Below are 95,717 nucleotides of genomic sequence, written 5' to 3'. Positions count from 1 at the left end.
GAGTCTCGTGGGCTCGGAGATGTGTATAAGAGACAGGGGCAAGGCCATTGGGATCTATGTCGCGTTCTTGGTCGCAATGATCGTCTTCATCAAGCTGGCCAGTGCCACAACCTGGTTCTCCGGCTCCATTCCCTTTTTCGCCTACTTCGTGTTCGGCTTCCTGATGAATCGGGTGGTGCTGCGCGGGCTGATTGAATGGCACCCCGTCTACAACACCATCGAGAATGTCTCCAGCGGCAAGCTGCGCGCGCTGATTTTCTGGCCGATTTCATACCCTGCGCTGTTTTTCAAGCTGGCCGTAGTCAAGCATCTCTGACGCGGACGAAGAGGCCCGCGGGATGCCGGCCTGGTCGTTACGACCAGGCAAAAAAATCCCCGCGCCACAGGCGCGGGGCAGAGCAGTAGTTTGGTGAGGAACAAATGATGTTCACAAGTTGCCAAGCTGGCACAAGGGAGATGTGAGCTTGCCTGACGAGGCACATTATACCAAGCAATGAGCAAATATGAATGCAATGTGCCTTTTCACATCGACCAGCAAGCGATGTGCCTACAGCTTGAAAGAACCGGGTGCCCGGCCTTTTATCTTTGCCCCCAGCTTGTCAACCTGCTCCCGCAACCCTGAACAGCCATCATCCGAATAAAACATTGAGTTCACCGCCGGCAGGCGCGCCTCCTTTTCCAGTTTCATTTTCGCCGCATTTGCACGCATGCCAATCCTGGCACAGCCATACTGACGAATAGGAATTGACAGCTCTTCGTAATCAGCAAGATCCCAAGAGTAAGCGGCGATCGTCTCCTCAAGGCGCGCCAGCTCGTGCTGCAGAGCGAAAATTTCCGAGACTAAGCCTGCCGATAGCAAGCCCCAGCTGACATCGAGCGAGAATGGATCGAATTTAGGGAAATTCGTTGTAAGTTCAGGCTCTCTGTCTGGGGGGCGCCAAACATATCCGTCGTCAAAAGCGGCCGAAACACATTCATTGACCAGCCTATCAAGATGTGCCCTTAGCAGGATCGCCTCCCTTGATCGCCCCCTCCAGAAGCTCCATGCGGCGCGGCCAATATCCTTGAATAGGCTAAGCCCAAAACCGACCGCAACGCCAATAACCCCTACCCAGGGAGTCAAGCCACCGCTTTCCAATGCCATAGCCTTATCGCTCAGAATATACGAATGTTGATGATGGTAGCCGGCTATCCCGCCTCAAAGCAACGACACGCGCGCCATCCAAAGTCAAGACTCTCGTGCTGAACGGCATGGTGTTAGAATGCGCGCATGCTGAATGGAAGAGGGGAAAATGGGAAAAAGTGAGGCTAAAGGGCAGCCTCGTTGGAACGACAAGGGTCTCCCTGACGTCCGGGACGTGCCGGATAGTCAGCGTGCAGAGCCGCCAGACATGCTTGAGCAGGGCGCGACCAGCGAAGATGCGCTGCAGATCCTTTGCACCGCGCTGGGCATGCCTGAAGGCGAAGACAGGGTAAGCCTGGCTTCTCCAATTGGGCCTGTTGCAGTAATGCGAGACAAGCTGCCCCACATAGTTGAGAAGCGAAAAGACGGCCGCGAGCGCTACGCCAACTTTGCCGCCAGCACGGTGGGGGCACCATACGAAGTATGGAGGGTCGCCTACGATGATGGCTCGTTTCGCCTGGCGTTCATAGGTCTGTTTGCAGGCAGGCAGCAGCTGTTAGTCGTCGTCGATGTAGAGGACGACAAAGTCCTGTGGAACATGATGAATTGCGAGGCCAAAGCGCTCAACAAGCATAGGCATGGCACACTCATCTACTCGGTTCGCGGTGACGTGGCAGCTGATGTGCAAGAGGCGCCTGAAGCGGCATAGAGGCGGCTGCTTTGGAAATGGAAAAGGGCGAGTCAATGACTCGCCCTTGAATTACAGTCCGCTCAATCAGCCACCCGCGGACGGAGGTGGAGAGGTTTCGCACTAGCACTAACTCCGCTCTTAGTGGTGCCCTTCCATGAACCGTGATACGCCGGCGGAACGGTCTGGTTCACTTCTCGCTCTGGTGTAATAGTAACCAAGCGTTACGCCTGCGTCAAATTTACATACGTAAATGGTGACGTAATTCAATGCGCAAATCACAACGCCAATTGAAGCGTTGACGAGTTCATGATCTGAACCGAAACATCTACCAGCCACCCCACGACTTATTACCGGCCGCGCTCGGCGCGGCCAGCACATTGGCCAGCCGCTCGCCCTCCAGCAGTTCCTCCGCAAGCTCCTCCAGGACTTCGTCCTGGTCGATGATACTGGCCGTGTCCTGCGCCGAATGGCTCAGGCCTTTTGGCTCTCCAGAAAAGCCTGGCGCCAGCTCTACTCCGACTACGGCGCCGGCCGCCTCAGAAGCTCTGCTCAAGAGGTTGGACATCACACTCATTGCTTCCCCCTACCATGCACCCCATTCTTCACGAATCATTGCTGTCGCTGAACCTGCATTGTGCCCGCCCGCAGCTGGAGCCGCCCCTTGGGCGCCGGACAACTCCATCTCCACCAGCTCCTCAATCTCGTCGGTGGTGGTGGTCGGCTCGACCGCGGCAGCGCCACCCCACGGCGGAATTGAGGGGATGAAGCGCCGGGCCGACTCCCAAAGGTCGCGCAAACCCTCCTCGGACGAGAGATTGCGCACCCGGCCGTCGATCCCTGCGCCGATGGATGCAGCGTGCCGTAGAGCCTGCTTATCGCTCAGACGGTCAACCCCGATGCCTGGCGAGCCATCAACGCCCTCTATTGCCGCCCGAACCTCTGCAGGGCAGTTGAACGGCGCGTGGGTGTTGACCGCCGTCAGCAGTTCATTCAGGCGCAAGCGAAGGTGGTGGGGGATCGGCCTCATTCGCCAAGCTCCTGCAGCTGACGCTTGATTTCGGTAACGTCTTGGCCAAGCTGTTCGAGTTTGGCCAGCTTCTTACGCAGACGAATCTTCAGGGCACCCACGCGGCGCTGCTCAGCGTAGCGCGCGGTGCGCTCTTCATCTAGCGCCTTCACCGTCGGGGCGATGATGCTGATCATCGCGTCGGACGACATGCTGGAAAGCAAAGTCTCGATCACTAGCTGGGTGGTAAGCGAGCAGTTCTTGGTGGACAGAGCCGCCTTGACCGTTTCGATCTTGGCGGCCGCCTCGCCGTCAAACTTGATGTTGATTCGCTTCTCGAAGGACTCTTGTTGCATGGCTCAGATACCAGATCAGTGATGACCGAAATTATACTGACCGTGAACTGATTTTGCGCATTTTCTTTACGCGGCCATGTGGACAAACCCAAGGGCGCCATAATCGAAATCTTCGCCCTCCGACAAGATGCCCTCGTCGAAGCCTGGCGTGCCCGCGATGATCGAGTAGCGGGTTTTGGCGTGGCCCTTCAGATGCTCGTTGCCGTCGTCGTGGAAGTCAACGATCAGGCAGACGTTGGGGCCGCTCTTCTTGGCGCGCAGGCCGCGGCCGATGCGTTGGCGGAGGGCAACCTCAGCCTTGCCGCCGCCGGCCAACACCACGAGGCCCACGGCCGGCACGTCCACGCCGACGTCCAAGATGGTTGTGCCGATCAGCACATCGATGTCGCCGCTCTTCAGCCGGCCGATCTGCCGCTTGCGCTCAGCCTGGTCGTTCTCGCCCTTGATGTAGGCGCAGCGGATGCCGGCGGCCTCAAGCTGGCCACGCAGCACGTCACCATGCGCGGTCTGCTGCACCAGCACCATTGCGGTGAGGCCGTGCTGAACCGCGGTCCTGACTTCGCTGACGATAGCCTGATTGCGGTAGGTGTTGTTGACGATCCCCGCTTTGTAGGCACGCTGCCAGGGCGTGCTGCGACGCAGGTCGCTGGGGCGCTCCACCAGGCGAATGATCTTGAAGTAGGGGCGGGCGAGAATGCCGCGCTCGATCAGATCCTTCTCGCTGACTTTGATGGCCACCGGACCCGAAACGGCCATCAGGCGCATGTTGTCTTCTTCGTCATCGCGCATGAACGGGGTCGCCGTCAGCGCCAGGCGGTAGTGGGCGTTTGTGCAGTTGTTGAGGATCTCAAAATAGCTGTCGCCGCCGGCCTCGTGCGCCTCCTCAAGGATCACCAACTCGAACATTGAAAGCAGCTTGCGTGTTTTCGCCTGCACCTCTGCGTGCGCCGCGCGCTGGGCTGCGGTGGACGAGGCAGGGTCGAGATCCTTCAGCCTGGCCATCAGGGTCTGCACCATCCCCACGTTCATGCCGCGGCGAGGCGCCCACTCTCCGTCACCCAGAACCCCGCACTTCAGACCCAGATCGGCCTCAAAGGCATCCTTCATCTGGTGCATCAGGATCGACCTGGTCGTCAGAAACAGCGTCATTCTGCCGATGCGCGAGAACGCCAGCTTGGCAATTCGACTCTTGCCGCCGCCGGTTGCTACTTGAGCAATGATCTTGCCGTGCGAGACCAGCTTATCGACGACCTTGTCCTGGTAGTCGTAGCGCGGGTCAGGCGGGAAGGCGTCCACCACCGGCCGCTCTGGTCCAAGCGGCTCAGGGAAGGGTTTGCGCGCAATGCCTGGGCGCTTTCCGAGACGAACAAGGTGGGAATAGACCAGCGATACAAAGCCAGCGGGGAACCTGTCTTGCGCCCATTCGTAAAAGGTTGAGCGGCCGTTCCACTTGCCAGTCTTGAACAGCTCGGACATTTCACAGCCAGCCACCTTGTAGGACAGCAGCTTCTGCACCTCAAGGCGGGTTGCTCTATCGGCGCCGATCAGGCGGGCGGTTGTGGCGTTGTGGGCGATTACGAGTTGGGACATGGCTTTGATTGGGGGTTCCGTTTGCGTTAATATCAGTCAGCACTGACTAATTCTAAATTAGCGATGGACAAGATAAAACAGCTTTCGGTCAACCCGAACACGTTGACACCAAACCCCTGGAATACGAACCACTGCACGCCGGATGCTGAGCAGAAAATACGCAATTCCATTAAACGCTTCGGGCTATTCAAGCCGATCATCGTCCGCGAGCTGGCCGACGGGACTCTGCAGATACTTGGTGGCGAACATCGCTGGCGGGCAGCGCTGGATTTAGGCCTGGTGGAAGTCCCAATCATCAACCTCGGGAGGATCCACGACCGCAGGGCCAAGGAGATCGGCCTGGTCGATAACGGCCGCTATGGCGAAGACAACATGACCGAGCTGGCGCTCCTGCTGAAAGAGCTGGGTGCCGATGAGGTTGCGGAGTTCATGCCATACACCGATGCAGACCTGACAGCCATCTTCTCCACCGAAACGATCAACCTGGACGACCTGCTGCTGCCCGACGAGACGCCGGAAGACCCAGAGATCCCTGAGCCATCGGCGGCGCCGGCGCAGACCCATCAGCTTCTGCGCTTCAAGGTTCCGTTCGACGATGCCGACCGCATCACAGCCATCATTGAGAAGGTGATGCGTGACCAGGGCTACACCGACGAGGACTCGCTCTCCAATGCCGGCAATGCCCTGGTTCACCTGCTGCTGGGGGCTGCATGAATCACTCCGCCTTTGACATCGAAGAACTTGAGCTGCAGGACGAAGCACCGCTTCCGCAGGCCTTGACCGACCCATTCAACAACGACGACGACCCGATGTCCGCCTTTAGCCTGGGGCTGCTTTCGGACATATACCTGACCGAGTAACTGCCCCGGAATTATAACGACCATCAACTGAATTGAAGTGAATTCATATCATATCAATTCATTTCAATTCAATTGGATTGAAACCACATGAAATACAAAGACATGGATAAGCAGGAAACCATGCTCCTTGATGTTGAAAAGCTCATTCCTTATGAGAAAAACGTCAAGAAGCACCCCGCAGAAAAGGTAAAGAAACTCGCCGAGTCGATCAAGAAATTTGGTTGGCGCGGCAACCCGATAATTATCGACCAAAACTTCGTCATTCTCGCGGGGCACGGCCGACGCCTGGCCGCGATTGAGCTTGGCTTGAAGCAGGTGCCGGTTGTCCAGGTGACGATGACGGAGGACGAGGCGCGCGCCTTCCGTCTGGCCGATAACCGCGTTGCGGTTGGCGACTACGACCAAATGCTTCTGCGCGAGGAGGTGATCGGCATCGAGGAGCTGCTCGGCGACATCTTCGACGACAAGGAACTGGAATTCACGCTGGCGGACTTGGGCGAGGTCAACCTCGACGTCTTCGTGGACGAGCGCCTGAATGACGTCGTGGACGAGCAGCGCAACGACATCGCCCGCCAGGTCAGCGAGGCGGCGGACAAAGAGGTGCCGATCACCCGCGCGCTGGGCTTTAGCAAGATCAAGGCAGGCGATATGCAGGCCGTCAACAAGTTCATTGCCGCGGCCATTCAGGCGACCGGCATCACAGACCCTGACCGCGCCTTCGTTGCGTTCGTGAAAGAGGTAACTGCATGACCACCCAATTCAACTTTGGCAAGGCACTTGATCTGCTCAAGTCTGGCCTGCGCGTCACTCGCGCCGGCTGGAACGGGAAGGGCTTGAGCGTGGCGCTGCAAGCCCCGGACGCGCACAGCAAGATGACTCGCCCTTATTTCTACCTGATCACCCCAGCGGCCAGCACTCGGCAATTTGGCGTCGCCGGCGAGACGCAGCAGTGTGTTCCCTGGCTGCCAAGCCAAACAGACCTGCTGGCAGATGATTGGGAGCTGGTCGAATGAGCGAGCTGATGAACCTGAAAATCGACGAGCGGTTCCTGACCCGCGTTTACCGCAGCGAGCGCGTGGTTGAGATTGCCGAGGCCTTCGGCATCGGCCTGGACGAGAAGGAGTTCGTCGTTTACGACGGCCTGGATCTGCCCGTCAAGAAGGGCGATGTGATCTACATCACAGGCCAGTCCGGCGGCGGAAAATCCGTGCTGCTGCGCAACTTGGCCAAGCAGTTTTCGGCCATGCCAGGCGAGCGCGTGGTGAATCTGGACCAGATCGAACTGGACGACTCCGCTGCCCTGATCGACCTGATCGGGAGCGATACCACTGACGCCCTTCGTCTGCTCAACGCGGTGGGCATCACAGACGCCTTTGTGTATCTGCGCAAGCCATCTGAGCTGTCTGATGGTCAGCGCTACCGTTTTCGCATGGCGAAGGCCATCGAGACCGGCGCGACCGTGTGGTGCTGCGACGAGTTCCTGGCCATCCTCGACCGCACCAGCGCCAAGATCATCGCCTACTCGCTGCAGAAGGTTGCGCGCCGGCATGGCGCCACGCTGATTGTGGCGACCACCCACACCGACCTGACGCGAGACCTCGGCCCCGACCTGGTGGTGAATAAGCGGTTCCGCGAAAAGGTGCTGGTGGAGCGCATCGAAGAGGCTGCCGCCAGGTGTGCCGAGCGCACCGTGACGCGGGAAGAGCTGCAGAGCTGGATTGGGGAGTTCACGCCGTGACCGACGTAACCGAGGTTTACCGCCCGGCGCGCGATCTGGGCCACAAGCCGGACATCCTGAAGCACATCTATGTCGAGGCCGGCTCCAACGAGGACTGGAAGGCGCTCTGTGAGCTGCACTACAAGGGCCACAATGTCGCCGCCGGCACGCGCTACATGCGCGCCGTCTACGACGACGGCTGCGACCGCATCCTGGTTGGCGTCATGGCGTTTGGCATGCCTCGGCCGCTCGACTCCGGCCGCAACGAAGTCTTCCCGCGGCTGAAGCCAAACGTAAACGGCATCGACAACCGCGCTATCAATCAGCAGCGGATGGCATGGATCAACCAGAACATCACCTGGAACAACCGGACGGTCCTGGACACCATGTTTCGCGGCTGCGGACTCGCCTACCGCTTCAAGAACCTGGCATATCGCATGGTGCAGAACCGGGGAAAAAATTTCCGCTATGTCGAGTCGCGCAGCTCGATGAGCCGGTTCAATCCGTTCAGCCTGAAGGCGGGTATGCACTTTGTGAAGCCGAAGGCCGCGGCCGCACTGCAGACCGGCATTCAGTTCTTCTCCTCGATACTGACCGCACCGGGCTATGACTACGTGGCGATCATGGAGGAGCTGGCGGCTATGCCGGAGTTCCAGCGCGAATACACGCTGCGGAAGATCCGTGAGTTCTACTACAAGAACTCGGCGCAGGAAAAGTCTGGCGACAAGATGCATATCGGGATGTCCCGCGTGAATGCGATGGAGACCTCATACCTCATCAAGCAGACCCAGCAGATCGTTTTTGGCGCCACGATCTACGCGATCTTCGTGAACCCGGATTGGGGCCGTCAGCACGAGCTGCCGCGGCGTATCCCTGTGCTTGCGTTCGACCTGCAGGGGCCAAACCAGCCCCTCCGCACCGATCTGCTGCACACGCTCGACAACTTCGCGCGCATCAATCAGGAGGGCTATTTTTAGCGGTCCAAATGATCAAGGTGAGGTCAGCTTCATCAGGGCGCCCGCGGACGGCTCTACGGTCGCTGCAAGCGCCCAAAATCACGCTTCGCGGGCGAGTCGGGCGCATCACCTGCGCATTTGAATGAAAAATGAAAGGCGGGCGGGGCAACCCGCCCGAGCAAAGGATGAAAATTGAAGCGTTTGAGCGGGCGCGCGCCCGCGACCTGACGGTAACTGCGGATCAGCGCATGGTGATGGGCCTTTTCTTTGACGCCGGCCGGCACCCCATAACCATGACCGCATCCCAGGTGGCGACGGCCCTCGGCCGGAGCCGTCAGGCAGTCCGGTTCTCTCTCAAGAGACTGGAGGCGGCGGGGGTTCTTTTCCGCGACAGGGAGGTGGGGAGTAGGGAGGACAGGTTCACTCCCACCGAGAAGGCAAAAGACATTCTCTTTGGCTTCCGCGGCAGAGAGTCTATCCGGGAGAATCCTATGACGGAGGAGATATTAAGAATTCTTGAGACGTAATAAGCCTCTGAGGAAATTAAATTTAGAATTAAAAAATCTAAATTTAATTTTTAAAAGAAAAATCTTTAATCTTAAAGATTAGAATTTAAATTTTAATATTAAAAAATATATTGTTTATATTTAATTTTTTAAAATTAAGTTTATTTCTTGAAACCCATTATACAGCGAAGAATACCGCGGGAATTCATGGATGTCAAGAAGTAAATCAGTCATAACTGACATCAAGTTGAAGGCCGCGGAAGTCCTCCCCGCACCCTAAAAATCATCGTATCAACCCCTCCCTCAACCTCCGTTTCTCGCCCCGGAAATTGCCCTCCAATGCACGATCATACCTTGCTTTGCGGTAGGGTAGCCCGTTCGGGCTAGGCTTGTTTGCAGGGGCTTACAGGGGTGGATCTCATGGACGAGCTTGCGAAGGTTTGCTCGATGCGTAAAAATCAGTCACTACTGATTGACATGCAAGGAACGCGCTGATATTTTAGCGTCTGCCAGTGGCGAGAAACGGAACCCACGGTGGGCGCCTTAGTGCGCCCCTTTTTTTTGGATCAAAATGACCGAAGCCAAAAAGATAGAAGCCGCGGGCGACTCCAAGCCCAAGAAGCCGAAACCTCGCGCCGGCCGCTGGATGACGCCGGCGGAAAAAGCTGAGTGCGTCGCTCTTTGGGAATCCGGCGAAGTCACCCTGGATGACCTGACCAGAAAATTTGGCAGAACGCCTGAAACGATCAGCAAGGTGCTGAGTGATGCCGGCGCGGTAAAGGGCCGCACGGCAAAAGAGGCCGCCGAGAAGGTTCGATCTGCAGTTGAGTCCTCCATCATCGACGACGCCGCCAAAATCGCCAACCGCATCAGGGAGACCAAGGAGGAGCATTACAGCCTGGCGCGCGCGATCACCGGGCTAGTCAAGAAGGAGATCATCGACGTCTCGCGCGCGGGCGGGGAGATCGGCAACAGGCTGGGCGCATTCAAAGCGCTTGAGGCCGCAATGAAGGTGCTGAAAACCGCCCGAGAGGAGCGCTTTGCTGTGCTTGGCATTCTCAATGGCGAGGACGTGGACGTCGAGTCCCTGCCGGATCTGATTGTCCAGGAGCTGTCTGCAGAGGATGTTGCGACCCTGCGCGCTATGGATACCGACTCGGGAATGGATGAAGACGGCGCGCCAATCGAAGAGTTGCCGGGAGGCATCGACATCGAAGAGGAGGACGAGTGAGCGACTCCCTCTCCCGCCACCCATCCGCCCGATTTGCCCCCACGCCTGGCAAGCTGTTCATGCACAAGGGCCAGAAAGAGGTCTTCTCCGATGATCACCGTTTCCGCGTGGTCGTCGCCGGCCGGCGCTGGGGCAAGTCCCAGATCTCCAAGATCCTGATCATGAAGTATGCGGCGGTAAAGAACCGTCTGATCTGGTATGTGGCGCCGTCCTACCGCATGTCCAAACAGATCATGTGGCCGGAGCTGCTCGCCAGCATCCCCAAGAAGTGGATCAAGAAGGTCAATGAGACGAACCTCAGCATCAAGCTGGTAAACGGCACCCTGATTGAGCTGAAAGGCGCCGATAACCCAGACTCTTTGCGGGGTGTGGGCATTCACTTTCTGGTCATGGATGAGGTGCAGGACATCACCCCGGACGCCTGGATCAAGGTTCTGCGCCCGACGCTCGCCTCGACCGGCGGTCACGCGCTATTCATCGGCTCGCCCAAGGCATACAACTTCCTCTACGACCTCTACATGCTTGGCCAACGTGGCGAAACCTACATCAACGCCAAGGGCCGCCGTGTGCGGAATCAGTGGAAGTCGTGGCAGTTCCCGACGATTACATCGCCATTCATTCCGGCATCCGAGATCGAGTCGGCCAGAGCCGACATGGACGAAAAGTCGTTCAACCAGGAATTCATGGCCAGCTTCGAGTCGATGTCGGGCCGCGTCTACCACGCCTTCGACCGGAAGACGCACGTCGGCACGTTCCCGTTCAATCCGGCGTTGCCGATCTGGATCGGACAGGACTTCAACATCGATCCTATGTCAGCCGTTGTGATGCAGCCGCAGCCGAGCGGGGAGGTGTGGATTGTGGATGAGATCGTCTTACCAAGCTCAAACACGAGCGAGGCGGCGGACGAGATCGAACGCCGCTACTGGCGCTATATCGACAACATCACGCTCTACCCAGACCCGGCCGGCGCCCACCGCCAGCACGGCCGCGGCGAGTCTGACCTGGACATCATGCGCGAGAAGGGGCTGAAGCGTCAGAAGTTCCGTCGCAAGCATCCGCCCGTCGCTGACCGGGTCAACGCAGTCAACAAGATGTTCAAGGCGGCCGACGGCAGTATCCGCCTGCGCGTTGATGAGCGGTGCAAGGAGACCATCACCTCGCTTGAGCAGACCCAATACAAAGAGGGCAGCCGGGATGTAGACAAGGCGGCCTCCGTCGAGCACAGCGCCGACGCTCTGGGCTACTGCATCGAGTATGAATTCCCCAGCCGTGCCTTCACGCCTATGGGCATTTCTCTGTGATTTGAAAAATCAGTCATTACTGACTAGAATCTAGCACTATGGACAAAGAGACCATCGCCACCATCGGCATCACCACACTTTCCGCCGGATCTGGAATAACCGATTCGACCGGCGGGCTGTCGCGCCTGCTGGCCAGGCGTCACCCGGAGTATGACCGGCAGAAAGCCCACTGGAAGTTTCTGGAGTCCTGCTACGAGGGTGGCCGCGGCTGGTTCAAAGACAATGTCTTCCGGTATGTGAAGGAGGGTGAGAAAGAGTTTGAGGCGCGTCTGATGCGCGCCTATCGCTTCAACCACACCCGCGAAGTCGTCGATCTGGTGAACAAATACCTCTTCCGCAAAGAGGTGCTTCGGTCCAAGGAAGTGCCGGATGTGCTGCAGAAATTCTGGGAGCGCGCCACGCGGAAGGGGGAGAGCATCGACGAGTTCATGCGATTGGTCAGCCTTCGCACCTCAACCGTCGGCCGCGTAGCGGTTGTGATTGATTCTGCCGCGCGCGGCGGAATGGTCACGGCCGCCGAAGCCAAGGCTGCCGGCAGTCAGATTTACGCTTACATCGTGCAGCCGCAGCATGTGCTCGACTACTCATACGACGAGTTTGGCGTGCTGCGATGGGTGCTGATCGAGGAGCACGTCCGCGACGACGAAGACCCATTCGGCTCGAATGGCGAGATCCGCGCGCAGTATCGCCTTTGGACCAGGAATAGCTGGACCTTGGTTAAGACCAGGAAGGGGGCGGGCAAGCAGCTTCAGCCTTATACCGCCGGCGCCGGCGACCACGACCTCGGCGTTGTCCCGGTTGTCCTCGTTGACCATAGCGCCGGCGGCGAAAAGTGGCACGCACGCTCGTTGATCGACGACATCGCCTACCTCGACCGCGCAGTGGCCAACTACCTGTCGAACCTGGACGCCATTATCCAGGACCAGACCTTCAGCCAATTGGCGATGCCCGCCCAAGGCGTGCTGCCCGGCTCTGACGCCTACAAGCAGCTCGTCGAAATGGGCACGTCCCGAATTTTCCTTTACGACGGCACCGATGGCGCCCAACCGTTCTACCTGTCGCCGGACGTCAAGCAGGCGCAGCTGATCGTCGAGGTGGTCAACAAGATCATCTCGGAGATCTACCACTGCGTCGGCATGGCGGGCGAGCGCACCAAACAGGACAACGCCGTCGGTATCGACAACAGCTCCGGCGTGGCCAAGGCATACGACTTCGAGCGAGTGAATGCTCTGTTGGCGTCCAAGGCCGACGCGCTGGAGGTGGCGGAAACCCAGATTGCTCAAATCGTCTGTCTCTGGGGCGGCGAAGAGATCGATCTGGCGCATGACGCCATCAGCTACCCCGATGACTTCGACACGCGCGGCCTGGCTGACGAGCTGGACCTGGCGGCGAAGCTGCAGCTGATCTCGGCACCGGACATCGTCCGACGCGAGCAGATGGGCATGCTGGTGGAAAAGCTGTTCCCGCAGCTGAAGAGTGACCTGCGCAAGCGCATGAAGGTCGAGTTGAATGCCTGGCCGGTTGATCCGATCCAGGCAGCCATCGAGGCCGCTGCTGGCCCGACCCCGCCCCAGAAGGGGAAGGGCGACGCGCAAGACAAGGGATTGGGCAAGCGTCCAAGAGACTCCAGGCAGGGTCAAGTGACAAGCGAGACCCCGCAGTAAAGCTGGCACGCAAGAGAGCGCGCGCTAAGCAGCGTATCAACCGATATCAAATCAATTGAAATGGGTTGATACGAAATCAAACTATGTCAAGAGACTGACAGAAAGGCAATTCGATGAAATTTCGCAACGTATGGCTTCGTTACCACAGCCCGGAAAATGGCGGCGAGGGTGGTTCTGCCGGCGGTTCTGGCGCTGGCGCTTCTGCTAATGCAGACGCTGGCGATGGTGACGGTGGTAACGGCGGTCCTGGTGCTGAGGGTGGCGCAGATGCCGGCGACAACGCTGGCGGCAAGGCGGAAGGCGGCGAGGGCGGCAAGAAATCGAGCATGACCGATGCCGAAGCTAAGCTGCTGCGCGAAGTCATGCAGCACAAGGAGAAGGAGCGCCGCCTGGCTGCCGAGCTGGCCGATCTGAAGTCGAAGATTGGCGACGTAGATCTCGAACAGGCGCGAACCCTACTGCAGCAAAAGCGCGACGAAGAGGAGCGCCTGCTGGCCGAGCGTGGCGAATGGGAAGCCCTGAAGAAGCAGATGGCCGAACGACATCAAACCGAGCTGGCTGCGGTGCAGTCTCAACTGGCCGAGGCAAACGCCTCGATCGGCAAGCTGCACAGCCACATCGAAGATCTGTCGGTTGGCTCGTCCTTCACGACTTCCGAATTCATCAAGAACGAGCTGGTGCTGACCCCGGCGAAGGCCCGCGTCATTTACGGCGCCCACTTTGATGTGGTGGACGGCAAGGTTGTTGCCTTTGACAAACCGCGCGGCGCAGGCGAGCGCGCCCCGCTGGTGAACGCCTCTGGCGAACACTTGGGTTTTGACGAGGCCCTGCGCCAGCTGGTGGAAAAAGACAGCGAGCGAGACCACTTGCTGCGCGCCAAGGTGAAGCCTGGCGCCGGCAGCGGCACCGCCGCAAGCGCCTCCGCGGCGCAAAGTGAGCCGCCGAAGCATGGCCTGAAACGCATCCAGGCGGGCCTGGCCAAGCTCGGCAAATAACTACGCTCAGTTCGGCACGAATTTGAGCGGGTGGCGGTTTTGTGATATATAAAATCAGTCACTACTGACTTATTACAAGCCGCCAATTGACTAGCAAAGGAAAAGTCACGATATGCCATTGCTGCGCGAAGTAGCTGAAACCCTGACCAACAACGATCTGGTTGCCGGCATCGTTGAAGAGATCATCGAACGCGATGATATGTTTGCGATCCTGCCGTTCGTTCATACCGAGGGCAAGGCTTACGTCTACAACCGCGAGAAGACCCTGGCGGAAGGCGTGTTCCTGGACCCGAACGAGGCGATCCCGGAATCCGGCTCTGACTTCGACGAAGTCACTGCCAAGCTGAAGATCTTGGCTGGCGACGTGGACGTCGATAAGTTCCTGATGGAAACCATGAGCGACGTGAACAGCCAGCTGGGCCTGCAGTTGGCTGCCAAGGCGAAAGGTATGGCGCGCCAGTTCCACCGCACCCTGGCGATGGGCGATAGCTCGAAGAACCGCAAGGAATTCGACGGCCTGGCGTCCCTGACCCCGGCCGCTCAAACCCTGGTTGCCGGCAAAGACGGTGCGGCACTGACCTTGTCTATGCTGGACGAGCTGTGCGACGCCATTCCGAACGGCGCCGACGTTCTGGTAATGAGCCGCGGTGCTATCCGCGCATACCGCACTCTGCTGCGCGCCACCTACGGCACCGACGCAGTGATGCAGCAGCTGGAAAACTTCGGCCGCCCGATGCTGACGCACAACGGCATCCCGATCCTGATGAACGAGTTCTTGCCGAAGAACGAAGTGCAGGGCGCAAGCTCTGCCACCGGCTCCATCTACGCCGTTCGCCTGAACGAAGTGGATGGCCTGCATGGCATCTACGGCGGCTCCAACGCCGGCTTCAGCGTGGAGGACATCGGCACCGTCCAAAACAAGGACGCCCAACGCTTCCGCATGAAGTGGTATGTCGGCACCGCCCTGAAGTCCACCAAGTCGCTGGCACGTCTGAAAGGCGTGACCACGGTTTAAGCCGAAACATCAGTCATTAATGACTGTTTAAGAGGGGCGCGGGGGAGACCCCAGCCCCTTTTTCATTCAAGGAAGAAAACATGCAGAAGGTAAGACTGACCCAAGATGGCTATGCGGACTTCACCGGCATGATGGGCTGCCATGAATTCGTGAATGGCCTGAGCGTCAAGGAGCTGCGAGAGCGCGACGCCCGCTTTATTGGCGCATCCATTCAGTGCGTCTACGAGGACGGCAGCTCGGTAAACCCGGCTGAGCGTTTCAGCCTGTCGTTTAACCTGACGCCGGAAGAGGCTGGCAAGGTTGCCGATGAGCGCGCCGCCGAAAATATGGAGGCCGCCGGCGTCACGCGCACGCTGGGCAGTTACACCCGAGAGGGACTCGAAGCAGTCGCCGACAAGCAGGGCATCAAGGGGCTGCGTGAGATCGGGAATGCGATGGGCGTAAAGGCGACAAGCGTAGCTGAGCTGATCGACGGCATCCTGAAGGCGCAGGTGTAAAAATGCAGACCTTCGTTGCGGGTCAGCCCGTCGAAATCACCGTTCCACTGCTGGACAGCCTGGGCAATGTGCTGACTCCCACGAAGGCTGTCGTGACCATCAGGGGCGACTTTGGCGACGCGCTTGAAGTCATTGAGCCGGAGCTGGCCAGCCCCCTCTCGTTCAAGCCGGGCGCCGCGAGCGCACTGCCGGAAGACAGGTTGATCGCCGCGCGCCAGGCTGAGGTGCTGATTAGCTACCTGGACATTGCCACAAGCATGCCGCAGGAGAAGCTCTTCACCGTCGAGTGGGTGCTTCGTCGCGGCCTTGAGCCAGGTCGCAATAGCGTGCTGTCGCTGCATGCCGCAAATGCCCTTTCGCTCAGCATGCAGCTGGATGGCTGGAGCGCAGCGGACGACGCGCGCAAGACCCCAGCTCTTCTTGAGGCCTGGCGCCGAATGAGGCAGCTGACCTTCGACCTGTCCGGCTATCAGGACGACAGGGGAGAAGTGGATCAGAGCGGCCCATTCACCCTGGACGACCCGACGCGCCCACTGCATACGCTGCCCAGCCGGTTCATTGACGCGCTGTCCGTCGCCCAGCTTCTTGAGGCCGACACCATCCTTGGCGGCGAACCCCTGCAAGACAAGCGCCTTGGCGGGCTGATGTCGGAAACCACCGGCGAATCGTCGATGATGTTCCGCCCTGGAAAACCGCTTGAAATGCCTGTGTCCCGTCGCACGCTTGGCGCGCTGCGGTCATTCATCGTTGTCAGCACGTTGAGAATTGGCCGTGCTTAGCTACGACCAATTCGCCGATTCGGTCCTGGCCGCCTTCCAGGCGTTCCGGGCTGACCTTGTGGCGGCTCATGGCGCGCTGTTCGTCTCGCCAGATGGGAAGGCCCTGCTTGTCGCGCGCGAGCGGGCAGATGCGGCGTTCGCCGACTTCGTCGCCCGCGTGAGGGCAGCAACCGGCGAAATCGCCGACAACGCCGCGCGGACGAGGATGGCCGCGGCCCTTGTCGGGATTGCCGGCCAAGCTCGCAGCGACGCCAGGCGAAGCGCCGGAGCCTCCCTTATAGGCATGAGGGAGATTGGGGCGGCCTACACCGACCGACTCGGACGGATCTGGGAGGCCGACCGTTACGTCAGGACGGTCGCCCGGCGGGCTGCCGTAGAGGACGAGGTGGCTAGGGCCGCAGCTCAGTCGAGGAGGGCTGTCGCGCGCTATCCCGACCCCACACACCGCAACGAGGGGCTTGTGATCGACCTGGCAAGCGTCGAACAGGTGCGCCAAGTCATGCACCCGAACACTAACGCGAGGCTTCATGTTCTTCCCTAAAAACACCTGCAAGATAACTCGCCTGACGCAAGAGCGCGATCTGTTCGGCAAGAGCAAGGGCGTTGAGAAGAGCTGGGAGGCAAAGTGCTCAGTCGTCCGCCTTCTGGACGGCGTCGGCAAATCAACCGTAAGGGCGGATAGCTCCGGCAGTCGGGGGTTCGCAGAAGAGGAAACCTTGGTTGGCAGACTGCTTCTGCTGCCGCAGGCCGATGTCCAGAACGAAGACATCATCGAGGTAGTCGGTCGGCGCATGCGCGTCGCCTGTGTATTCCCAAGGTTTGACGTCATGGGGAAATTGGATCACCTACAAGTGGACTGTGTGGCATGGGCATCAAAGTTGACGGCGACTTCAACGCGCTGATCGTCGGCCTGACCCAAGAGGGGCAGCGCGTAATGAAAAATGCCTCCCGTCGCATGGCGCAAGAGGCAGAGCGAATTCGCACGCTGGCGATCGATTACGCGCCGGTAGACACGCATGGTATTGAGGAGTCGATCAAGATCGAGCGCTACCAGGCGCCCACGTTCGGCTCGCGCGTCGAGTTCTACGTTTATGTGGACGGCGGGCATATCGCGGCGGACGGAACGCCGGTGGGCGAATACGCCTACTACCAGCATGAGGGGCTTGTGCGGATGAAGGGCGGTGGCTGGGGCTATAACTGGCACCCTGGACCCGCCACCCTCGAAAAGATGGCCTCGCTCGGCGTATTTTGCGGCCCGAAATTCTTGGAGAGGGCGGCAGACGAGCGCGAAAGCGAGATAGAAGAGTCAATTTTCAACGCGATCAAGGATTCATGATGATCTATTCCAGCATCGACCTGCTGTTTCGGACGATTGCGGAGCGGCTGGAGCAACAAGGAGTCGGCAGGGTTGGTGTAGATGTCTTTGCCCTTCACATGCCAGAGGGCGCAGTGCGTGGCGTTCTGCTTCGGAGCAACTTCAATCCGTCGAAAATCGACTATGAGCTGCCCGGATACCGCGAGGCCAAAGTCGTGGCTGTGTGTCGGGGAGAGAGCTACCCCGATGTCTACGAGCTGGCCGACCAAGTGTGCCGAGCGCTGCACCTTGAGAACCAGCGTCTTGGCCGCCTGCACTTCAATCACCTACGGCCGGACACCGAGCCAAATGCCTACCCGACTCAGGCATCTGGACTCTATGAGGCGCTTGTGACCCTCAGCGCCAATTATGTTATATTATAATCAGTCATTACTGACTAATCCTTGCAAGGAGAATGCATTGCCTGATACCAAAAACGTGAAGATCGGCGTTTGCCAGGTTATCTATGACGGCGTTGACCTTGGCTATACCAAGGGCGGCGTTGAAGTGTCCGTCACCACCGAGACCCACAAGGTCCAAGTTGACCAGTTCGGCAAATCGACCATCAACGAGCTGGTGATGGGCCGCGAGGTGAAAGCGAAATGCCCGCTGGCGGAGACCACCATCGACAACCTCGTTCGCATCATGCCGGGCGCCACAAAGGTCGGCACGCCTGGTAAGCCTCAAACCACCACAGTCGCCATCACTGACGGCAAGGTGGTGGGCCGCATTGTGATCAACGGTCGCGTTTACGAGCAGCAGCCCGACGCCACCCCGACCGCCGGCGAAATGTGCCTGGGCCTGGTTGCCCAGATCAATGCCGATGCCACGGCGGCCGTCACCGCCTCGACAACCGCCGACGATAAGGCGGCGACCGCTTCCGTTGTGCTGACTGGAAAAGCGAACGTGCCTTTTGAAGTATCTGCTTCGAGTGGCACCGTTACCAAGACCCAGACCAGCGCCCCGGACGACTTCCGTGTCGATGTGACCTCCGGTATCGGTCTGGACCTGCTGACTACCGCGCGCGAGCTACGACTGCACCCTGTTGGCAAGGCAAAGTCCGACACCTCCGAGGACTTCGTCATCCCGCTGGCAGCCACCGGCGGCGCGTTGCAGTTCGCCTATAAGCTGGAAGAAGAGCGGATCTATCAAGTCGAATTCTCCGGCTACCCGCACCCGTCTACCGGCCGTCTGTTTTACATCGGCAATGCCGGCGCCATCGGCAACGCCTCTTAACCTATAAAAACAGTCATTGATGACTTAAGCAAGGGCGGCGACCACGCCGCCCTGCAAGGACCGAAACCATGACCAAGATTTTGAACCTGGACGCCTTCGCAAAAATCGACCGTAAAGTCTCCCTGTTTGGCCGCGAGTATGACGTGGCCGCGCAAACCGTCGGCGCATACGTGGAGGCCCAGAGCATCAGCCAGAAGCTGGCCGAGGCCTCCGACAGCGAGCAGGTCGAAATGCACCTTCGCTTGCTGGAAACCCGCATTGTGGGCATCGAGCGCGCCACGCTTGAGCGTTTGACCTTCCCGCAAATCAGCGCCCTGACTCAGTTCGTGAACGGCATTGACGATCCCGTCCTGCCGGACGACGCAGAACTCGAAAAAAAAGACCAGGGCGTGAGCTGATTACCGAACTCGACTTCGGCTATGCCGTTTGTCGAGTCATGACGTTTTATTCGATGCCCTACACGGAGGTCATGCGCCTCCCCGTGAGGGCATTTTGGTTTATGTCCGGCCAAATCTCACGCATCTCCGCCGAGCGGGATATGCGGTCACTGCAGATAGCCATCGCCGCCCAAAGTGGCGAGGCCGCCCAGAAGCTCATCGAGACGCTTGAGAAGGAATATGGCGAGCCGCCGGTCAAGTTTGATCAGGCGCAGCTGGCACTCAATGAGCAGCCCGATCAGGAAGGTCTGGCATTCCTGAAGACCATCGCATGAGGAAGTGAATGGCATCCCCTAAGACCATCCGTGTCAACCTGACCCTTAACGACGAAGGCTTCACCACCAAGGTCACAGAGGCCAACGGAAAAATCACCGAGCTGAACAAGACCTTCAAGGGTGCGGCCAAGGCTGCCGAAAGCATGGAGTCGAATCTCAAGCAGATTCGTGACGCCAGCAAGGCTGCCAACTCCGCACTCAGCAGCGCGTCAAAGACGTTCCTGGGGGTTAAGTCGTCGATGTCTGCTCTGGGCGAAACCGCCCGCGGCATGCGCAAAGACTTGAACAGCATCGCCACCAACACCGACGCGGTGGTGGGCAAGTTCCGCGGTCTTAGCGGCTCGGCGTCCGGCTTGTCGAAAGCCTTCAAGAGCGTTGCGGCCCAAACCGTCAGTGCGGCGAATAATTTCGCCCGGATGGATGCGGCCACCATCCGGGCCGTCCAGCGCGTTCGTGAGGTTGGCCAGGCCGCAAGACTGACCGCCGGCGACCTGCGCGCCATGCAAGCGAGCGTGACGAACCTCAGCAACAACACTTCGCGGATTGATGCCAGCGTGGCGCGCGCGAACAAGGCGATCGCCGAATTCGCCAGTCAGTTGAAGCAGCTCAATAGAGCGACCTCGCAAGCCTCTATTGGCCAGGCATCCATGCAGCAGATGGTCATCAAAACCGGCGGGGGCTTTCACAGCTGGGTGACGAGCATTGGCTTGGCCAAGCACGCGCTGCTGAACCTCTACGATGTCTTCCTGCGCGCGCCGGTTGGGATCATCCAAACGAACGCCGAGCTTGAGCGCATGCAGAAGCTCTTCGAGGGCATGTCCACCGCGAAAACGCTCGATGCTCGCCGGAAGGAGGGCGAGAACACCAAGCGGTCGATCATGAATATGTCGCTTGAAATGCCGTTCGACGTGAAGACCCTCACCGACGCAGCGGTCAAGCTGAAGTCCGCAGGCATCGACCCCCTGAACGGATCGCTCAAGACGCTGGCGGACTCGGTAGCCTATTTCGGCGGCACGTCTGAACAGTTTAAGCGCGCGGCAGTGGCGATCCAGCAGATGGCCGGTAAGGGTGTGGTCTCTATGGAAGAGCTGCGCCAGCAGCTAGGGGAAGCCGTCCCAACTGCTATGCGAATGATGGCGGCCGGCATGGGCATGACCATGTCTGAGCTGAGCAACGCGGTGTCTAAGGGCACTGTCGAGGCGAAGACTGCCATCGCCAAAATGTTTGCCCAAATGCAGTTTGAAATGGGTGGCTCAGCCAAGAATATGATGGCGACCTGGAGCGGCATGTGGGAGGGCTTCAAGTCCCGCGTCGTGCTTTTTCAGGAGGAGATCGGCAAGAGCGGCTTCTTCAAGAGCGTTCAGGCGCAGCTGGCGGCCACGCTTGAGGCGTTTGATAACGGGAAGGTGAGAGGCATCGCGCAAAACATCGGCGACAGCCTCACGTCCATATTCCGCTTCATGCAAACCAACGTCGCCAATCTGTCACCGCTTCTGGCTGACCTGTCGAACGTCCTTCACCTGGCCGGCGCGGCTGCGAGCGTGGCTGGCGAGGGGCTGAGCTTATTGACGGCGGGCGTCGGCGGACTCAGCCAATACGTCCCGATCCTGTCGGCCGCTCTGTCATTGATGGTCGGTCGAATGGTGGCGTCCAAGGCCGCGGCAATCGGCCAGTCGTCAGCGTTTGGCGCACTGCGGGCGTCGATTGCCCAGGTGACTGCCAGCTACCACTCATACATGGGTGCCATGAACGCAGCCAACATAGCAGGCAACGCTACCAGCGGCCTGCAAATGGCGCTGCAGCGGGCGTTCGCCAGCACGGGCGCCGCTGTGACGGCGGTCGGCGTGGCAATCCGCGGTCTAGGCGCCGTTTTCACGGCTCTGGGTGGCTGGATCGGCCTGATCACTGCCGCGCTGACTCTGGGTATCTCCAAGTGGATGAGCTGGGGCCAGGCTGCTGAGGACGCTGCACGGCGCGCCGCGCAGGCCAAGCGTGGGTATGCAGATGCATGGCAGAGCAAGGATGAAGAAACGACCGCAAAGGGCAACCTGCAGGATGAGAAAGCCAATGTCGCGCGAACCACGCAGAACATCGCTCGACTGAAGCAAGAGCTTGCCGCCGAGAAGAGCCTTGAGCGCCAGAACATGCTGCGGGCACAACTCGCACAGCAGCAATCTGAGCAGGTCCGCTCGCTGAAGGCGGTCAAGGATCTAACCGACCAGATTCGACTTGCCGACCACGCAACCAAGACCCTGGAGGAAAACCAAGCACGCGCGGCATACGATCAGGAGATCAAGCGCATCCGCGACAAGCATCGCCTGGACGCCGACCTGGCGCGAAAGAATCTGGTTGAGGGGGACGCCTACAAAAAGATGTCGGCCGAAGCCCGCATGAAGGCAAATGCTGAGATTGCGCGCAAGCAAACCGAGGCTGAGATCCGCGACATTGAGGCATACGGCAAAACCCTCGGCTCCGGCAACCGTGTAGCTCAGCTGGCCGTGAATGACGCGGTGAAAGGCATCAGAGACGAGGCTACGCCGGCGATCAAAGCTCTTGAGGTGCCGAACGTCTTCACCGCCCCAAAAAAAGGAAAGAAAAAGCCCAAGCCTGGCATCCAGGACGACAAAGACTCGATGGTCTCCTTCATCGAGGGGGCCAAGGGTGACGCGAAGGCGGCCAGGGTTCAGCTTGAGAATCTGCTGAACGACGTAAAGGGGGTCGCCAGCCTGCGCGGCAAAGTGTCCGCCGAGCTGGAGCGCGACTTCCTTGAGGGGAAATACGACAAGGCGATCAACATCCGCGCCGGCCGCAAGGACAACGTCGCGTTGTCTGTTGAAGAGCGAGCCGCGGCCTTCAAAAAGTATGGCGCCGAGCTGGTGGATGCCAAGGTCAAGGCAGAGCAGGCCTCCCAGACCCTCAAGCTCTTCGAGAACGTCAACGATAAGCTGGCAGATGCCGAGCGTGACGCAAAAGAGGCACTGAGCGAGCTGAACGGCGCGTCGAAGGAGACTGGCGCCATCGAGAAAATGCGCTCGACGTTCATGGAGTCCGCGCGCGCAATTGGCATGACGGGCGAAAACCTCGACAAGCTGAAGACCCAACTGGAGAGCGTGGCCGCCGCGATGGCGCGGGCGGACCTGGCGCGAATCACCAAGGATCTGCGAAAGAAGAACGAGGAAACCGAGACCGACCGAATCCCGGACGCAGCAGCGCGCGCAAAGGCCAAGTATGACCGAGACGTAAAGCGAATCAATGACGAGGTAGGCGACCGCGTTGCAGAACTGCAAAGAGACGCGGCCAACGACCCGCAAAGCGCCACGCTCATCGCCGACGCCAAGGCTCAGGCCGAGCGCGCAATCGCCCTTCGGACCCAAGAGTATGCAACCGAAGCGGGGGGCGCCCTGGCCAAGCTGGCGCAAGACTGGCAAGACTACAGCGGCAATATGAGCCAAGCGACAGCCAGCTTCGCCTCCGGCGCGGCCGAGGGGCTGGCTGAACTCGCAGTGTCCGGCAAGGCCAACTTCGCAGACCTCGCTCAGTCACTCGTCAAGGACATCATCAGGATCAACCTGCAGCTGATGATCTCCAAGATGCTGATGTCGGCAATGGGTTGGGCGGCGCCGGGCGCTGGAGCCGGCGCGGGCGCAGCTGCGGCACCCGTCGCCAGCGCGCTGGGCAATGTGTTCAACGGCGGGCGGGTGCAAGCGTTTGCAAAGGGTGGGGCGTTCACCAACAGCATCGCCCAAGCCCCAACGCTCGCCCCAATGGCTTTGTTTGGCGAGGCCGGCCCCGAAGCAATCATGCCCCTGTCCAGAGACGGCAATGGCCGACTTGGCGTAACGGTGCATGGTGGCATGCCCGTCGAACAACAGCGGCCGTCGGTGGTGGTCAACGTGATCAACCAATCTGGAAATGAAGTAAATGCGGAGCACGGCCAGCCGCGGTTCGACGGCGAGAAGCTGATTCTCGACGTGGTGCTGAAGGGCATGACTCGCGCCGGCTCGTTCCGCGACTCGATGAGGAGCGCAATGGCATGATCTACGAATTCCCGAAACTTGCGGCCGGGCCAGACTCGCGGCAATACAGCGAAAAGATTGAAGACCCATCTATCAGAACGCAAATGGAGGGCGGCTACACCGTCACCAGGCCACGTTTTACGCGCCGGCCCCGTCGCAAATTTGCGGTCGCCTACACCTTCATCAACGCAGACGATAAAAAGCTGCTTGAGGGGTTCTGGAACACCGTCAGGGGCGGATCTGGAATGTTCTGGTGGTCGCTGCCATACAGCGACGAAAAGGCTGTATGTCGCTTCGGCGAAGGGGAGATCGACTTCCAGTATGTCGGCGCCGGCGGGAACCACCGTTGGGACGTCAAAATGGCGATCGAGGAGGTGTAGCGGCTCGCACTATTCAGTCATTACTGACTGTTATATCATCGAGCCATGAAAGAAATCTCGATTGCATCGGCCATTGAGAAGAGCAAGGTAGCGTCGGAAGCGGCCTACCTGCTCTTCGTCGAAATATTCGTGCCGGACAAGGCCACCGGCGAAATCATCGAAACGATCCGCATCGTCAACAACACAGACGATCTCACCTTCAATGGCGCGCGTTACTCAGCGCTGCAGTTCGACCTGGACGTGAAGCAGGAGGCGGGCGGCCTTCCTGCCATCACCCTATCCATCCGCGACCCCAAGGGCGTGATTCGCGCGTATATGGAGCAATACCAGGGCGGCGTGGATTTCACCGTGGCCATTCATGCGGCGTTCAGCAGCGCCCTGGACGCGCCGCCGGACACCTCCGAGTTCTTCATGGTGACGAGCGCGTCGGCGCCCTCATACGGCGCGGTCTTCGTCCTTGGTGCCGAAAATCCGCTCAGCCAGCCATTTCCGCGACGGCGCATGCGCCGAGATTACTGCGCTTGGCGCTATAAGGGTGCGGAATGCAAGTATCAGGGCGGCATGCCGACTTGCGATTACACCCTGAAAGGGCCGAATGGCTGCGCGGCCCACGGCAACACCATCAACTTTGGCGGCGCGCCAGGCATCAACAACTCCGGTATTCGATACAACTGACCATGATCCAGCACATAGACCTTCTCGGCACTCCATACCTGGAGAACGGCCGGGTGGGCGATGCCGGCATCGACTGCTATGGGCTGCTCATCGAAATGATGCGCAGGGCCGGCACCCCTATCCCAGACATCTACAACCCCGAAGGCGGGCAAACAGCTTGTGCGCGCGTGTTCGCCCAGAACCTCGACGCCTGGCACCCATGCGAACCAAAGGCTGGGTGCGCAGTGCTGATCCGCATCGGCAGGCACAACTCGCACTGCGGCTTTCTTCTTGACCCCTTCACCATGATCCACACATGGGAGGGTGCCGGCGGCGTGGTGGTGGAAAAACTGAATGCTTGGAGACAGAGAATTGTCGGATTCTACGAATTTGCAGGAACTCAGTAAGGACAGCATCAACCTGGTGCGGGTGCTGAACCCATTCCGCCCCAGCGAACACATCGTTGAGCGGCGGGAATGGCTGGAGCCGGCGCCGCTCTCGTCAATTATCCCGGCCATCGAGTGTGAGCACGTCTACTCGGTAAACGGCGGGGTGGTCGCGCCCGAAAACTACGGAGCGGTGATCGTGCATCCGGGCGACGTCGTTGTGTCCTGCCCCGTTCTTCGTGGCGGTGGCGGCGGTGGTAAATCCATTCTGAGAACTGTGGCGATGGTTGCCGTCGCCGTCGCCGCGGTTTACACCGGCCAGGTTTGGTTGGCCGGGGGTGGGTCGATGTTCGGCGCGGCAGTGGCGTCCAGCGTTGTCGCCATTGGCGGCTCTATGCTGGTCAACGCCATTCTCCCGCCTCCAGGTATGCCAAGTCTGGGTAGGCCTGATGGCCCAGACAGCCGGTCGGATTCGACCTATGGCGCAGACGGTGCGAAAAACGTCAGCGTGGAGGGTGCCATCGTGCCCGTCATCTATGGCGCCCATCGCACCGGGGGCAACTTGATCTCGTCCAGAACCGCAATGGACGGAGAGACGCAGTATCTCTACCTGCTTTTCGCCATGTCTGAAGGCGACGTCGCCGGCATTGACGACATCAAGCTGAACGACACCGAGCTGAGCCGCTTCAATAACGTCTGGGTTCAGACCAGGAACGGCTTCAATAACGAGCAGCCAATTGACTGGTTCAACGACAACGAACTGCTGGTCCAGAAGGGCCTGAAGCTGTCGAACGGCTTCTGGGCCTACCACACGACGGAAGGCGAAATCGACGCCTTCAAACTGAATATCGTGATGCCGGAGGGCATCTGGCGCATCGACAAGTCGAACGGCAACCGCTTGTCCCATTCTGTTGCGATGGAGGCTGAGTATCGGAAGGTTGGCACGTCCAACTGGTGCCGACTAGCCGGCAATGCATCGGCGGTCGTCAGCAAGCGCTCGGTCGTTCCGCACGAAGTTATCGAGGTGAGATACGAAGAGCGCAACAACTACTACAACAATCGAGGCGGCGGCTCGTATACCTCCACCACCATTTACAAAGTATTCAAGTCGTTTCGCTATGCCGATAACGGACAGATTGTCACGAACCCCGACGACCTGCGACAAATCCGGGCTATCGCATACGAGCTGGCCAAGCCCAAGCGTGGTCAGCTGCCAGGCTTCTGGGGGCTGGTTGCGTCAACCGGCGCGAGCATGCTGTATGACGGCAAGCCAATTCCAGGCTCAAAGCTCGGCCCTGGCGATTACCTATTTGCGGTCAGCGCCCCCGTCCAGGCTCCAAATTGGTTCAGCATGGGCGCGGTGGACATTGATGTTTACGACAGCGCCTTCAAGATTGAAGACTCGAAGCGGTCGCCCATAAGAAAGCAGTGGTCCAGCCCGCCTCTCGCCAAAGGGCGCTACGAGATTCGCATTCGCCGCACCGACGCGGATTCGGATAGCGATGTTGTTGGCGACACCATCATGCTGAACGAAGTGGCGGAGGTGATTGCCGACGACGTTGCGCACATCAACACCGCACTGCTCGCATTGAAGATCAAGATGGACGAGCAGATCAGCGGTCTCCCGCAAGTAAGCGCGGTTGTCGCCGGCAAGGTCGTGATGATCTACGACTACCGTTCTGGCCAGTGGCTGCGCCAATGGTCCAACAACCCCGCGTGGATCTTGCTGGACATGCTGACCAACCGCCGTTACGGCGCCTGCATGGGTTTGGACCGCGTAAACCTTGACTCATTCTCCGAGTGGGCAGAGCACTGCACATCCGAAAACCTGACTTTCGACGGCGTGATCAACGGCGGGATGAACCTGTGGGATGCCGCAAAGATGGTTCTGCGCTGCGGCCACGCCCAGCTAGTTCGGTCAGGCACTCGCTACACGATTGCCATCGAGCGCAAGCAAGACCCCATCATGGTCTTCAACGTAGGAAACATCATCAAGGACTCGTTCAGCGAAGAGTGGCTGCCGGTAAACGACCGGGCGAATGAGATCGAGCTGACCTACTACGACCGGGAGGACAACTACAAGCCGCGGACCATTCGCCTGATCGACGAGGCTGCAGCGCTGAAGGGGGAGCCTCAACGCACCTCGTCCCTGACCATGCCAGGCATCGTGACCCGAGAGCGTGCAATGCGCGAGGCGCGTTTGATGCTGAACATGAACAGGTTCTTGCGCCAGACCGTTACCTTCAGGGCCAGCATTGACGCCATCGCTTGCACCGTTGGCGACGTCGTCCTAGTTCAGCACGACCAGCCAGAATGGGGCGATGGCGGCCGGATGAAGCCCGGCTCGACACGGTCTGCCGTTAAGCTCGACCGGCCCGTCACCCTAGAAAGTGGCGCCGACTACAAGCTGCTGACGGTCATGCCGGCGGTCAAGATGGGCGAGGGGGTTGTCCTCAGCAAGACATCTACGAACGTCGTCATCCGCGGCAGTATGCCGGCCGGCGCAAACCGTCTCGTGGTGGCCGGCGGCGCCGACCTGCAGATCCGCTCAACTTACCGAGTTGACGGCGCAAGCTACGGCGTGGTGGTGGACTCGACTGACCGGGTCGGCGTCGGGGCGGCGGTTGTGCTCTGGTGCTCCGACATGATTGTTGAACGGCGCGTCTCTACGCGCGGGACCGATGTGGCCGACATCATGCTGAGCGAGCCGCTTCCGGCAGATCCCGATCCGTTCCTGACCTGGACGATTGGCAAGTATGGCCGACGCTACAAGCCATTCCGCATCACAGCCATCAGCGGCTCCGGCATGGAAGAGCGGACAATCTCGGCAATCGAATATAACGAGACGGTCTACACCAACAACCCCTCCGAGCAGGGTGGGTTCTCTTCGTTACCGACGGGCATCGAACAATCGGTTATCACTTCGGTATCTGAGGCTTTGGTGCGCGTAGGCTCCGGCCTGCAAGTGAATGTGACCGTCGAATTCGAGAACCGCGCGACCAACTATGCACGCAGCCATGTCCAGGTGTCGGTGGACGGCGGCCCATTCCAGACGGTGGGGGAGGGTCTGGACCGTGTGACCTTCCAGGCGATTCAGGGGCAGCGGCTGCGCATCCGCGCCATTGCAATGTCGATGCTGGGCGTCAACGCGCCGGCGGACAAGGCCAAGCTGACCGAGTATCTGGTTCGTGGCAAGGATTTCCCGCCGGCCAACGTGCGCGGATTCGAGATCAAGCGCCGGCCCTACGACCTGCTGATGACGTGGGAGCCAAACGACGACCTTGATCTGGGCGGCTATGAAGTTCGAGAGGGCAACTCGTGGGACGCCGGCCGCATCATCGTTTCCGAATATCAGGGCACGATGCACGTTACCGACAAGAGCGAGGCGGGGATTTACTACTACCACGTCCGGGCCTACGACACCTCGGGCAACTGGTCCGTCGCCCCGACCACGTTCAAACTGGTCCTCGACGCCCCGAGCGCTGTGCGTGAGTTCGATGCGGTTCAAAACGCCGACATGATCACGATGAGCTGGCGGCCGAACCCGGAAATCGACATTGTCGGTTATGAGATCCGTGAGGGCGAGGAGTGGGGCCGCTCTACGCTGGTGGCAACCGGCATCACGAACAACCGCTACTCGCTGCAGTCTGCCGGCAATGCCAAGCGTCGTTTCTTGATCAAGGCAATCGTCAGTCCCGGCGTCTATAGCGACTCCGCCACTTTCGTTGATCTGGACACCGACGATGGCCAATTCAGAAACCTGATTCTGACCATCGACGAGCATGCAAACGGCTATGGCGGCCGTATGACCAACCTGGAGTTCGACCCCTCCACCAAAGGCCTGCGCCTAATCGACGACGCCCGTTACGGCGAATACATCTTCGGCATTGGCCTAGTCCAGCCGATTCGCGCGCGCAACGTCGCCAGCTACACGCTGGGCGCCCGCCAGCAGGATGACGCAACATGGGGCAGCGTCAATTGGACATGGCTGTCGCCGGAGTCCGGCCGCCCTTGGGAGAAGGACGGCAACTTCGAGAGCGTCTCTTCGGACATCCAGATTGCTACCCGCCTGGACAAGCCGAAGATGGACGGTGGCGTCATCGACCGTTGGACATTTGACGGCACCACAACCAGCGTCTCGGGGAAAGCCCCATACAAGCAGGCCTCGATCGGCTTCGCCAAGGGCAAATTTACCAACGGCGTCAAGTTGACCCCGTTCAGTAGCCTGCAGCTGAGCCAGGCGCTGCCTGCGGTCTTCTCGGTCAAGTTTTGGTTCAAGCCGGAAGGCTCGACCGACCTGCAGTATGTATGGCGCGCAGAGGGGCAGGGGATCAGGCTGGAACTGGTGCATCGTGTTGCTGACAAGACCTTCGTGCTGCGCGATGGCCACCCCGAGAACGACATCACCGTTCAGCTGGATTACAGCACGCTGACCTACCTGCTAATCGGGGTTGTCCAGGGCGAAGAGTGGCGCCGTCTGATGGTTGGCTCGCCGGAAAGGGGAGGGACGATGGCGGCCGGCAAGGTGAGGGCCGCACCACAGGGGCAATTCACAAGAACACAGATGGGCTAAGGCAGCCCCGAAAGGGGCTTTGCTGAATTGGTCTTTTTGTTGCAAAATATCAGTCATTACTGACTATTTCACAGAGGCACAAATGAGCATCGACAAGCTGAAGCTGCATGGAGCGATGGAGTTGGTATTGCTGCGCAAGGATGGCAGCGTCGAAACCCGTCGCAAGGATAATCTGATCGTTGACGTCGGCTTTGACCTCGTCTGCGACGCTCTCGGCAATGCGAAAGGTCGCCCCGGCGTGCTTTCCCACATCGCGGTCGGCACCGGCACTGACCCGGTTGCGTCCAACCAGAAAGCCCTCTCGACCGAGCTGGCACGCCTGGCGGCCACCTACGCACATAGCGCTGGCACGAAGGTCTTTACCATGACAAGCACCTTCAACGCGGGCACCGCAACCGGCGCCATCACCGAAGCGGGCGTGTTCAATGCCGCGTCGAACGGCATCATGTTCGACCGTGTTCTGTTCAACGTGATCAACAAGGGGTCGGACGACACCCTGACCGTCACGTTCACCTTCACCCTGTCCTAATGGTGAAGCATGGCTGAGTCGGTAAGTCAGAAGGCGATCGCCGCATATACCTGGGAGTCGGCAGGCAACGTCTCCTGGGACGACGCGATAGTCGGAGACAGAACTTGGGCAACCTCGCTGCGCCTGTCCTACTCCGCGCAGTCCGACGAGGCCATGCAGCTTTCCGATGCGCCAGCGAACCAAATCGTCGCGGCGAAGTTTGACGCGCTGGGCATTGCTGAAACACGTCAGTCAAAGCTCGGCAAACGAATTACCGACGGCATCGCATTTGCCGAGGCCTTTCTCCGGTCGGTGGGCTTCTTTGCGCGGCCTAATGAGTCGCTGGGCGTCGCGGACGGCTACGCAAACACTCTGTCGAAGCCATTCTTCGAGGGCCTGGGCGTCAGCGAGTTATCGGCCAGACGCCCGCGGCTGATGCAGTCGGACTCAATTTCGATCTCAGACGATGCGAAGACGTGGGCCAAATTCCAGCTGCGCTTTGATGAGGCTGTAAGCCTGGTTGAGCAGTCGTCCCGCGTTCACACCAAGCGTCTGGTCGAATCCATCAGCGCCTCGGACGGCTACACGGACAAGGTGACATTCCGGCGCAGCTTCGATGAAGCCATCAATATTGCCGAGTCCTACCAGGACATCATCAACTTCCTGCTCTCGCTCGTGGAGGGGCTTTCCATTGCGGACGGTGCCTCGATGAAGGGCGGGAAGAAGCTGAAGGATGCATTCTCCGTCCGTGATAACGCGCCCCAGTTCGGTGTTGGCCTCAACCCATCCGAGTCACTGCAGGTTGCAGAGTGGTTCTACCGCAAGGCCACGTTCTACGCCGCAATAGCAGAGGCGGTTTCAGTCGCTGACAGCAGCGCTTCGCGGGTAAAGCTGGCCAAGGCCGATGGGTTCTCTATTGTCGGCGGCAACCTCAAAAAGAACGCCAGGGCGGCGATTTTTGAAAATGTAGCAGTCCTTGAGGTGGTGGGCAGAACGGCCGAGTTCATTCGCGCGTATGACGAGGGCTTCGGTATCGCAGAGGCCAGCAAGCGAGCGATCAAGGTATCGCAGGCCGAGGCACTCAAGGTTGCCGACGAGTTGATCAAAGGCGCGACCGGCATCTTTGATGAGCTTGCCATGATGGCGGCCGAAATGAGCGAGGAGGATTTCTCCACCCTGATCACCCAAGACTCGCCCTCGTATTACACGCGCTTCCGCAAGATGCTGCCGGGCGACTACGAATACAAGGACGCCCTGATGCGCGTCGTTCTCCAGTCGGGGACGAGCGACAGAGCCACGCTCTCCAACCTGAACGTCACCATCGATGTGCCTGACGTGATCGACCGCGGCCGGGTGAGCATCGATGCATCGCCTGTCCTGGTCTCGTTCAACCGCAAATTTATCGTGCCGCCAGAGGTCAGCCTGACCATTCACAGCGGCGCCGCCGGCGAGGTGCTGATCCCACGCATTGTTGGCGCAATCGGCACCACCGGATTCACCTTGCAGATCCTGAAAGATGACGGAAAGCCGGCCTCCGGCATGGTCACTTGGACTGCACACGGCTATTGATTTTCAAGGGCTACAAAATGCAAAAGTTCACCCCACTTCAGCCAAGTGACAAGATCGCTGATTCGCGCGCCGTAATTAACGACGCACTCAGCACGCTCGCTTCCAACTTCTCCGGCAACACCTTCCCCACCTCCAATTTGACCGAGGGCATGCTTTGCTACCGGGCGGACCAGAAGAAACTCTACTTCCTCGATGATTTGGCGAGCCAATCATGGAAGGTCGCTTTTGATTTCAGGGAGCTGGCAGGCGACACGCCGGCCTACCGCGGCTTTACCAACCTGAACGCCGACAACAAGCCACGCGACTGGCCGCTAGGGATGTCGTTTGGCTCGTGCTACAGCAACGGCTACCCGATCTACCTCGGCGTGGTGATAACGATCAAGGAGGCGAGGTCATCCGTCGTTCAAATTCTGATCGGCTGGCCAGGCTCTGACAAAGGCGAATCGCGCTTCATGATCCGAGCGGCGCGCGACGTGGGGGTAAACGAGTTTGGGCCTTGGCTGGAGCCGTGGAGCCGCCTGACCTTCGACCCCAACAGCAAGGTAGACAAGGCCTCGGATAAGCGCCCTGGAGTCACCAGACTGTATCGCCGCGACGATGACAGCTCTTACAACCTCCAGACCGATTGGGACAAGAAGTATTGGGTATTGAGCGGCTACAACGGCGATACCTTTCACGCCGGCGTTCGTGTAGCGACGGCAGACTCATTGGCTGGCAGGGCGCTGGTAGACGTCAACTCCTCGATCTACAAAGACAGAGTCCCGTTTATTGGCGGTGACGGCGTGATGGAAATCGGCTCGTCCCTTGATTTCCACGAAGGCGACGGCGACGGAAAAGACTTTGCCGCGCGCCTTTACTCCGATGGTGGCCGCCTATTCACGAAAAACCAGCTCATTCTTGGCGGCGGCTTCGGCGGGAGCAAAGATGGCCCCTCCCACCTCGAAGTCCGAGCCTTGGATGGCCAGGGCGGGGATGGAAACCTTGCCTCAATTGCGCTTCATGTTCCTGGACTTTACGCCACGAGGATCTCCCTACGCGGAGACGGCTACATGGGGTTCGGCGGCTGGTCTGCGGATCTCTGGCGCTGGCACGTCCACTTGCCCACCGGGAATATGTATGCCGCCGGCGACATCACCGCCTTCTCCGACAAACGTCTCAAGAAGGACTTTGAGCCGATCACCAACGCCCTGGACAAATGCGATCAGATCGCAGGCTGGACTTACACCCGTAAAGACACTGGCCGGCGCCAGGCCGGCGTAATTGCGCAAGACCTTCAAAAAGTGCAGCCCGAGCTTGTCTCCGAAGCACAGGACGGCACGCTGTCCGTCGCTTACGGGAATATGTGCGCCCTTTTGCTGGAGGCCATCAAAGAGCTGCGCCAGGAAGTGAATGAGATCAAAGCCCAACTCAAGGAGTGTGCCGCCTAAATGCAAAAATACAAACCACTTCAACCGTCTGACAAAATCGCGGACTCGCGCGCCATAATCAATGACAACCTTGATTCGGTGGCGAGCAATTTCGCCGGCACGTCTTTCCCAACGGCAAATCTGCAAGAGGGTGTAATGTGCCTACGCACCGACAAAAACACCCTTTATCAATACATCGGAGGCTCATGGCAGGTTCTTCTGACCGCAAACCGGGGCGGATCAGCCAGAGCATCTGCCGACTTCCACAATTCGGTCGCGGCATCTGACACGCGCGATGTGAATTCGCCGCCGAGCTTCTACAAAGACTGCGGCGTCTACTACGAATTCAAGGCGTCGTCGGTTATAGGCATCACAACGGCGGAAAGATATTGTTTTGTCCTCAGCGCCTCTCAATGGCGCGACAAAACTGGCGGCCCGGTTCACCAGATTGCATATGTAGGCAGCGATACCTATAAGCGAATCGGCAGCAAGGATAATGACACCTGGGGAAATTGGCAGAAATACATCACCAGTGATGATAAGCCGATGACCTTTAACCAGATGGGCGCTGGCTCAGGGATTGATGCGGACAAGATCCAGGGCGTATCAGGCCAGCAGGTTTTTATGCGCCGCGGCACCATAACCGAAAAGGACTATGACTCCAGACTAGACTCTGGTATTTGGCGCGTTAATCACGATGGTCAATCGCAATTGCTGGCGCAGTTTAATTCCGAGGGCAGTGCCGCTTCTCTTCAATTGATCGCGCACTACTCCGATAGACTTTGGTTTCGGGTTGGCAGGGATGACCCAGCCACCTTTGATGGCGTCAAATGGAGCGGCAACGAAATCTGGCACACCGGCAACCTAAGTCCGGTGGCTCTCAACGGCGACCAAACGATCACGGGTGAAAAGACCTTTAACTCCCGGATCAACAGCAACCCACCGCCTGGGCCTTGGACGAGCTGGAATGGAGACCGCTGGCCAGCGCTTCAAGTCAGCTGTCCAGACAACCCATCCGCCTACATGGTCTGGCGCGCAACCAAGTGGGGCGAGCGGCATTTGGCATGTATGGATGTTCATGCAGGCGGCGGCCCAAGCTCGCAGGTTCATGTCTCGTTGAGTGTGAACGGCGGCAGCAACAACCATCTTTGGCGCGACAACGACTATATCGCACAGGGAAACATCACCGCGTTCTCTGACCGCCGTTTGAAGAAGAACATCAAGCCGATCAAGGGAGCGCTGGGGAGGGTTCGCCAGCTTCTAGGCGTAGTCTTCGACAGGAAGGACACCGGCGAGCGCCAGACCGGCCTGATTGCCCAGGACGTCCAGAAAGTCATGCCAGAGGCAGTCATCGAGGTAGGTGATAAAAAGACCCTCTCTGTGGCATACGGCAACCTTGTAGGCCTGCTGGTAGAGGCCATCAAGGAGCTGGAGGACAGGGTGGTTAAACTCGAAGCTACTGCCCAGAGCGAATCCACAACCCCATAGTTATCATACATTCATCGCGGTTGACGCGGTCTTTTAAATCAGTCATAGGTGACTTATCATGAAAAAAGCGATTATCCTTTCTCTTCTGGCAATCTCCGGCAGCTGCTTCGCCCAAGGCGGTGGCGGTGGTGGCGGTTACGGCGGCATCCCATCGCTGACCGCGCCGTTCATGCATGTCGATGAGTGCCTGGACAAGAACGCCCGGATCATCTGGGGCACCGCCGAAAAGAAGAAGGCGGGCAAATGCGAGGTGGTGGGCGTTGACGTGATCGACGCGAAGAACGCCGAGCTGGTTCAAGACCAGGCCCAGAAGAAGTAAGCAGTCGGCAGGCGCTTCGGCGCCTGCCTTTGATCAGCAAGAGGATTGAATGGGTCTACTAGGTATCAATGGGGGCCGCGCGCCCCTTCCTTCCGGCGGCGGCGCCTCTTTCCCGCCGTCTGGCGAAATCTCCCTACGCATGGTCAATGAGCGAACAGGCAGGGCGTGGAATTCCGCGATCAGCATGTCCGACCCTCTGGTGAAGTCCTTGGCGGGAGGGCCGCCCACCTCACTGTCCGGCCTTCGAGGCAAGGGGTATTCATTCGACGCATATATTGGCGGCGGCCAAGGGCACGTCCTCAACCCCGACACCCTTTGGGGCTACATTCCCGAAAGCCTCCGCCAAGATCGCGGCGGCATGTCGGCATATGACTTCATACGAACTCGCTTTCAGTTCATTCATGTCTTCATTACCGGCGACTGCACGGCCCCCAACGTCGATACCGGCGCGATCAATATCAACGACATTCCGGTCCCGATTTACGTGACGATCAACCCCGGCGTTACCGTGATTGGCAAAGGTGGCAATGGCGGTGGCGGTGGTAATGCGTGGAGGTGGGGCCACAACCCAGGTGGCGGGGGCAGTAATGGCGGACCAGGCATCATCACAAACAATTGCCCCTCGCTGATCCTGGATGTCGCCGGCAACCTTCACGGCGGGGGCGGGGGCGGGGGCGGCGGCGGTGGAGGCTACGCCAGACCGAACACTAAGGGCGCGGAACCGAAGGACGGCGGCGCAGGGGGCGGCGGCGCAGGATGGGGCGGTCCAAACGGTGGCTTCGTCAGTGGTGGCGGAGGTGCCGGCGGTGCCACTGGTTACGGCGGGGGCGGCGGCGGGGGCGGCGCAGGCGGAGGCCCTAACCTCCCTGGAGCCGCCGGTGCGGGCGGCTCCGCCGGCGCAGGCGGCGGTGCCGGTGGCCAACCGGGGCCAAGAGTCCGCGGACGCAACAGCAATGTCACCGTCTACACGGCGAACGGCTTCCCGAACGGCTGGATGGATGTGCCATGAAAAGCATCGCACTCGTCAGCGGTTTCGACAGCCGCGTTTTGTTCGAGATCCTCCGGCAAGAGGAGTCTGGCATCGAAGCCGCCTACTTCAAGTTGGGCATGCCCAACCAAGAGCAGGAGATGGCCTCGCTGCCGGCCGGCACGCACGTCTTTGACGCACCTTGGGACCACCCATACCAAGGCGGCGTGCCGGACCTTACCGGCCGCGACCTGCTTATGTGCGCCCGCGTCGTCATCGCGCTGGCGCCCGACCGCATTTACCTTGGCCAGCTGCCCGAAGAGGTGGGGAACTTCCGCGACAACAATCATGTGGCGACCAGCCTCTACAGCGCTGTGCTGAGCCAGATTGCCGGCAAGCCAGTCACGGTCTCCTACCCACTGGTCGAACGCGGCCTCACTAAGTTTGCGCTTGCCAAGGAGGGCGCGCGCCTGGGTCTGGACTTACCCAGCCTCAACAGCTGTTTCGCCGGTGGATGCGGCCAGTGCTACAAGTGCGCAATCCGCCGCGCCATCGACATCACGCTCGGCGCCCAATGTAGCTATGAGGAACTGGAGGCTCTGCTGCGCATGGGTGGGGCGATTGAGCGCGGATTGCTCGAACACTTCGGCAAGCCGAATACCGCAGAACTTCTGCAGGAAAAATTCAGGGAAAAGCATGATCGTAATTGAGAAGAAATTCGACGGATACAACAGCGTCAGAGCTGATTGGCTGTCGCCATTTGTCTGCGTGACGGTGCAGGCTGGCTGCGCTGTCGGCTGCAGCTTCTGCCCGGCCGGGCAAGTCGCGGCCCGCACGCTGACCAAGGAGCAGATCCTTGAACAGATCCACGCCCACCTGGACGGGACCGAAAAGTCGTTGATGGTAGGGATGCGATCTGGCGACTTCGCAATTGCCCCAACCGCTATGGTTGACGCAATGAACGAGATCAACAAAACCGTGCCGACGCACGCCTTCTACCTGACAGCTCTACCCAAGCTGCCCGCAGCGACATACGCGCGAGCAGTTGACGAAGCCCTGCGTAGCGAAGGCGGTTATTCGCTGCGTGTTTCGCTAGGCACCATGAACGCAGATGGCGGCCGAACATACGGGAAAATGGATCTGGCGCCGTTTTCGGACGCCCTCAAATTCATGAAGATGGCGACCGAGAAGACTGGCCGGCAAACTGAAGTCGGCTTGATCGTTTCCGCAGACCAGCCGCCAGCCTACGACCTACTGAAACAGTTGCCTGAAGGCACCTACATCGCCATCGACCCACTGCGCGACCACCACGATCAAGGCATTGTTGATGCCAAGCCGGCATTTGCCGCGGCCGATCGGCTTCGAGACATGGGCTTTGTTGTCGATGTCTACCATTGGGGCATGGAGCCGGCCGACGAGCGCCGCATGTATCTGCTGGAGTATGTGAAATGACCCCGCTGAACGTCTTGCTGTCCGGCGACGGCTACAAATACGGGGCACACGCCCTGATCCGACAAGGCATCGATAGCGCTCAGTTTTACTTCGGCGTGCGCCAGGCCCAGACGCCGGTAGTGGCGATTGGCATGAACATGGTCGCCGATGCCCTGCGTGATCCGATCACCCACGCCGACATCGACCGCGCACTTGAGCTTGTCGAGTTCGATGAGCGCCCGTGGCGGGCCATCGCTGACCTTGGTCACTACCCCGTTCGTGTTCACTCCATCCCAGAGGGCGCCATCGTCGATCCCGCGCGGCCCATTCTGACGCTCGACATTACGGAAAACCGCTTTCTCTGGCTCGCGCCCCTGCTGGAGGCCATCGTCTACCAAGCCGTGTGGTATCCCAGCACCGTGGCGACAAAGCTCTTGGACATGCGCGCGCGGCTGGCCGCCGGCGGCTGGAGCTTTCTCGTCCCCCAATACAACCGCGGTTCTTCCAGCCAGGAACAAGCGGCAAAATCTGCACTGGCCTACAACTTGGTATTTGGCGCCAGCGAGCATCAGGCCGCGCTGCTGGGGCATGCATACCCAGGCATGCCCCGCTTCAGGATAGGGGGCCACGTTTGTGAGCACATGATCACGCTGCTCAATGATGAAGACAAATGCGCCGGCCTCGGTTCGGCGGTGATGTGCGACACGAACGACCCAGACCCTGAGCCGTTCATTCGTCGCAACATTCGCCAGCTGGTCAAATCGCGCTCCCCCATTTTGATCGACGGAGGCGATGTTGAGGCCGAAATGCTGCGGGCCGCCAACTTGGTTTACGAGCTGGCCGGCGGAGAACTGATAGACGGCAAGATCATGCTCCCCATCCCTATCGTTCAGCTCGACAACATGCCTTATGACCGCTGGCGGCAAATGGTTGCCAACCTGGCCGGTTCACGCTTTCACCCCGGCTGTTTCGTCTTTGCGGATGAAAAATACACCGCCCACGAGATCACTCGGGACACCTATGGCTTCGCCTTCAAGGTGTGCGCGAAAGAAGAGGGCGGCCAAACGGTGGCCCTTGCCAAGCAACCCGGCAGGGCGAAGGGCACGCTGTCTGGCCGGTTCGAGCTGCCCATCACGCTATACGACTTCGGGGCGGTCAGACTCACGCCATATGGCGAGATAGAGGCGCGCGTTCGACAATCATTGACGGAATTGCCAAAGGGCGATTCTTGATGTAGATTTGTCAGTCATTACTGACTATTTTGATGGACGCCACAAGGCCGCCCCTCTGCGGAATGCAGCACAAGCCTACAAGGCAAAATGCGGATCACGTCGCGCCCCTCTCAAAATAGTCAGTAATAAATGAATGATTGCCGGCGCAAGCCGGCATTTCCACAAACAACGGCAAGGACAGTCGCAGGCATGAGCGAAGCTGCACGCGAGACGTCTCAAACGACGGACATTCAGATGATGGAGAGGCTCGCAAGAATTATCGCGCGCGAGATGATCGACGAGGTCAAGGAAAGCATTAAAGCTGAGGTGCGCGAAGAAATCCGCAAGGAGTTCAAGGCCCACTTTGGCGACATGACCCCGACGCAGCACGCGATTGATCACAGCCAGCTGACCCGCATGCTGAACAACCTCGACCGGATGTCCGGCAGCTTCTGGGGTGGTGTCCTCTCCAAGATCATCGCCGGCCTGGCCGCCCTCGCCGTTTTGGGCCTGATAGCCCTAAAGACGAAAGGAGGCGCCTGATGCGGGATTTCCCGTCCACCTTCCCGCGTTCGCGCATGGAGTTCAGCAATACCGCCAAGGCGCGCGGCATCAAGAACACCTGCCCGGACGACCTACTGCCCGGTCTAATCGACCTGGCGTGGACGCTGGACTCTATCGAGAAAGCACTCAAGGTTCGCTACGGCGAAAAGGCGAAGCTGGACATCAACTGCGCCTACCGCTGCGAACAGCTCAATGCCGCGGTTGGCGGCTCTCCCACCAGCGCGCACAAGAAGGGCCGCGCCGCTGACATCACCTGCAATGCCTGCTCTCCGTATGACCTGGCCGTCTTCATCTTCAAGATGGGCATCAACCACGACCAGATCATCCAGGAGTTCGGCCGTTGGGTGCATGTAGGCATGGCCGAACACCCGCGCAAGCAGGCGCTGACAGCCCGCAAGATCAACGGCAAAACCGTTTATCTGCAAGGCCTGATGCCGGTGTGAGGCGCCAGTGATCGACACCTTCCTTCACCTGCTGCGGGGCCTGCGCGAAATCGATGCCGCCGAGGCCTTCAACAAGGTGGCTCGCCCATACGTCACGGTAATGGTTGTGACGGTTTTCAATGCCGTATGCGTCTGGGGAGTCGTTCAGGGCCGTATGACCATGAACGATTTCGTCCAGACCATCGGCCCAACCAACGGCCTGATCGTCGGCTTCTGGTTTGGAGAGCGCCGCTCGCGTCCAGACCAGCCGCAAGGCAACAAGGAGTAATTCATGGATCTGACCCAACTGCTGATCACCGTCGCCATCGCTCTGCTGGCGATCCTGGTATGTCGTGCAATCGTCCACCGCGGCCTGCGCGCATTTGGCGAAAAGTATGCCGAGACCTTCATCAGCCAGCAGGGCGAAATCATTGAGCTGCATGAGCGCATCGAGGAGCTTGAGGAGCTGCTCAAGCTGTATCGGCGCTCTGAAAAGCTGCACAACACCAACGCCCTGCGCGACGTTCTGTCTGGCGCCATTGATGCCATCGACGCCGCCCGCCGTAATGCGGCAGCGCCCGATGACCAGCCCGAAGAGCGCCAGCCGGAGGCTGCCTGATGGAAGCCAAGCTCGGCATTGCCGTAGTTGCCTCGATGATCGCGGGGGTGGCCGTTATCGTTTGCTTAGTTTTGAGCCTACGTGACAGCCGAAGCGATCTTCGACAGACAAAAAGCGCTCTTGAAGCACGCCAGGCAGATGTAGCCCGTCTTGACCGCGAGCTGCAGGAGACCCGGCTTATGGCAGTGAACTCGCAAAGGGCCTCGCAAGCGATTCTCGCCAGAGTCGAGAGTCGCGCTTCGGCCGCCGTCAAGAGCACCAAGGAGATCCAAAGTCGTGTTCCTCCAACCAACCCTGCTGGCGACTGCCGGCTTGATTCTGACACTGTCCGCATGCTCGACGCCCAGCGCACCGGCTTCGGTCTTGATTCCTCCGCAGGAGGCGATGAAGAGGGCGCGGCCGCTGCCGCCGTTATCGGGCTACGGGAAGTTGTCTCAGCCGACAGCGACGCCGTTCGCGCCTACAACGACCTCGCAGACCGTCACAACGCCCTAGTTGACTTTGTGGAGCGTGCGCAGTGCGTTTCGTCCGCCGTCAATGAGTCGTCCCGCGACTGGTCAAGCTGTGATCATGCTTCGACCAGCCACAGCTACTCAGACGACAGCTCCTCGTCCTCCAGCAGCGACTACAGCTCGTCATCTGACTGACCTCGCCCCGAAAGGGGCTTTTTCGTTCCGACGTCTCGCCATGTTTTCCTGATGAAAGGTCAATATGAGCTACGGCAGAAACCGCCACAACGAAGCATTCAATCTGAAACGCAGCAAAAAGCGGGGCGCGCGCAATGTTGCCCCCGACTTGTGCGATGTATTGACCGCCATTGACGCAGTAGACCGCCCAGGATTGCGCCAAATAACCCAACCCCTGCAACCCCGCACCGAGCGTCAGCGGCGCTATCTGGGGGCGATGCGCGAGTCGGTCATCACTTTCGGTATGGGGCCGGCCGGCACCGGCAAGACCTACGTCTGCGGGGCTTATGCCGCCGATGAGCTTGCGGCGGCGCGGATCACCAAGATCATCATCACCCGCCCGGCGGTGGAGGCGGGGGAGAAGCTGGGGTATCTGCCGGGCGAGCTTGAGGACAAATACGCGCCGTATCTGGCCCCCTTCCGCGATGTCCTTGACGAGCGGCTGGGTAAGAGCCATGTCGATCTGCTCCTGAAGCGCGGCAGGATTGAAGCGAGTCCTCTGGCCTACATGCGGGGCCGCACTTTCCGCGACGCCTTCGTGATCTTGGATGAGGCGCAAAACACAACGCCGGAACAGATGCGTATGTTCCTGACCCGGATTGGCGAGAACTGCCGCGTCGTGGTGAATGGGGATGTCCGCCAGCAGGACATCAAAGGTCAGTCGGGACTCGCTGACGCCGCGGCAAGGCTGGGATGGATTCCGCAGGTAAGTATCGTGGAGTTCACCGCGGAGGACATTGTCCGTAGCGACATCGTCTCGGACATCATCCAAAGCTACGACAAGGATTGTCCGCAGCGCTAAGGAGAATTTCCGCTGCAACAGGAGGGGAGAAGAAATTCTCCCTTCAAATCCAGAAACCTCTGGGTATAATATTAATATAAAATATATATATAATTATATTAATAATATTATTTATAATTTTTAAGTGTAACTTTTATGAACTATAGGGAACACATAGCGCGGGCGCGCGCGAGCCTCCGCCTGCTGGCCACCGCGGAAGATTACGCTCAGCAAGAGCAATTCGCCTCCCTGACCGCGTGGTTCGACTACCGCTTCTTCTCCCCGGATGTCCGCGCAGTTCTGCTCCTAGCGGCCTACGATGACAAGGCCCGGCAGTTTCAGCACTCCCACATCGATTGCGCCACCGCCTACACCCCAAGACATGGCTCTGACCCGTTTGGCAATGAAGTCTTCGCCCGCGGCATTCACAGGCTCAGGCTGATGGTTGACTGCGTCGGCTGCCCATACGATTTCGCCATGCGCAACCTCTTTGATCGAGCCAGCGCCATAGGCATCAGCCAGATGCCCATCGCGGCAGAGTTGGGGCTGGGCGACGCTCAGGATGCACTAAGGGAGGCTTGGGCCGGCGCCACGCTTGACCGTCTATACGTGCCTAGCAACCCGACATTCAAAGCGGAGAATTACACGGGAACCTCCCTCCAAGACGCTTACCTTACATTTGCTGCTTACCAGATACGCAAGCGCCCACACCCACACATGGCGCTCGCCTCTCTGATGTTTCGACACAAGGTTCTGCCCCAGCAATTCGCTATGGAGCGCTTCGGGCCTGGCATGGTCATGAAGGCGGAGGAGCACTATCGAAAAGAGGCTTAATTTTTCCGATAGAAATCAGTCATTCCTGACTATAATGTCAGTCATTCATGACTATTTTATCAATCACTTTCATTTCAACGGGGAACGCATGATGCAAAACCAAACCCAAGCCGGCCAGCACCGCTTCAAGGGCCACGATGCAGTTCTGGCACGCGCCCAGGACGCGAAAAAAGAGATCTCCATCAGACTGATAGATGGCACCTATGTATCGGGCGTCATCGTTGCGCGCGACCGCTACACCGTCAGCCTGCGCATCCCGTCTAAGGGCGTCTGGATCTACTACAAGAGCGCCATCTGCGGCTTCAGCGTGGCGGAATAAGACATGAGCGCGGAACTTGCCTACGAAGAAGGCCTGGACGCCGAGTTCGCCTCCTCGCCGGTGGCGACCTTTGAGTTCGACGCCGAGTTTCAGAGCAAGATTGCCGCCCTGATGCTGCGCGACTCCGTCTTCATGTCTCGAATTGACGGCTTGGTGGAGCCGGCGCACTTTGAAGACCCTTGTGATGCGGTGCTGGCCAACATGGCCATTCGCTACTACAAGGTCTATCGCAAATCGCCCGACCGCAGCATCCAGGCAATCCTGCTGAAAGAGGACATCGACAAGAAGATCATCCGCAAAGAGTTTGTGCCGGAGGTGATCGAGAGGCTCAAGAAGCTGAACGCCATCGACATCAGCGACCGCGACTTTGTGGTGGACAACGTCGCGCAGTTTGCACGCTGCCAGGCGATGACCAAGGCCATCGAGTCGTCGATTCACAAGCTGGACAAGCGCGACTTTGCCGGTATCGAGAAAGAGGTCCAGCGCGCGCTAAACGTAGGCGCGAATTCTGAGGGCGCCGGCTACGACTTCTTTGAGGAAATAGAAAACCGGACCACGGAACGGAAAGACCGAGCAGCCGGCAAGATACTCGATACAGGCGTCACCACTGGCTACGCCGCCCTGGACGATCGGCTGTATCAAAAGGGTTGGGGCCGTCAGGAGCTTGCCGTTCTGATGGGGCCGGCAAAGGCGGGCAAGACTACCGCCATGATCAACTTTGCCAAAAACGCCTGCGGCGCCGGCTACAACGTCCTCTATGTGACGCTGGAGGTGGCGGCCAAGATCATTGCGGCGCGCCTCGATGCATCGATTACCCGCACCCCGATGATGGCGCTGGGCACCAAGATCATGGACATCGACACGAAGATCCGTGCCTTCAGGAAGAAGGCGGGGCTGTTCAAGATCCATGAATACCCGACCGGCACCTTGAAGGTGAGCGAGCTGCGTCGGCTGATCCTCCAGTATCGGTCCCAAGGCATCAAGTTCGATCTGATCGTCATCGACTATGCCGACCTGATGGCGCCGGAAGTCTTCACCCAAAACCCGATTGAAAACTCCAAGTCGATCTACGTGAACTTGCGCGGCATGGCCCAGATTGAGGACGTGGCCATCCTGACCGCCACTCAGACCAACCGAGAGGGCGCAAAGGCGGGCGTCGTCACCATGACCCACGTCGCGGAAGACTTCAACAAGATCCGCATCGCGGACGTGGTGATCAGCCTGAACCGCAACGAGGAAGACATCGCCGCCGGCCAGGCGCGCCTCTACTTTGCCGCGTCACGGAATCAGGCGGGGAACATCACCGTCGTCGTGAAGCAGGACATGGAGGCGATGATCTACATCGACAGCATCGTCGAAGTCATTTGATCCAGAGGGGCGGGCATAGAGTTTTGCCCGTCTCTTTCATTTTTTTATCGCTATGGCAATCAAACCGGAAATTCTCGACGCACTCGAAACCATCGACCCGGAATACCTTCTGGAGCGCGAGGGCGTCAACTACACCGAGTCTTACGGCTCGTCAGGCCTGCAGTTCAACGTGCAGGAGTGCCCAAAGTGTGGCGGGCGGGACTGGAAGGTATTTCTGAACGCCGAGACAGGTCTGGGCAACTGCTTTCACGGCTCCTGCAGCGCCAAGTTCAACAAGTTCACATTCATCATGGCGCTGACTGGCAATGTCGGCCGCGCGCTCGACGAATACATCACCAGTCTCGCGCAAGAAGTCGGTTGGCGCCCGCGCCGCCGATCAGAGGTGAGCGCGGCAAGCGATAAGCAGCTTGAGCTGGTTCTGCCCGAAAGCTACCGCATCCCGTTCGCCGACGGCTCCAATCTGCTCTACCTGGAGAACCGCGGCATTACGGCCGACGTGTGCAAGGCATACGGCCTACGCTACGCCGAGAAAAGCTGGTTCAACTACGAGCTGGACGGGCAGCGCAAGGGCCAGCTCTACGAGCAGCGCGTGATCATTCCTGTCTACGACATGGATGGCCAGCTGGTCAGCTTCCAGGGCCGCGACATTACCGGCAAGGCAGAGCGCAAATACCTATTCCCGCCTGGCTTCGCATCGACAGGTCGCTACCTTTACAACGCCAACAACTTCCCCAGCGATGGATCTGCGCACACCGCGATTATCAACGAGGGCGTGTTTGACGTTATCGCCACCGACATCGCCCTGCGCACCCAGCGCGATCTGCGTGGAGTGGTGCCAGTGGGAACATTCGGGAAGCACCTGTCTACCGGCGGCGAGCGCTCGCAACTCGCGGAGCTGCAGCGCCTAAAGCATGAGCGCGGCCTCAAGCGCGTGGTGTTCATGTGGGACGCTGAGGTGGCGGCGGTTGATGATGCCATCGCGGCCGCCGAGGTTGTGCGGGGCCTGGGCCTTCAAACCAGCCTGGCGCTGCTTCCCAAGGGCAAAGACCCAAACGAGGTTGCGCCGAGTGTCGTCTGTCACGCTTACCGCACTGCAAAACCACTAGATCGACTGAGTGCGATCCGCATCAAGATGGCAGCAAGGAAGGGATGAAATGTCACTGGTCAAAATAAACATCGAGAATCGTCTGGCAAAGGCGGAGAAGGGCGGTAAGTTCTATCAGGTCTCGCAGGCTGAAGTCGGAGGCCGGTATTACGTCTGGTCCTCTTACGCTGGGTCTGCCCTGCTGCACGCCGCCGGCGCGGCAGAGGTGAAGGCGCGAATCTCGACTTCCTCCTCGCCCTCCGCGCCAGTCTTCCCCATCGACCGCCAGCGCAAGACCTTCTTCGTGGGCGCCTACTCAAGCAAAAAGGCCGCGCAGCTCGCCGTAGATGACCAGGCGGGGAAGAAGTCAAAGTCCTCAAGCCGCTATCAGTTCTTCACCGTCACGGAACATTGCTACGAAGAGACGGCCCCGGCGTCCGATTTTCTCTCGACGATGGCCGGCATATTGCCGGAGGACGAGGTTAAGCGCATGACCGATGCGCTCGCCATCATGGCCGGCGCCGGCGGGGCGCTCCCGGAGGAAATCGCGCAGATGAGCGACGATGAAATCTTCGCCCAGCTTCAAGACGCCCCGCCAGCGAGCAGACCCGAAAATACCACCAGCAAGACAAATACCCATTGGGCAACGTGGTAAGGAGACCTCGCTGTGAAGCTGCCAAACCGACCAACCGACATCCCAGCTGACGTTCGTTTCGAGGACGTCGGCAACACAAGAAGAAACGCATTCTGGATGGCCTGCGACCATGACGGTGGCCGCGTGAACTACGCCGCCTGTCTGACCAAGACGGCGATCATCAAGATCTCGCCGGCGGCTGGCGAGCACGCCTACCCAACATGCTCGAAAGCCGTTCGTTCGGGCACTTGCCAGTGCGTCGATATGCGCCGCGAGGAGATCGGTGCGGGCAAGGCGATATGGTTTATCCAGCGCCCAGATTACGACCCGGCAAACGACCCTGTGCCGGTCACAGTTGAGCAGCGGGCCGAGCGCATTGTGTCGGAAAAGACGGGGTCGTCCTGGCGCTCAAAAATTGTCCAGCGAGGTGCGGGGCACAGCCAGCCGGCTCCGCGACGAGCGATGCCTGTCGCCGGCGGAGAGACCGATTATGCCCAAGCAATCAATGCTCAGTTGGCGGCCGAACGTGTCGCAAAAATGCAACATCAAATCAAACCAAATCAAACCAAATCATCCGAAATCAATCGGGTTGATTTGAGTTCAAATCATATCAAATCATCAGCAGCAACCACCCCGTCAAAGGCGCTGAGCTTGATCGAAAGAGCGCGCGCTATGATGGCAAATAAAAATCAGTAAGGAATGACTATATATGAACAGCAATAAAATTTTCGCCTTGATCGAAAAGATCGCGTCCGTCAGCGGCAAAAAGGAGAAAGAGTCCCTTCTCAAAGGAGGCGTTGAGGCGGACGACGGCACGCTTGCCCGCGTCCTTGAGCGCGCCTACAACCCGCTCTACAGCTACGGCGTTCGCAGCTTGCCGGCCCGCGCAGCCGCGAACCCGGACGGCGCGGTCTTCGACAGCCTCACATTCGCCGTTATCGACAATTTGCGTGAGCGCATCTTGAGCGGGAATGCCGCGATTGCCGCGCTTCAAACAGAGTTCGATCGCCTAAGCGCCGACAGCGCCGAGCTGCTGCGCCGCGTGGTGCTGAAGGATATGCGCGCCGGCTTTTCCGACTCGACGATGAACAAGGTGCGTAAAGGCTGGGTGCCTGAATTCCCCTACATGCGCTGCTCCCTGCCTAAGCACGTCAAGCTCCATGAGTGGGATTGGGTGAATGGCGTTCTCAGCCAGGAGAAGGCAGACGGGATGTTCTTCAACATCGACATGCCGATCGGGGAGGGTGTCCAGTTCAAGACGCGCCAGGGCACGCCGGCACCGGAAGGCTGCTTCCCGGAAGTTGAGCGCCAGCTGGGGACATACTTCACACCAGGCTTCCAACGCCACGGTGAAATGCTTGTTGAACGTCACGGCCAGATCCTGCCGCGCGAGGAGGGCAATGGGATCTTGAACAGCGTGCTGCAGGGCGGCGCGTTTGGCCCCGGCGAGCGCCCGCTGCTCAAGCTGTGGGACGAAGTGCCCCTCGCCTGCATCGTGCCAAAAGGCAGAAGCGAAAAGCCATACAGTGCCCGTCTTGCAGGCCTGATCACCTGCCTTACCCGACTCAAGGCAGAATTGGGCGATGCGCCGCCGGCAATCGAGTTGATCGAAACCAAAATGGTCTTCTCGATTCAGGAGGCCTACGCCCATTACGCGGCTTTGCTGGCTCAGGGCAAGGAAGGAACCATCATCAAGAAGCGGTCGGCTGCCTGGCTGGACGGCACGAGCAAAGAGCAGGTCAAGCTGAAGCTGGCCGTTCCTTTTGAGCTGCGGGTGAAAGAGCTGGTTCCGGGAGACGCCAATGGCAAAAACGCCAATCGAACCGGCTCCCTTCGCTGCGCGTCTGAGGATGCTCTCCTGGTAGTGGACGTTTCCATTCGCGGTGAGGCGATGCGCGACGATGTGGACGGAGACCCAGGCAAGTGGATTGACTCCATCGTAACCATCGAAGCGAACGGCGTGATGAAGCCCAAGAAGGAGGGCGGCCTGCACTCGGCATTCCTCCCCGTATTCCTGGAGCGCCGCCTGGACAAGACGACCGCAAACACCCTGGCTGAGATTTTCGACCAGTTTGATAACGCCATAAAAAACATCGCCGACCTTGCGCCGGTATAAATCAGTCATTAATGAATAAGGATAATTGACGTGATCGACACAGGAAAACCATTTGATATTGAGGCTCTTCGCAAGACTATGCCCTGGCGGGTAGTCAGTGGAGGGAAGGGGAAACTCGTGGTAGTTGATAAAGAAAATCGTGAAGTGGATATGGGTGACATGCTCAACACCATAGAGGTGATTTCCATGAAACTGGCACAGTAAATTCCCCACTAACTTTCGGACACTTGTAGAATCTTTGCCTGCGCTTGCACCAACCAGGAGAAAGACATGCAAGTGTCCGAACTTTTTATGGGCGACTGCCAATCGCTCGCCGTGTTGAACAAAAGCAAGCTCTGGCAACTCGACACCTCAAAACTCACCACAATCAACCTCATTTCCTTCATCAAGCAGGCCGCCATCGACGGGTTTGAATACGAGGCTCGACAGGATGTTCTCATCTTGCTTGAGCGGATGCTCGATAAGATGGTCGCGGGCACCATCCCCTACAATCCGATCGTGACTTACGACCCGGCGCAGCCCAGGCGTCAACCGCGTCTGCTGGGTGAATACTGCACCGACCTTATTGAGCTGAGCATCCCGCGCCGACGCGCAATTCTGTTTGCGCTGGAGACGGATCTGGATCTCTCGCTCGACGATGTCGTTGAGCTGTCCTGGCGGGCCGCGGCCGAAGCAGCGACGACAGAAGCCAGCAGACGAATCGTTATGGGCCTGCCGCGTCACTTGCGCCTCCCCTATGCCTTCTGGGAATGGATGGACCACGCCCGCGCAATGCCCCTCGTCGGGCTGCAGGCGAGCTTTGAGGGCATAAGTGGGGGCAGATCATTCCCAGAATACAAGGCGGGCTACAAGGGCGCTTTGCGCGTCATGCCTGAAGCAGATGCAGAGCTAGTCGCCCTGCAATGTGGTTTGCAGCTATAGTTTCGCCATGAGTGAAGAAGACAAGAAAATCCCGCCGACTGCGCAGGAGCTGATTGGCCAGATAGATCTGATCCAAAAGAAGAGTCAGACGCGCAAGCGCTCAACCAGCAAGGCCGACAGTCCGCCTCCAGTCCAGCCCGATTTTTTCGAGCTGGATGTTCCCTTGCTTGAGTTCGCTTTCAAAGACGACATCGAGAGCATGGAGGCGCCGATATACTCGCTCTCCACCAGGCCCGACACCAAGGTTTTCACTTGGGAGAGCGCGGACGGTAGACGCAAGATCACCATATCGCCGTCTGTGGATGTCGGCCGCGCCACGATCTTCGACAAGGACATCCTGATCTACTGCACCTCGCAGATCATGGCGGCGATGAACGCCGGGAAGCAGCCAAGCAAGCGCGTTCGCTTTGTGGTCAGCGAATATCTTCGGGCGACCCACCGCGGCCAATCCGGGGACGACTACCAGCGCTTCAACGACGCGATGGCACGCCTGCGCGGGACAAGCATCACCATCGCGGACGAGACGGACAAGCGGCGCCGCGGCCAGGGCTTCGGCCTGATTGATAGCTGGCAGGTGGTTGAAAAGCTGCAAGCGGGAAAGCGAAGAATGGTCAGGGTGGAATGCACCCTCTCTGACTGGCTGTTTGACGCCATCAGCGACCGCAAGATTCTGACGATCAACCCCGAGTATTTTGATCTGCGCAAGCCTATCGAGCGCCGTCTGTATGAGGTCGCCAGAAAGCACTGCGGCAGCCAAGAGACGTGGAGGATCGGTCTCGATACCCTGCGGCTGAAATGCGGCGTTCAGGACCAGCTGCGAAACTTCCGTAGCTCATTGCGCAAACTCATAGCCGAGCAAAGCATCCCAGACTACAGCCTGGAGCTGGACGACTCGGATATGGTCATCTTCCGGCCAAAGCCATCGGCGCTACTTGCAGGCGAAACCACGTAGTAGTGATGCGCAGCTAAGTGCAGGTGAAACCACGAAGCAAGGCCACGGAGAAGATTGGAGTGCAGGCGAAACCACGAAGTAGAGGGGTTGCCGAGCGTGTTTGAGTGCAGTTGAAACCACGAAGTCACCGCTGCAGGCGAAACCACGAACCAAGAAGTGCAGGCGAAACCACTAACCCAAGAGTATCTCCGAGGTATTGACCAGGAGCATTCAAGGGGCCAGTTGGTATAAAGTGCCAATATTACCAAAATTCCTAGTGTTAAGAGCCTAGATTCAAGGCATGGCAAGGTAATGGTGGCATAGGAAGCCAACCTCAGCCTACGGCATCGTGGTTTCGCCTGCAGCAGATTGGACCTTCGTGGTTTCGCCTGCAGTTCCGACAACGTGGTTTCAGCTGCACTTGAACGTGGTTTCGCCTGCACCCCATCGAGGGATCAACTGCAGCCAATCGTGGTTTCGCCTGCGCGGCTCCGTGGTTTCAACTGCATTAGACAATGCTTGTCCACAGCCTTATCTACGTAGTTTCACCTGCACTAATAGCCCGCAAAGCCCCGCCAGACAGGCAATCCAGAAACCGTAACACGCGCGCACGCGCACGCGCGATTTAACTTGTTTTAACTCTAATTAACTGAAAGCGTCGTCCAAAAGCAAAGGGCGCCGAAGCGCCCCTCATGACGAAAACGACAGAGATTACGGCTTCGCGCCAGCTTTCCTGATCATACGATCAAGCATCTTCTCAAGCGCAGTCAACGCCAATGCATGCTGGCTCGCCTTCGGTGTGTTGTTGGCTACCCACTCCAACTTCTTCTTCAGTGGCTCAGGAATGCGCAGCTGAAAGTTCTCGATCACACGCGGATTCGCATCAACCCAAGGCAACTTCTCTTCCTGGATCGCTGTTTGCAACTTAGGAGTGACAGTCACCGCCAGATCCGAGTCCTGCTCTCCTTGGCCTTTTACAGCCTCAAGTGCTGCCAGCTTGTCTTGATCACTTACAGCAAGAGCAGGCACAGGTGTTCCGCCCACAGTAAGGGTCGGCAGGTCGGTAAGTGCAGGCGCTTTGTTCAGCTTTTGCGGGTCTTTGTTCATGTTCTCTCCAGAATGGCCAGAGCCTCGTTCAGCAGGGCTTGATACTCCTGTTGGGCGATTGCGTTGGAGTCACTCCTGGCTTCCATTTCAACCACACCGCGGCCGGCCTTGTAAGCCGTTCTGCAGACTTTTCTTTCATAGATCACCGTTTCCATCAACGGGGCAACATCTTGCACTGCCAGGCGTTTGCCCATGACGCTCATTTGCGTGTTGTGCAGGAAGTCGATGCACTCGTTGGTTTCATCGGAATTCGAGCGATTGGTGCTGGCGCCGTTGATGAAGGCTCGGACAACGGGTGGGCGGCCGATACGCATCTCAACACTCTTCACCACCTCAACGAATTTGCCCATTGCCATCGCGTCAGTCGCGCTAGGCATCACCGGGCACAGCGAAAGGTCTGCAATCACCATCCCCGCGTATAGCGCGCTGCTGAAGCCGCCAGAGGGGTCAATGATGGTCAGGTCGTAGTTCTTGGCCAGGTCGATGACCTGTGAGCCGAGGGCGTCTGCAGGAATACACACAGTCACGATGCTAGGCTCCACGCCAAACGTATTGCGTAGCTGGCTCCAGATCATCGTGGTGCCTTGGGGGTCAGTGTCGATCAGCAGAACACGGAGTCCATTGCTGGCGGCGGTAGCGGCGAGGTTCCAGGTGGTGGTGGACTTACCGCAGCCACCCTTCGAGTTCGCAATGAACAGGATTTTGCTCTGCATGATCGGCTCCTAAAAAATTTATAGTAGCAAGAAATTGAATTGATGTGAACTCAAATGAATTGAAACCATATCAATTTAAATGATTTGAATTGAATTCAAATCAAATCAGTTCAAACGAAGTCAATGCAATCCAAATCAATTGATATGATATGGGTTGGTATGAAATGATATTGATATGTAGCGCGCTGTGCGCCCTTCCCTTTCAAGGATTTACAGCAGCTTGATGAACTTGCGAAGACGCTCGGGCGATGTCTCTACGTAACCTTGAGTGGTGCTGACAAAGGCATGCCCCATCAGAACCTGAATCGAACGAAGGTCAACGCCCATTGCATTTAGACGTGTTGCAAATGTGCGTCTTCCTGAGTGCGAGGAGCCTCTAAAGCCCGCCTTCAGGAACAGTCTGGCGAACAGCTTTTGCATGGTATTTGGCGAGAAATGGCCACCCTTTTGCGACATGAACAACGGCTGATCCATATCGAAACGCCCCTGCTTTTTCCGTTCTGCAAGGAAGTCGTCCAGGGCTTCGAGCAACTCCTTCTTCTCCAGAAAAGTCTCGCGGACTTTGAGGCCCTTCGTTGTTTCTGCCCGCAGCCGGACGCCCGCCTTCACTTGGCCTGACGGATGCAGCACGTCGCCTAACTTGAGGCCCGCCAACTCCTTCGCGCGCAGGCCCAAGAAAAAGCTGAACATGAAAATTACCCGGTCGCGTTTGTCGTAGCGGTGATTGAAGGAGTCGAAAACATCATCCAGCTCAAGCTCGGTGAAGGTGGGCGCCTTCCCTCTTGGATTCGCAGGGCGAACCTGGCGCCGGCCACCGCCAGCGCTGCGCTTGCCTTCATGTGTTGTTTTCATGCCAATGGACCCCCCTCAAACGGACGGTCTAAAGGTAGCAGACGGCATAAGCAGCCCGCAAGGAGAAATAAAGAAACTTGATTCTCAATGACTTAGGAAGAAATGTCCGAAAATGTATCTTTTAGGACATTTTTGGAGGGCCAAGACAAAAAGAAATGCCCCGCTCAATACGCTGGGGCAGTTCTTAAAAGGGGGAGGGGAGGGGACTTGGTCAGGCGTCTTTGAGCGCATCTTTATCTACGACGCGCAGGGCTTGGCGTTTGGATGCGATCTCTACAAACAGCTTGAGGGCTTCAATTTCCTCTTCGGTCTCTGCGACCAGATCGTTGTAGGGCGACAGCTCTCGGAGGGTCTTCAGTAGAGTCCGCTCCTTCTCGGTCACAACCTCGCGGCCCAAGAGGGAGTCAATGACTGCCGCGACGCCAGGCTGATACTCGCGTAAAGCAATCATCAGCAAGTGAGCCGGGTCTGCACCGATCGCTTTGGCAAACTCAGGCGTCTTGTCCAGCGGCATGTTGATGTCGCCGTTCTTGATCATGCTGATCACGTTTTGCCGCGGGTAGCCGACCTCTTCTGCTATCTGCTTCTGGGTCTTGCCGGTCAAATCCATCATTGCGGACAGATAGTTAGCTACGGACGCGGCCCGCTTCGTCGGCTTGTTAGAATTGATCGTCTTACGCATAGTGAAACCTCATTCAAAAAAAACAATAATGTATGACTGATTTTTGCAGATTGTATAAATCAAAAATGACTGATATATTAATGCAGATTTGCTGCATTGACAATATCATAGAGTCATAGTGCTGGAGTTAGAACGCATCGCCCCCCCTTGATGTTGGCGATCACGCTCTAAAGACAGCCATCTGCAAGCGTCAATCATGCAAGTATGCCGCATTAAGTAACATATCTTTACAGATGTGTCACCGTTTGTAATAATTTGCGCCACAACATAACTAACTACTGACTGTTAGCTCTAGCTGTATGATAAACAGCCTGAGCGAAATTTCAACAATAAAAATCAGTAGTGAGTGACTAGAATAATTATTCGGCCAGATCGGCCAATGCGTATCGGGTAAGGTCAGTAAAACAATTCTTTCTGAACAGGAGCGCAAACCGTGCATCATTTAGTAGTTGATGGAGAAAATGCATCTTTTATTGCTAATGTCCTTGAAAATGGCGAAGTGTTGAACAACTCCATAGTAGCCGGGCTTCGAGTGATACGCTTTTACAACAAAGAGGCCGGGCGGGAGATGTTGGCCGTCCAAAACCCTTCTTCCGGTGAATTTTTGACCGTTTCTTTAGTCGAGAGTTAATCAGTCATACATGACTTACTATTTACTTCCAATAAAATGATTTTAGTATTGCATAACTGATTTTAATATCCCGTTGGTGATGACAAATGCTTACACGAGTTCAGATACTGCGCGAGGCCATAACGAGGGTGGTCGAGATCCTCGCTTCTCGCAAGATAAAAGTCATACAAAGAGGCCTCATCGCCAAGGTTGAATACAATAACGCAGGAGTCCCAATTGCGGTTTACGTGCCATACGTTCCTGATGATGCAAGCGAGGAGCTTTGCGACGCAATCCAGGGCTTTGTGGACCATGAGATTGGCCATGTTCTCGACTCTGACCCTGCTGCATTGAAGAAGGCGCGTGCGCTCAACGTCCAGGCGCTGCACAACATCGTCGAGGACGTCTATGTCGAAGCTGCGCAAGAAAAACGCTTCCGCGGGGCCGCATACAATCTTGACCGGACACGTCAATTCTTCATCAACAAGGTCGTCATACCAGGCATGGCAGACCCGGAACGGCGAAAGCAGCTGTTGCTGAACTGCGCCCTTCGCGCTTGGGGCGGCCAGCTGCCGATGATCAACTTCATGGCAGACAAGTGGGGGTTCACGGACGGATTGAACGAGCGCGTTCCTGAAGAGTTCAAAGGCCGGCTGAGAAGCATGCGCTCCTCCCACGACGCTCTTGCGCTGACGCTGGAGCTGAAGAAAATTCTGACTGAACCAGAGGCGCCGGAAGAAAAAGGGGGCGGCGCCGAGAAGGGCGGCTCGGGTTCAAAAACTGAAAAGAAAGAAAAGCCCACAAAGTCGTCAAAAGGCGGAGAGGAAAAAGAGAAGCCGAAGGAGAGCGCGGCTGGTGACGAACCTCCGCCGAAAGAAGGAAAAGCGGACGAAGAAGCTAGGCCGGAGGAAAAGCCCGACGACGAGCAAGATGGCAAAGAGGGTGATGATGTTGGGCCGGGCGGAGCCGAGGGGGAAGGGGGTGAGGAGGCAGACTCGCCGCCCGGCGGATCGTCTGGAAGGGACTCTGCGACTGATGGAGAGGACGGGGACGCTGATGAAGGCGATGGCGAAAAGAGTGGTGCCGGCGAAGGGGGTGAGTCCGATGCGGGCGCTGCAGAGCCATACCTGTCGGACGATGACTTGGCCAAGGTCGAGAGCTTTGACGACGCACTGTCTGATGCGATCCGTAAAGACACATTAGAGTCCATTGCGCACCAGGACTATTTGATATTCAGTAGGGACTTTGACCGCGTAGTCCCGATGGAGCAGCTGATTGCTGAGCGGGGGCGAGTTGAGTCCAGCAAGTTGCGCGAATACGTGTCGCAAATCGAGGACGAGTATCGACCGATGGTCGGGGCCATGCAGAAGGACATTGAGCGGATTTTAGCCTCCCGCTCGCTCTCTTCTTGGGAGGCCGGCCGTCGCTCAGGGAGACTCAATGGGGCCTCTTTGCATCGCCTGGCAGTCGGCGATGATCGTGTGTTCCGGCGCCGCATAGACGGCATCAAGATGGAGACGGCGCTTACCATCTTGGTTGACGCCTCCGGCTCGATGTCAGGCTCCCGCATTCATGTGGCCACGAGTTCCGCATTGGCGCTTTCCGACACCCTGGACAGACTCAAGATTCCGCACGAGGTCATTGCCTTTACGACTGCCGGCTGTTTCCCATCATCTTCCGGCTTTGCCGAATCAAGTAGGGAGTTGTCGGCGATGGGCAAGAAGTATGGCCGCTCTGAGACGATTCTGATGCCGATCTTGAAGTCATTCAATGACAGGCTGACGGACGCAAAGAGAGACAACTTCGCGGCCTTGCCCATGCTGGGGATTCTGAACCAGAACCCTGACGGTGAATGCCTGATCTACGCCGCTGAGCGCCTGCGACAGCGACCAGAGCGGCGAAAAGTTATGTTGACCCTGTCTGATGGTGAGCCATGCTGTCCTGGCGATTATGTCGCCCAGCACTTCCACCTCAAGCATGTCGTCGATAAGCTGAACAGCGAGGGCATAGAAACCGTCGGCATCGGCATTCAAACCGACGCTGTTGCCGGTTTCTATAGCAAGCATGTCGTCATCGACAAGCTGTCAGACATGCCGACTGCCGTTATGCGGCAACTGGCTAATGTGTTGTTGTAAGTCCATGTGAAGTGATGTGAAATCATATCATGTGATTTCACATCACACCGTATGAAATCAAATCAAATCAATTGATTGCATTTGGTTTCGCCTCTTCTCGTCCGAAATTTACATCGCGCTGAGACGCACACCATCCTGTGAATAAGGGCGAAAATTGACACTTGAATTCAGTCAGTAATTACTGACTTTTTGAAAAAACGCTGATACAGTAGCCGAGATTTTTTAAAGGGGACGCCATGACTGCTACCGCTGCCGACACCATTGACTGCCAACTATGTGGAGCCAAGGTCCACGCAATGAAGATCCATTTGCGCGACTCTCACCCGGAAGTCACCCTGGAGCAATACCAGGAAGCGCACCCATCCGCACCGATTCACTCCCCCTACGCGCTTGAGCGTATCCGCGAAGCCACCGCGGCAAAGGAGGCGGCCGTGTCCGCCTCTACTGAATTTGCCGCCGGCAAGGCGCCGCTTCATGAAGTCTTCAAGCTGGGGGCTGTTAAAGGCGCAATGAGCGCCCGCGGCACCGCCATCATGATCAATATCCTTGATGCGGGCGAATTCACCAATATGGTGCCCAAGAAGGATGATGGCTACGTCTACGATATTCCGAACCTGAAGGACGTGCTGCTGGCGCTTGAGGTCGATATACCCTGCTACATCTGGGGCCACGCCGGCACCGGCAAGACAACCTTGGTCGAGCAGGTCTGCGCGCGGACGAACCGGCCGATGCTGCGCGTTCAGCACACGGTCAACACCGAAGAGAGCCACATCATCGGCGCTAAGACCGTTCGTGATGGTCAGGTGCTTTTCGATCTCGGCCCTCTGGCGCTCGCAATGAAGCATGGCTGGACTTATGTTGCCGACGAGTATGACTTCGCTCAGCCATCGGTGCTGTCGGTTTATCAGCCGGTGCTGGAGGGCAAGGCGCTGGTGATCAAAGAGGCCGATCACGAAAACATGGTGATTGAGCCGCATCCCAACTTCCGCTTCGTGGCGACGGGTAACACGAACGGGACGGGTGACGAGACCGGCCTCTATGTCGGAACGTCTGTTCAGAACGAGGCCAACTATGACCGCTTCGGCATGGTGATTCACAAGAAATACATGCCCGAAGAGGAAGAGGCGAAGATTTTGCAGTTCCAGGGAGGCCTGGAACTGGAGGACGCAAAGCGCATGGTGACGTTCGCTACGAAGGTCCGCGAAGCATACGACGCCCGCAAGATCAGCAAGCCAATCTCCCCGCGCACGCTCATCTTTGCTTCCGTGATTGGCGTCTGCCGCGGGAACCTACGGGCTGGGGTCGAGCGCAGTTTTATGTCCAAGCTGACTTCCATCGACTACAAGGTAGTCGAGGAATTGGCGCAGCGAGTGCTGGGGTGAGCGATGGCGCAACTCATCGAGCAGTATGAGGCGCTGATCCATAAGCTGGCGAGGCGGGCGAATACCCGTCTTCGCGCCGCCGGCTGCGATGGTGCTTGTCTGGAAGATCTGCTGCAGGAGGCTCGGCTGTGCTTTGTGCGGGCAGAGCGGGGGTTCGACCCGGAGGCCGGGGCGAAATTCATCACCTACCTCTACCTGGCGATTGAGCGAGGCTTAAACCGCTATATCGACGGTTTGATTGAGGCCGGCCTGGCGGAGGTCAGTGCCGACAATCTCGCCCAGGATGACGATGGTCAACGGTATGACTTTTTCGACCGCTATGTGTCGGAAGAGACGCTTTCGCCGGAGGAAATCATCGAGCGAAAGCAGTCCTTCCAGCACAACCTCAAGCGGGTGGCAAAAGACAGCGTTGCCTTAGCCATCGTCCGAAACGTAATCAGCCCAACCCAGGCGCTAGAGCAGGCCTTCCATGAGCATGTGCAGGATAGGGTCGAAATGATCACCGCCGGCGAGTTTCACGGGCGGCCGCCGAAGACGTGCGGGCTTAACTTCATCGCCCGCTTCTGCTCTGGCGGCGATTGGAAGAGCCGTAATCGAGCCACCAAGCTGATCAAGCAAGTGTATGCCGACTACTTGCCAGCGTGAATCGGTCAAACTTTTATACCTGATAATCAGTAATTGCTGACTGAAAATGATAGATATTTCATTGAACAACCGCTCCAACTTCTCGCTGGGCGAGTCCATGCTGCAGGTGGATAAGCTGGTCAGACTCTCTGCTGAGGCCGGCTACAGGACGGTCGGCCTGGCTGACACCATGACGATCTCTGGCCTCCCCCAGCTCTTCGGCGCCGCCAAGAAGTGCGGCGTGAAGGCGGTGATGGGCGTCGGGCTTCGCATCTACAAAGATCCTCTGGCGAAGAAGGATGGCGCCGCAACGAACTACAGCTACAACCTGAAGGCGTTCATTCGCAACGAAGCAGGCCTGCGGCAGATGATGAACCTGCTCTCATTGGCAAACGACGAGGCTCACTTCTACTACCACAGCCGGATTGGGCTTGAGGAGGTGATCAGCCGTCTTTCGCCGGAGAATTTCTTCCTGACGACCGGCGATATGTTTGGCCTGATGTCACTGCCCAATGAGCTGACCTCTGAGCGCCACGCCCAGCAGCTGCTCGACGCCGGCTTTGAGCTTTATGGTGAGCTGACGCCAGTAAATAGCCCGCTGTTCGACAAGGTGAACCGGCGCACCATTCTCCTTTGCGACAAGTTGGGGCTGCCCACCATGTCAGGTTATCCCGCGCTATACGCAGAGCCAGACGACGCCGATGCGCTTGGCGTGCTGCGCACCATCGTCAGCAACAGCAAAGTATACGATGGGAAGCCCAAGACGCCGGCCGCGCGCGACCACTGCCCGGAAGAGCCTAAGAAGTTGATTGAGCGGCTTGGGGCAATGAAGGCCAGGCTTAGCACGCTCGACGGTATCGACGCCGGAGATCTTATCCGAAATAGCCTAAAGGGCAATCAGGCCATTGCTGACGGCTGCACATATACCTTCGAGAAGATGGCGCCATGCATGCCCAAGATGGCTGAAGACGAATTCGGTGAGCTGGTGGCGTTGGCTAAGGCCGGCTGGGCCAAGCGGTTCGACGGGGAAGTTTTCGGCTATAAGCCGGCGCCGGATGAGCTGCGCCACTACGCTGAGCGCCTCAAGTTCGAGCTGGAGACCCTGAACCGCATGGGTTTTTCTGGCTACTTTCTGATGGTCCGAAAAATCGTCAATTGGGCGCGGGAGAACGGGATCAAGACGGGGCCAGGCCGGGGATCGGTTGGCGGCTCGCTGGTTGCCTACCTGATAGGGATTACCGAGGTCGATCCGATTCGTTTCGGGCTTTACTTCGAGCGTTTCATTAACCCTAGCCGCGTTGACTTGCCCGATGCCGACCTTGACTTCGCATCTGCCCGGCGGCTTGAGATTATCGAATGGCTGCGGGATGAATACGGTGATGAATACGTTGCCGGGATCTCCAACTACACCACGCTGCAATCGGCATCTGCCTTGCGCGACACCGGCCGCGTCTACCAGTTGCCGATCTTTGACCTGGACTGCACGAAGGCAATCCCCAAAGAACGCGGCGAGTCGATGCCCTTGCTTGAGGCCTACGAGAGTGTGCCGGCGATCAAGAAGTTCGCCGAGAAGTATGAGGACATTTTCGTGAACGCTGTGAGACTGGAGGGCGCTGTGCGGAGCTTTGGTCAGCACGCCGCTGGCGTGATTGTCGCCGGTGAGCCGATCAGGAACCGCGCTGTGGTAGAGACCCGAACTGGCGGCCCCGTCACCAATTGGGACAAAACCACCGTAGAGGATTGGGGCTTGATCAAGCTCGACGTGCTGGGTCTGTCCACGCTTGATGTCTTGTCTCACGCGCACGACTTCATCTTGGAGCGATACGGGGTCGATGTGGACTTCACCAGGCTGGACCTGACGGACGAAAAGGTGCTGGAGGCATTCGGGAAGGGTGACACGACGGCTGTCTTCCAGTTCGAGTCACCAGGCATGAAGGGGTTGCTCAAGTCGTTGGCGGAGCGGGAGAGGCTCACCTTTGACGACATCACCGCGGCGACCGCCCTTTACCGACCAGGCCCAATGGACTCTGGCATGCTCGACGACTATGTCGCGCGTAAGCAAGGGCGCATGCCTGTCGAATACGACCACGAGCTGATCGAGGCCGCCACCAAGGACACCTATGGGGTGATGGTCTACCAGGAGCAGGTGATGCAGGTAACGCGGGACATGGCCGGCTTCACCATGACCGAGGCCGATCACGTTCGTAAAGCGATGTCCAAAAAGGACCATGACAAGCTGGCCAGCTTTGCCGAGAAGTTTGTCGCCGGCGCCACTGAGCGCGGGGTTGACCCCTCGATCGCGGAGGCTGTTTGGTCGAAGATGGCGAGCTTTGGTGAGTATGGCTTCAATAAATCACACTCTGTCGCCTACACCCTCATTTCCTGGATGACCATGTGGGTCAAGGTTTACTACCCCACCGCCTTTTACGCGGCGACGATGACGGTCGAAGATAAAGAGGAAAAAGTCACCTCGCTGGTGGCGGACGCGAAGCTGCATGGAGTCAGCGTGCGTATGCCCGACATCAACACATCCACGCACCGTATCGAGATCCTCGACGTCGGCACCCTGCTGCTGCCCTTCAAGACCATCAAGGGCGTCAGCGAAAGCACGGCATCCCACATTCTTACGGCACGGTCGCACGCGGGGGAGTTTTCCAGCGTTGCGCACTTCGAGGAGGTGCTGTCCGAGCTGGGCATTAAGGGCAAAGTGAATGCCCGAGTGCGCGATGTAATGGATAAAGTGGGCGTCTTTGCCTCAATTCAGCCTGATGCGCTGCCGGCCTCCGATGCGTCCAGGCTCAAGGACCAGATGATTCTGGTGCCGGGCTACGTCACAGAAATCGTCAAGGCCGATAGGCCGGTTGACGCGGGAAAGACGGCGCAGGACAAGCTGATTGTGGTGCTGAGCGAAATGCGCGTATGTGGCGAATGTTCGCTTGCAGGTAAAACCCACCCGCTGCCCCGGCTCGGCAAGTCGCCAAAGTTCATGATGGTTTTCGACTGCCCCAACTGGAAAGAGGAGCAAAGTGGCAAGATTCTTGAGGGTGATGTGGGCAAGCATGTTCGTGCAGCGCTAGCGGCCGCCGGCCTGAGCGAGAGCGATGGCTACTTCACCACCCTCGTCAAAGCGGCAAAGGACGGGAAGTCGCTGACGTCCGATCAGATCAAGTGTTGCTCCGGCTTTATCGAGCGCGAGCTGGAGATACTCAAGCCGCCGGTGATCATTCCGATGGGCGCGGCTTCAATCAAGCATTTCCTGCCGGGCCACAAGGGCGGCACGAAAGAGCTTGTTGGCAAGGTCTTCTTCGACAAGAAGCTCGACGCCTCGATCATCTGCGGTTTCAATCCCGCGACCATCATTTACAACCCCGAAGAAGCCAAGACGCTCGCCGCGGTTGCAGAGCGAATTGCTGAGAGCGTCAGCTGAGCGCGGGTGCCCTGCCCTCCTGCTTAGCTGAGTAAAAATAACCACGTCACATAACATGAAAGGTGAATTATGAGTCAGGCACTATCTGACGCCGAGCTGGACGCAATGCTTGCGGACTTGCCCACCGAAACCACGCCCGCCCGCAAGAATGAAGCCGCAGGCACTGAGGCAAAGGCTGAACCGCCTCCCTCCCCCGCTGAGCCGCCGAAGGTTGTGCAGCCCTCCCCTCGCCCCAGCGCCGGCAAGCTGGCGATCACAAACTTTGTCGATCCCGAGCAGTTGCGGAAGGACGTCTCCATCTCTGATGCGAAGCTGGATGAGGAGCTGATCAATCACTCCGCCATGCTCGCCTACTACGGAGGCTTGGCGACAAAGGCTCGCCTCCAGCGCGACAAGTGCAAGACCTCGCTGGAGATTGGTGAGGCCAAACTGTCCGAAACTATCCGTCAGCGGATGATGGACGATGGCCAGAAAGTGACCGAGGCTCGCCTGGAGCAGCTGGTTCGCTGCGATCCAAAGTATGCGATGCTCCGACAGCTCTACGACGAGGCGAATGCCGCATGCGAGCAGGCCTTGGTTGCCCTGGAGGCGTTCAAGCAGCGCTCATCTATGTTGATCCAGCTCGCCTCCTCCAGTCGTCAGGAGCGCGGGGCTGATCTGGCGATGCGCGGCATCGATGCGGCGAAAGAGTCCGCAATGGCTGCCATCAGGGGGCGCGCTGCTTGAGTAGAAAAATCAGTCAGCAGTGACTAAATTTAATGATTAAATCCAGTCACTGCTGACTATAATAAACATACCGCGAAACTAGCACCGCTTAGTGCTTAGTTGGTTTCGCACCTCTAAACAAAATAAAGGAAATACACAATGTCTGCACTTCTTGAAATGCTTGCCAAACGCTCTGCCGCGATCAAGGGGGCTTCTGGTAATCGAGAGAAGGCCATTACCCCCGAGAGTGGCGCGACCCGTTATCGCATTCTGCCTTCCTGGCGCAAGACGGCTGACGGCAACTTCGACTCCCAGGCGGAGTTCTTCCACGAGTTCGGCCAGCACTTTATCAAGGGTGTAGGCGAAACCAAGCCGAAGGCTGTGTATCTCTGCCTGAGCAAGACCTACGGCCGCCAGTGCCCGGTTTGCGACAAGTTGGCTGAAGGCATTGCCAAGTCGTATGACGACGACGTGATCAACGCGCTGAAGGAGGCGAAGGCGCAGGGCAAATATCTGTTCAACGTCCTGATGCCCGAGTCTGGCGACCCGAACACCCCGAAGATCCTGGCGCTGCCGCCGACCGTGGCCCAGCAAATCTTCGACAACATCACCGAATGGGGCGAGGAGATGATCTCGCTGACCGGCGGCCGCGACGTCATCATCGAGCGCACCGGCACCGGCCTCAGCACCAAGTATGCCGTTCGCGTCCACCCGAAAACGACGGACGTGCCGGCTGCCGTGATGAACAAGATCCACGACCTGGATGAATGGGTGAAGCAGGAGAACGACGAGCAGGAGCGTCGCGCGCTGGCTTCTATCGGCGCAGTCGCCGGTTTGTTGGCCGCGCCGGCCGGAATTACGACCGGGTCCGCCCCGAAGCCGGCCTCCACTCCGATTGCTGACTTTGGTAGCGCAGATGAGGACGATGATGCGCTGCGCACGCTGGAGATGGCTGCCCCCGCTGCCGAAGGGGCGCCCGCATCTGCCCCTGCTGAGGCGGCTCCTGCCGCTGCGGCCGGCGCTGATGTGGATCTGGACGCACTGCTGGCTACTCTGTAATGAACCCTCAAAGGGCAGGCTCGCGCCTGCCCTTTTTGCGTAAAGGAGAACCGTCTTGAGTGCTACCGTTCTTGTCGATGGCAACAACATCGGCAATGCACACAACAGCGCCAACAGGCTGACCAGCAACGGCATGCAGGTTCAGGCAATTTTCGGGATGGTGCGGACGATGCGCAACCTGCTCGAAAAAATCCCAGGCTCCGATCCGATAGTGCTGTGGGACGGGCGAGCGCAGTGGCGTTATGACCTCTTCCCTGAATACAAGTCGAACCGCAAGGACGAGAACAGCAGCCCGGCAGACCAGGAGCGTCGTGCGGCATACCGGGCGCAGCAGCCGTTGATTGTTGAGGGGCTTTCATACCTTGGCATCGTGCAGATGACTGACAAAAAGGGCGAAGCAGACGATCTGGCCGGCTTTCTCGTTAGAAGCGCATCCAGGCCTATGGTGCTGATGACGGCGGACCAAGACTGGCTGCAGCTCGTCAACCGCACGACCGTCTGGTATGACCCGATATCCGACCGGAAGGTATCCCTGAAGAATTTTGCCGAGTTCACCGGCTTTGTCGATGCGCGGTCCTTTCTGCAGGCGAAGGCGCTGCAGGGCGACAGGTCTGACTGCATTCCAGGAACGGGCAAGCTGGGTGAAAAGCGCGTGCCGCAATTCTTGCTCGACCACAACAGCGTTGAGCAGTTTTTGGCAAAGGTGGACGCGGGCGAACATCCCCTGAAATACGTCTACGAAAAAAACCTGGCATCGCCGGAGGGGCGGGCCATTTTCGAGCGGAACATGAAGCTGATGAACCTGCTCGATGCTCCACGACCCCTCAACGAAAATCTTCAAATCATCAAACGACCGCTCGACCGTGACGGCTTCTATGACTTCTGCTGCCGGTTCAACTTCCTGAGCATCTTGAATGACTTTGACCGCTTTATACAGCCATTTGAAAGGGCATAAACATGGCTAAATCCCCTTGGGACGCAATGAACGACGCGCTGGGTTTCACTGGCGCGCAATCCATCGACACCCTGCATTACATGGACACCGGCCTGCCGCCGTTCAACAAGATCATGTCTGGCCACTACGACAAGGGGCTACCCAACGGCAAAATGATCGAGATTTATGGCGAGTCGTCCTCCGGTAAGACGCTGATGGCGACCAACATGATGATCAGCGCCCAGCAGTGTGGTGGCGCCGCCATCTTCATCGACTTCGAGCGCTCTTTCGATGTTGGTTTTGCCGCGAAGCTGGGTCTGAACCCGAGCCAGGCGTTCAGCTACCACAAGCCGCGCAGCTGGGAGGAAGGCAACAACGCGATCATCAAAGCCGCACGCTGGATTCGAGACAAGAAACTGATCCCGGACGACGCCCCGATCCTGGCCGTTCTGGACTCTATTGCCGCTGCGCCGGCCGCCTCGACCGTTGCGAAGGACATCGACGACCTGAACATGAATGACACCACCGCCCTGGCCCGTGTGACGTCCACCACCTTCAAGTCGATTAAGCAGCACGCCGACGACCTGAATGTCACGCTGGTCTACTTGAATCAAGTTCGGGACAGCATGGACATGTATGGCCCGAAGACCAAGACGCCGGGTGGGCGCGCAGTGGTGTTCTTTGCCGACGCCCGCTTCGAGGTGAAACGCAAGATTGAGCGTGACCCCAAGACCAAAGAGGCTGTTGGCCAGGTGATTACCGTCAAGAACATCAAGAACAAGTTCGCGCGGCCTGAGCAGTCTTTTGAGGTGCCCGTCACCTTCCTGGACAATGGTGGCGTGGAGTTCGATGTTGTCGCGGCAACTGTGGAATTCGCAGTATCAAAAGGCATGATTGAACAGGCAGGTTCGCGTGTTATTTGGGGCGGAAAATCCCTTTACAAGAGTCAGGTAATTGAGGCCGTTAAGAAAGATCCAGACGGTCTGAGGAAGCTGACGGAATGGCTGGTTGCCAACGATAAGAGTGCAGCCGACGATGCTGCCGCCGGCAGCGACAAAGACTACAGCGATGCGGAATGTGAGTCCGCCGCGTAGTTTCAAGTCAATTGATATGATATGACTTGAAATCAATTGAAGTGGATTCAAATGAATCCACTTCAATGCATTTGATACGGTATAGATTCAAATGGTATGAGCTGATTCCAATTCAATTCAATTGGATTGATTTTTAAGGGTGAGTATGGCGACCTACTGCATGGAGTTCATTGGAGGGCCGGAGGATTTCGCGGGAGTGGCCGGCGAGTTCAATAGCTTGAGGTTGGGCCTTGCCTGGCATAAGCGTCTGGCGCCGGGCGACCGGCTGGTTTTGTTTCGATCAAAGACCGCGGAGGTCTTCGGGGTGGCTGAAGTCACGAGGACCGAAAAAGCGAAGCTGCCTGAGCTGTTTTCGGCACATGCCCGGCACAATCACAAGGAGGCGGGCCAGTCGGACCCGCAGGGTGCCCCAGAGCGTCGCCGCGCGTCCATGACCAAAATCTACGGCCCGCAGCGGGTGACGGACGGCCGCTACGGGACTGCGATCTACATGAGGATGATCGACAATGACTTCGGCGTTTAGGTTTGCCCCGATCCCCAGCGGCAGGCCCGATAGAACGACCTTTGAGGTTTTCAGAGGGCGCCGCTTTTACGGCCACTATCACGTCTTCAAAACGGGGGCGAGAGTCTATATGGCTCTTCGTCACCGCTCCGAGGTTTATCGCGCCGGCAACGGGTGGGCTATGGACAATGACCTGGTGCGCTTGCTGAGAACGCGAGGCTGCAACGCGATAGGGGTTGACGTGGTCGGTGATGAAGCGGGCGAAGGCGAGCGCTATGTGACCCAGGCACACTTCTATGACCCCAAGCATGGGAACGACTTCGGGGGCGAGTGCGACAAGAGCAGCGCGCGCGATACGCCGCAGCGGTTTGTCCGTCTGGAGTTCTTCAAACGGCAGACCGGGCTGTCGATCGCATCCAAGCGCTATACCGACTACGCAAAGCGCTGGAGGCCAAAAAAGGCAGAGCGATGGGAGACCGACCTGGCCAAGATGATCGCCGCTGACGAAGGCGCGGGCATGAAATTAGCCGCCGCTTAGGGTGAGGGGCTTCCAGCCCCTTTTCTTTAGAATACAAAATCAGTCACTACTGAGGTATATTAATGATTGCAGCCGCCGTAATGTGTTTGGCACTCAATGTCTTTCATGAGGCAAGAGGAGAGCCACTTGCCGGACAGATCGCCGTCGCGCAGGTGACGATCAATCGCGCCAAAGAACAAGACGGTGTCTGCTCGGCCGTGTTTGAGGACAAGCAGTTCTCATGGGTTGATGCTCGGACCCGCGTGAAGCGCGTAGACGGCAAGGTTGTGAGCATCCAGCTAAAGAGGCGGGCACTGCCCAATGACGAGAGAGCGTGGGCGTCTGCCGTCTCTGTTGCGGCCGGAGCACTCGCGGGGGTGTATCCCGACTATGTGCGCGGTGCCAAGTTTTATCATGAAAAATCAGTAAGACCTGACTGGTTAAAGCATTTTAAGAAGGTGGCCGTCATCGGCAACCATGTTTTTTATAAAGGGCAAAAATCGTGATTTCCTTCTACGACACGAACCTGAACCAAGTTACCCTCTCGCCGGCGAAAGACCCGATTATGGAGAAGACGGTCATGGGCGCTATCGAATCCGCGCTGAAGCGGATCGGCAAGCACCGGCTGACCCACTACACGAGGAGGGGCGCGGAGCTGACGCCAGGCTCCAAGTATGCGGTGGGCCGTCTTGCATCTGCAGGCGATGTTGCCCGCGCCTTGCTGGTCTACGCGGGCATTGACCCGGTCGTCCGACCCAGCGGCGACGAGCAATACAGACATGGGCAGCATGTTCGTTTGGATCATTTCTGGCGCTGTCTCTTCCAGATCGTGAAAACGATGCAGGACAAGGACTGGACCGACTTCATCAAGAACATCGAGGACTTCCGCCAAAGCTACTACGACAAGGTAAACGCAGCTGCGGCAGGCAAGGTAAGTCCCGACACCCCCATAGACCAGGCGGCGCCTGCAGAGCAAAACGACAGCCAGCCCGACGCGGGCAGCAAGAGTAAAAAGCCAAGTCCATTCCCGCTGATCTTCGGCCGTCTAAAAGAGGTGGAGGGCAAGCTGGATACCGTTATCGAGCATGCGGTCTGGCTGGAGGAACAGGTCGCCGGCGCTTTGGAGATGCGGCCGATTGAAGCCAGCTCGCATCACATGGTCAGCGAGGTCTCCCGCGGCCAGGCTGCATCTATGCGTGAGGGCATCGAAATCCTGACCGCCCATCAGGGAACGCCCTTCCAGGTTTACAGCGGAATCAGCAAGCGTTCCGGCAACCCGATCACCGTTATTGTTGGCCCCGAAGCGGGCCGCTCATTCATCATCAGCAACGCTGCATAAGGCACAGATCCATGAAGCCCTACGGTCTTATGGCCGACGTCCACGCCCACAACTGGACGTTTGCCGCCTCCGTCACGTCTGAAGGCGTGAACAATCGCCTGAAATTTCTTCTCGACGACATCGAGCGCTGTGCGGACGAAACCGCCGCAGCGGGCGGCGATAGCCTGGTTATAGCGGGCGATCTCTTCCATGTTAGGGGGTCGGTTGCCCCCAGCGTCCTGAACCCAACAAAGGCAGCTCTGGAGCGCATTCGCGCCAAGCACCCGGCAATGGACATCATCATCTTGGCCGGCAACCACGACATGGAGCATCGTCACAGCTCCGAGGTTGGCAATTCAGTGCAGGCCCTGGCCGGCCCTGGCGTTCAGATCATCAATCACCCAACCCTTCTTCCGACGCGCGGGATGCTCTTGCTGCCGTGGGACGAGAGCGTCAATGAGCTGAAGGCCAAGATCGAGGAATGGGTCTACGACATAGGCCATGATGGGGTGTCGTTGGCCGACTACGACCTGATTTTGCACGCACCAATCGACGGCGTGATTCCGGGGCTTCCCGACCACGGCCTGACTCACGAATGGCTGGCATCGCATGGCTTCCGCCGAGTGCTGTCTGGCCACTATCACAACCACAAGCGATTCCCAGGAAACGTCTACTCAATCGGAGCCATTGCCCACCATACCTGGAACGACGTCGGGACCGATGCCGGCTTCTTGATTGTCGGCGCCGATGTGGAAGACGTGACGTTCCGCGCGAGCCACGCGCCGCGCTTCTACGACGTGCGCGACGAGGATCTTGCGGACGAAACGACCCTCGCGTTGGCGGTAGCCGATTGCTATGTCCGGGTGCGCTTGCCAAAGACCCGTTCGACCGAGCTGGAGGAGATCCGCAAGCAGCTTGAGGACATGGGCGCGCGCGCTGTGGTCTTCAACATCGTCAAAGAGCGCGTCATGGAGCGCGAGGCGGGCGCGGTGGCGACGGTGCGAGCTGGGGCGTCTGTCGAGGTGTCGGTTTCAGACTATGTGAAGTCGAAGCCTGAGTTTGCCGATACGGGCGCGGACATCATCAAAGCCTGCCTGTCGGTCTTGTCCGAAGTGGCCTAATGCCCGTCCGGGCGCTGGGCGCGAAACTCATTTCACTTTCATGGGGCAGCAATGAAGATCCTCGACCTACACATCAACAATTTCCTGACCATCGGCTCCGCCAGGCTCAACTTGGCCGACAAGGGGCTGGTTTTGGTCCAGGGCGTGAATGAAGACGACAGCTCGGCCGAGTCGAATGGCGCCGGCAAGTCTTCAATCGTCGATGCCCTCTCATGGGCGCTCTACGGCAAGACCGCCCGCGGCGAGGCCGGCGACAGAGTGGTGAACCGCACTGCAAAGCGCGACTGCCGAGTCTCGGTAAGAATTCTCGACGGCGACAATGTGGTCCGCATCGAGCGCCACCGCAAACACAAGGAATTCAAGAACTCGACCCTTGTTTATCTGGAGCCGCCGGAGGACATCGCAGCGAGCGCCGGCGACCCGGCCATTGCGCTGCATAAAGGCACGGAGGCTGAGACGCAGCTTGTGATCGAGGAGATCATCGGCAGCAGCTACGAAGTGTTCTGCGCCGCGGTCTACGCCGGCCAAGAGAACATGCCCGACATCCCCAACATGACGGACAAGCAACTGAAGAGCCTGGTGGAGGAAGCTGCAGGCATCACAAGGCTTGAACGAGCGTATGAGGTTGCCAAAACCAGACGCGCGGATGCCGACGGTGCGGTCAAGATGCTCCAGGTCAAGGTCGAAGCGGTGGCGGCGAGCGCTACCCGAGCGGAGGGGCGTCTTGCCGAGCTGCAGGACCATAGAGACGCATGGGAGGCTGGCCGAGCTGGCCGCGTCGCAGAGGTGCGCGGCAGGGCTGCCGAAGTCAGCAAGAAGGCCGCCGCACTGGTCGCTGCCGTGAAGACTCGCAATATTGGCGAGAAAACAGCGCGGCGCGCCGAAGTCCAGGGGGCCATTGACTCTCTCAAGCCCGCGGCAGCAGCGTATGAGGCCGCGCAGCGGGCAGAGCGGGACGCAGAACGGAAGCTGACGCTTCTGCAGGCTGAATATGATCGGCTCGCCGGCGCGGCTAAGCACACGAAAGCGGAGATCGACGCGCTGGCGTCGGGCATGCCGTGCAAGAGCTGCGGCGCGCTGGCGCCGGCCGACAAGGTGGACGAAATCAGGGGGCGACTCACTGCTCAGCTGCGCAACGAAGTCAGCGCGGCCGGCGCCCACAAGCGAACCATCGAGGAGGCTGAGGCTACTTTGCGCAGCGCGCGGGAGGCGACGGCCGCAGCAAAGGCCGCCATCCCAGACACCGCCGCGCTTACAAGCGAGCTTGCTGCCCTGGATGCAGAGATTGCCGCCGATCATGCCGACCGCGCTCAGGTTGCATCGCTGGTTGACGCCGCAAAGCGTGAAAACGCTGAGGCCGAACGCCTTCAGGGTGAGGTGAACCCGATGGACGCTATGATCGACAGCGCCAAGACCGAGAAGGCGCGGATCGACGCTGAGCTTGCCGAGCTTCGGAGCAAGCTGCACCAGGCGAACGCCAATCTGGACATCGCCGAGTGCGTGGCCAAGGTGTTTGGCCCGGCCGGCGTGCGGGCGCACATCCTGGATACCGTCACACCCTTCCTGAACGAGCGCACCGCCGACTACCTGTCGGTTCTGTCGGACGGGAACATCAGCGCTATCTGGTCCACGCTTTCGACCACCGCGAAGGGCGAGCTGCGTGAAAAGTTCATCATCGATGTGACGAACGACAAGGGCGCCGAGACCTTCGCAGGCCTGTCCGGCGGCGAGAAGCGCAAGGTCCGTCTGAGTTGCATGTTGGCATTGCAGGATCTGGTTTCTGCGCGCGCCAGCAAGCCCATTGATCTGTGGGTTGGCGACGAGGTTGACGATGCAATGGACGCCGGCGGCCTTGAGCGGCTGATGACCATCCTGGAGCGAAAGGCGCGTGAGCGCGGGACGGTGCTGGTCGTGTCCCATTCTGATCTGAAAGATTGGGCCGAGCAGGTCGCCATCGTTCGCAAGTCGGGCGGCTACTCTCACGTAGAGGGGGCGTTGACGGTATGAGAAGCCACCGCTCATTTGCCGATATTCAAAGCGATGTCTATGCACAATTTCGGGCGCGGGAGCCGTATGCAATCGCCCTGGACATGCCGGTCTACGCCGAGATTGTTAGCGAGTCGGGCGACAAGACCGGGCGGCGTGCCAACATCGCGCCGGAGCGTTACATGCCGGAGTTCTCGCCGGACGGCATACAGGTGGGGGCGAAGACCGTCAGGGCCGACTACTTCATTAAGCAGGTCACAGGCAGGTCGGCAGATCGGTTTGCGGTGCAGCTGTTCGGCGCCGACGGAGTCCACTATCAGGTCAAGTCAGACGTTTTGGAATCATCCAGTAGCGAGTTCAAGGAGCTGATGATTTCACTGCTGAATGACACGGCGACAGTTACACCGCCTGCGCGGGCCGCCAGTCTTGAAAGCGCCTGGAAGGCCCAGGAGGAGCAAGAGAGGTTGCTGCAGCTGGAAAAGGCCGACCGTGAGCGCAGGGAGAAAGAGAAGCGTGAGGTTGAGGCGGCGGCCGCCGCCCTCGACCTTGAGTTGAAACGGGTCGTCTATGGCGACAAACATGGAAGTTGGTAATGGGCAAAATCGTTGATGTGCTGGGCTTTGACCCCAGCCTTAGAAATTGGGGAGTCTGCCACGCCGGCCTCGACATCGAGACGGGTGAGTTCGAGATCAAGGATCTGATCCTGCTGCAGACCGAGTCGGAGTCGAAGAAGAACGTGATCAAGCAGTCCGACGACTTGCGCAGCTGCCGAGAGCAGTTCGAGCGCGTGACCAAGTTGTGCGAAGGCAAGGCGTTTGCGGTGTCTGAAATCCCCTTCGTCAACCCGCGTGGCTATGCCAGCGCCAACTTTAACGCGGGCGTTGTGCTGGGCCTGCTTGGCTCACTGCCGATCCCACTGATCCAGGTTTTCCCGCAGGACGTAAAGCGGATCTTCACCGGCATGAAGGACGCCTGCAAAGAGGAGATGATCGAGGAGGCGGTCAAGCGCTACCCGAACGCGCCCTGGAAGATGCGCAAGTTCCGTGGGTCGATGAAGCTGACCAACGACAATGAGCACCTGGCCGACGCGGTTGCGGTCCTGCACGCAGGCATGGCGACAGAGCAGTATAAGCAGCTTGCGAGCTTGTATCGTTCCGCCCTTGCGGCGTAATACCCAGATATGGGATGCAGCGATGTTTTCTGGGCAAGCTGTTGTGGTTTGCCTTTAAATTTCGCTGCAAAAATCAGTCACAACTGACTATAATTTGCATCAAGTAATTCGACCAACGAACACAAAAGGAAGCACGATGTTTGTTACCAAGCGCGACGGCGCCAAAGAAGCCTTCGATCTGAGCAAAATTCAGCGCCTGAGCGAATTCGCATGCTCCGGCCTGAATGTCTCGCAGTCCGAGCTGGAGCTGAACATGAAGACCAAGTTCTTCGACGGCATCAAGACCTCGGATATTCATGAGGCTCAGATCATTTCCGCCGGCGAGCTGATTTCCAAAGACGCGCCCGACTATACCTTTGTCGCCGCTCGGCTGCTGCTGATGAAGGTCTACAAGGAAGTCAGCGGCGCTGCGAGCTACCCTACCCTGCGCAGCTACATTGAGCGCGGTATTGCTGAAGAGCGCCTGAACCCGAGCCTGGGCGAGTTTGACCTGGAGGCGCTGAACGCTGCAATTTGCCCTGACCGCGATCTGCTGTTTGACTATCTGGGCATGCAGACCATTGCCGATCGCTACCTGATCCGCGAGCGAGCGCAGCCAGGCAAGAACCCGGCCATCATCGAAATGCCGCAGCACTTCTTCATGCGTGTAGCGATGGGCCTGGCGTTGAATGAAGCAGACCGCACCGGCCGCGCCATCGAGTTTTACAACGTGCTGTCCAAGCAAGACTTCATGTCCTCGACGCCGACCTTGTTCAACGCCGGCACGTTGCACAGCCAGCTGTCGAGCTGCTATCTGAACAAGGTGGCTGATACCCTTATCGCGGACCCCGATACCAATCGATACGCCTCGATCATGGGCACGATTGAAGAGTGCGCCGTTCTGTCGAAGTGGGCTGGCGGCATCGGCACCGACTGGACCGCGGTGCGCGGCAACGGCGATGTGATCAAGGGCACCAATGGCAAGTCGGCCGGCATCGTCCCCTACCTGAAAATCTACAACGACGTGGCCGTCGCAGTGAACCAAGGCGGCAAGCGTATGGGCAGCTTCGCGCCCTACTTGGAAGTGTGGCATCCCGACTTCCCTGACTTCTGCGAGCTGAAGAAGAACTCCGGCGATGAGCGCCGCCGGGCGCATGACATTTTCCCTGCCGGCTGGGTGTGCGACCTGTTCATGCAGCGCGTGCGCGAAGGCGGCGTATGGTCGTTCTTCAGCCCGCGCCTCTATCCCGAGCTGCATGAGCTGCACGGCGCTGCGTTCGAGACTCGCTACATTGAGCTGGAGGCCGCTGGCAAGTTTGCTCGTCAGATGCCGGCCCTGGAGCTGTGGCGCAAGATGATCACCATGCTGTTCGAGACTGGCCACCCCTGGATCACCTTCAAAGACGAGTGCAACCGCCGCAACCCGCAGCAGCACGTCGGCGTGATTCACAACAGCAACCTCTGCACGGAGATTACCCTCAACACCTCCGACGACGAGACCGCCGTCTGCAACCTTGGCTCGGTCAACCTGCGCAATCACATCAAGCGCGTCGATGGCCGCCCGGTGATCGATACCATCAAGCTGCGCGAAACCATCCGCACGGCCATGCGTATGCTCGACAACGTGATCGATATCAACTTCTACCCGTCCGAGCGCGCAAGGAACGCCAACCTGCGTCACCGTCCGGTAGGTCTGGGCGTGATGGGCCTGGCCGACCTGCTGGCCATCGCCGGCGTGGATTGGGAAAGCCAGGAAAACCTGGAGCTGCAGGACACCCTGTTCTCGTTCTACAGCTACTTCGCCATTGAGGCGTCTGCGGATCTGGCGCGTGAGCGCGGCGCTTACCCGACGTTTGCCGGCAGTCTGTGGTCTAAGGGCATTCTGCCGATCGATACCGCAAACAAGGAAGCGGTTGCCCTGACGGCCGGCGCCGGCGCCCCGGAGCTGGATTGGGAAGAGCTGCGCCACAAGGTCGTGAGCCAGGGTATGCGAAACTCGAACTGCATGGCCATCGCCCCGACCGCGACCATCAGCAACATCACCAATACCACGCCATGCGTCGAGCCGCCGTTCGAGCTGGAATATACCAAGTCCAACCTGTCCGGCACCTTTACCGTGGTCGCCTCCGCCTCGTTATATGGCAAGACGAAGGAGGCCTTCAGCGTAAACCAGGAATGGATTATCAAAGGCGCCGCGGTGCGTCAGAAGTGGATCGACCAGGCTCAGTCCACCAACCTGTTCGTGCCGGCCACCATTCGCGGTCGTGATCTTGCTGCGCTCTACATGCTGGCTCACGAGAAGGGTCTGAAAACTACCTACTACCTGCGCCGCCAGATCGTAGAAATCGACGAGGTGAAGCAGAAGATCGGCAGCGAGTCGGCTGAGGCCAAGATGTGCTCTATCGACAATCCTGACTGCGAATCTTGCCAGTAAAATAATCAGTCATAAGTGACTATTTGCGGGGCTTCGGCCCCGCAGGAGCCAAAAGTGAAATACAAGCTGTTTACGTGCGCCCTGAACTCAATCGTCGCCCTCTACTGCCTGATCGCCGGCCCTGTCGTTCTCGCGCTTGGCAACTTGTTCCTGGGCATCGGTGGAGTGGTGGTTTCCGCCATCGCCGCCTACGCAGCGCGCTGCGAATACCTTGATTATCTCGACCTCAAAGACAGCCAAAAATTGAACCGGAGACCGCTATGAGCGAATACCAACACATCATCAACAACCGCCGCCTGATCGGTGGCGAGCGCTCCCAGCTGATGGCGATAAGCCCGATGAAGCACGTATGGGCGCGCGAATATTGGAATCAGATGCGGGCGAACAACTGGAATCCCGAAGAGGTGGACCTGTCCCGCGACGTGCCCTGCTACCGCAATGAGCTGACTGAGGAGGAGCGCAATATGTTCGACAAGGCTCTGGCCTTCCTGTCGAACCTGGACGGCATCCAGCTGCACAATCTGACGGACAATATTGCCCAACACGTCACCAGCCCGGAAGTGAAGATGGTGCTGACGCGCCAGGCCTATGAAGAGGCGCTGCACGTTGACAGCTACTCGGTGCTGGCGGAGGCGATCAGCGCCGACCCGATGGCCATCTACATGACCTTCATGCGCGACGAGATCCTGGCCCGCAAAAACGAATACATCATGCGCCAGTCGGCAAAGTTGAAGGACGACGGCTCTCCGCGCTCCTACGCCCTGGCGGTTGTGGCCAACGTCGCGCTGGAGGGCATCTACTTCTACAGCGGCTTCCTGTCGTTCTTCGGGCTGGCCAAGCGCGGCAAGATGCTGGGCGCGGCCGACATGATCCGCTTCATCCTGCGTGATGAGGTCGTCCATAAGAACTTCTTTGCCACGCAGTTCGACACGCTCAAGCAGGAGAACCCGGAAATCTTCACCGACCCGATCTTCTGGGCTGATGCGGTGGAAATTCTGAAGGCCGCGGTCGAGCTGGAGACTGATTGGGGCGTCTACATCACGAATGGCGTGCTGGGCTTCACCCCGCAGATCGTGGGCGACTATATCAAGCATCTGGGCAACGACGCTGCCGCTCTGCTCGGGATGGATGCGATCTACCCCGGCGTGAAGAACCCATGCGAGTGGGTGGACAAGTTCAGTCAGGTCAACAAGGACGAGACGAACTTCTTCGAGGGCAAAGTGAAGTCCTATCAAGTCGGAACGCTGGGCTGGTAATGTGAATTGGATTGGGTTGAATTCATATCATATCAATCCATTTGAAATGGATTGGATTCAACCCAAGTCGAATGATTTGGATTCACTTGGTTGGATGTGATTTGAGTTGATGTCAAATCAACTGATTGCAGTTCATACGATGTGAATTGAATTGGTCTCACACCATTTGATTGGATTTGAAGTGAATCGACGTCAGTTCAACCAGTTGGTCAGAAAGAGCCTTCCGTTCATCGATAACAGCGCCAATGCTGCGGCCTATATCGATGCGGTCGTCGAGAGTTTGCAGGCCGCTCTGGAGCAAGATGGCGAGGTGTCATTGCGTGGGCTTGGGGTGATCAGAGTAGCGAAGACAGCAAGGGGCGCCAGGGTCGTTTTTGAGCCGGCGCCCGTGATGAGATACATAGCAGACAAGCGAGTAAGAAAGCATGAAAAACAAGATTGAAGGCGTAGGCGTAGAGGTTGTGAAGTTCTCTACGTCTTGGTGCGGGCCTTGCAAGAGCTACGCGCCGGTTTTCCAGAAGGCCGCACAGGAGCTGCAGGGCGATTACAGCTTTGCGGAGGTGCTGCCGGAGGAAGTCGATTTTCGCAGCTACGGCGTGGCCAGCGTGCCCACCACCATCGTATTCGTGGACGGCTTCGAGCAGGGCCGGAGGCAGGGCGCAATGATGACGACGGAGCAGATCAAGCAATTTGTGGAGGCATCCCTGTGAAGCAGTATCGTGAATTGGTAGAAGACATCCTGGCCAACGGCCGCGACCGATCTGACCGCACCGGCACCGGCACCCGTAGCGTTTTCGGTCGGCAAATGCGCTTTGACTTGAGTAAAGGTGAGTTTCCGCTGGTGACGCTCAAGTTCACCTCCTTCCGCCTGGTGCTTGGCGAGCTGCTCTGGTTCCTGCGCGGTTCGACCGACAACAATGAGCTGTTGGCAGAGCGCAACTTCATCTGGCGCGAGTGGGCCACCGAGGAGGGCAATCTCGGCCCAATCTACGGCTACCAGTGGCGCAAGTGGGAGGGTTGGGACGGCAGTTGCGTGGACCAGATCGCTGAGCTGGTGAAAGGACTGCAGGAGCGTCCGTATAGCCGTCGGCACATCGTCTCGACCTGGAACGTGACCGACCTGCCGGATGAGCGGCTGTCGCCACAAGACAACGTGATGGAAGGCCGAATGGCGCTGGCTCCATGCCACACGATGTTTCAGTTCTACGTCGAAGACATGGATCTGGCCGATCGACTGCAATACGAGCAGCATTTCAAGAAGGGCGGCGATTGGAGTAAAGAGTCGTGCGAAAGGCTGGGTATCTGGCAGGCCGGCAACACCCCGGAGCAGGACGCCGAGCGCGTGGGCGCATACCTGGACGAGCTGGGTGTTCCTCGCCGGCGGCTGAGCTGCCAGCTCTACCAGCGCAGCGGCGACGTGTTTCTGGGCGTGCCATTCAACATCGCAAGCTATGCGCTGCTCACCCTGATGCTGGCACACGTCTGCGGGTATGCGCCGGGCGAATTCGTTCACACTCTGGGCGATGCCCACATTTACCTTAACCACATGCGCCAGGTGAATGAAATGCTGTCCCGCGACTGCCGGCCGCTACCTCGCTTGATTATCCAGTCGAAGGCGAAGGACATCTTCGCCTTCAGCCCAACTGACTTCAAGCTGGAAGGATATGATCCTCATCTGGCGATCAAGGCAAAAGTTGCGGTTTAAAAAAATCAGTAACAACTGACTGAAAAATGGTAAAAACGGGCTACAATGCAGCGCGTGGCCCGTTTTAATCGAGAAGAGGTTTCAATGAGTTTTGTGATGATCGCCGCGGTGGATGCCGAGACTGGCCTAATTGGCGCCGGCAACAAGCTGATTCATCGCGTCCCGGAAGACTTGGCACGCTTCCGGGAGCTGACCAAGCGCGCCGTGCTGGTGCTGATGGGGCGCAAGACGTTTGAGAGCTTGCCTGGTGCTGAGGCGGCGACCCAAGCGCGCAGAACCCCGCTCCCTGGACGCAACCTGGCCGTGCTGACCAATGGCTCAATGAAGGGCGACGGCTACCGCACCCCGGAGGGAGACGAGGTCTCCTTTGTATCGCGCGAGTCTGTAGACTCGATCATGAACTGGATGGAGCAGGGCGGGAAACAGCAGACCCTCTACATCGCCGGCGGCGCGCAGGTCTACCGCGAAATGATGCCCCGCGCCGACGCCATCGAGATTACCGAAATCAAGAAGCCTGGCTTCCAGGCTGTCGGCGACGTCTACTTCCCCAAGATTGACCCGCGTGAGTGGGAGCTGTCCGTGCGCAGCCCTTGGTATTTCTCCGACGCTGCTCAATCAGAATATCGTTTTCTCACCTACACCCGAATCAAGAAAGAGAGCCAAGCATGACCAAGCTGATCGACTTTGACGCATACACCGACGGCGCGAAGCGCACGGAAAGCCACCGCGAGCCGTCCACCGCCTCCCTGACTAACTTCATGGACGCGCTGATGTTGGCAAACCTGGCTGCTGAGCTACTGGACCTCTACAAGAAGGATCTGTTCTACGGCCGCGGTATCGACGCCGCCAAGCGCGAAGAGATCCTGACCCACATGGCCAACACCATCAACGGCGCCGCTGGCCCGAATGACCTGCCGACCGATCCGGGCGTGCCGAACGTGAACCCGCGCCTGCTGCACGCCGTTATTGGCAAGTTCACCGAGGCCGGCGAAATGATCCAGGCGCTGGGCGAGGCTATCGAAACCGGCAACCTGGACATCGTCAATCTGGCGGAAGAGGTGGGTGACGACAAGTGGTATGACGCCCTCCTGCTGGACGAGCTGAAGAAGCTGTCGGGTGGCTCCATCACTATCGACCGCATTTTGCAGACCAACCTGGACAAGCTGGCTGCCCGCTACCCTGAGAAGTTTGAGGGTCGTCTTGCCATCACCCGCGACCTCGACACCGAGCGCGCCATCCTGGAGCGTGTCGCTTCCTAACCCAACAGGCGGCCCCGCAAGGGGCCGAAGCAAACATGACCATGATTTACGGACTCACCGGCGCCCACCGAACCGGCAAGACCACACTCGCGCAGGCGGTCGCTGATCGGCTGCAGATCAACTTCCTCAAAACCGATGTCTCGGGCGTGCTGGCCAAGCTCGGGATCGACCCGGCCGCCGATGTGGATTTCAAAACCCGCATGCGTGCCCAGCACGCCGTTCTCGATGCTTTGGACGCCGCATACGGCGCCGCGTCGGCGGACTGCATTACCGACCGGACACCGCTGGATGCCATCGCCTACACGCTGGCTGACGTTCGCCGGGAGAGCGTTGTTGATGAGGCCGAGTTGAGCGCATACCTGGCGCGGGCGTTCGACATGCTCAATCGGCGCTTTAGCATGGTCTGCCTGGTGCAGCCGGGCATTCCATTAATCGAAGAAGAGGGCAAGGCGCCGGCGACGGCCGGCTATGTTGAGCATATCGCGCAGCTAGCGGCCGGCCTGGTGGTGGACGATCGCGTCAGCGTCATGGCGCGCATCATCGCGTCGCGTGTGGTTGATTTGTCCGATCGCGTCGATTGCGTCATTCGAGCCATTCAAGACTCGACTCGTTATGCGAGCGAATTGCGCGCCGGCGAGCTAATCCATTGATTTACCCGCAATAATCACTCATTACTGACTATCAATATAAATGAAAATGACCAAATCTCTCAAGGTTACGGCGGTTCTGTTGGTCCCGATGCTGGCCCTGACCGGCTGCAATGAACAGCCCGCGCAGATGGTAAACGCCGATGGCCAGCCGGTGGCACAACAGCAAGATTCCGGCGTCGGCTCAATGTTGCTGTCTGGCGGCGCAGGCGCCCTGCTGGGCTACATGATGGGCAAGTCTTCGGGTCGGAAAGAAGCGTATCAGGCTCGCCCGCCGCAGTATGACCGCCACACGATTATCGAGAAGCGGGTCGTGGTGCAGCAGCCATCTCCGGCGATGCAGCCCCGACCCATCGTGAGCCGTCCTGCCGCCATCCCGTCGCGGCCCTTGGTCAGCCGGCCGTCCTTCGGCCGGTCGTCCACGCCGAGCTTCAGCTCCTCCCGCCCGAGCTTCTCGTCTCGCCGCCGCTAAACGCCGCAACCCATTCAGCAAACTAAAACCAAGCCCGCGCCCAGCGCGCGGGCATTTTTAAGGGGTATCTCATGAAACTGACCAGTCAACGCCGTTTTGAGATTCTGGAAGCCTTGATGGCACACACCTTCAAACAGAAGGCCCAGGAACGCCTCAATGCACAAGTCGAGCTAGGTGAGAGGATCTACAACGCGCTCATCCCGGCAGAGCTTTACACGAGGCTGAAGGCGCTGCCTTCCCACTTTGTAGGCTCGACATGCACCGTGTGTCCGCCCTGCGATTTGCCGAAGATGAATTGCCCAGAGGAGGATAGGCTACGCGCCATTCTGTATGACGTGGATGCCAGCTCGCTCCTGAGCTTGATGCGTGCTCGTCTGGCGCGCGTTGGCGACTTGAGCAATCGCCGCGAGCCAGGCGTTGGCGTCCCGGACTTTTATTGCCAGCGCCTCTCGCTCCGCGAGTGCCAGCCCTACTGGCTGCACTCGACTAGCGAGAAGCGCACCCGCGAAGAGCTTGAGGCGGCCGGCCACGACCTTTCATGGATCGATAGAGAGGTCAACGCTCTACTCGACGCCAACGCTGAATTCCTTGCTGAATTTGAGGAGGCGTGGCGAGAGGCCAGCGCGACGCTCGCCAACATCTCCACTATCAAGCAACTGCTGGAGCTGTGGCCGGATATCAAGCCCTTCGTGCCTGAGCGCGTGGTGAGGGCGGGGATGCCTGCTCCCGTTGTGGACGCCGCAGCGTTAAACGCCCGCTTCTGCTTGCCCGCGTCTGAAGCTGCGGCGGCGTAGTCATGGCCAGCTTTGACACCAAGGGCCAATGCCCGATTTGCCGGCGCCCGTTTCAAGACTGCCGGCATTCCGTAAACGAAGCCCGCGAGCATCTGACTGTCAAGAAGCTGGCCAAGCAGCTTGGCATGTTGACCAAGGGCAAGCCGCCCCGTCCCGCGGCGCGATAGTCCTCAAGCCCCTGCATATGCTGGGGCTACTGAATTTTTAAGGGCAAGACATGAGCGACGAACTCACCCTCCAGCACGAACTGAAGCGCAAGGCGATCGAGCAGCTGCACCGGATCGTTGAGCGCTACGAGTCGGGCATTTACACCCTGTCTCAAGCGGTTGCAACCACCGCCGCGGTCTGGGAGATGACCGCCGGCCTGGTGGACTTTGAAGTGGAAGAACTGGTCGCTGCCGTGACAGGCGAGCTGAACAAGGATATGCGCCTGTCGGGCGGTGAGCTGCACGAAATGATCAGGCTGAGCCTGCCGGAAGAAGCGCACGACGTCTTAGTGGTCCGCAAGGCCGGCGCTACAGGCCAGCCGCTGACGCTGCACAAGATTGTAGAAGTGGACTTTGTCGAGAAGCCGACAGAGGGCAAGCCGTATGGCCCCCAGAGAATGACCCTGCTCGCCCGCATGCAGGAAGTTGGATACCAAATCAAGGCCCGCAGTTAGGAGAATGACATGGCCATCATCATAGGGTTTGACCTTGAAACCACCGGCCTTCTTGAGCCGGACACGCACGGCGAAAACCGCATCATCGAACTTGCCGCGCTGCTTTACGACGAGCGCGGCACTTTGAAGAACAAGATCGTTCGCCGCTTTAACCCTGGCCGGCCGATCGGCGCGAAAGCGACGGAGGTTCACGGCATCGTGTTTGAAATGGTGGCGATGGAGCCGATGTTTCAGGATCTGGCGGAGAAGATTACGCCAATCCTGCGCGCGGCGGATCTGATCGTCGCCCACAATGGCTTGGGCTTCGACATGCCGTTCTACAACAAGGAAATAATCAGCCTCGGGATGGCGCCTTTATCGAAGGAAAAGTTCTTCGATACGATGATCGCATCCCCTTGGGCCACGTTTTATGGTAAAAGCCCCAACCTCGGCGAGCTTTGTTTCGCCCTCGATGTGGACTACGACCCAAGCAAGGCCCACGCGGCCGAATACGACGTGGATTGCATGATGAAGTGCTACTTCGAGGGGGTTCGCCGGGGAGTTTATCCGCAACTGGCAACACTTTAGGAGGTTCTTATGCCGGCACCGACAATGGTTTATCTCGCAATCGCTTTCACAGTCCAGGTCGGTCCTGGCGGCAAAGAACTCGTCACGCCACAGCGCATTTTTGAAGGCAGCAAAGAGACCTGCCAGGAAGTTGCGATGTTCGTGAAGAAGAACACCAAAGAGATAGTTGAGGCTGGGGACGACAAGAAGCGCTCCTCTGGACTCATCGACATTCGATGCATTCCAGCGGGCTACCTCTAAAATCCCGCAGATTCGATATTGAGAGGGGACAAGACATGAAGGCAAAGCGTTTCGATCCGAACAAGGTTCACGAGTCCGCGTCTTTCAGGCATTTGCACTACCGCAACCTGAAGATCGGCCGGAACAAGAGCCGGCTCAACAGCCTGGCGCTGGGTGCGCTGACGCCGTTGATGTCGGGCGAGCTGCTCGCCAAGCAGCTGCTGCGCACCGTGTTCAGCCCGCTGGGCGGCCTGAAGGGCGTGTTCGGCTGGGCGGTCGGCGTTGTTGTTCTCGTCCTCTTCTCGCTCTTTGGCATGGTTCACCTTCAGGAAGGCGAAAAAGCGGGCGCATGACCTTGTGAGGTGGCCCGAACGGGGCTACCATTCGAGGCTCATGAAATTGCCCTTTCATGTTTGCGGGGCGGCCTGCAGCTTGTCTGCTCGCCGCCCCGTATCTTTTCAGGCATACCATGTTCGAGAGTTCGTTCAATCTTCGGTCGCGGGAGTTCAAGAGTCTGCTCGCCGCGACCCGCCTGACGCGCGCCAAGTTGCTGGGCGCGGGGCGCTTCTCAGCTGTCTACGACAACGAAGATGGCACCGTCACCAAATTCACCACCGACAACTTGTGGATCGACTACGCGCTGCACTGCGGGCCAAGAACGGCGTTTGCGCCGGCGCTGCTCGACTTGGCGCGCGACACCATGCTTTACGCGGGCAGGCCCGTCTCGGTCGCCATCCTGCCGCGATATACGGCTGTGATGCCCAATAGCCCGGCAGGCAGAGAGGCCGTGAAGATACGGCGCATTCGCTCGCAGGAGCAGCGTCGGCTGTTCGCAGACCTCGACAAGAACCTGGCGAAGACCCAAGGCGAGGCTTGCTGCTACCTTTCCGCCCTTCTCAATCGCATGGTGCGCGCCGGCGCCGGCACACTGCAGGACGAGACTTGCTCCGCGCTGCGCGTGATCAGCCGGTTTGTCGGCCGCCGCGATGACCGGCGGTTTGTTGGACTCGATATGCACGTCAAGAACTTCATGCTGGCGCCTGGTGGCCAGCTGGTTCTGTCCGATCCGTTGGTCAACACCGACGCCTGAGCTGTGCGCTCACCATATCGACACGCTAACAAACCAAGGGCAAATATCCATGAGCATTCTGTGTCCTTATTGCGGTAAAGAGGCGGCGCTGACCACCGGCAATATGATCTACCCGACGCGCCCAGACCTTGCACACAAGAAGTTCTACCGCTGCAGGCCGTGCGACGCCTACGTAGGCTGTCACGGTAACACTGACCGCCCGCTGGGCACGCCCGCAAACCGAGAGCTGAGAGGCTTGCGGAACCGGGCGCATGCGGCATTCGACCCGCTGTGGAAGGAGGGCGATATGCAGCTCTTCAATGATCGGACGGGCGCCTACAAGTGGCTGTCTGAGCAGCTGGGCGTCCCGCGCAGCGAGTGCCACATTGCGATGTTTAACATTGACCAATGCAAAAAGGTCGTTGAGCTGTGCGGTCGGGCACATGCCCTAAGCGCCGATCTGATCGACCTGGAGCGACGTGTGGACGAGCTGAGCGGCAAGCAGCCCTCAGCCTCACTTCTGAATCCGGCTCGGGCTGCGTCGTATGAGGCGCGCGGAATGGGCTGGGGAGCTTGGTAAGGACTGAAAATGGACAGCAATGAATTTCAAGTAATATCGATTACCCGCAAAGAGCTGGTTGCGGCCGGCGAGCAGATCAAACTGGAGGGCGAGCTGGCGGAATTGTGCCGTGAGGCCGGGTTCACCACCATGATGTTCTTCACCAAGGCCGCCTGGCTGACTGCAATCGAGGTGCGCGAGGGTGAGAGTTGCGATACCCGCGGCAGGCTCTGGGACGTTCTGCAGCTGCTTCTGCTCAAGATCCGCGGTGGGGCCGGCGACACGTCGCGCATTGAGTTCGACGTCCAGGTGGCGCGCGCCGGCGGCAGAAATGAGATGGTGGGCCTCGTTGCCGAGATCGGCCCCGCCGACATCGATGACCCAACGTCAGCCATCACCATCATGACGCCGGAGGACGAGTGATGCCGCGCAACGTCATTCCCTACCGCGATCTGTGGGTCGCGCCCGGCACCCGGCTCTACGACGCGCTGGTGGTGAAAAAGGACCAGAAGCTCGCCGCCGAGATATACGAGCAGGTGATGAAGAGCTACAAGGGGTAGCCGCACGGCATGATAGAATGAAAGCCCGTCAGAAAGACGGGCTTTTTGCTGAGGACCGTGATGCAGAACGCTGGAAAATTCGAGGTGGACCCGTCGCTTCCGATTGGCTTCGATCAAACACCCAACCAGGAGCGGCCAGAGTCGCACGCTCAATGGTGGGGCGTGCCCTACATCGAGACTGCCGACGGCAAGTTCATTGTGCGCTGCTTGGACGGCGGCGCGTGGGACCGACCGACATTCCTGGGCGAGCGACCAACGCTCGAAGAGGCCATCGCCCTGTGCGAAGAGGCTGCGGCTCGTCCTCTCCGTAAGTGCGAGAGCTGCGGGGCAACGACTCTGGCGCGGTATTGGGGGCCGGTCACTACTTTTATGCCCGGAGGCAAGCCGGAGCAGGTCAATATCTGCCCCTGCTGTCAAGAAATTGCCGCCTAAAATTTAAGCGCCACCTACGAAACCCGCCCCAGAGGCGGGTTTTTTGTTGCCATCAACAGGGTTGTCCACAGCGCGCGGTGAATTACCAGCCTATGCCCCACCCTCATACTGTGAAGCATGCAAGGGCGACACGGTGACGCAGCAGTCAACAGCCGAACGTCGCTGCTTACCATGTGACAACTGATTTTTAAGGGGAAATGAACATGACCGACCTCGACGCGCTGCTGGCTGAACTGACCGCCGAACCGGCGGAGACCGCCGCTGAGGCTCCTGCGCCGGAGCTGAGTCCCGCTGAAGTTGAGGCGCTCGCTACTGAGGCTGAGGGGGCAGAGGCGCAACCCGCTGTCAACGCGAAGGATGTCAGTGAGCCGCCTGTCGCTGAGCTGGATCTGGATGCGCTTCTGGCTGATGTCACCGCGGAGAGCACGGCGCCAGTTGTCGAGCCTGCCCCATCCGGCAAGAAGGGCGGCAAGAAAGCAGCGAAGAAGGCCGAGAAGGCTGAGCCGACCACGCTGACCGCAGATCCTGAATCGGCGGAGACGCCTGCGGAGCAGGTGAAAAAGGTGCGTCAGTATTTCGCCAAGAAGACCGACCGCATCGCCGCCAAGCTGGGCGCGAACCTGGCCGACTTCACCTTGCTGGAGCTGCCGGAGGACGGCGAGTTGACGCCGGAATACATCGAGCAATCCAAGAACACGACCATCGAGATCATTGATGGCTTGGGTGTAAAGCCGCAACAGCGCGCGACGCTATTGATCGAATGGCTCGCCGGCAAGCAAACCAAGCTGAACGATGTCATCAAGACCGCCTTCGAGCTGCTGCACAAGGACGGCGTGGTCCAGATGGGCGTCGGCGGCAACTTGATGGCGGCGCTGGGCGCGCGCTACTCGCAGGCATCGGCGCGCGCGATGGGCGGCAATACGCTGCTGATGCTCAAGGCGCTGAAAGTGCTGCAGGAGGATGGCACGGCGAATGAGCGAAGCGTGATTCTGGCCGTTGCCAATGAGAAGCTGGGCCTGGCCGGTGAGATGGCGGCCGCCGCCTGACCCAAGAACAAGTGTGGGGCCGGCTTAGGCTCCACCTCCCCGACCCGCCCTTGTGCGGGCTTTTTGCCAGAAACTTATAATGCTTGACAAAACTAATATAAAACTTATAGTGGCGATATGAACTCGATCTCCTGGACGCTAAAGGCTGCCAAGCAGTTGCGGAAGCTGGACAAGCAGGATCAGCAAGCTATTGTCGGTGCGGTGGGAGGGCTGACGGCCATGCCTGACTGCAGAAACATCAAGGCGCTAAGCAACCACGAATACGGCTACCGGCTTCGAGTTGGCAACTACAGGGTGCTGTTCGACTGGAGCGGCTCACTAAAGATCGTCGAAATCCAAGAGGTGAAAAAGCGAGATGAGCGCACTTACTAACGTCCAAGTCATCAAAGACGCGAGCGGATCTCCTGCGTTTGTCGTGATCCCCTATGACGACTATCTTGCCATGCGTCGTGAAGAGCCGACCATCCCTCATGCCGTGATTCAAGCGGTTGTGGATGGAGCGACCCCGATCAGAGCCTGGCGCGAGTATATGGATCTCAGCCAGGCAGATGTCGCTGCCCGTCTTGGCATTTCTCAGTCGGCTTATAGCCAGCAAGAGGCCAGCGAGAAACTGCGCGGCAGCACGCTCAAGAAGATCGCCATCGCGTTGGGTGTGGAGCCTGAGCAGCTCGAAATCTGAAAGATGAGGCCGCGCGGCCTCTCTTTTTGCAATATAATATCAGTCACAACTGACTTTTTATGGTGTAACGTGGAAAAGAACTATCCCAAGGCGCTCAAGACAGAGCTGAGACGGCCCGAAGACCGGCGCCAGTCTGTCGTCTTCCTCATGCCTTACGAGGGCAATCTCACCGACAAGAAATTTGCCGACCTGGCCGGCAAGGTGCTGGGAAGCATCAAGGCTATCGGCTACAGCGGGGCGACGGTTGACCAAGTCACCGAACGGCTGAAGTCCGACTGGTTCACCGGCCGGGTCAAGGACGTCACGCTCCGCCGCTGTCAGCGCGGCACCGTAAGCCTGTTCGGCCCTGGCTGGGGCTGTATGGGCTTGGCGCCCAGCGACGTGATTGTCGAGTAACCATTGTGCAAGCCCGCAGGCGGCCCAGGAAAGCCCGCAGGCGCGAGTTTGCGCACCAAGTCTAAGCATCACCTCACCTAACAAGAGAAATCCCAGCAGAGAACGATTCCATCGTTCGATGCGCAGCCATTTGGTGAGGGTTAGAATTTTCGTCAACATCACTCATTAATGACTTTATGAAGCCGATTTTCAGTCAACCGAGACGTATTGCTATGGGCGTCGTCATGCCTGGGTTCACTGCCCTCCAGCAGCTGGAGAAGGGGTCTGCTGACGTTCAGTGCCTGGTCAGCATGGGAATGATCCTCAAACTCCGGGACAAGATGGAGAAGTATCGCATCCCGGTGCCGGCCAAGTGCGCGGCCGCGCACCAGATGATGAGCGAGTGCTATGAGGCGATGCGGTCGGGTGAGCGCCCTGTGGTCTACCTGGACGAAGTGCGCAAGGTAAGAACCTGGCTGCAGAAGATGGTCAACGCGCTGGCGCAGTGCCGCCCCGAACGGATTCAAGAAATGCTTGAGCACCTGAGCGTAGACCTACGGATCGAAATTGAAATGAGGGAGGCGGCGTGAACGAGTTGTATCGTCATAGTGGTCGGCTGAAGTGGGTCTTCGCCATCGGGCGCATGATCGCGGTAGTTAGGCTGGCGGAAGACCCGAGGGAAAAGCTCCTGGCCAGGCGCTGGGCCTTCGACCGCGAAGGAGAGCGGACGACATATAGCCTCTCGTTTCAGAAGATAACGCGCGGCGATGATACCGTGAGGGCATTGATCGCCGGCCCGCTCTTCATTGGTCTTTACTGGATGCCCGGCCGCTTTGGCTGGCTGAAGATGCTCAAGGGTTTTGTGCGGTTTCTCGGCGCAATCTGGTGGCCGTTTTGCTTGAGTGTTTTGGCGATAGAAACGGTCAAAGATGCGATTGCTGGCGACCATTGGTGGATGATTTGGCACTTGCTGACGTCGATGACGGCGCTTGCCGCGTGGGCTGGTCGCAGCCAGCCGGACTCGATTTACTATGCAGGAGATTGAACTGAAATCATTTGATTTCGTTTGAATTGAAATCAAACCATATCATATCAATCGGAGTGGTATCAAATGGATTCATGCTTCCATGTTGGGATGGAGCTATATGTGCCGGCGCAGGGGCGTTATGGCAATGAGCGGATGGCGAAGGTCAGCAGTGTCGGCCGGCGGTGGGTGTATTTCGACGATGGGCAATCCAGGTTTGACCCCAAGACCATGAAAGTGGACGGCGTCTATTCGCGCCGGCTGTCTGACGTGCGCCTTGAACTCAGCCGTGACGCATACCTGGAGCGATACAACCTAGAGGCCGCCTGGTTTAGCACTCGTCGGGGGATAGCCGATATGTGGGGCGCGCAGGCGCCCACCGATTTGACGCTGGAGAAGATCCAGCAGGTGCGGGCGCTGGTTGGGCTTCCCCCTTTTGAACCCAAGAAATGAGCGTGGCGTGGTGAAGGCTGGTCAGGGGCGGGCGATGCCCGCCCCTGACCAATCTCACGCAGCCTTAGAAGCCATAGTCGATTTGGGGGATGGGGTTGGAGTCAATGGCGTGCCGAAACACCCTCGCAAGGATTATTTGCGTGGATTCGAAGGGGTCCGGCGACGGCGGCAGAGCGCCCATTTGAACGGATATAACGCGTGGGTCGTTAGCAGATTCTTTTGAGGCCCAAAACTCTAAAGCACTCCTCATGAGATCGTCTCTTTCAGACACACCATCCCTTGGCAGAACTGTCCAGCCACTATTAACCAGGAAGTTGGCGTGATTGAAAACCGTTTGGATAGCATCAGCCCAGTTGATCTTTAGCAGTTGGACGGTGCTGACGAAGTCAACAAAAGAAAGTTGTGTTTTGCCAGATTCGATCTTTTCCAATTCAGAGCAAGTTACACCAAGCTCTTTCGCCAGAAGGGCGGGATGTATCTTTTTTTCAAGGCGGAGTTCATGAAGGACGACGAGGGTAACAGTGTTAAGTGTTGTAACGGGGTGGTTGTCCATGAGGTCACCAACAGATTAGACAATGGGGCATCATAATTATCCTTCCGTCATGCTTTGGTGTCAATTTGCAAGTAGCTGTTCTGCCGCGGGCGCAGTCGCAAAATGCACCCGTCGAAACAAATCAGAAACGAAAGGGCAGTCATGGAGCTGGACAAGATCGTGGTTGGGGCCAACATCTGCGCGTGCTTCCCACGTATTAACAAGAACGGCACTTTGCGCGAGAACGACCTATCCATCTGCGAGTATGGCTACCATCTGAACAACTGCCGGGTGATGAAGGTGATCCGGGCCGACCCGAAGGAGTGGTTCAAAATCACTCAGAACTTCCTGATCGACTCCGATCTTTGGAAAAACGATGCTGGCGAGGCCATAGGCGGCATCGGCTGCGACAACCCCATCCTGGCCGGCAAGAGCGCCGCAGAGGTCTTCCGCGATCCTGATCTGCTCCAGATTGTCAGGGAGGAAGGCTATACGCAAGTAACCGTAGTCATTTCAGGCAAGCGGGCCATCGCAGTGAATACCGAAGGCCACTCCTACGCCCGGTATGTGGGCGATGTCATCACGGTCTACTGACAGGAGAGAAAAATATTTTACGCTTTTTGAAAAATATCAGTCACTACTGACTATAATAAACCAACCAGCAGCAAATGCTGCCGTGAATTCTAATCAACCATACACGAAAAAGGAAATCATCATGAAAGCTACCCGCGCTTACACCGCTTTTGACGGCAAGTTGTTCACCGACGCGAAGGAGTGCGAGAAGTATGAGCTGTCCCTCATGCGCGGCGAAGCTCTCAAGCCGCTGGCCGAAAAGATCGCCCAGGAGGTCGGCCCGATTGACTCCCCCGAGCATGCCGGCGAAACCATTCTGAACGCCCTGATGCGCAACGCGGAAGATCTGAAGTCGGCCTTGAGCGTCAAGCTGGCCACCAACCGCGGCCGCAAGAAAGCTGGCACAGCTCAAACCGAACCGTTAGCAGCATAACGACTGCATAACGGAGTCAGCCGGGCCTCGCTGCCCGGCTTTGTCGTGGCTGCCAGGCGCACATCGCCTTTTTTGCCCACCCAGAATGCGACCCATCAACAAAAACGCATGAGGGGTAGCGATGGAACGCGCAGCTGACAAGGTTTTTATGGTTCGTGGTAGCGGCGAAAAGGTTCGCGTCCTGCGGCACGCCACAAGGGAAGACGGTGAGAGGGTGATCGGCAGCCGCGCCAGGTTTTACAGCGCTTCTGAGCTGGCAGAGATGGTCGCCGAAATGGTCATCGGCATGGTGGTGGTGGAAGCTCTGTCCACCGGCAAACAAGGCTTTGCCTACCTAGATGACCTGCGCAGTGTCGCCACAGTCTGACCGTCAGAATAGCCCTACCAGACAAGAAAAGGGTTTCAGTATGTCTTACAACTTCGATGTCAATTTTCAGGCAGGCAAGTTCACCGTTCAGGTGGACACCGCGTCTGCTTACGGTTACTTCGAGCACGAAACGCTTGGCGATGAGTGCGGTGGCAGCCTCTGGTTCGACCACATCGACCACCTGGACGGACAGAAGCTGACGCTGATCGACTACGACGGCGTGGCGGATCTGCCGAGGGATGTTGTTGCCGGCCTGCGCGAACATGGCTTCATCGTTGGGGAGGACATGGAATGAGTCGGACGCAGGCAATTATGGTCGATATGGAAACGCTCTCGACCGGCGTTCGTCCCATCATCCTGTCAATCGGCGCGGTCATGTTCGACCCAGAGGCATGGTCAACGCCGGAAGAGATCCTGGTGGCTGGCGGCTTCTGGCACGCCAACATTCTCATCGAGGATCAGATCAGGGCAGGGCGCACGGCAGACAGCGACACCTTCAAGTGGTGGATGAGCCAGGGGAGGGAGGCCGTCGAGGCATTGTTCACCCCGCCGCCGGCGCCGCTGCAGACGGCCGTTTCGCAATTCGTCAGCTGGGCGGGCGCTCCGCATACCTGGAAAGACATCGAGTTCTGGTCCTACGGCGCCGCCACCGACATCGTCTGGCTGAATGGCGCGCTGAATGACAGCTCGTTCCCGGATGTTCCCTATCGCAACGTCAACTGCCTGCGCACGCTGGCCAAGATCACCGGCATCAAATGTCCCGAGTTCGGCGACAAGCACAACGCCCTGCATGATGCAGTGGCGCAAGCAATGTGGGCGCAGCGCTGCAATGCGGCACTGCGCGGGATGAAGCAGTCATGGGAGGCGCCGCGATGAAAGTGAAAGTCCACGAGCTTGAGGGGGTGGCGCTGGATTGGGCAGTTGCGAAGCTGCGCGGGGTAGCGCTCTCCCAAGTTCCGCTGAAGCAGATGCTGAAGACGTATGGGGTCTTGAGACTGCGGCACGGCGCATTGTATTCGCCCTCTACGGAGTGGGCGCAGGGAGGCCCAATTGTCGAGCAGGAGCAGCTCCAGCTCATGCACATGTGGGATAGAGGCGGTTGGAGCGCGATGCGCTACGACAACATGAGATCTGTCAGTGGCCCGAATCCGTTGACTGCAGCCATGCGCTGCTACGTGATGAACAGGGTCGATGGCGAGATTGACGTGCCGAATGAGCTGCTATGCGCCTGACCATCGAAGTTGTCAGCGAGCGCGACGGCGACAGCTGCCTCACATCGTTGGTCGCCGTGCGCCAGAGGGTCTCAGGGCCGGTCTTGGATTGGATTCACGAGCTGGTGAGCTGCGGGGCGCTGGGCGAGCCAGGCGTTTTCAAGCGCATGGCCAATGGTGAGCGCGTCCGCCAACGGCTCAAGGTCAGGCTCTGGTCGCATACCTGGCACGGCTACTACGGCGATGAATACGACAGCGGCCTCGACGTTCTCAGCGAACGCACCTACAAGCGCCATCGAGGACTGAGCGATAAGGCTTGGCATCGGAAAAACTATCGAGCAGGGAGAAAAGCATGACTCAGCAATGGAAAGAGGTATCGAAAGACGAGTTCTTCAAGGCGATAGGGCCGCGAGACGTCTCACCGACGCCGGTTGGCCGATACCCCTACACGTCGCTGTTCAAGACCCGTGCCGGCGCGGTGGTGGGCAAAATCGAGGGTTACTTCCCGGAGGGTAGTGCGCTGCCCAGGCACCGCCACTGGCTGCCGGCGTGAGCAGCCTGTGCGCGACCTGCACAATAAGACCGTCACCACAAAGACAAGAGGGCACCATGTCCGAATTCAAATACCCGAACGAGCGAATTGAAGAATTCGCAGGCATCGCGCGCCAACACGGCGTAGCCATCACTCATGTAATTGGCGAGTTCGCCTACACCAACGGCTTCGAGAGCAACTACGACCACCCGGAGGTGATCCCGGCTCTGCCGCTGAACCCACAGATCGGCTACTCCCTGCTGGAAATGGTCCACGACATCATCAAAGCCGGCGGCAAGATCGAGCTGGACAAACCATACGACAGCTTCTTGCACGGCGATATGCCCGTCGTCTTCAAGGGGGTTCCCTACGAACAGAGCGAGAGCCATACGACCGTCGCCCATGCCGTCGCCCAGGCTGAGCTTGGTCGTAGCGCGCGCGTGTATCAAATGGTGCTGCCCGACCGCGAGCGTCGCCTTCCGTGGGACGCCGGATACAGCATGACGGCGCAGAAGCTCCTCTATTCGACCCTGCGTTGAGGCCCAGCCATGAAACTGATCGAACTGCTTCGGCAGGCCCTGGAAGATAAGCGGGCGCTGCACGCGCTCAAGCGCGAGCTGAATAGCGACTACAGCGAAGAGGATCTGGCCAACATGCAGGCGGAGGAGGATGAACTGGCATTTCTGGTCGCCCAGCTTCTGTCCGGCAAGGGTGGGCCGAACATCATCGTGGAGATCGAGGGCGACATGGTCAGCGGCGCTTGGTGCGACATCCCGGCCGAGCTGACCATTATCGACAAAGTGGATATGGAGGCCGATGGGGCGAAATCCTACCTGCAGGAGCGCGGCTTTCATAACGAGGCCGAGCTGCGTGCCAGAACGGGGTCCATGCACACGATCTGGTGATCACATACTTCGGGCGCCTTAGTGCGCCCTCAATAATCAGTCATTAATGAATTTCATGGGTGAGTTATGAGCAAGCCACGCACCATAGAAATTGAAGTTACCGAGTTTGTCCGAGAGACCTTCACCGTTGAGGTAGAGGTGCCGGCCAACTATAACCTGATCCGCGACTTCAGCCTGATCAACGAGCGAGTCGAAGAGGCGCGCTCAAAGTTTGAAGGCGACCGCAGCATCGCCGTCACCGACGTCGAATGGCGCCCCGTCGCCGCGGGAGAAGGCAATGAGTAAGGCCCAAAACACCGAACTGACGGATGAGGCTCTGCTCGATGCCTTCTGGTCGGAGGCTGAGGTGCGCAGAACCGGCGCCATCGATGGGCTGATGCAGGCCCTGCGTCGCGTGGTCGAGTTGGCCCAGACATCTGCGCCGCCCAAGAAGGCGGCGGTCAGCGAAGTTCTGGCGTGGGCGGTATTGGACCAGAACCGCAACGTATGGGCGGTTCGCCGCTTTCTGCCGACCAAGATGAGTATTGCGGCCGACCACTCTGTCGTGCCGCTGGGTGAGATAACGGTCGGTGTTGAGGAGCATCTGGACCCCAGCACCGCGGCCATCAAGTTCGCGCTGACACTGGACAGCTTTGACACCCGCACATTCCTGATGCTCTGGAGCGATGGCGAGTTCGACCGCTGTCGATCGGCATTCCCTGAAGCGCCTGCTGAATGCTACATCGGCGCCGATCCACTGTTTGGGTGCGGGCATGAGGCTTGAGATTTCGACCATCCAGAAGATAGCCGTATCGGGCATCGATGGAGCCGACCCGTTCAGCATCTACCTGGAAGACTTTGGCCCCGGCCAGGGCAAGATCACCATCACCAGCTTTGACCTGGCTTTGTCCCGCTATTGGAGCCACATGGGCCAGCAGCACACGATCTCCAGCTTCTTTCTCAAAGCCAGCGATGGCTACCTGCTTAGCAAGCTGATGCAAGGCGAAGAGATGCGCGAGGTCGCTATCGACCTGGTGCAAGAGAAGACCATCACCGAAATCATCGCCTTGCGTCGGCAGGGCAGCATAACCCGCGACAAAGCCCGCGAGCTATACGACGACGCGCAACGCATGGGCAGCGACGTCCGTGACGAGGCCGAACTGCTTTATGCGGTCTTTGGCGACGACTGGTATTACAGCTTGCCGATGAGGGAAACGCACAAGTGCCTGCAGGTTATCGACGCGATCAAACACACGAAGGCGGCGCTGGCCAAGCTCGCCCAGGAGAAGAACCCATGACCACCGAACTCAATCCCCACGAATTATTCATCCAGACCTACCGCGCGCCGGACCAGACAGGTGGCTGGCTATCTGCCGACCCGCGCGGCGTGCATGTCATCCACCTCCCGACTCACTTGATCGCCAGCTGTCACGAGTCCAAGTCGGTCCACAAGAACAAGGCTATGGCGCTTGAGGCGCTTGAGCGTGAGTTGCGGCGGAAAGGCCTGCTGGTGGCGAAAGACGCCCCGGCCATGCCCAAGTGCAGCCAGCCCGCAAACCCCACAATCAGCGCATCGACCAAACGCAAGGGCAGAACCATGAGTCAGAAAACCATCCCCGTCCAAGTCACGTTCGGCGCCGACATCGCCGCTTACGTCACCACCACTGTCTATGTGCCCGCCGGCACCGACATTGCGCAATACCTGCGTGAGAACGGTATGGAGATCATCGAGAACCGCGGCTTGGTATTCGATCCGGCGGACGACACCATCGACAGCTTCCGAGTGGTTGAGGCGCGCGCTGACGACAAAACCGTCGCCGAAGACATCGGCCTGGCCCCGCGGCCGCATGACCGCGGCCTGATGGCCTCGCTGCTCATCCAGAAGCATTGGGGCGCGCTGACCCAGGCACTGCCGGCGGACACCGTCAAGGAGTTCGCGCAGCTGTTGGAGGTTTGAGCGTGAGCTTCAAGGTCTACGTCGGACAAGGCGCGGTGTGCGTGTGCGATGTTTGCGGAGATGAGGCCCGCGCCGAGTCTTGGGCCGCCGGCCCGCCTGATCGGGTGGTTCGCTACCACGTTGCGCCGACAGGTTGGCGTGGCCAAATCGTCAGAAAAGGGGGCGTATGGATTGAGCGGCATATTTGCCCAAAGAACCAGAAGGAAATGACCCAATGATTGACTGCAAACTCGACCCGGCCGATGCCGTCCAGGTCATTCACGCTTTCGACGCCAAGCAAAACTGCTTTCAGCTGCTTGTGCATGATTGCTCGCCCCGACAATCCATCGTGCTGGAGTTGTGGGAGGACGGAGAAGCGCTACCGCACAAGCTCGTTTTGCTGGCCAACGGCACATGGTCAATGAGGACCGCAGTGAAGGTCTGACCGAATGCCCGCCTGCAGCGGGCGGGCACCATAACCCCATCGAGAACAAAACAAGAGGGCAAACCATGAAACAGACCTGCAAAACCTTCATCGTTCAGGCCTGCAACGCTTGGGGGCAGACATCTGTCGCCTTCCACACGCATTACTGTGTTGAGCAGGCAGACGTGGGCAAGGCGCGCGGCGACTACCTCGGCCACCGCCGCCCTGCATATACCTTCAAGGGAGCTGACGTCGGCCGTCACATCTGCGCGATGCGCGACCACTCCGGCTGGACCTGCTGGTCCTTTATTGAAAACCCACGCATTGAGGAGAGCGCAGCATGAGCCAGTCTGCAACCATCATCGTGATGCCGGGCTATTGGAGCGCCATTACCGGCGTCGCCGCGGTGAAAATCAGCACTCGGAAGGTCTACACCCTGGACGCCGCCAGCCGGGCTATCAGGTCGGCGTTCTACAGCGCTACCGACGAGATCGACTCCATGTCGCCGCAGCAACTGGTGGATTTCGTGAATCGGAATTGAAATTTTTGGGAGCCATTCCTGCGTCATGTATTCTAGCCACTCCGATCAATAGCCCCTGGAGGCGCGAATATGTTTTTAACCATCGAACGCTGGGAATACAGCCCTAACAGCCAAGCGCCGGATGATACCCTGTTACGAGATGACGCTCAGCCATGCGCTCTGTCCATTAATGTGCAGCACCTGTCTCTTATACACATCTGACGCTGCCGACGACAGCACGGAGGTGGAGAGGTGGGGGGGGGGGGGGGGGGTGGAGAGGGGGGGGGGGGGGGGGGGGGGGGGGGGGGGGGGGGGGGGGGGGGGGGGGGGGGGGGGGGGGGGGGGGGGGGGGGGGGGGGGGGGGGGGGGGGGGGGGGGGGGGGGGGGGGGGGGGGGGGGG

122 protein-coding genes and 2 pseudogenes are annotated in these 95,717 nt (G+C 58.6%); 114 read left to right on the top strand and 10 right to left on the bottom strand.

Features of this window, described 5'->3' with window-relative positions:
* Nucleotides 1-547: 547 nt before the first annotated feature.
* Nucleotides 548-1,144 carry a hypothetical protein gene (locus JHD59_RS06025; protein ID WP_199153566.1) on the bottom strand — a complete coding sequence of 199 codons (597 nt, stop codon included), beginning with the start codon at nt 1,142-1,144 and terminating at the stop codon, nt 548-550.
* Nucleotides 1,145-1,277: 133 nt separating this feature from the next.
* Here JHD59_RS06025 and JHD59_RS06020 point away from each other — a divergent pair, with 133 nt between their 5' ends.
* Nucleotides 1,278-1,832, top strand: a complete 555-nt coding sequence (locus tag JHD59_RS06020; protein WP_199153565.1) for a PBECR2 nuclease fold domain-containing protein — start codon at nt 1,278-1,280, stop codon at nt 1,830-1,832.
* 307 nt (nt 1,833-2,139) lie between these two features.
* Here JHD59_RS06020 and JHD59_RS06015 read toward each other — a convergent pair whose 3' ends face one another.
* From JHD59_RS06015 to JHD59_RS06000, 4 genes are all read right to left on the bottom strand, one after another.
* Nucleotides 2,140-2,379 (bottom strand): hypothetical protein, encoded by a 240-nt coding sequence (locus JHD59_RS06015; protein ID WP_199153564.1) that lies wholly within the window; start codon nt 2,377-2,379, stop codon nt 2,140-2,142.
* An 18-nt stretch (nt 2,380-2,397) separates the two neighbouring features.
* Nucleotides 2,398-2,841 carry a hypothetical protein gene (locus JHD59_RS06010; RefSeq protein ID WP_199153563.1) on the bottom strand — a complete coding sequence of 148 codons (444 nt, stop codon included), beginning with the start codon at nt 2,839-2,841 and terminating at the stop codon, nt 2,398-2,400.
* Entirely contained in the window at nt 2,838-3,176 is a 339-nt protein-coding gene (locus tag JHD59_RS06005; protein WP_199153562.1) for a hypothetical protein, read from the bottom strand. The genes JHD59_RS06010 and JHD59_RS06005 overlap by 4 nt, the downstream gene beginning before the upstream one ends.
* A 66-nt stretch (nt 3,177-3,242) precedes the next feature.
* Complete coding sequence (locus JHD59_RS06000) at nt 3,243-4,766, bottom strand: DEAD/DEAH box helicase (protein ID WP_199153561.1); 1,524 nt, start codon at nt 4,764-4,766, stop codon at nt 3,243-3,245.
* Nucleotides 4,767-4,829: 63 nt separating this feature from the next.
* On the opposite strand from JHD59_RS06000, the gene JHD59_RS05995 reads away from it, so the two are divergent.
* From JHD59_RS05995 to JHD59_RS05745, 51 genes are all read left to right on the top strand, one after another.
* Nucleotides 4,830-5,480: a ParB/RepB/Spo0J family partition protein gene (locus JHD59_RS05995; RefSeq protein WP_199153560.1), complete on the top strand. Its 651-nt coding sequence runs from the start codon at nt 4,830-4,832 to the stop codon at nt 5,478-5,480.
* Complete coding sequence (locus tag JHD59_RS05990; protein WP_199153559.1) at nt 5,477-5,626, top strand: hypothetical protein; 150 nt, start codon at nt 5,477-5,479, stop codon at nt 5,624-5,626. Before JHD59_RS05995 ends, JHD59_RS05990 begins: the two co-directional genes overlap by 4 nt.
* Nucleotides 5,627-5,713: 87 nt before the next feature.
* Nucleotides 5,714-6,376: a ParB/Srx family N-terminal domain-containing protein gene (locus JHD59_RS05985; protein ID WP_199153558.1), complete on the top strand. Its 663-nt coding sequence runs from the start codon at nt 5,714-5,716 to the stop codon at nt 6,374-6,376.
* Nucleotides 6,373-6,639 (top strand): DUF2829 domain-containing protein, encoded by a 267-nt coding sequence (locus tag JHD59_RS05980; protein WP_199153557.1) that lies wholly within the window; start codon nt 6,373-6,375, stop codon nt 6,637-6,639. Before JHD59_RS05985 ends, JHD59_RS05980 begins: the two co-directional genes overlap by 4 nt.
* The gene (locus JHD59_RS05975; RefSeq protein ID WP_199153556.1) at nt 6,636-7,364 is read left to right on the top strand and encodes an AAA family ATPase; all 729 of its coding nucleotides are present in this window, start codon (nt 6,636-6,638) and stop codon (nt 7,362-7,364) included. The genes JHD59_RS05980 and JHD59_RS05975 overlap by 4 nt, the downstream gene beginning before the upstream one ends.
* Complete coding sequence (locus tag JHD59_RS05970) at nt 7,361-8,320, top strand: hypothetical protein (RefSeq protein WP_199153555.1); 960 nt, start codon at nt 7,361-7,363, stop codon at nt 8,318-8,320. The genes JHD59_RS05975 and JHD59_RS05970 overlap by 4 nt, the downstream gene beginning before the upstream one ends.
* A 164-nt stretch (nt 8,321-8,484) precedes the next feature.
* The gene (locus tag JHD59_RS05965) at nt 8,485-8,826 is read left to right on the top strand and encodes a winged helix-turn-helix domain-containing protein (protein WP_199153554.1); all 342 of its coding nucleotides are present in this window, start codon (nt 8,485-8,487) and stop codon (nt 8,824-8,826) included.
* Nucleotides 8,827-9,376: 550 nt separating this feature from the next.
* Nucleotides 9,377-10,036 carry a hypothetical protein gene (locus tag JHD59_RS05960; RefSeq protein ID WP_199153553.1) on the top strand — a complete coding sequence of 220 codons (660 nt, stop codon included), beginning with the start codon at nt 9,377-9,379 and terminating at the stop codon, nt 10,034-10,036.
* On the top strand, nt 10,033-11,337 hold the full coding sequence (locus JHD59_RS05955) for a hypothetical protein (RefSeq protein ID WP_199153552.1): 1,305 nt from the start codon (nt 10,033-10,035) through the stop codon (nt 11,335-11,337). The genes JHD59_RS05960 and JHD59_RS05955 overlap by 4 nt, the downstream gene beginning before the upstream one ends.
* A gap of 38 nt (nt 11,338-11,375) precedes the next feature.
* Nucleotides 11,376-13,001 carry a hypothetical protein gene (locus JHD59_RS05950; RefSeq protein ID WP_199153551.1) on the top strand — a complete coding sequence of 542 codons (1,626 nt, stop codon included), beginning with the start codon at nt 11,376-11,378 and terminating at the stop codon, nt 12,999-13,001.
* 113 nt (nt 13,002-13,114) lie between these two features.
* Nucleotides 13,115-13,996 carry a DUF6651 domain-containing protein gene (locus JHD59_RS05945; RefSeq protein WP_199153550.1) on the top strand — a complete coding sequence of 294 codons (882 nt, stop codon included), beginning with the start codon at nt 13,115-13,117 and terminating at the stop codon, nt 13,994-13,996.
* Between the two features lie 112 nt (nt 13,997-14,108).
* The gene (locus JHD59_RS05940; protein WP_199153549.1) at nt 14,109-15,011 is read left to right on the top strand and encodes a major capsid protein; all 903 of its coding nucleotides are present in this window, start codon (nt 14,109-14,111) and stop codon (nt 15,009-15,011) included.
* A gap of 80 nt (nt 15,012-15,091) precedes the next feature.
* Nucleotides 15,092-15,508, top strand: coding sequence for a hypothetical protein (locus JHD59_RS05935; protein WP_199153548.1), 417 nt, complete (start codon nt 15,092-15,094; stop codon nt 15,506-15,508).
* Between the two features lie 2 nt (nt 15,509-15,510).
* Nucleotides 15,511-16,287 carry a hypothetical protein gene (locus tag JHD59_RS05930; protein ID WP_199153547.1) on the top strand — a complete coding sequence of 259 codons (777 nt, stop codon included), beginning with the start codon at nt 15,511-15,513 and terminating at the stop codon, nt 16,285-16,287.
* Nucleotides 16,280-16,828: a hypothetical protein gene (locus JHD59_RS05925; RefSeq protein ID WP_199153546.1), complete on the top strand. Its 549-nt coding sequence runs from the start codon at nt 16,280-16,282 to the stop codon at nt 16,826-16,828. The genes JHD59_RS05930 and JHD59_RS05925 overlap by 8 nt, the downstream gene beginning before the upstream one ends.
* Nucleotides 16,815-17,189 carry a hypothetical protein gene (locus JHD59_RS05920; protein ID WP_199153545.1) on the top strand — a complete coding sequence of 125 codons (375 nt, stop codon included), beginning with the start codon at nt 16,815-16,817 and terminating at the stop codon, nt 17,187-17,189. Before JHD59_RS05925 ends, JHD59_RS05920 begins: the two co-directional genes overlap by 14 nt.
* A complete protein-coding gene (locus JHD59_RS05915) occupies nt 17,153-17,623 on the top strand; it encodes a hypothetical protein (protein ID WP_199153544.1) in 471 nt (156 codons plus the stop codon). Before JHD59_RS05920 ends, JHD59_RS05915 begins: the two co-directional genes overlap by 37 nt.
* Nucleotides 17,623-18,024, top strand: a complete 402-nt coding sequence (locus tag JHD59_RS05910) for a minor capsid protein (RefSeq protein ID WP_199153543.1) — start codon at nt 17,623-17,625, stop codon at nt 18,022-18,024. The genes JHD59_RS05915 and JHD59_RS05910 overlap by 1 nt, the downstream gene beginning before the upstream one ends.
* A gap of 37 nt (nt 18,025-18,061) precedes the next feature.
* Nucleotides 18,062-18,877 carry a hypothetical protein gene (locus JHD59_RS05905; protein ID WP_199153542.1) on the top strand — a complete coding sequence of 272 codons (816 nt, stop codon included), beginning with the start codon at nt 18,062-18,064 and terminating at the stop codon, nt 18,875-18,877.
* Nucleotides 18,878-18,945: 68 nt separating this feature from the next.
* Nucleotides 18,946-19,275, top strand: coding sequence for a hypothetical protein (locus JHD59_RS05900; RefSeq protein WP_199153541.1), 330 nt, complete (start codon nt 18,946-18,948; stop codon nt 19,273-19,275).
* A 101-nt stretch (nt 19,276-19,376) separates the two neighbouring features.
* Nucleotides 19,377-19,589 (top strand): hypothetical protein, encoded by a 213-nt coding sequence (locus JHD59_RS05895; protein ID WP_199153540.1) that lies wholly within the window; start codon nt 19,377-19,379, stop codon nt 19,587-19,589.
* An 8-nt stretch (nt 19,590-19,597) separates the two neighbouring features.
* Complete coding sequence (locus JHD59_RS05890; protein ID WP_199153539.1) at nt 19,598-23,626, top strand: tape measure protein; 4,029 nt, start codon at nt 19,598-19,600, stop codon at nt 23,624-23,626.
* A complete protein-coding gene (locus JHD59_RS05885; RefSeq protein ID WP_199153538.1) occupies nt 23,623-23,985 on the top strand; it encodes a hypothetical protein in 363 nt (120 codons plus the stop codon). Before JHD59_RS05890 ends, JHD59_RS05885 begins: the two co-directional genes overlap by 4 nt.
* A 45-nt stretch (nt 23,986-24,030) precedes the next feature.
* Nucleotides 24,031-24,660: a DUF1833 family protein gene (locus JHD59_RS05880; protein WP_199153537.1), complete on the top strand. Its 630-nt coding sequence runs from the start codon at nt 24,031-24,033 to the stop codon at nt 24,658-24,660.
* A gap of 2 nt (nt 24,661-24,662) precedes the next feature.
* Nucleotides 24,663-25,046, top strand: coding sequence for an NlpC/P60 family protein (locus tag JHD59_RS05875; RefSeq protein ID WP_199153536.1), 384 nt, complete (start codon nt 24,663-24,665; stop codon nt 25,044-25,046).
* Nucleotides 25,012-29,598, top strand: coding sequence for a host specificity factor TipJ family phage tail protein (locus JHD59_RS05870; RefSeq protein WP_199153535.1), 4,587 nt, complete (start codon nt 25,012-25,014; stop codon nt 29,596-29,598). The genes JHD59_RS05875 and JHD59_RS05870 overlap by 35 nt, the downstream gene beginning before the upstream one ends.
* A gap of 82 nt (nt 29,599-29,680) precedes the next feature.
* Nucleotides 29,681-30,127, top strand: coding sequence for a hypothetical protein (locus tag JHD59_RS05865; protein WP_199153534.1), 447 nt, complete (start codon nt 29,681-29,683; stop codon nt 30,125-30,127).
* A gap of 9 nt (nt 30,128-30,136) precedes the next feature.
* On the top strand, nt 30,137-31,675 hold the full coding sequence (locus JHD59_RS05860; RefSeq protein ID WP_199153533.1) for a hypothetical protein: 1,539 nt from the start codon (nt 30,137-30,139) through the stop codon (nt 31,673-31,675).
* Nucleotides 31,676-31,692: 17 nt separating this feature from the next.
* The gene (locus JHD59_RS05855) at nt 31,693-33,102 is read left to right on the top strand and encodes a tail fiber domain-containing protein (RefSeq protein WP_199153532.1); all 1,410 of its coding nucleotides are present in this window, start codon (nt 31,693-31,695) and stop codon (nt 33,100-33,102) included.
* On the top strand, nt 33,103-34,569 hold the full coding sequence (locus JHD59_RS05850; protein ID WP_199153531.1) for a tail fiber domain-containing protein: 1,467 nt from the start codon (nt 33,103-33,105) through the stop codon (nt 34,567-34,569).
* A gap of 58 nt (nt 34,570-34,627) precedes the next feature.
* Nucleotides 34,628-34,888 (top strand): hypothetical protein, encoded by a 261-nt coding sequence (locus tag JHD59_RS05845; protein ID WP_199153530.1) that lies wholly within the window; start codon nt 34,628-34,630, stop codon nt 34,886-34,888.
* A 184-nt stretch (nt 34,889-35,072) separates the two neighbouring features.
* Nucleotides 35,073-35,897, top strand: coding sequence for a hypothetical protein (locus JHD59_RS05840; RefSeq protein ID WP_199153529.1), 825 nt, complete (start codon nt 35,073-35,075; stop codon nt 35,895-35,897).
* Nucleotides 35,894-36,565 (top strand): 7-cyano-7-deazaguanine synthase, encoded by a 672-nt coding sequence (locus JHD59_RS05835; RefSeq protein WP_199153528.1) that lies wholly within the window; start codon nt 35,894-35,896, stop codon nt 36,563-36,565. Before JHD59_RS05840 ends, JHD59_RS05835 begins: the two co-directional genes overlap by 4 nt.
* Nucleotides 36,552-37,307 carry a hypothetical protein gene (locus JHD59_RS05830; RefSeq protein ID WP_199153527.1) on the top strand — a complete coding sequence of 252 codons (756 nt, stop codon included), beginning with the start codon at nt 36,552-36,554 and terminating at the stop codon, nt 37,305-37,307. The genes JHD59_RS05835 and JHD59_RS05830 overlap by 14 nt, the downstream gene beginning before the upstream one ends.
* On the top strand, nt 37,304-38,518 hold the full coding sequence (locus JHD59_RS05825; protein ID WP_199153526.1) for a hypothetical protein: 1,215 nt from the start codon (nt 37,304-37,306) through the stop codon (nt 38,516-38,518). The genes JHD59_RS05830 and JHD59_RS05825 overlap by 4 nt, the downstream gene beginning before the upstream one ends.
* Nucleotides 38,519-38,707: 189 nt before the next feature.
* Complete coding sequence (locus JHD59_RS05820) at nt 38,708-39,040, top strand: hypothetical protein (protein WP_199153525.1); 333 nt, start codon at nt 38,708-38,710, stop codon at nt 39,038-39,040.
* Nucleotides 39,040-39,504 (top strand): D-Ala-D-Ala carboxypeptidase family metallohydrolase, encoded by a 465-nt coding sequence (locus tag JHD59_RS05815; protein ID WP_199153524.1) that lies wholly within the window; start codon nt 39,040-39,042, stop codon nt 39,502-39,504. Before JHD59_RS05820 ends, JHD59_RS05815 begins: the two co-directional genes overlap by 1 nt.
* Before the next feature lie 7 nt (nt 39,505-39,511).
* Nucleotides 39,512-39,772 (top strand): hypothetical protein, encoded by a 261-nt coding sequence (locus JHD59_RS05810; protein WP_199153523.1) that lies wholly within the window; start codon nt 39,512-39,514, stop codon nt 39,770-39,772.
* 3 nt (nt 39,773-39,775) lie between these two features.
* Complete coding sequence (locus JHD59_RS05805) at nt 39,776-40,102, top strand: hypothetical protein (protein ID WP_199153522.1); 327 nt, start codon at nt 39,776-39,778, stop codon at nt 40,100-40,102.
* Nucleotides 40,102-40,749: a hypothetical protein gene (locus JHD59_RS05800; protein ID WP_199153521.1), complete on the top strand. Its 648-nt coding sequence runs from the start codon at nt 40,102-40,104 to the stop codon at nt 40,747-40,749. The genes JHD59_RS05805 and JHD59_RS05800 overlap by 1 nt, the downstream gene beginning before the upstream one ends.
* A gap of 64 nt (nt 40,750-40,813) precedes the next feature.
* Complete coding sequence (locus JHD59_RS05795) at nt 40,814-41,590, top strand: PhoH family protein (RefSeq protein WP_199153520.1); 777 nt, start codon at nt 40,814-40,816, stop codon at nt 41,588-41,590.
* Nucleotides 41,591-41,725: 135 nt separating this feature from the next.
* Entirely contained in the window at nt 41,726-42,403 is a 678-nt protein-coding gene (locus JHD59_RS05790; RefSeq protein ID WP_199153519.1) for a hypothetical protein, read from the top strand.
* Nucleotides 42,404-42,494: 91 nt separating this feature from the next.
* A complete protein-coding gene (locus JHD59_RS05785; RefSeq protein WP_199153518.1) occupies nt 42,495-42,722 on the top strand; it encodes an RNA chaperone Hfq in 228 nt (75 codons plus the stop codon).
* A 3-nt stretch (nt 42,723-42,725) separates the two neighbouring features.
* Nucleotides 42,726-44,090: a DnaB-like helicase C-terminal domain-containing protein gene (locus JHD59_RS05780; RefSeq protein WP_199153517.1), complete on the top strand. Its 1,365-nt coding sequence runs from the start codon at nt 42,726-42,728 to the stop codon at nt 44,088-44,090.
* Between the two features lie 52 nt (nt 44,091-44,142).
* Nucleotides 44,143-45,243 carry a toprim domain-containing protein gene (locus tag JHD59_RS05775; protein WP_199153516.1) on the top strand — a complete coding sequence of 367 codons (1,101 nt, stop codon included), beginning with the start codon at nt 44,143-44,145 and terminating at the stop codon, nt 45,241-45,243.
* A gap of 1 nt (nt 45,244) precedes the next feature.
* Entirely contained in the window at nt 45,245-45,829 is a 585-nt protein-coding gene (locus JHD59_RS05770; protein WP_199153515.1) for a hypothetical protein, read from the top strand.
* Nucleotides 45,830-45,841: 12 nt separating this feature from the next.
* The gene (locus JHD59_RS05765) at nt 45,842-46,504 is read left to right on the top strand and encodes a hypothetical protein (protein WP_199153514.1); all 663 of its coding nucleotides are present in this window, start codon (nt 45,842-45,844) and stop codon (nt 46,502-46,504) included.
* Between the two features lie 13 nt (nt 46,505-46,517).
* Nucleotides 46,518-47,924 carry a hypothetical protein gene (locus JHD59_RS05760; protein WP_199153513.1) on the top strand — a complete coding sequence of 469 codons (1,407 nt, stop codon included), beginning with the start codon at nt 46,518-46,520 and terminating at the stop codon, nt 47,922-47,924.
* 30 nt (nt 47,925-47,954) lie between these two features.
* Complete coding sequence (locus JHD59_RS05755) at nt 47,955-48,128, top strand: hypothetical protein (RefSeq protein WP_199153512.1); 174 nt, start codon at nt 47,955-47,957, stop codon at nt 48,126-48,128.
* 66 nt (nt 48,129-48,194) lie between these two features.
* The gene (locus JHD59_RS05750; protein ID WP_199153511.1) at nt 48,195-48,845 is read left to right on the top strand and encodes a hypothetical protein; all 651 of its coding nucleotides are present in this window, start codon (nt 48,195-48,197) and stop codon (nt 48,843-48,845) included.
* A gap of 7 nt (nt 48,846-48,852) precedes the next feature.
* Nucleotides 48,853-49,797 carry a replication initiator protein A gene (locus JHD59_RS05745; RefSeq protein ID WP_199153510.1) on the top strand — a complete coding sequence of 315 codons (945 nt, stop codon included), beginning with the start codon at nt 48,853-48,855 and terminating at the stop codon, nt 49,795-49,797.
* A gap of 690 nt (nt 49,798-50,487) precedes the next feature.
* On the opposite strand, the gene JHD59_RS05740 is transcribed toward JHD59_RS05745, so the two are convergent.
* The 4 genes from JHD59_RS05740 to JHD59_RS05725 all read right to left on the bottom strand — a co-directional run bounded on the left by JHD59_RS05740 (nt 50,488) and on the right by JHD59_RS05725 (nt 53,130).
* Nucleotides 50,488-50,883 carry a hypothetical protein gene (locus JHD59_RS05740; protein WP_199153509.1) on the bottom strand — a complete coding sequence of 132 codons (396 nt, stop codon included), beginning with the start codon at nt 50,881-50,883 and terminating at the stop codon, nt 50,488-50,490.
* Nucleotides 50,880-51,596: a ParA family protein gene (locus JHD59_RS05735; protein ID WP_199153508.1), complete on the bottom strand. Its 717-nt coding sequence runs from the start codon at nt 51,594-51,596 to the stop codon at nt 50,880-50,882. The genes JHD59_RS05740 and JHD59_RS05735 overlap by 4 nt, the downstream gene beginning before the upstream one ends.
* 210 nt (nt 51,597-51,806) lie before the next feature.
* Nucleotides 51,807-52,448, bottom strand: coding sequence for a site-specific integrase (locus tag JHD59_RS05730; protein ID WP_199153507.1), 642 nt, complete (start codon nt 52,446-52,448; stop codon nt 51,807-51,809).
* A gap of 211 nt (nt 52,449-52,659) precedes the next feature.
* The gene (locus tag JHD59_RS05725; RefSeq protein WP_199153506.1) at nt 52,660-53,130 is read right to left on the bottom strand and encodes a helix-turn-helix transcriptional regulator; all 471 of its coding nucleotides are present in this window, start codon (nt 53,128-53,130) and stop codon (nt 52,660-52,662) included.
* A 433-nt stretch (nt 53,131-53,563) separates the two neighbouring features.
* Between JHD59_RS05725 and JHD59_RS05720 the strand changes: the two genes are divergently transcribed.
* The 45 genes and pseudogenes from JHD59_RS05720 (at nt 53,564) to JHD59_RS05505 (ending at nt 87,905) form a co-directional block, all read left to right on the top strand.
* On the top strand, nt 53,564-53,761 hold the full coding sequence (locus tag JHD59_RS05720; protein WP_199153505.1) for a hypothetical protein: 198 nt from the start codon (nt 53,564-53,566) through the stop codon (nt 53,759-53,761).
* Between the two features lie 86 nt (nt 53,762-53,847).
* Nucleotides 53,848-55,875: a hypothetical protein gene (locus tag JHD59_RS05715; RefSeq protein WP_199153504.1), complete on the top strand. Its 2,028-nt coding sequence runs from the start codon at nt 53,848-53,850 to the stop codon at nt 55,873-55,875.
* A gap of 236 nt (nt 55,876-56,111) precedes the next feature.
* Nucleotides 56,112-57,257, top strand: coding sequence for a MoxR family ATPase (locus JHD59_RS05710; RefSeq protein WP_199153503.1), 1,146 nt, complete (start codon nt 56,112-56,114; stop codon nt 57,255-57,257).
* Nucleotides 57,258-57,260: 3 nt separating this feature from the next.
* The gene (locus tag JHD59_RS05705; protein WP_199153502.1) at nt 57,261-57,902 is read left to right on the top strand and encodes a sigma factor; all 642 of its coding nucleotides are present in this window, start codon (nt 57,261-57,263) and stop codon (nt 57,900-57,902) included.
* Between the two features lie 46 nt (nt 57,903-57,948).
* Nucleotides 57,949-61,308 carry a DNA polymerase III subunit alpha gene (gene dnaE / locus JHD59_RS05700; protein ID WP_199153501.1) on the top strand — a complete coding sequence of 1,120 codons (3,360 nt, stop codon included), beginning with the start codon at nt 57,949-57,951 and terminating at the stop codon, nt 61,306-61,308.
* Nucleotides 61,309-61,377: 69 nt separating this feature from the next.
* The gene (locus JHD59_RS05695; RefSeq protein ID WP_199153500.1) at nt 61,378-62,034 is read left to right on the top strand and encodes a hypothetical protein; all 657 of its coding nucleotides are present in this window, start codon (nt 61,378-61,380) and stop codon (nt 62,032-62,034) included.
* Between the two features lie 138 nt (nt 62,035-62,172).
* Nucleotides 62,173-63,072: a hypothetical protein gene (locus JHD59_RS05690; protein WP_199153499.1), complete on the top strand. Its 900-nt coding sequence runs from the start codon at nt 62,173-62,175 to the stop codon at nt 63,070-63,072.
* Nucleotides 63,073-63,127: 55 nt separating this feature from the next.
* Complete coding sequence (locus JHD59_RS05685; RefSeq protein ID WP_199153498.1) at nt 63,128-64,027, top strand: hypothetical protein; 900 nt, start codon at nt 63,128-63,130, stop codon at nt 64,025-64,027.
* Nucleotides 64,028-64,029: 2 nt separating this feature from the next.
* On the top strand, nt 64,030-65,100 hold the full coding sequence (locus JHD59_RS05680) for an ATPase domain-containing protein (protein WP_199153497.1): 1,071 nt from the start codon (nt 64,030-64,032) through the stop codon (nt 65,098-65,100).
* Between the two features lie 145 nt (nt 65,101-65,245).
* A complete protein-coding gene (locus tag JHD59_RS05675; RefSeq protein WP_233163915.1) occupies nt 65,246-65,623 on the top strand; it encodes a hypothetical protein in 378 nt (125 codons plus the stop codon).
* Nucleotides 65,624-65,783: 160 nt separating this feature from the next.
* Complete coding sequence (locus JHD59_RS05670) at nt 65,784-66,140, top strand: hypothetical protein (protein ID WP_199153495.1); 357 nt, start codon at nt 65,784-65,786, stop codon at nt 66,138-66,140.
* Nucleotides 66,141-66,202: 62 nt separating this feature from the next.
* Nucleotides 66,203-66,625, top strand: coding sequence for a cell wall hydrolase (locus JHD59_RS05665; RefSeq protein ID WP_199153494.1), 423 nt, complete (start codon nt 66,203-66,205; stop codon nt 66,623-66,625).
* Nucleotides 66,622-67,458 carry a hypothetical protein gene (locus tag JHD59_RS05660; protein WP_199153493.1) on the top strand — a complete coding sequence of 279 codons (837 nt, stop codon included), beginning with the start codon at nt 66,622-66,624 and terminating at the stop codon, nt 67,456-67,458. The genes JHD59_RS05665 and JHD59_RS05660 overlap by 4 nt, the downstream gene beginning before the upstream one ends.
* 11 nt (nt 67,459-67,469) lie before the next feature.
* The gene (locus JHD59_RS05655) at nt 67,470-68,558 is read left to right on the top strand and encodes a metallophosphoesterase (protein WP_199153492.1); all 1,089 of its coding nucleotides are present in this window, start codon (nt 67,470-67,472) and stop codon (nt 68,556-68,558) included.
* A gap of 51 nt (nt 68,559-68,609) precedes the next feature.
* Nucleotides 68,610-70,565, top strand: coding sequence for an AAA family ATPase (locus JHD59_RS05650; protein ID WP_199153491.1), 1,956 nt, complete (start codon nt 68,610-68,612; stop codon nt 70,563-70,565).
* Entirely contained in the window at nt 70,562-71,137 is a 576-nt protein-coding gene (locus tag JHD59_RS05645; RefSeq protein ID WP_199153490.1) for a hypothetical protein, read from the top strand. Before JHD59_RS05650 ends, JHD59_RS05645 begins: the two co-directional genes overlap by 4 nt.
* Entirely contained in the window at nt 71,137-71,715 is a 579-nt protein-coding gene (locus JHD59_RS05640; RefSeq protein WP_199153489.1) for a hypothetical protein, read from the top strand. The genes JHD59_RS05645 and JHD59_RS05640 overlap by 1 nt, the downstream gene beginning before the upstream one ends.
* 136 nt (nt 71,716-71,851) lie before the next feature.
* Nucleotides 71,852-74,128: a ribonucleoside-diphosphate reductase subunit alpha gene (locus JHD59_RS05635; RefSeq protein ID WP_199153488.1), complete on the top strand. Its 2,277-nt coding sequence runs from the start codon at nt 71,852-71,854 to the stop codon at nt 74,126-74,128.
* 54 nt (nt 74,129-74,182) lie between these two features.
* A complete protein-coding gene (locus JHD59_RS05630; RefSeq protein ID WP_199153487.1) occupies nt 74,183-74,392 on the top strand; it encodes a hypothetical protein in 210 nt (69 codons plus the stop codon).
* On the top strand, nt 74,389-75,384 hold the full coding sequence (locus JHD59_RS05625) for a ribonucleotide-diphosphate reductase subunit beta (protein WP_199153486.1): 996 nt from the start codon (nt 74,389-74,391) through the stop codon (nt 75,382-75,384). Before JHD59_RS05630 ends, JHD59_RS05625 begins: the two co-directional genes overlap by 4 nt.
* Nucleotides 75,385-75,565: 181 nt before the next feature.
* Nucleotides 75,566-75,826, top strand: a complete 261-nt coding sequence (locus JHD59_RS05620; RefSeq protein WP_199153485.1) for an HU family DNA-binding protein — start codon at nt 75,566-75,568, stop codon at nt 75,824-75,826.
* Nucleotides 75,810-76,094 (top strand): co-chaperone YbbN, encoded by a 285-nt coding sequence (locus tag JHD59_RS05615; protein WP_199153484.1) that lies wholly within the window; start codon nt 75,810-75,812, stop codon nt 76,092-76,094. The genes JHD59_RS05620 and JHD59_RS05615 overlap by 17 nt, the downstream gene beginning before the upstream one ends.
* Nucleotides 76,091-76,591, top strand: a pseudogene (locus tag JHD59_RS23295) (thymidylate synthase); the annotation flags it as partial. The gene JHD59_RS05615 and the pseudogene JHD59_RS23295, both read left to right, overlap by 4 nt.
* 174 nt (nt 76,592-76,765) lie before the next feature.
* A pseudogene (thyA, locus tag JHD59_RS23290) lies at nt 76,766-77,089 on the top strand (thymidylate synthase); the annotation flags it as partial.
* A gap of 84 nt (nt 77,090-77,173) precedes the next feature.
* Complete coding sequence (locus JHD59_RS05605; RefSeq protein WP_199153482.1) at nt 77,174-77,758, top strand: dihydrofolate reductase; 585 nt, start codon at nt 77,174-77,176, stop codon at nt 77,756-77,758.
* Nucleotides 77,755-78,348: a hypothetical protein gene (locus tag JHD59_RS05600; protein WP_199153481.1), complete on the top strand. Its 594-nt coding sequence runs from the start codon at nt 77,755-77,757 to the stop codon at nt 78,346-78,348. Before JHD59_RS05605 ends, JHD59_RS05600 begins: the two co-directional genes overlap by 4 nt.
* A 35-nt stretch (nt 78,349-78,383) precedes the next feature.
* On the top strand, nt 78,384-78,998 hold the full coding sequence (locus JHD59_RS05595; RefSeq protein ID WP_199153480.1) for an AAA family ATPase: 615 nt from the start codon (nt 78,384-78,386) through the stop codon (nt 78,996-78,998).
* A gap of 40 nt (nt 78,999-79,038) precedes the next feature.
* The gene (locus tag JHD59_RS05590) at nt 79,039-79,467 is read left to right on the top strand and encodes a hypothetical protein (RefSeq protein ID WP_233163914.1); all 429 of its coding nucleotides are present in this window, start codon (nt 79,039-79,041) and stop codon (nt 79,465-79,467) included.
* Nucleotides 79,468-79,538: 71 nt separating this feature from the next.
* Nucleotides 79,539-80,261 carry an Nmad5 family putative nucleotide modification protein gene (locus JHD59_RS05585; protein WP_199153478.1) on the top strand — a complete coding sequence of 241 codons (723 nt, stop codon included), beginning with the start codon at nt 79,539-79,541 and terminating at the stop codon, nt 80,259-80,261.
* 217 nt (nt 80,262-80,478) lie between these two features.
* Nucleotides 80,479-80,922, top strand: a complete 444-nt coding sequence (locus JHD59_RS05580) for a hypothetical protein (RefSeq protein ID WP_199153477.1) — start codon at nt 80,479-80,481, stop codon at nt 80,920-80,922.
* Nucleotides 80,923-80,931: 9 nt separating this feature from the next.
* A complete protein-coding gene (locus JHD59_RS05575) occupies nt 80,932-81,489 on the top strand; it encodes a 3'-5' exonuclease (RefSeq protein ID WP_199153476.1) in 558 nt (185 codons plus the stop codon).
* A gap of 9 nt (nt 81,490-81,498) precedes the next feature.
* Entirely contained in the window at nt 81,499-81,729 is a 231-nt protein-coding gene (locus JHD59_RS05570; RefSeq protein ID WP_199153475.1) for a hypothetical protein, read from the top strand.
* A 35-nt stretch (nt 81,730-81,764) separates the two neighbouring features.
* Nucleotides 81,765-82,061 carry a hypothetical protein gene (locus JHD59_RS05565; protein ID WP_199153474.1) on the top strand — a complete coding sequence of 99 codons (297 nt, stop codon included), beginning with the start codon at nt 81,765-81,767 and terminating at the stop codon, nt 82,059-82,061.
* Nucleotides 82,062-82,177: 116 nt separating this feature from the next.
* Entirely contained in the window at nt 82,178-82,798 is a 621-nt protein-coding gene (locus JHD59_RS05560) for a hypothetical protein (RefSeq protein WP_199153473.1), read from the top strand.
* 49 nt (nt 82,799-82,847) lie between these two features.
* A complete protein-coding gene (locus JHD59_RS05555; protein ID WP_199153472.1) occupies nt 82,848-83,357 on the top strand; it encodes a zinc-finger-containing protein in 510 nt (169 codons plus the stop codon).
* 9 nt (nt 83,358-83,366) lie between these two features.
* Nucleotides 83,367-83,759 carry a DUF6573 family protein gene (locus JHD59_RS05550; protein WP_199153471.1) on the top strand — a complete coding sequence of 131 codons (393 nt, stop codon included), beginning with the start codon at nt 83,367-83,369 and terminating at the stop codon, nt 83,757-83,759.
* Nucleotides 83,759-83,896, top strand: a complete 138-nt coding sequence (locus tag JHD59_RS05545; protein ID WP_199153470.1) for a hypothetical protein — start codon at nt 83,759-83,761, stop codon at nt 83,894-83,896. Before JHD59_RS05550 ends, JHD59_RS05545 begins: the two co-directional genes overlap by 1 nt.
* Before the next feature lie 60 nt (nt 83,897-83,956).
* On the top strand, nt 83,957-84,328 hold the full coding sequence (locus JHD59_RS05540) for a hypothetical protein (RefSeq protein WP_199153469.1): 372 nt from the start codon (nt 83,957-83,959) through the stop codon (nt 84,326-84,328).
* A gap of 203 nt (nt 84,329-84,531) precedes the next feature.
* Nucleotides 84,532-85,374, top strand: a complete 843-nt coding sequence (locus JHD59_RS05535; protein ID WP_199153468.1) for a hypothetical protein — start codon at nt 84,532-84,534, stop codon at nt 85,372-85,374.
* A gap of 117 nt (nt 85,375-85,491) precedes the next feature.
* Complete coding sequence (locus JHD59_RS05530) at nt 85,492-85,746, top strand: type II toxin-antitoxin system RelE/ParE family toxin (protein WP_199153467.1); 255 nt, start codon at nt 85,492-85,494, stop codon at nt 85,744-85,746.
* Nucleotides 85,730-86,053, top strand: coding sequence for a helix-turn-helix domain-containing protein (locus tag JHD59_RS05525; protein ID WP_199153466.1), 324 nt, complete (start codon nt 85,730-85,732; stop codon nt 86,051-86,053). Before JHD59_RS05530 ends, JHD59_RS05525 begins: the two co-directional genes overlap by 17 nt.
* A 69-nt stretch (nt 86,054-86,122) precedes the next feature.
* Nucleotides 86,123-86,449, top strand: a complete 327-nt coding sequence (locus JHD59_RS05520; protein ID WP_199153465.1) for a hypothetical protein — start codon at nt 86,123-86,125, stop codon at nt 86,447-86,449.
* Nucleotides 86,450-86,625: 176 nt separating this feature from the next.
* The gene (locus tag JHD59_RS05515) at nt 86,626-87,018 is read left to right on the top strand and encodes a hypothetical protein (RefSeq protein WP_199153464.1); all 393 of its coding nucleotides are present in this window, start codon (nt 86,626-86,628) and stop codon (nt 87,016-87,018) included.
* Nucleotides 87,015-87,473, top strand: coding sequence for a hypothetical protein (locus tag JHD59_RS05510; protein ID WP_199153463.1), 459 nt, complete (start codon nt 87,015-87,017; stop codon nt 87,471-87,473). Before JHD59_RS05515 ends, JHD59_RS05510 begins: the two co-directional genes overlap by 4 nt.
* A gap of 66 nt (nt 87,474-87,539) precedes the next feature.
* Nucleotides 87,540-87,905 carry a hypothetical protein gene (locus tag JHD59_RS05505; protein ID WP_199153462.1) on the top strand — a complete coding sequence of 122 codons (366 nt, stop codon included), beginning with the start codon at nt 87,540-87,542 and terminating at the stop codon, nt 87,903-87,905.
* Nucleotides 87,906-87,969: 64 nt separating this feature from the next.
* Here the strand turns inward: JHD59_RS05505 and JHD59_RS05500 are convergent, their stop codons facing one another.
* On the bottom strand, nt 87,970-88,458 hold the full coding sequence (locus JHD59_RS05500; RefSeq protein WP_199153461.1) for a helix-turn-helix transcriptional regulator: 489 nt from the start codon (nt 88,456-88,458) through the stop codon (nt 87,970-87,972).
* A 141-nt stretch (nt 88,459-88,599) separates the two neighbouring features.
* Here JHD59_RS05500 and JHD59_RS05495 point away from each other — a divergent pair, with 141 nt between their 5' ends.
* The 17 genes from JHD59_RS05495 (at nt 88,600) to JHD59_RS05415 (ending at nt 95,338) form a co-directional block, all read left to right on the top strand.
* On the top strand, nt 88,600-89,031 hold the full coding sequence (locus JHD59_RS05495; protein ID WP_199153460.1) for a hypothetical protein: 432 nt from the start codon (nt 88,600-88,602) through the stop codon (nt 89,029-89,031).
* A 121-nt stretch (nt 89,032-89,152) separates the two neighbouring features.
* Nucleotides 89,153-89,443: a hypothetical protein gene (locus JHD59_RS05490; RefSeq protein WP_199153459.1), complete on the top strand. Its 291-nt coding sequence runs from the start codon at nt 89,153-89,155 to the stop codon at nt 89,441-89,443.
* 121 nt (nt 89,444-89,564) lie between these two features.
* Nucleotides 89,565-89,810: a hypothetical protein gene (locus JHD59_RS05485; protein ID WP_199153458.1), complete on the top strand. Its 246-nt coding sequence runs from the start codon at nt 89,565-89,567 to the stop codon at nt 89,808-89,810.
* A gap of 40 nt (nt 89,811-89,850) precedes the next feature.
* Nucleotides 89,851-90,105 carry a hypothetical protein gene (locus tag JHD59_RS05480; protein ID WP_199153457.1) on the top strand — a complete coding sequence of 85 codons (255 nt, stop codon included), beginning with the start codon at nt 89,851-89,853 and terminating at the stop codon, nt 90,103-90,105.
* Entirely contained in the window at nt 90,102-90,686 is a 585-nt protein-coding gene (locus tag JHD59_RS05475; RefSeq protein WP_199153456.1) for a 3'-5' exonuclease, read from the top strand. The genes JHD59_RS05480 and JHD59_RS05475 overlap by 4 nt, the downstream gene beginning before the upstream one ends.
* The gene (locus JHD59_RS05470; protein WP_199153455.1) at nt 90,683-91,042 is read left to right on the top strand and encodes a phage protein NinX family protein; all 360 of its coding nucleotides are present in this window, start codon (nt 90,683-90,685) and stop codon (nt 91,040-91,042) included. The genes JHD59_RS05475 and JHD59_RS05470 overlap by 4 nt, the downstream gene beginning before the upstream one ends.
* A complete protein-coding gene (locus JHD59_RS05465) occupies nt 91,033-91,377 on the top strand; it encodes a hypothetical protein (RefSeq protein ID WP_199153454.1) in 345 nt (114 codons plus the stop codon). Before JHD59_RS05470 ends, JHD59_RS05465 begins: the two co-directional genes overlap by 10 nt.
* Nucleotides 91,374-91,574, top strand: a complete 201-nt coding sequence (locus JHD59_RS05460) for a hypothetical protein (protein WP_199153453.1) — start codon at nt 91,374-91,376, stop codon at nt 91,572-91,574. The genes JHD59_RS05465 and JHD59_RS05460 overlap by 4 nt, the downstream gene beginning before the upstream one ends.
* Before the next feature lie 56 nt (nt 91,575-91,630).
* Nucleotides 91,631-92,092, top strand: coding sequence for a DUF4262 domain-containing protein (locus tag JHD59_RS05455; protein ID WP_199153452.1), 462 nt, complete (start codon nt 91,631-91,633; stop codon nt 92,090-92,092).
* A gap of 9 nt (nt 92,093-92,101) precedes the next feature.
* Nucleotides 92,102-92,458 (top strand): hypothetical protein, encoded by a 357-nt coding sequence (locus tag JHD59_RS05450; RefSeq protein WP_199153451.1) that lies wholly within the window; start codon nt 92,102-92,104, stop codon nt 92,456-92,458.
* 66 nt (nt 92,459-92,524) lie between these two features.
* Nucleotides 92,525-92,743: a hypothetical protein gene (locus tag JHD59_RS05445; RefSeq protein ID WP_199153450.1), complete on the top strand. Its 219-nt coding sequence runs from the start codon at nt 92,525-92,527 to the stop codon at nt 92,741-92,743.
* Nucleotides 92,736-93,221: a hypothetical protein gene (locus JHD59_RS05440; RefSeq protein ID WP_199153449.1), complete on the top strand. Its 486-nt coding sequence runs from the start codon at nt 92,736-92,738 to the stop codon at nt 93,219-93,221. Before JHD59_RS05445 ends, JHD59_RS05440 begins: the two co-directional genes overlap by 8 nt.
* On the top strand, nt 93,211-93,735 hold the full coding sequence (locus tag JHD59_RS05435; RefSeq protein WP_199153448.1) for a hypothetical protein: 525 nt from the start codon (nt 93,211-93,213) through the stop codon (nt 93,733-93,735). Before JHD59_RS05440 ends, JHD59_RS05435 begins: the two co-directional genes overlap by 11 nt.
* Entirely contained in the window at nt 93,732-94,394 is a 663-nt protein-coding gene (locus JHD59_RS05430) for a peptide chain release factor-like protein (RefSeq protein ID WP_199153447.1), read from the top strand. Before JHD59_RS05435 ends, JHD59_RS05430 begins: the two co-directional genes overlap by 4 nt.
* 214 nt (nt 94,395-94,608) lie before the next feature.
* Entirely contained in the window at nt 94,609-94,818 is a 210-nt protein-coding gene (locus tag JHD59_RS05425) for a hypothetical protein (RefSeq protein ID WP_199153446.1), read from the top strand.
* 65 nt (nt 94,819-94,883) lie between these two features.
* Nucleotides 94,884-95,141, top strand: a complete 258-nt coding sequence (locus JHD59_RS05420) for a hypothetical protein (RefSeq protein ID WP_199153445.1) — start codon at nt 94,884-94,886, stop codon at nt 95,139-95,141.
* Complete coding sequence (locus JHD59_RS05415) at nt 95,138-95,338, top strand: hypothetical protein (RefSeq protein ID WP_199153444.1); 201 nt, start codon at nt 95,138-95,140, stop codon at nt 95,336-95,338. The genes JHD59_RS05420 and JHD59_RS05415 overlap by 4 nt, the downstream gene beginning before the upstream one ends.
* Nucleotides 95,339-95,717: the final 379 nt, after the last annotated feature.

Origin of the sequence: Chromobacterium sp. ASV23 (genome assembly GCF_016428945.1) — a bacterium.
In the GTDB taxonomy this organism is placed as follows: Bacteria; Pseudomonadota; Gammaproteobacteria; order Burkholderiales; family Chromobacteriaceae; genus Chromobacterium; species Chromobacterium sinusclupearum.
This window is presented reverse-complemented; position numbering and strand designations above follow the sequence as displayed.

Coding starts and splice junctions, on each gene's coding strand:
- JHD59_RS06025 (WP_199153566.1), bottom strand. CDS start 1,144: ATGGCATTGGAAAGCGGTGGCTTGACTCCCTGGGTAGGGGTTATTGGC.
- JHD59_RS06020 (WP_199153565.1), top strand. CDS start 1,278: ATGGAAGAGGGGAAAATGGGAAAAAGTGAGGCTAAAGGGCAGCCTCGT.
- JHD59_RS06015 (WP_199153564.1), bottom strand. CDS start 2,379: ATGTCCAACCTCTTGAGCAGAGCTTCTGAGGCGGCCGGCGCCGTAGTC.
- JHD59_RS06010 (WP_199153563.1), bottom strand. CDS start 2,841: ATGAGGCCGATCCCCCACCACCTTCGCTTGCGCCTGAATGAACTGCTG.
- JHD59_RS06005 (WP_199153562.1), bottom strand. CDS start 3,176: ATGCAACAAGAGTCCTTCGAGAAGCGAATCAACATCAAGTTTGACGGC.
- JHD59_RS06000 (WP_199153561.1), bottom strand. CDS start 4,766: ATGTCCCAACTCGTAATCGCCCACAACGCCACAACCGCCCGCCTGATC.
- JHD59_RS05995 (WP_199153560.1), top strand. CDS start 4,830: ATGGACAAGATAAAACAGCTTTCGGTCAACCCGAACACGTTGACACCA.
- JHD59_RS05990 (WP_199153559.1), top strand. CDS start 5,477: ATGAATCACTCCGCCTTTGACATCGAAGAACTTGAGCTGCAGGACGAA.
- JHD59_RS05985 (WP_199153558.1), top strand. CDS start 5,714: ATGAAATACAAAGACATGGATAAGCAGGAAACCATGCTCCTTGATGTT.
- JHD59_RS05980 (WP_199153557.1), top strand. CDS start 6,373: ATGACCACCCAATTCAACTTTGGCAAGGCACTTGATCTGCTCAAGTCT.
- JHD59_RS05975 (WP_199153556.1), top strand. CDS start 6,636: ATGAGCGAGCTGATGAACCTGAAAATCGACGAGCGGTTCCTGACCCGC.
- JHD59_RS05965 (WP_199153554.1), top strand. CDS start 8,485: ATGAAAATTGAAGCGTTTGAGCGGGCGCGCGCCCGCGACCTGACGGTA.
- JHD59_RS05960 (WP_199153553.1), top strand. CDS start 9,377: ATGACCGAAGCCAAAAAGATAGAAGCCGCGGGCGACTCCAAGCCCAAG.
- JHD59_RS05950 (WP_199153551.1), top strand. CDS start 11,376: ATGGACAAAGAGACCATCGCCACCATCGGCATCACCACACTTTCCGCC.
- JHD59_RS05945 (WP_199153550.1), top strand. CDS start 13,115: ATGAAATTTCGCAACGTATGGCTTCGTTACCACAGCCCGGAAAATGGC.
- JHD59_RS05940 (WP_199153549.1), top strand. CDS start 14,109: ATGCCATTGCTGCGCGAAGTAGCTGAAACCCTGACCAACAACGATCTG.
- JHD59_RS05935 (WP_199153548.1), top strand. CDS start 15,092: ATGCAGAAGGTAAGACTGACCCAAGATGGCTATGCGGACTTCACCGGC.
- JHD59_RS05930 (WP_199153547.1), top strand. CDS start 15,511: ATGCAGACCTTCGTTGCGGGTCAGCCCGTCGAAATCACCGTTCCACTG.
- JHD59_RS05920 (WP_199153545.1), top strand. CDS start 16,815: ATGTTCTTCCCTAAAAACACCTGCAAGATAACTCGCCTGACGCAAGAG.
- JHD59_RS05915 (WP_199153544.1), top strand. CDS start 17,153: ATGGGCATCAAAGTTGACGGCGACTTCAACGCGCTGATCGTCGGCCTG.
- JHD59_RS05910 (WP_199153543.1), top strand. CDS start 17,623: ATGATCTATTCCAGCATCGACCTGCTGTTTCGGACGATTGCGGAGCGG.
- JHD59_RS05900 (WP_199153541.1), top strand. CDS start 18,946: ATGACCAAGATTTTGAACCTGGACGCCTTCGCAAAAATCGACCGTAAA.
- JHD59_RS05895 (WP_199153540.1), top strand. CDS start 19,377: ATGTCCGGCCAAATCTCACGCATCTCCGCCGAGCGGGATATGCGGTCA.
- JHD59_RS05890 (WP_199153539.1), top strand. CDS start 19,598: ATGGCATCCCCTAAGACCATCCGTGTCAACCTGACCCTTAACGACGAA.
- JHD59_RS05885 (WP_199153538.1), top strand. CDS start 23,623: ATGATCTACGAATTCCCGAAACTTGCGGCCGGGCCAGACTCGCGGCAA.
- JHD59_RS05880 (WP_199153537.1), top strand. CDS start 24,031: ATGAAAGAAATCTCGATTGCATCGGCCATTGAGAAGAGCAAGGTAGCG.
- JHD59_RS05875 (WP_199153536.1), top strand. CDS start 24,663: ATGATCCAGCACATAGACCTTCTCGGCACTCCATACCTGGAGAACGGC.
- JHD59_RS05865 (WP_199153534.1), top strand. CDS start 29,681: ATGAGCATCGACAAGCTGAAGCTGCATGGAGCGATGGAGTTGGTATTG.
- JHD59_RS05860 (WP_199153533.1), top strand. CDS start 30,137: ATGGCTGAGTCGGTAAGTCAGAAGGCGATCGCCGCATATACCTGGGAG.
- JHD59_RS05855 (WP_199153532.1), top strand. CDS start 31,693: ATGCAAAAGTTCACCCCACTTCAGCCAAGTGACAAGATCGCTGATTCG.
- JHD59_RS05850 (WP_199153531.1), top strand. CDS start 33,103: ATGCAAAAATACAAACCACTTCAACCGTCTGACAAAATCGCGGACTCG.
- JHD59_RS05845 (WP_199153530.1), top strand. CDS start 34,628: ATGAAAAAAGCGATTATCCTTTCTCTTCTGGCAATCTCCGGCAGCTGC.
- JHD59_RS05840 (WP_199153529.1), top strand. CDS start 35,073: ATGTCCGACCCTCTGGTGAAGTCCTTGGCGGGAGGGCCGCCCACCTCA.
- JHD59_RS05835 (WP_199153528.1), top strand. CDS start 35,894: ATGAAAAGCATCGCACTCGTCAGCGGTTTCGACAGCCGCGTTTTGTTC.
- JHD59_RS05830 (WP_199153527.1), top strand. CDS start 36,552: ATGATCGTAATTGAGAAGAAATTCGACGGATACAACAGCGTCAGAGCT.
- JHD59_RS05825 (WP_199153526.1), top strand. CDS start 37,304: ATGACCCCGCTGAACGTCTTGCTGTCCGGCGACGGCTACAAATACGGG.
- JHD59_RS05820 (WP_199153525.1), top strand. CDS start 38,708: ATGAGCGAAGCTGCACGCGAGACGTCTCAAACGACGGACATTCAGATG.
- JHD59_RS05815 (WP_199153524.1), top strand. CDS start 39,040: ATGCGGGATTTCCCGTCCACCTTCCCGCGTTCGCGCATGGAGTTCAGC.
- JHD59_RS05805 (WP_199153522.1), top strand. CDS start 39,776: ATGGATCTGACCCAACTGCTGATCACCGTCGCCATCGCTCTGCTGGCG.
- JHD59_RS05800 (WP_199153521.1), top strand. CDS start 40,102: ATGGAAGCCAAGCTCGGCATTGCCGTAGTTGCCTCGATGATCGCGGGG.
- JHD59_RS05795 (WP_199153520.1), top strand. CDS start 40,814: ATGAGCTACGGCAGAAACCGCCACAACGAAGCATTCAATCTGAAACGC.
- JHD59_RS05790 (WP_199153519.1), top strand. CDS start 41,726: ATGAACTATAGGGAACACATAGCGCGGGCGCGCGCGAGCCTCCGCCTG.
- JHD59_RS05785 (WP_199153518.1), top strand. CDS start 42,495: ATGCAAAACCAAACCCAAGCCGGCCAGCACCGCTTCAAGGGCCACGAT.
- JHD59_RS05780 (WP_199153517.1), top strand. CDS start 42,726: ATGAGCGCGGAACTTGCCTACGAAGAAGGCCTGGACGCCGAGTTCGCC.
- JHD59_RS05775 (WP_199153516.1), top strand. CDS start 44,143: ATGGCAATCAAACCGGAAATTCTCGACGCACTCGAAACCATCGACCCG.
- JHD59_RS05770 (WP_199153515.1), top strand. CDS start 45,245: ATGTCACTGGTCAAAATAAACATCGAGAATCGTCTGGCAAAGGCGGAG.
- JHD59_RS05760 (WP_199153513.1), top strand. CDS start 46,518: ATGAACAGCAATAAAATTTTCGCCTTGATCGAAAAGATCGCGTCCGTC.
- JHD59_RS05750 (WP_199153511.1), top strand. CDS start 48,195: ATGCAAGTGTCCGAACTTTTTATGGGCGACTGCCAATCGCTCGCCGTG.
- JHD59_RS05745 (WP_199153510.1), top strand. CDS start 48,853: ATGAGTGAAGAAGACAAGAAAATCCCGCCGACTGCGCAGGAGCTGATT.
- JHD59_RS05740 (WP_199153509.1), bottom strand. CDS start 50,883: ATGAACAAAGACCCGCAAAAGCTGAACAAAGCGCCTGCACTTACCGAC.
- JHD59_RS05735 (WP_199153508.1), bottom strand. CDS start 51,596: ATGCAGAGCAAAATCCTGTTCATTGCGAACTCGAAGGGTGGCTGCGGT.
- JHD59_RS05730 (WP_199153507.1), bottom strand. CDS start 52,448: ATGAAAACAACACATGAAGGCAAGCGCAGCGCTGGCGGTGGCCGGCGC.
- JHD59_RS05725 (WP_199153506.1), bottom strand. CDS start 53,130: ATGCGTAAGACGATCAATTCTAACAAGCCGACGAAGCGGGCCGCGTCC.
- JHD59_RS05715 (WP_199153504.1), top strand. CDS start 53,848: ATGCTTACACGAGTTCAGATACTGCGCGAGGCCATAACGAGGGTGGTC.
- JHD59_RS05710 (WP_199153503.1), top strand. CDS start 56,112: ATGACTGCTACCGCTGCCGACACCATTGACTGCCAACTATGTGGAGCC.
- JHD59_RS05705 (WP_199153502.1), top strand. CDS start 57,261: ATGGCGCAACTCATCGAGCAGTATGAGGCGCTGATCCATAAGCTGGCG.
- dnaE (WP_199153501.1), top strand. CDS start 57,949: ATGATAGATATTTCATTGAACAACCGCTCCAACTTCTCGCTGGGCGAG.
- JHD59_RS05695 (WP_199153500.1), top strand. CDS start 61,378: ATGAGTCAGGCACTATCTGACGCCGAGCTGGACGCAATGCTTGCGGAC.
- JHD59_RS05690 (WP_199153499.1), top strand. CDS start 62,173: ATGTCTGCACTTCTTGAAATGCTTGCCAAACGCTCTGCCGCGATCAAG.
- JHD59_RS05680 (WP_199153497.1), top strand. CDS start 64,030: ATGGCTAAATCCCCTTGGGACGCAATGAACGACGCGCTGGGTTTCACT.
- JHD59_RS05675 (WP_233163915.1), top strand. CDS start 65,246: ATGGCGACCTACTGCATGGAGTTCATTGGAGGGCCGGAGGATTTCGCG.
- JHD59_RS05670 (WP_199153495.1), top strand. CDS start 65,784: ATGGACAATGACCTGGTGCGCTTGCTGAGAACGCGAGGCTGCAACGCG.
- JHD59_RS05665 (WP_199153494.1), top strand. CDS start 66,203: ATGATTGCAGCCGCCGTAATGTGTTTGGCACTCAATGTCTTTCATGAG.
- JHD59_RS05655 (WP_199153492.1), top strand. CDS start 67,470: ATGAAGCCCTACGGTCTTATGGCCGACGTCCACGCCCACAACTGGACG.
- JHD59_RS05650 (WP_199153491.1), top strand. CDS start 68,610: ATGAAGATCCTCGACCTACACATCAACAATTTCCTGACCATCGGCTCC.
- JHD59_RS05645 (WP_199153490.1), top strand. CDS start 70,562: ATGAGAAGCCACCGCTCATTTGCCGATATTCAAAGCGATGTCTATGCA.
- JHD59_RS05640 (WP_199153489.1), top strand. CDS start 71,137: ATGGGCAAAATCGTTGATGTGCTGGGCTTTGACCCCAGCCTTAGAAAT.
- JHD59_RS05635 (WP_199153488.1), top strand. CDS start 71,852: ATGTTTGTTACCAAGCGCGACGGCGCCAAAGAAGCCTTCGATCTGAGC.
- JHD59_RS05625 (WP_199153486.1), top strand. CDS start 74,389: ATGAGCGAATACCAACACATCATCAACAACCGCCGCCTGATCGGTGGC.
- JHD59_RS05615 (WP_199153484.1), top strand. CDS start 75,810: ATGAAAAACAAGATTGAAGGCGTAGGCGTAGAGGTTGTGAAGTTCTCT.
- JHD59_RS05605 (WP_199153482.1), top strand. CDS start 77,174: ATGAGTTTTGTGATGATCGCCGCGGTGGATGCCGAGACTGGCCTAATT.
- JHD59_RS05600 (WP_199153481.1), top strand. CDS start 77,755: ATGACCAAGCTGATCGACTTTGACGCATACACCGACGGCGCGAAGCGC.
- JHD59_RS05595 (WP_199153480.1), top strand. CDS start 78,384: ATGACCATGATTTACGGACTCACCGGCGCCCACCGAACCGGCAAGACC.
- JHD59_RS05590 (WP_233163914.1), top strand. CDS start 79,039: ATGAAAATGACCAAATCTCTCAAGGTTACGGCGGTTCTGTTGGTCCCG.
- JHD59_RS05585 (WP_199153478.1), top strand. CDS start 79,539: ATGAAACTGACCAGTCAACGCCGTTTTGAGATTCTGGAAGCCTTGATG.
- JHD59_RS05580 (WP_199153477.1), top strand. CDS start 80,479: ATGAGCGACGAACTCACCCTCCAGCACGAACTGAAGCGCAAGGCGATC.
- JHD59_RS05575 (WP_199153476.1), top strand. CDS start 80,932: ATGGCCATCATCATAGGGTTTGACCTTGAAACCACCGGCCTTCTTGAG.
- JHD59_RS05570 (WP_199153475.1), top strand. CDS start 81,499: ATGCCGGCACCGACAATGGTTTATCTCGCAATCGCTTTCACAGTCCAG.
- JHD59_RS05565 (WP_199153474.1), top strand. CDS start 81,765: ATGAAGGCAAAGCGTTTCGATCCGAACAAGGTTCACGAGTCCGCGTCT.
- JHD59_RS05560 (WP_199153473.1), top strand. CDS start 82,178: ATGTTCGAGAGTTCGTTCAATCTTCGGTCGCGGGAGTTCAAGAGTCTG.
- JHD59_RS05555 (WP_199153472.1), top strand. CDS start 82,848: ATGAGCATTCTGTGTCCTTATTGCGGTAAAGAGGCGGCGCTGACCACC.
- JHD59_RS05550 (WP_199153471.1), top strand. CDS start 83,367: ATGGACAGCAATGAATTTCAAGTAATATCGATTACCCGCAAAGAGCTG.
- JHD59_RS05545 (WP_199153470.1), top strand. CDS start 83,759: ATGCCGCGCAACGTCATTCCCTACCGCGATCTGTGGGTCGCGCCCGGC.
- JHD59_RS05540 (WP_199153469.1), top strand. CDS start 83,957: ATGCAGAACGCTGGAAAATTCGAGGTGGACCCGTCGCTTCCGATTGGC.
- JHD59_RS05535 (WP_199153468.1), top strand. CDS start 84,532: ATGACCGACCTCGACGCGCTGCTGGCTGAACTGACCGCCGAACCGGCG.
- JHD59_RS05530 (WP_199153467.1), top strand. CDS start 85,492: ATGAACTCGATCTCCTGGACGCTAAAGGCTGCCAAGCAGTTGCGGAAG.
- JHD59_RS05525 (WP_199153466.1), top strand. CDS start 85,730: ATGAGCGCACTTACTAACGTCCAAGTCATCAAAGACGCGAGCGGATCT.
- JHD59_RS05515 (WP_199153464.1), top strand. CDS start 86,626: ATGAAGCCGATTTTCAGTCAACCGAGACGTATTGCTATGGGCGTCGTC.
- JHD59_RS05505 (WP_199153462.1), top strand. CDS start 87,540: ATGGATTCATGCTTCCATGTTGGGATGGAGCTATATGTGCCGGCGCAG.
- JHD59_RS05500 (WP_199153461.1), bottom strand. CDS start 88,458: ATGGACAACCACCCCGTTACAACACTTAACACTGTTACCCTCGTCGTC.
- JHD59_RS05495 (WP_199153460.1), top strand. CDS start 88,600: ATGGAGCTGGACAAGATCGTGGTTGGGGCCAACATCTGCGCGTGCTTC.
- JHD59_RS05490 (WP_199153459.1), top strand. CDS start 89,153: ATGAAAGCTACCCGCGCTTACACCGCTTTTGACGGCAAGTTGTTCACC.
- JHD59_RS05485 (WP_199153458.1), top strand. CDS start 89,565: ATGGAACGCGCAGCTGACAAGGTTTTTATGGTTCGTGGTAGCGGCGAA.
- JHD59_RS05480 (WP_199153457.1), top strand. CDS start 89,851: ATGTCTTACAACTTCGATGTCAATTTTCAGGCAGGCAAGTTCACCGTT.
- JHD59_RS05475 (WP_199153456.1), top strand. CDS start 90,102: ATGAGTCGGACGCAGGCAATTATGGTCGATATGGAAACGCTCTCGACC.
- JHD59_RS05470 (WP_199153455.1), top strand. CDS start 90,683: ATGAAAGTGAAAGTCCACGAGCTTGAGGGGGTGGCGCTGGATTGGGCA.
- JHD59_RS05465 (WP_199153454.1), top strand. CDS start 91,033: ATGCGCCTGACCATCGAAGTTGTCAGCGAGCGCGACGGCGACAGCTGC.
- JHD59_RS05460 (WP_199153453.1), top strand. CDS start 91,374: ATGACTCAGCAATGGAAAGAGGTATCGAAAGACGAGTTCTTCAAGGCG.
- JHD59_RS05455 (WP_199153452.1), top strand. CDS start 91,631: ATGTCCGAATTCAAATACCCGAACGAGCGAATTGAAGAATTCGCAGGC.
- JHD59_RS05450 (WP_199153451.1), top strand. CDS start 92,102: ATGAAACTGATCGAACTGCTTCGGCAGGCCCTGGAAGATAAGCGGGCG.
- JHD59_RS05445 (WP_199153450.1), top strand. CDS start 92,525: ATGAGCAAGCCACGCACCATAGAAATTGAAGTTACCGAGTTTGTCCGA.
- JHD59_RS05440 (WP_199153449.1), top strand. CDS start 92,736: ATGAGTAAGGCCCAAAACACCGAACTGACGGATGAGGCTCTGCTCGAT.
- JHD59_RS05435 (WP_199153448.1), top strand. CDS start 93,211: ATGAGGCTTGAGATTTCGACCATCCAGAAGATAGCCGTATCGGGCATC.
- JHD59_RS05430 (WP_199153447.1), top strand. CDS start 93,732: ATGACCACCGAACTCAATCCCCACGAATTATTCATCCAGACCTACCGC.
- JHD59_RS05425 (WP_199153446.1), top strand. CDS start 94,609: ATGATTGACTGCAAACTCGACCCGGCCGATGCCGTCCAGGTCATTCAC.
- JHD59_RS05420 (WP_199153445.1), top strand. CDS start 94,884: ATGAAACAGACCTGCAAAACCTTCATCGTTCAGGCCTGCAACGCTTGG.
- JHD59_RS05415 (WP_199153444.1), top strand. CDS start 95,138: ATGAGCCAGTCTGCAACCATCATCGTGATGCCGGGCTATTGGAGCGCC.